General features: G+C 68.3%; 108 protein-coding genes and 2 pseudogenes (1 of these 110 only partly in view). 83 read left to right on the forward strand and 27 right to left on the reverse strand.

All coding sequences use genetic code 11. From position 1 onward, the window contains the following. Positions 1 to 581, forward strand: a 581-nt coding sequence (locus tag SBI67_RS21910; protein WP_318982610.1) for a hypothetical protein, incomplete at its 5' end; no start/stop codon positions are given. Between the two features lie 535 nt (positions 582 to 1,116). Here SBI67_RS21910 and SBI67_RS21915 read toward each other — a convergent pair. Both SBI67_RS21915 and SBI67_RS21920 read right to left on the reverse strand, forming a co-directional pair. After that, positions 1,117 to 2,334, reverse strand: a complete 1,218-nt coding sequence (locus SBI67_RS21915) for an SfnB family sulfur acquisition oxidoreductase (protein WP_318982611.1) — start codon at positions 2,332 to 2,334, stop codon at positions 1,117 to 1,119. Continuing rightward, positions 2,331 to 3,500, reverse strand: coding sequence for an LLM class flavin-dependent oxidoreductase (locus SBI67_RS21920; RefSeq protein WP_318982612.1), 1,170 nt, complete (start codon positions 3,498 to 3,500; stop codon positions 2,331 to 2,333). Before SBI67_RS21920 ends, SBI67_RS21915 begins: the two co-directional genes overlap by 4 nt. A 163-nt stretch (positions 3,501 to 3,663) precedes the next feature. Between SBI67_RS21920 and SBI67_RS21925 the strand changes: the two genes are divergently transcribed. The 3 genes from SBI67_RS21925 to mutM are packed head-to-tail and all read left to right on the forward strand — an operon-like array spanning position 3,664 to position 5,763. Continuing rightward, on the forward strand, positions 3,664 to 4,221 hold the full coding sequence (locus SBI67_RS21925) for a YceD family protein (protein ID WP_318982613.1): 558 nt from the start codon (positions 3,664 to 3,666) through the stop codon (positions 4,219 to 4,221). Next, positions 4,218 to 4,910, forward strand: a complete 693-nt coding sequence (rnc, locus tag SBI67_RS21930; RefSeq protein WP_318982614.1) for a ribonuclease III — start codon at positions 4,218 to 4,220, stop codon at positions 4,908 to 4,910. The genes SBI67_RS21925 and rnc overlap by 4 nt, the downstream gene beginning before the upstream one ends. Next, a complete protein-coding gene (gene mutM, locus SBI67_RS21935; protein ID WP_318982615.1) occupies positions 4,903 to 5,763 on the forward strand; it encodes a bifunctional DNA-formamidopyrimidine glycosylase/DNA-(apurinic or apyrimidinic site) lyase in 861 nt (286 codons plus the stop codon). Before rnc ends, mutM begins: the two co-directional genes overlap by 8 nt. Here the strand turns inward: mutM and SBI67_RS21940 are convergent. After that, entirely contained in the window at positions 5,747 to 6,424 is a 678-nt protein-coding gene (locus SBI67_RS21940) for an Rv0361 family membrane protein (protein WP_318982616.1), read from the reverse strand. The two genes, mutM and SBI67_RS21940, sit on opposite strands and share 17 nt — an antisense overlap. A 63-nt stretch (positions 6,425 to 6,487) precedes the next feature. On the opposite strand from SBI67_RS21940, the gene SBI67_RS21945 reads away from it, so the two are divergent. The 3 genes from SBI67_RS21945 to smc are packed head-to-tail and all read left to right on the forward strand — an operon-like array spanning position 6,488 to position 10,783. Further along, positions 6,488 to 6,907 (forward strand): OsmC family protein, encoded by a 420-nt coding sequence (locus SBI67_RS21945; protein WP_318982617.1) that lies wholly within the window; start codon positions 6,488 to 6,490, stop codon positions 6,905 to 6,907. Next, a complete protein-coding gene (locus SBI67_RS21950) occupies positions 6,891 to 7,175 on the forward strand; it encodes an acylphosphatase (protein WP_318982618.1) in 285 nt (94 codons plus the stop codon). Before SBI67_RS21945 ends, SBI67_RS21950 begins: the two co-directional genes overlap by 17 nt. Positions 7,176 to 7,201: 26 nt before the next feature. Next, the gene (smc, locus tag SBI67_RS21955; RefSeq protein ID WP_318982619.1) at positions 7,202 to 10,783 is read left to right on the forward strand and encodes a chromosome segregation protein SMC; all 3,582 of its coding nucleotides are present in this window, start codon (positions 7,202 to 7,204) and stop codon (positions 10,781 to 10,783) included. Here the strand turns inward: smc and fni are convergent. Continuing rightward, a complete protein-coding gene (gene fni / locus SBI67_RS21960; protein ID WP_318982620.1) occupies positions 10,773 to 11,813 on the reverse strand; it encodes a type 2 isopentenyl-diphosphate Delta-isomerase in 1,041 nt (346 codons plus the stop codon). The two genes, smc and fni, sit on opposite strands and share 11 nt — an antisense overlap. Before the next feature lie 25 nt (positions 11,814 to 11,838). On the opposite strand from fni, the gene ftsY reads away from it, so the two are divergent. The 4 genes from ftsY (at position 11,839) to SBI67_RS21980 (ending at position 17,676) form a co-directional block, all read left to right on the forward strand. After that, positions 11,839 to 13,224: a signal recognition particle-docking protein FtsY gene (gene ftsY / locus SBI67_RS21965; protein ID WP_318982621.1), complete on the forward strand. Its 1,386-nt coding sequence runs from the start codon at positions 11,839 to 11,841 to the stop codon at positions 13,222 to 13,224. Between the two features lie 199 nt (positions 13,225 to 13,423). Beyond that, entirely contained in the window at positions 13,424 to 14,761 is a 1,338-nt protein-coding gene (locus SBI67_RS21970; RefSeq protein ID WP_318982622.1) for an ammonium transporter, read from the forward strand. Positions 14,762 to 14,766: 5 nt separating this feature from the next. Further along, on the forward strand, positions 14,767 to 15,105 hold the full coding sequence (locus tag SBI67_RS21975; protein WP_003881099.1) for a P-II family nitrogen regulator: 339 nt from the start codon (positions 14,767 to 14,769) through the stop codon (positions 15,103 to 15,105). Between the two features lie 81 nt (positions 15,106 to 15,186). After that, positions 15,187 to 17,676 (forward strand): [protein-PII] uridylyltransferase, encoded by a 2,490-nt coding sequence (locus SBI67_RS21980; protein WP_318982623.1) that lies wholly within the window; start codon positions 15,187 to 15,189, stop codon positions 17,674 to 17,676. Here SBI67_RS21980 and SBI67_RS21985 read toward each other — a convergent pair. Next, entirely contained in the window at positions 17,673 to 17,939 is a 267-nt protein-coding gene (locus tag SBI67_RS21985) for a helix-turn-helix domain-containing protein (RefSeq protein WP_318982624.1), read from the reverse strand. The genes SBI67_RS21980 and SBI67_RS21985 overlap by 4 nt on opposite strands. 83 nt (positions 17,940 to 18,022) lie before the next feature. Here SBI67_RS21985 and map (SBI67_RS21990) point away from each other — a divergent pair, with 83 nt between their 5' ends. Further along, positions 18,023 to 18,808, forward strand: a complete 786-nt coding sequence (gene map / locus SBI67_RS21990; protein ID WP_318982625.1) for a type I methionyl aminopeptidase — start codon at positions 18,023 to 18,025, stop codon at positions 18,806 to 18,808. A 1-nt stretch (position 18,809) separates the two neighbouring features. Here map (SBI67_RS21990) and SBI67_RS21995 read toward each other — a convergent pair whose 3' ends face one another. Next, the gene (locus SBI67_RS21995; RefSeq protein ID WP_318982626.1) at positions 18,810 to 21,014 is read right to left on the reverse strand and encodes a molybdopterin-dependent oxidoreductase; all 2,205 of its coding nucleotides are present in this window, start codon (positions 21,012 to 21,014) and stop codon (positions 18,810 to 18,812) included. A gap of 98 nt (positions 21,015 to 21,112) precedes the next feature. Here SBI67_RS21995 and ffh point away from each other — a divergent pair, with 98 nt between their 5' ends. Further along, on the forward strand, positions 21,113 to 22,684 hold the full coding sequence (gene ffh, locus SBI67_RS22000; protein ID WP_318982627.1) for a signal recognition particle protein: 1,572 nt from the start codon (positions 21,113 to 21,115) through the stop codon (positions 22,682 to 22,684). 5 nt (positions 22,685 to 22,689) lie between these two features. After that, positions 22,690 to 23,784 carry an amidohydrolase family protein gene (locus SBI67_RS22005; RefSeq protein WP_318982628.1) on the forward strand — a complete coding sequence of 365 codons (1,095 nt, stop codon included), beginning with the start codon at positions 22,690 to 22,692 and terminating at the stop codon, positions 23,782 to 23,784. Positions 23,785 to 23,857: 73 nt separating this feature from the next. Here the strand turns inward: SBI67_RS22005 and SBI67_RS22010 are convergent, their stop codons facing one another. The 3 genes from SBI67_RS22010 to SBI67_RS22020 form a co-directional block, all read right to left on the reverse strand. Continuing rightward, positions 23,858 to 25,375 (reverse strand): diflavin oxidoreductase, encoded by a 1,518-nt coding sequence (locus SBI67_RS22010; RefSeq protein ID WP_318982629.1) that lies wholly within the window; start codon positions 25,373 to 25,375, stop codon positions 23,858 to 23,860. A gap of 72 nt (positions 25,376 to 25,447) precedes the next feature. Then, positions 25,448 to 26,236, reverse strand: coding sequence for a D-alanyl-D-alanine carboxypeptidase family protein (locus SBI67_RS22015; RefSeq protein ID WP_413232555.1), 789 nt, complete (start codon positions 26,234 to 26,236; stop codon positions 25,448 to 25,450). Positions 26,237 to 26,352: 116 nt separating this feature from the next. Then, on the reverse strand, positions 26,353 to 27,228 hold the full coding sequence (locus tag SBI67_RS22020) for a D-alanyl-D-alanine carboxypeptidase family protein (RefSeq protein WP_318982630.1): 876 nt from the start codon (positions 27,226 to 27,228) through the stop codon (positions 26,353 to 26,355). A gap of 145 nt (positions 27,229 to 27,373) precedes the next feature. Here SBI67_RS22020 and SBI67_RS22025 point away from each other — a divergent pair, with 145 nt between their 5' ends. From SBI67_RS22025 to trmD, 8 genes are all read left to right on the forward strand, one after another. Continuing rightward, positions 27,374 to 29,173, forward strand: a complete 1,800-nt coding sequence (locus tag SBI67_RS22025; RefSeq protein WP_318983016.1) for an N-acetylglutaminylglutamine amidotransferase — start codon at positions 27,374 to 27,376, stop codon at positions 29,171 to 29,173. 2 nt (positions 29,174 to 29,175) lie between these two features. Continuing rightward, positions 29,176 to 30,885, forward strand: a complete 1,710-nt coding sequence (gene ngg, locus SBI67_RS22030; protein WP_318983017.1) for an N-acetylglutaminylglutamine synthetase — start codon at positions 29,176 to 29,178, stop codon at positions 30,883 to 30,885. 54 nt (positions 30,886 to 30,939) lie between these two features. After that, the gene (locus SBI67_RS22035) at positions 30,940 to 32,184 is read left to right on the forward strand and encodes an osmoprotectant NAGGN system M42 family peptidase (protein ID WP_266049143.1); all 1,245 of its coding nucleotides are present in this window, start codon (positions 30,940 to 30,942) and stop codon (positions 32,182 to 32,184) included. A gap of 15 nt (positions 32,185 to 32,199) precedes the next feature. After that, complete coding sequence (locus SBI67_RS22040) at positions 32,200 to 32,619, forward strand: nuclear transport factor 2 family protein (protein ID WP_318982631.1); 420 nt, start codon at positions 32,200 to 32,202, stop codon at positions 32,617 to 32,619. A 167-nt stretch (positions 32,620 to 32,786) separates the two neighbouring features. Further along, positions 32,787 to 33,269, forward strand: coding sequence for a 30S ribosomal protein S16 (rpsP, locus tag SBI67_RS22045; RefSeq protein WP_318982632.1), 483 nt, complete (start codon positions 32,787 to 32,789; stop codon positions 33,267 to 33,269). Then, positions 33,266 to 33,508, forward strand: coding sequence for an RNA-binding protein (locus SBI67_RS22050; protein ID WP_024450383.1), 243 nt, complete (start codon positions 33,266 to 33,268; stop codon positions 33,506 to 33,508). Before rpsP ends, SBI67_RS22050 begins: the two co-directional genes overlap by 4 nt. Positions 33,509 to 33,530: 22 nt before the next feature. Then, a complete protein-coding gene (gene rimM / locus SBI67_RS22055; RefSeq protein WP_318982633.1) occupies positions 33,531 to 34,055 on the forward strand; it encodes a ribosome maturation factor RimM in 525 nt (174 codons plus the stop codon). A 6-nt stretch (positions 34,056 to 34,061) separates the two neighbouring features. Continuing rightward, complete coding sequence (trmD, locus tag SBI67_RS22060) at positions 34,062 to 34,766, forward strand: tRNA (guanosine(37)-N1)-methyltransferase TrmD (protein ID WP_318982634.1); 705 nt, start codon at positions 34,062 to 34,064, stop codon at positions 34,764 to 34,766. Positions 34,767 to 34,770: 4 nt separating this feature from the next. Here the strand turns inward: trmD and SBI67_RS22065 are convergent, their stop codons facing one another. Further along, positions 34,771 to 35,715: a serine hydrolase gene (locus tag SBI67_RS22065; protein ID WP_318982635.1), complete on the reverse strand. Its 945-nt coding sequence runs from the start codon at positions 35,713 to 35,715 to the stop codon at positions 34,771 to 34,773. Between the two features lie 331 nt (positions 35,716 to 36,046). On the opposite strand from SBI67_RS22065, the gene rplS reads away from it, so the two are divergent. From rplS to SBI67_RS22085, 4 genes are all read left to right on the forward strand, one after another. Next, positions 36,047 to 36,388 (forward strand): 50S ribosomal protein L19, encoded by a 342-nt coding sequence (rplS, locus tag SBI67_RS22070; RefSeq protein ID WP_024450379.1) that lies wholly within the window; start codon positions 36,047 to 36,049, stop codon positions 36,386 to 36,388. Positions 36,389 to 36,494: 106 nt separating this feature from the next. Next, positions 36,495 to 37,289 (forward strand): signal peptidase I, encoded by a 795-nt coding sequence (lepB, locus tag SBI67_RS22075; protein ID WP_266049172.1) that lies wholly within the window; start codon positions 36,495 to 36,497, stop codon positions 37,287 to 37,289. Positions 37,290 to 37,300: 11 nt separating this feature from the next. Next, on the forward strand, positions 37,301 to 38,020 hold the full coding sequence (locus tag SBI67_RS22080) for a ribonuclease HII (protein ID WP_024450377.1): 720 nt from the start codon (positions 37,301 to 37,303) through the stop codon (positions 38,018 to 38,020). Then, positions 38,017 to 38,322 carry a DUF2469 domain-containing protein gene (locus SBI67_RS22085; RefSeq protein ID WP_024450376.1) on the forward strand — a complete coding sequence of 102 codons (306 nt, stop codon included), beginning with the start codon at positions 38,017 to 38,019 and terminating at the stop codon, positions 38,320 to 38,322. Before SBI67_RS22080 ends, SBI67_RS22085 begins: the two co-directional genes overlap by 4 nt. Before the next feature lie 16 nt (positions 38,323 to 38,338). Here SBI67_RS22085 and SBI67_RS22090 read toward each other — a convergent pair whose 3' ends face one another. Continuing rightward, positions 38,339 to 39,034 (reverse strand): dienelactone hydrolase family protein, encoded by a 696-nt coding sequence (locus SBI67_RS22090; protein WP_266049136.1) that lies wholly within the window; start codon positions 39,032 to 39,034, stop codon positions 38,339 to 38,341. 74 nt (positions 39,035 to 39,108) lie between these two features. Here SBI67_RS22090 and SBI67_RS22095 point away from each other — a divergent pair, with 74 nt between their 5' ends. Together SBI67_RS22095 and SBI67_RS22100 are read left to right on the forward strand one after the other, a co-directional pair. Then, positions 39,109 to 40,314, forward strand: coding sequence for a CoA transferase (locus tag SBI67_RS22095; RefSeq protein ID WP_266049135.1), 1,206 nt, complete (start codon positions 39,109 to 39,111; stop codon positions 40,312 to 40,314). Continuing rightward, positions 40,311 to 41,111, forward strand: coding sequence for an acyl-CoA thioesterase domain-containing protein (locus tag SBI67_RS22100; RefSeq protein WP_266049134.1), 801 nt, complete (start codon positions 40,311 to 40,313; stop codon positions 41,109 to 41,111). Before SBI67_RS22095 ends, SBI67_RS22100 begins: the two co-directional genes overlap by 4 nt. Here the strand turns inward: SBI67_RS22100 and SBI67_RS29160 are convergent. From SBI67_RS29160 to SBI67_RS22125, 5 genes and pseudogenes are all read right to left on the reverse strand, one after another. Beyond that, a pseudogene (locus SBI67_RS29160) lies at positions 41,048 to 43,495 on the reverse strand (AMP-binding protein); the annotation flags it as partial. The gene SBI67_RS22100 and the pseudogene SBI67_RS29160 sit on opposite strands and share 64 nt — an antisense overlap. Further along, positions 43,492 to 44,532 (reverse strand): ABC transporter ATP-binding protein, encoded by a 1,041-nt coding sequence (locus tag SBI67_RS22110; protein ID WP_318982636.1) that lies wholly within the window; start codon positions 44,530 to 44,532, stop codon positions 43,492 to 43,494. The gene SBI67_RS22110 and the pseudogene SBI67_RS29160, both read right to left, overlap by 4 nt. Then, complete coding sequence (locus SBI67_RS22115; protein WP_266049132.1) at positions 44,529 to 46,079, reverse strand: ABC transporter permease; 1,551 nt, start codon at positions 46,077 to 46,079, stop codon at positions 44,529 to 44,531. The genes SBI67_RS22110 and SBI67_RS22115 overlap by 4 nt, the downstream gene beginning before the upstream one ends. Beyond that, positions 46,080 to 47,096, reverse strand: a complete 1,017-nt coding sequence (locus SBI67_RS22120; protein ID WP_318982637.1) for an iron ABC transporter substrate-binding protein — start codon at positions 47,094 to 47,096, stop codon at positions 46,080 to 46,082. It abuts the gene before it with no gap. 56 nt (positions 47,097 to 47,152) lie between these two features. After that, positions 47,153 to 48,067 carry a hypothetical protein gene (locus SBI67_RS22125; protein WP_318982638.1) on the reverse strand — a complete coding sequence of 305 codons (915 nt, stop codon included), beginning with the start codon at positions 48,065 to 48,067 and terminating at the stop codon, positions 47,153 to 47,155. A 99-nt stretch (positions 48,068 to 48,166) separates the two neighbouring features. Between SBI67_RS22125 and SBI67_RS22130 the strand changes: the two genes are divergently transcribed. The 6 genes from SBI67_RS22130 to dprA all read left to right on the forward strand — a co-directional run bounded on the left by SBI67_RS22130 (position 48,167) and on the right by dprA (position 52,835). After that, a complete protein-coding gene (locus SBI67_RS22130; RefSeq protein ID WP_266050353.1) occupies positions 48,167 to 48,526 on the forward strand; it encodes a heme-binding protein in 360 nt (119 codons plus the stop codon). Between the two features lie 120 nt (positions 48,527 to 48,646). Continuing rightward, positions 48,647 to 48,991: a hypothetical protein gene (locus SBI67_RS22135; RefSeq protein WP_318982639.1), complete on the forward strand. Its 345-nt coding sequence runs from the start codon at positions 48,647 to 48,649 to the stop codon at positions 48,989 to 48,991. Positions 48,992 to 49,279: 288 nt separating this feature from the next. Continuing rightward, the gene (locus tag SBI67_RS22140; RefSeq protein ID WP_318982640.1) at positions 49,280 to 49,729 is read left to right on the forward strand and encodes a hypothetical protein; all 450 of its coding nucleotides are present in this window, start codon (positions 49,280 to 49,282) and stop codon (positions 49,727 to 49,729) included. A 109-nt stretch (positions 49,730 to 49,838) separates the two neighbouring features. Next, positions 49,839 to 50,201, forward strand: a complete 363-nt coding sequence (locus SBI67_RS22145) for a YraN family protein (RefSeq protein WP_318982641.1) — start codon at positions 49,839 to 49,841, stop codon at positions 50,199 to 50,201. Further along, positions 50,201 to 51,718 carry a YifB family Mg chelatase-like AAA ATPase gene (locus SBI67_RS22150; RefSeq protein ID WP_318982642.1) on the forward strand — a complete coding sequence of 506 codons (1,518 nt, stop codon included), beginning with the start codon at positions 50,201 to 50,203 and terminating at the stop codon, positions 51,716 to 51,718. The genes SBI67_RS22145 and SBI67_RS22150 overlap by 1 nt, the downstream gene beginning before the upstream one ends. Continuing rightward, positions 51,708 to 52,835, forward strand: a complete 1,128-nt coding sequence (gene dprA / locus SBI67_RS22155; RefSeq protein ID WP_318982643.1) for a DNA-processing protein DprA — start codon at positions 51,708 to 51,710, stop codon at positions 52,833 to 52,835. The genes SBI67_RS22150 and dprA overlap by 11 nt, the downstream gene beginning before the upstream one ends. 7 nt (positions 52,836 to 52,842) lie before the next feature. On the opposite strand, the gene SBI67_RS22160 is transcribed toward dprA, so the two are convergent. Then, positions 52,843 to 53,688 carry a helix-turn-helix transcriptional regulator gene (locus tag SBI67_RS22160; RefSeq protein ID WP_318982644.1) on the reverse strand — a complete coding sequence of 282 codons (846 nt, stop codon included), beginning with the start codon at positions 53,686 to 53,688 and terminating at the stop codon, positions 52,843 to 52,845. A 112-nt stretch (positions 53,689 to 53,800) separates the two neighbouring features. On the opposite strand from SBI67_RS22160, the gene SBI67_RS22165 reads away from it, so the two are divergent. From SBI67_RS22165 to SBI67_RS22185, 5 genes are all read left to right on the forward strand, one after another. Then, on the forward strand, positions 53,801 to 54,766 hold the full coding sequence (locus SBI67_RS22165) for an SDR family NAD(P)-dependent oxidoreductase (RefSeq protein WP_318983018.1): 966 nt from the start codon (positions 53,801 to 53,803) through the stop codon (positions 54,764 to 54,766). A gap of 90 nt (positions 54,767 to 54,856) precedes the next feature. Further along, entirely contained in the window at positions 54,857 to 55,720 is an 864-nt protein-coding gene (locus SBI67_RS22170; RefSeq protein ID WP_318982645.1) for a siderophore-interacting protein, read from the forward strand. A 5-nt stretch (positions 55,721 to 55,725) separates the two neighbouring features. Then, on the forward strand, positions 55,726 to 56,886 hold the full coding sequence (locus tag SBI67_RS22175) for an alpha-hydroxy-acid oxidizing protein (RefSeq protein WP_318982646.1): 1,161 nt from the start codon (positions 55,726 to 55,728) through the stop codon (positions 56,884 to 56,886). Between the two features lie 38 nt (positions 56,887 to 56,924). Next, entirely contained in the window at positions 56,925 to 57,812 is an 888-nt protein-coding gene (locus SBI67_RS22180) for a tyrosine recombinase XerC (RefSeq protein WP_318983019.1), read from the forward strand. Next, positions 57,805 to 58,695, forward strand: a complete 891-nt coding sequence (locus SBI67_RS22185) for an alpha/beta fold hydrolase (RefSeq protein WP_318982647.1) — start codon at positions 57,805 to 57,807, stop codon at positions 58,693 to 58,695. Before SBI67_RS22180 ends, SBI67_RS22185 begins: the two co-directional genes overlap by 8 nt. Here SBI67_RS22185 and SBI67_RS22190 read toward each other — a convergent pair. After that, positions 58,632 to 59,195, reverse strand: a complete 564-nt coding sequence (locus tag SBI67_RS22190) for a M23 family metallopeptidase (protein WP_318982648.1) — start codon at positions 59,193 to 59,195, stop codon at positions 58,632 to 58,634. The two genes, SBI67_RS22185 and SBI67_RS22190, sit on opposite strands and share 64 nt — an antisense overlap. Positions 59,196 to 59,498: 303 nt before the next feature. Here SBI67_RS22190 and rpsB point away from each other — a divergent pair, with 303 nt between their 5' ends. The 8 genes from rpsB (at position 59,499) to SBI67_RS22230 (ending at position 68,812) form a co-directional block, all read left to right on the forward strand. Then, the gene (gene rpsB, locus SBI67_RS22195) at positions 59,499 to 60,317 is read left to right on the forward strand and encodes a 30S ribosomal protein S2 (RefSeq protein ID WP_266046014.1); all 819 of its coding nucleotides are present in this window, start codon (positions 59,499 to 59,501) and stop codon (positions 60,315 to 60,317) included. A 20-nt stretch (positions 60,318 to 60,337) separates the two neighbouring features. Continuing rightward, entirely contained in the window at positions 60,338 to 61,153 is an 816-nt protein-coding gene (gene tsf, locus SBI67_RS22200; RefSeq protein ID WP_266046013.1) for a translation elongation factor Ts, read from the forward strand. Between the two features lie 101 nt (positions 61,154 to 61,254). Then, the gene (locus tag SBI67_RS22205; RefSeq protein ID WP_318982649.1) at positions 61,255 to 62,649 is read left to right on the forward strand and encodes an amidase; all 1,395 of its coding nucleotides are present in this window, start codon (positions 61,255 to 61,257) and stop codon (positions 62,647 to 62,649) included. A 110-nt stretch (positions 62,650 to 62,759) separates the two neighbouring features. After that, positions 62,760 to 63,938, forward strand: coding sequence for an ABC transporter permease (locus SBI67_RS22210; protein WP_318983020.1), 1,179 nt, complete (start codon positions 62,760 to 62,762; stop codon positions 63,936 to 63,938). 66 nt (positions 63,939 to 64,004) lie between these two features. Next, on the forward strand, positions 64,005 to 64,565 hold the full coding sequence (locus SBI67_RS22215; protein WP_318982650.1) for an FtsX-like permease family protein: 561 nt from the start codon (positions 64,005 to 64,007) through the stop codon (positions 64,563 to 64,565). Between the two features lie 6 nt (positions 64,566 to 64,571). Continuing rightward, on the forward strand, positions 64,572 to 65,303 hold the full coding sequence (locus SBI67_RS22220) for an ABC transporter ATP-binding protein (protein ID WP_318982651.1): 732 nt from the start codon (positions 64,572 to 64,574) through the stop codon (positions 65,301 to 65,303). 21 nt (positions 65,304 to 65,324) lie between these two features. Further along, entirely contained in the window at positions 65,325 to 66,845 is a 1,521-nt protein-coding gene (locus SBI67_RS22225; RefSeq protein ID WP_318982652.1) for an APC family permease, read from the forward strand. Then, a complete protein-coding gene (locus SBI67_RS22230) occupies positions 66,842 to 68,812 on the forward strand; it encodes a primary-amine oxidase (protein WP_318982653.1) in 1,971 nt (656 codons plus the stop codon). The genes SBI67_RS22225 and SBI67_RS22230 overlap by 4 nt, the downstream gene beginning before the upstream one ends. A gap of 322 nt (positions 68,813 to 69,134) precedes the next feature. Here the strand turns inward: SBI67_RS22230 and SBI67_RS22235 are convergent, their stop codons facing one another. Continuing rightward, complete coding sequence (locus tag SBI67_RS22235; protein ID WP_413232547.1) at positions 69,135 to 69,557, reverse strand: MarR family winged helix-turn-helix transcriptional regulator; 423 nt, start codon at positions 69,555 to 69,557, stop codon at positions 69,135 to 69,137. Between the two features lie 45 nt (positions 69,558 to 69,602). Between SBI67_RS22235 and SBI67_RS22240 the strand changes: the two genes are divergently transcribed. From SBI67_RS22240 to SBI67_RS22255, 4 genes are all read left to right on the forward strand, one after another. Next, positions 69,603 to 70,283, forward strand: coding sequence for a class I SAM-dependent methyltransferase (locus SBI67_RS22240; RefSeq protein WP_318982654.1), 681 nt, complete (start codon positions 69,603 to 69,605; stop codon positions 70,281 to 70,283). 108 nt (positions 70,284 to 70,391) lie between these two features. Then, positions 70,392 to 71,117, forward strand: coding sequence for a UMP kinase (gene pyrH / locus SBI67_RS22245; protein ID WP_266046006.1), 726 nt, complete (start codon positions 70,392 to 70,394; stop codon positions 71,115 to 71,117). A gap of 24 nt (positions 71,118 to 71,141) precedes the next feature. Further along, positions 71,142 to 71,699, forward strand: a complete 558-nt coding sequence (gene frr / locus SBI67_RS22250) for a ribosome recycling factor (RefSeq protein ID WP_318982655.1) — start codon at positions 71,142 to 71,144, stop codon at positions 71,697 to 71,699. Further along, positions 71,700 to 72,569 (forward strand): phosphatidate cytidylyltransferase, encoded by an 870-nt coding sequence (locus tag SBI67_RS22255; RefSeq protein WP_413232548.1) that lies wholly within the window; start codon positions 71,700 to 71,702, stop codon positions 72,567 to 72,569. Here the strand turns inward: SBI67_RS22255 and SBI67_RS22260 are convergent. Then, positions 72,480 to 73,427, reverse strand: a complete 948-nt coding sequence (locus tag SBI67_RS22260) for a DMT family transporter (RefSeq protein ID WP_318983022.1) — start codon at positions 73,425 to 73,427, stop codon at positions 72,480 to 72,482. The genes SBI67_RS22255 and SBI67_RS22260 overlap by 90 nt on opposite strands. Before the next feature lie 202 nt (positions 73,428 to 73,629). On the opposite strand from SBI67_RS22260, the gene SBI67_RS22265 reads away from it, so the two are divergent. Together SBI67_RS22265 and rlmN are read left to right on the forward strand one after the other, a co-directional pair. Further along, positions 73,630 to 74,445 (forward strand): LysR family transcriptional regulator, encoded by an 816-nt coding sequence (locus SBI67_RS22265; RefSeq protein ID WP_413232556.1) that lies wholly within the window; start codon positions 73,630 to 73,632, stop codon positions 74,443 to 74,445. Positions 74,446 to 74,459: 14 nt separating this feature from the next. After that, positions 74,460 to 75,551: a dual-specificity RNA methyltransferase RlmN gene (gene rlmN, locus SBI67_RS22270; protein WP_318982658.1), complete on the forward strand. Its 1,092-nt coding sequence runs from the start codon at positions 74,460 to 74,462 to the stop codon at positions 75,549 to 75,551. 77 nt (positions 75,552 to 75,628) lie between these two features. Here the strand turns inward: rlmN and SBI67_RS22275 are convergent, their stop codons facing one another. The 3 genes from SBI67_RS22275 to SBI67_RS22285 all read right to left on the reverse strand — a co-directional run bounded on the left by SBI67_RS22275 (position 75,629) and on the right by SBI67_RS22285 (position 78,711). Then, positions 75,629 to 76,171: a TetR/AcrR family transcriptional regulator gene (locus SBI67_RS22275; RefSeq protein ID WP_318982659.1), complete on the reverse strand. Its 543-nt coding sequence runs from the start codon at positions 76,169 to 76,171 to the stop codon at positions 75,629 to 75,631. Between the two features lie 25 nt (positions 76,172 to 76,196). Continuing rightward, positions 76,197 to 78,368 (reverse strand): glycoside hydrolase family 3 C-terminal domain-containing protein, encoded by a 2,172-nt coding sequence (locus tag SBI67_RS22280; RefSeq protein ID WP_318982660.1) that lies wholly within the window; start codon positions 78,366 to 78,368, stop codon positions 76,197 to 76,199. 88 nt (positions 78,369 to 78,456) lie between these two features. Next, on the reverse strand, positions 78,457 to 78,711 hold the full coding sequence (locus SBI67_RS22285) for a DUF2631 domain-containing protein (RefSeq protein ID WP_266045999.1): 255 nt from the start codon (positions 78,709 to 78,711) through the stop codon (positions 78,457 to 78,459). Between the two features lie 105 nt (positions 78,712 to 78,816). Here SBI67_RS22285 and SBI67_RS22290 point away from each other — a divergent pair, with 105 nt between their 5' ends. Continuing rightward, entirely contained in the window at positions 78,817 to 80,286 is a 1,470-nt protein-coding gene (locus tag SBI67_RS22290) for an amino acid permease (protein WP_318982661.1), read from the forward strand. A 74-nt stretch (positions 80,287 to 80,360) separates the two neighbouring features. After that, entirely contained in the window at positions 80,361 to 81,272 is a 912-nt protein-coding gene (puuE, locus tag SBI67_RS22295) for an allantoinase PuuE (protein WP_318982662.1), read from the forward strand. A 131-nt stretch (positions 81,273 to 81,403) separates the two neighbouring features. Here the strand turns inward: puuE and SBI67_RS22300 are convergent, their stop codons facing one another. Then, positions 81,404 to 82,084 carry a fasciclin domain-containing protein gene (locus tag SBI67_RS22300; RefSeq protein WP_318982663.1) on the reverse strand — a complete coding sequence of 227 codons (681 nt, stop codon included), beginning with the start codon at positions 82,082 to 82,084 and terminating at the stop codon, positions 81,404 to 81,406. A gap of 201 nt (positions 82,085 to 82,285) precedes the next feature. Between SBI67_RS22300 and dxr the strand changes: the two genes are divergently transcribed. The 13 genes and pseudogenes from dxr (at position 82,286) to SBI67_RS22365 (ending at position 93,828) form a co-directional block, all read left to right on the forward strand. Next, positions 82,286 to 83,449 (forward strand): 1-deoxy-D-xylulose-5-phosphate reductoisomerase, encoded by a 1,164-nt coding sequence (gene dxr, locus SBI67_RS22305; protein ID WP_318983023.1) that lies wholly within the window; start codon positions 82,286 to 82,288, stop codon positions 83,447 to 83,449. Beyond that, positions 83,446 to 84,681: a M50 family metallopeptidase gene (locus SBI67_RS22310; protein WP_318982664.1), complete on the forward strand. Its 1,236-nt coding sequence runs from the start codon at positions 83,446 to 83,448 to the stop codon at positions 84,679 to 84,681. Before dxr ends, SBI67_RS22310 begins: the two co-directional genes overlap by 4 nt. Before the next feature lie 25 nt (positions 84,682 to 84,706). Next, positions 84,707 to 85,876, forward strand: coding sequence for a flavodoxin-dependent (E)-4-hydroxy-3-methylbut-2-enyl-diphosphate synthase (gene ispG / locus SBI67_RS22315; RefSeq protein WP_318982665.1), 1,170 nt, complete (start codon positions 84,707 to 84,709; stop codon positions 85,874 to 85,876). Between the two features lie 74 nt (positions 85,877 to 85,950). Further along, positions 85,951 to 86,805, forward strand: coding sequence for a GNAT family N-acetyltransferase (locus SBI67_RS22320; protein ID WP_318982666.1), 855 nt, complete (start codon positions 85,951 to 85,953; stop codon positions 86,803 to 86,805). Positions 86,806 to 86,876: 71 nt separating this feature from the next. Next, complete coding sequence (locus tag SBI67_RS22325) at positions 86,877 to 88,694, forward strand: penicillin-binding transpeptidase domain-containing protein (RefSeq protein ID WP_318982667.1); 1,818 nt, start codon at positions 86,877 to 86,879, stop codon at positions 88,692 to 88,694. Between the two features lie 47 nt (positions 88,695 to 88,741). Further along, positions 88,742 to 89,353, forward strand: a complete 612-nt coding sequence (locus SBI67_RS22330; protein ID WP_318982668.1) for a DUF1707 SHOCT-like domain-containing protein — start codon at positions 88,742 to 88,744, stop codon at positions 89,351 to 89,353. Between the two features lie 58 nt (positions 89,354 to 89,411). Continuing rightward, the gene (gene map, locus SBI67_RS22335) at positions 89,412 to 90,269 is read left to right on the forward strand and encodes a type I methionyl aminopeptidase (RefSeq protein ID WP_318982669.1); all 858 of its coding nucleotides are present in this window, start codon (positions 89,412 to 89,414) and stop codon (positions 90,267 to 90,269) included. Beyond that, positions 90,266 to 91,756, forward strand: a complete 1,491-nt coding sequence (locus SBI67_RS22340) for a cobyric acid synthase (protein WP_318982670.1) — start codon at positions 90,266 to 90,268, stop codon at positions 91,754 to 91,756. The genes map (SBI67_RS22335) and SBI67_RS22340 overlap by 4 nt, the downstream gene beginning before the upstream one ends. A 59-nt stretch (positions 91,757 to 91,815) precedes the next feature. Beyond that, a pseudogene (locus SBI67_RS22345) lies at positions 91,816 to 91,917 on the forward strand (protein UsfY); the annotation flags it as partial. A gap of 77 nt (positions 91,918 to 91,994) precedes the next feature. Further along, positions 91,995 to 92,336, forward strand: coding sequence for a DUF3140 domain-containing protein (locus tag SBI67_RS22350; protein ID WP_318982671.1), 342 nt, complete (start codon positions 91,995 to 91,997; stop codon positions 92,334 to 92,336). A 16-nt stretch (positions 92,337 to 92,352) separates the two neighbouring features. Then, complete coding sequence (locus SBI67_RS22355; protein WP_318982672.1) at positions 92,353 to 92,514, forward strand: hypothetical protein; 162 nt, start codon at positions 92,353 to 92,355, stop codon at positions 92,512 to 92,514. A gap of 28 nt (positions 92,515 to 92,542) precedes the next feature. Continuing rightward, complete coding sequence (locus SBI67_RS22360) at positions 92,543 to 93,202, forward strand: hypothetical protein (protein WP_318982673.1); 660 nt, start codon at positions 92,543 to 92,545, stop codon at positions 93,200 to 93,202. A 62-nt stretch (positions 93,203 to 93,264) separates the two neighbouring features. Continuing rightward, the gene (locus SBI67_RS22365; RefSeq protein WP_318982674.1) at positions 93,265 to 93,828 is read left to right on the forward strand and encodes an alpha/beta fold hydrolase; all 564 of its coding nucleotides are present in this window, start codon (positions 93,265 to 93,267) and stop codon (positions 93,826 to 93,828) included. Between the two features lie 72 nt (positions 93,829 to 93,900). On the opposite strand, the gene SBI67_RS22370 is transcribed toward SBI67_RS22365, so the two are convergent. Continuing rightward, entirely contained in the window at positions 93,901 to 95,469 is a 1,569-nt protein-coding gene (locus SBI67_RS22370) for an amino acid permease (RefSeq protein WP_318982675.1), read from the reverse strand. Between the two features lie 184 nt (positions 95,470 to 95,653). Between SBI67_RS22370 and SBI67_RS22375 the strand changes: the two genes are divergently transcribed. The 7 genes from SBI67_RS22375 to nicT all read left to right on the forward strand — a co-directional run bounded on the left by SBI67_RS22375 (position 95,654) and on the right by nicT (position 102,140). Next, positions 95,654 to 97,003, forward strand: a complete 1,350-nt coding sequence (locus tag SBI67_RS22375; RefSeq protein ID WP_318982676.1) for a glutamine synthetase family protein — start codon at positions 95,654 to 95,656, stop codon at positions 97,001 to 97,003. Continuing rightward, positions 96,990 to 97,748 (forward strand): gamma-glutamyl-gamma-aminobutyrate hydrolase family protein, encoded by a 759-nt coding sequence (locus SBI67_RS22380; protein ID WP_318982677.1) that lies wholly within the window; start codon positions 96,990 to 96,992, stop codon positions 97,746 to 97,748. Before SBI67_RS22375 ends, SBI67_RS22380 begins: the two co-directional genes overlap by 14 nt. Beyond that, a complete protein-coding gene (locus SBI67_RS22385) occupies positions 97,745 to 99,109 on the forward strand; it encodes an aldehyde dehydrogenase family protein (RefSeq protein ID WP_318982678.1) in 1,365 nt (454 codons plus the stop codon). Before SBI67_RS22380 ends, SBI67_RS22385 begins: the two co-directional genes overlap by 4 nt. Next, on the forward strand, positions 99,110 to 99,883 hold the full coding sequence (locus SBI67_RS22390) for a 3-oxoacyl-ACP reductase (RefSeq protein WP_318982679.1): 774 nt from the start codon (positions 99,110 to 99,112) through the stop codon (positions 99,881 to 99,883). 18 nt (positions 99,884 to 99,901) lie between these two features. Continuing rightward, positions 99,902 to 100,660, forward strand: a complete 759-nt coding sequence (locus SBI67_RS22395; protein ID WP_318982680.1) for a FadR/GntR family transcriptional regulator — start codon at positions 99,902 to 99,904, stop codon at positions 100,658 to 100,660. A gap of 64 nt (positions 100,661 to 100,724) precedes the next feature. Continuing rightward, complete coding sequence (locus SBI67_RS22400) at positions 100,725 to 101,021, forward strand: ArsR/SmtB family transcription factor (RefSeq protein ID WP_318982681.1); 297 nt, start codon at positions 100,725 to 100,727, stop codon at positions 101,019 to 101,021. 48 nt (positions 101,022 to 101,069) lie between these two features. Further along, positions 101,070 to 102,140, forward strand: a complete 1,071-nt coding sequence (gene nicT, locus SBI67_RS22405; RefSeq protein WP_318982682.1) for a Nickel transporter NicT — start codon at positions 101,070 to 101,072, stop codon at positions 102,138 to 102,140. Here nicT and mtr read toward each other — a convergent pair. Together mtr and SBI67_RS22415 are read right to left on the reverse strand one after the other, a co-directional pair. Next, positions 102,137 to 103,525 (reverse strand): mycothione reductase, encoded by a 1,389-nt coding sequence (gene mtr, locus SBI67_RS22410; protein ID WP_318982683.1) that lies wholly within the window; start codon positions 103,523 to 103,525, stop codon positions 102,137 to 102,139. The genes nicT and mtr overlap by 4 nt on opposite strands. Positions 103,526 to 103,534: 9 nt before the next feature. Further along, positions 103,535 to 104,500 (reverse strand): alpha/beta hydrolase, encoded by a 966-nt coding sequence (locus SBI67_RS22415; protein WP_318983024.1) that lies wholly within the window; start codon positions 104,498 to 104,500, stop codon positions 103,535 to 103,537. 264 nt (positions 104,501 to 104,764) lie between these two features. On the opposite strand from SBI67_RS22415, the gene mqo reads away from it, so the two are divergent. The 8 genes from mqo to SBI67_RS22455 all read left to right on the forward strand — a co-directional run. After that, a complete protein-coding gene (mqo, locus tag SBI67_RS22420; RefSeq protein ID WP_413232557.1) occupies positions 104,765 to 106,204 on the forward strand; it encodes a malate dehydrogenase (quinone) in 1,440 nt (479 codons plus the stop codon). A 13-nt stretch (positions 106,205 to 106,217) separates the two neighbouring features. After that, positions 106,218 to 106,685 carry a GNAT family N-acetyltransferase gene (locus SBI67_RS22425; RefSeq protein WP_266045978.1) on the forward strand — a complete coding sequence of 156 codons (468 nt, stop codon included), beginning with the start codon at positions 106,218 to 106,220 and terminating at the stop codon, positions 106,683 to 106,685. Then, on the forward strand, positions 106,685 to 108,532 hold the full coding sequence (locus SBI67_RS22430) for a magnesium chelatase subunit D family protein (RefSeq protein WP_318982685.1): 1,848 nt from the start codon (positions 106,685 to 106,687) through the stop codon (positions 108,530 to 108,532). Before SBI67_RS22425 ends, SBI67_RS22430 begins: the two co-directional genes overlap by 1 nt. 10 nt (positions 108,533 to 108,542) lie before the next feature. Next, entirely contained in the window at positions 108,543 to 109,157 is a 615-nt protein-coding gene (cobO, locus tag SBI67_RS22435) for a cob(I)yrinic acid a,c-diamide adenosyltransferase (protein WP_318982686.1), read from the forward strand. A gap of 13 nt (positions 109,158 to 109,170) precedes the next feature. After that, positions 109,171 to 110,556 (forward strand): cobyrinic acid a,c-diamide synthase CobB, encoded by a 1,386-nt coding sequence (locus SBI67_RS22440; protein WP_318982687.1) that lies wholly within the window; start codon positions 109,171 to 109,173, stop codon positions 110,554 to 110,556. A gap of 28 nt (positions 110,557 to 110,584) precedes the next feature. Then, positions 110,585 to 111,784, forward strand: coding sequence for a uroporphyrinogen-III C-methyltransferase (gene cobA, locus SBI67_RS22445; RefSeq protein WP_318982688.1), 1,200 nt, complete (start codon positions 110,585 to 110,587; stop codon positions 111,782 to 111,784). A gap of 32 nt (positions 111,785 to 111,816) precedes the next feature. Then, entirely contained in the window at positions 111,817 to 113,379 is a 1,563-nt protein-coding gene (locus SBI67_RS22450) for an MFS transporter (RefSeq protein WP_318982689.1), read from the forward strand. A 69-nt stretch (positions 113,380 to 113,448) separates the two neighbouring features. Next, a protein-coding gene (locus SBI67_RS22455) for an alpha/beta hydrolase (RefSeq protein ID WP_318982690.1) crosses the window boundary here: on the forward strand, positions 113,449 to 114,162 show its 5' portion. It continues 618 nt past the right edge of the window; 714 of the gene's 1,332 nt are visible here — the first part of the coding sequence; the start codon lies at positions 113,449 to 113,451; the stop codon falls past the right edge of the window.

Consider the following 114,162-nt stretch of genomic DNA (forward strand, 5'->3'; position numbering starts at 1 on the left):
TCGAAGAATCACGCGATGACCTTCAATCACTCGGCTACGACACGCCGGTACCGCTGATCAGGTCCGACTCGTACACCACTCTGCTGGACGCAACCGTTGGTTTCGATCGTTCCACCGATCCGCAGTACTTGCCATCGGCTGACAATGATACGAATTACTCGTACAGGGACGCAGCTGTTTGGACTCTAGACGGTGACACGTGGACATCTACCTCCGACGGTCTCACGAGAACCCCTGGGGCGCAGCAGATTGGCGACATCACCTATTCGCATGGTCTTTGGCTGGCGGTGGGCGAGGATAATAGTGGTGACCCTCGTAATATGGATGGCTCGATTTGGAAGTCCTCCAATGGACGCAAGTGGGAGAAGGTGATTCTCGCTAAAATTTCTGGTGTCCCGGGATTTCAGGCAATGAAAGGCGTGATAGAAGACGGCGAGAGTTTGGTCATCGTGGGCACAGAGGTGCCTGTTCCCGATACGGATGTGCCAAATTCCCTGTATTCGGCAAGAAATGCGGTTTGGAAACTGAACTTTGAACCTAGGAGGGGAATTCGAGATGACTCATTCGCCTCGTTTGGGTGATCCGCAGGGTAGGGATAGTAAACGTATTGCGAATGCCAATTGAACGTTATTAGTTCAGTCTTGAAGGATGGCAAGGTATAGTTATGGATGTAATAGAAAAACTAAAATTGGCCAGCGTTCTGTTCGCTATGGCGTTGGCTTTCGCAAATAGTGAAGCGGTGTCCAAAGCAAGTGCCAGAACGGACTGCCCGAGTGATTTTCGCGACGGGACGGCACACGTTGTCCTAGACAACTCGAACATCGACTGTAGCGAGGGGGCGGCGCTGATTGATCGAGTCGTGCGCAGCCCAGCTTTCCGTGGAGGTGAACCAGTTGTCGAAATCGAAGGTTGGTCTTGTAACGTTTTCGGCCCCGCGATCGCTGCCCAGGTCGGATATTCGATCAGGTGCAATCAAGGGAGCAGTACGGTCGGGCTATCGCCCTCCTAGGATTCGACCGGAATGCGGCGAGTGATTTGAACGGGCTTGGGCGGACTTTTATCGTGCCTTTTGTCCACGCTGGCACGAGGAGCGCATTCCGCCCCGAGACGACGCGACTAAAGTTGGCCGTGCCGAGGCGGTGTGGTCCCCGACAGCGTGTAGCGACCGATGTGCTGCAGCTTCCACCGCGTCGGGTCGTGCAGCGTGTGGGTGCGGGCATCGCGCCAGTATCGCGACAGGTTCGCCGAGCCGGAGGCGCTGCGGGTACCGCCCAGTTCGAACAGTGCGCTCGAGGCCTCCAACGACGCCCGGGTGGCCGCCACCTTCGCGACCGCCACCGCGATCGACGCCTCGGCTGCGCTGTCCGCGTCCAGATGTGCGGTGGCGCGGTCCACGGCCCGGCCGGCCTCGGCGAGCAGAGCCAGCGCGCCGCGAACCGTCACGGTGAGATTCCCGGCGACCTGGATCAGCGTCGGATCGTCCACCGCCGCAGGTTGTTCGGCCTCGAAATGCGCCCGCGCCTGCGCAGCTTGCCGGACCCCCTCGGCCAGCGCGGCGGTGGCGATCCCGACGTCCAGGGCGGTGTGCAGCAACTGCGCCCTGGCGCCGTACACGGTGGGCTGGGCGAAGATCGGCGTGAACGGCACGACCTGGGCGGCCGGCACCGACACCTCGTCGAGTGTCACCGTGCCCGAGGCCGTGGTGCGCTGACCCATGCCGTCCCAGTCGTCCACGACGGTCAGGCCCGCAGTTCCCGCCTCCACGAAGGCCAAGGCTTTCGGCGTCGACGCGGTGAGCGGTTGCGCCGGATCCTGCGGGAGTGACGCCCGTACGATGACCCAATCGGCGAAAAGCGCTCCGGTGCAATAGTACTTGCGTCCCGACAACCGATAGCCACCGTCACCGGCGGGCAGCAGGACCGTGGTGTCGACGTCGATGCGGCCGGAGCGTTCGGATTGTGCATTGGCGAAAAGCGCTCCGTCGAGCACCTTCTCGTAGAAGAACGTCCGCTGTTGTGCGGTGCCCTGCAGCCGGACAGCCTCCAAGAAGGTGTAATGCGAGTGCGGGATCTGGGCCAACGAGGCGTCGGCGTGTGCGAGCAGGCGGAACACCTCGGCGATCACCGAGGCCGGCGCGTCGATGCCCCCGTGCTCGACGGGTACCGACAAGGCAAGCAGCCCAGCTTCTTTGAGTGCCCGCACCGGCTCGTGCGGCAGTTGGCGTTCGGCGTCACGCGCGGCGGCCCCGGCGGCGAACTCGTCGGCCAGCTCGGCCGCGACCGCCAGCGCCTGGTCGGCGTCGACGATGCGCGCCGCCGGTGCGAGCGACGTCACCGCGCCGAGCCCACGAACGGGATCGACACACTGGGCGCCTCATCTGCGCCTGCGTTAAACAGGCCGCGCTGCCGCAGGATCGGTACCACGCCCTCACCGAACCAGAACAGCTCTTCCAGGTGCGGGTACCCGGAGAAGATGAACTCGTCGATGCCGATCTCGGCGTATTCGGCGATCCGGTCGGCCACCTCGGTGTGACTACCGACCAGCGCGGTGCCGGCGCCGCCGCGCACCAGCCCCACCCCGGACCACAGATTCGGCGCGATCTCCAGGCTGCGGGCATCGCTCCAGGTGCCATCGGCGCGGTTGGCCTCGTGCAGCGCCAGCATGCGTTTCTGCCCCTCGGACTGGCTGCGGGCCAGCCCCTCCTGCGCCTTGCGTACGGTGTCCTCGTCGAGCGCGGCCACCAGCTTGTCGGCCTGCGCCCACGCCTCTTCGGAGGTGTCGCGCGAGATGGTGTGCAACCGGATCCCGAAACGCAGCTTGCGGCCCTGCTCGGCGCCCAGCGCGCGGATCCATTCGATCTTCTCGCGCACCGCGGCCGGCGGCTCACCCCAGGTGAGGTACACGTCCGAATGCCGCGCAGCCACCGGGCCGGCCGCCTTCGAGCTGCCGCCGAAGTACAACGGCGGCACCGGGTTCGGGGGTACGGCCAGGGCGGCTTCCTCGACGTCGACGTAGTCGCCCTTGTGGGTGACTGTTTCACCGGCCCACAGCCGGCGCACCACATCGAGGAACTCGTCGCAACGCGCATAGCGCGCGTCCTTGTCCAGATGGTCACCGAAGGCGCGCTGCTCGTGCGCCTCACCGCCGACGACCACGTTGAGCAGGATGCGGCCCGGCGCATGCCTGGCGAAGGTGGCGGCCATCTGGGCCGAGAGGGTGGGGCTGACCAGGCCGGGACGGAAGGCCACCAGGAACGCCAGCGAGGTGGTCTCCCTGGCCAGCAGCGCCGCGGTGATGAACGCGTCCTCACACCAGGCGCCGGTGGGGATCAGGGCGCCGGTGAAACCGAAGCGTTCGGCGCTGCGGACGATGGAGGCGAGATAGTCGATCGTGGCCTCGCGGTCACCGCTGGCGGCGCCGGCCGGTGTGCCGTGGCCACCGCCGACGATCAGGCGGCTATCGCCGTAGGTGGGCAGGAACCAGTGCAGCTTCACAGTCACGCGTCGAGTATCGGCGCCCGCGGCTCCGGAAAGCCCCGCGTCCTGCGGTCGCTGCCCGCCGCGACCGACCTCACCGGCCACGGGGCCACCTTCGAATAAAAATCTCGCTGATCGGGTTTGCGCCCCGGTCGGCGGTGATCGGGGCCGAAGTAGGATCGACGATATGGCCCGTTCGAACCCGCTCGTCATCGACATCTCGCGGTTGGGGCGCCGCCCCGGGTCGATGATCACGGTGCACGAGACCGTCCCGGCGCCGTCGCCCATCGGACTCGACCTCATCCGCATCGAGACGGACGCCCCGGTGGAGCTGGATCTGCAGATCCAATCGGTGTCCGAGGGCGCCCTGGTGACCGGCACCGTCTCGGCGTCCACCGCCGGTGAATGCGTGCGCTGCCTGGAGCCGATCACCGGAGACGTCAGCATCGACCTCACCGAGCTCTACGCCTATCCCGGCAGCGCCACCGAAGAGACCACCGAGGCCGACGAGATCGGCCGCGTGGTCGACGACGAGGTCGACCTCGAACAGCCGATCGTCGACGCGGTCGGGCTGGCGCTGCCGTTCGCCCCGCTCTGCCGACCGGATTGCCCCGGACTGTGCCCCGACTGTGGTGTTCCGCTCGCGTCGGCGGAGCCGGGACATCACCACGACAAGATCGATCCGCGGTGGGCGAAGCTGGCCGGCCTCAAGGAGGATCTGGGCGGGCCCGGAGCCAAGGCGTGACCGTCGACCGCGGCCCGTTACTCGCCGCGCTGGGTGTCCCGCTGTCCGACGATCTGCTGACGGTGGCGCTGACCCACCGCAGCTACTCCTACGAGAACGGTGGCCTGCCGACCAACGAGCGCCTGGAATTCTTGGGCGACGCGGTGCTCGGGTTGACCATCACCGAGGAGCTCTACCAGCGGCATCCGGACCGGGCCGAGGGCGATCTGGCCAAGCTGCGCGCCAGCATCGTCAATACCCAGGCACTGGCCGATGTCGGCCGCGGGCTCGGCGACCGGGGGCTGGGCGCGTACCTGCTGCTGGGCAAGGGCGAGGAGAGTTCAGGCGGCGCCGACAAGTCCAGCATTCTGGCCGACGGCGTCGAATCCCTCTTGGGCGCAATCTATATCGAGCACGGCAACGTGGTGGCTCGGGAGGTCATCCTGCGTTTGTTCAGCGAATTGCTGGACACCGCACCGACGTTGGGCGCCGGGCTGGACTGGAAGAGCAGCCTGCAGGAACTCACCGTCGCCCGCGGCTTGGGCGCCCCGTCGTATGCCGTCACCTCTGAGGGCCCCGATCACGACAAGGAGTTCACCGCTATCGTCCTGGTCGCCGGTACGGAGTACGGCAGGGGTGTGGGGCGCACCAAGAAGGAAGCGGAGCTGAAGGCCGCGGCGGCGGCCTGGAATGCACTCAAGAATGCCTGAACTCCCCGAAGTCGAGGTGGTGCGGCGCGGCCTGGACGCACATATCGTCGGGCGCCGCATCGCCGAGATCCAGGTGCTGCATCCGCGGGCGACCCGACGGCACGAGCTCGGTCAGGCTGATCTGGAGGCGCGGCTGCGCGGCAGCCGCATCATCGGCACCGGACGGCGCGGCAAGTACCTGTGGCTGACGCTGGACAGCGGCGACGCGGTGGTGGTGCACCTCGGAATGAGCGGGCAGATGCTGCTCGGGCCGGTACCGAATCCCGGTCACCTGCGGATCGCGGCGATCCTCGACGACGGCACCGCGTTGAGCTTCGTCGATCAGCGCACGTTCGGCGGCTGGATGGTCACCGAGATGGCCGGTGAGGTTCCGCTGCCGGTGGCACATATCGCGCGCGACCCGCTGGATCCGGCCTTCGACCGTGACGGCGTGGTGACGGTGTTGCGGCGCAAGCACTCTGAGATCAAACGGCAGTTGCTGGATCAGACCGTGGTGTCCGGGATCGGCAATATCTACGCCGACGAGGCACTGTGGCGGGCCCGCGTGCACGGCGGCCGGCTGGCCTCGGGCTTGGCGCGCAAGCAGTTGGCCGACGTGCTGGATGCGGCCGCCGAGGTGATGACGGCGGCCCTGGCCCAGGGCGGTACTTCTTTCGACTCTCTCTACGTCAACGTCAACGGCGAATCCGGGTACTTCGACCGCTCGTTGGACGCCTACGGCCGGGTGGATCTTCCGTGCCGGCGCTGCGGCGCGGTGATGCGGCGGGAGAAGTTCATGAATCGCTCGTCGTTCTACTGCCCCAAATGTCAGCCGCCGCCGCGGGCGCGGCGGTCGGCTACTGCCGCTTGTTGAACTCGGCGGCAGCGGACATGCAGACCTTCCACTGCCCGGATTCCTTGCGGAAATAGGCGGTGTCGAAGGGACCTCCGGCGTTCATGTGCGCCGATGCCACGTCGCCCTTGACCTTGATGTCGGTGGCGGTCACCTCGGTTTTGGGGGCACTGCTGGGAATCTCGATGCCCTGCAGGATCTCGCCGAGCTGACCGAGCGCGCCGAACATCCCGGCTTCGGCCTTGCAGAAGTACTGCGCCAGATCGGTGAACTTCCCGGAGCTGCCGGCCGCGTTGAAATCCTGGACCAGTTGCTTGATCTCGCGTTCGTCCTTGGACGCCTGTGCCGGCCCGCCCGAACGCAGCAACAGCACGCCGCCGACCACCAGGACGGCGACCAACAGGACCGCCGCGATGCCGCCGCCGATCAGCCAGCCGCGGTTGCGGGTGGGTGGAGGCGGGGTCGGGTAGGGGTACGGGTAGGGATAGCCGCCCTGCGGCGGGACGATGTAGCCGCCCTGCGGCGGGACGTTGTAGCCGTACGGCGGGTAGGCCGGGTACGGCACGGCGGCCGGCGGCTGCTGCGGGTCCCACGGGCCGGGCGGGCCGTAGGGATCCGGCTGCGGTCCAGGCTGGGAGGGCGGGTAGTACGTCACGGTGTTCTGCTCCTGGAGGTGTTGCACTTCACCCTAACGCGGGGTCGGGCCGGCAGCGCGGAGCCGCACGTAGGGAGTAGGAATGAGGTCATGACAGAACTGTGGGTCGAGCGCACCGGGGTGCGCCGCTACACCGGTCGCAGCTCGCGGGGCGCCGAGGTACTGGTCGGATCGGAAGACGTCGACGGTGTGTTCACCCCCGGCGAGCTGTTGAAGATCGCGCTGGCCGCGTGCAGCGGGATGAGCAGCGACCAGCCGCTGCGCCGCCGGCTCGGCGACGACTACGCCGCCACCATCCGGGTGTCCGGTCCCGCCGACCGGGAGCAGGAGCGCTACCCGCTGTTGGAGGAGAAGCTGGAGGTGGACCTCTCGGGGCTGTCCGAGGACGAGGTGAAGCGGCTGCTGGTCGTGGTCGAGCGGGCCATCGACCAGGTGTGCACGGTGGGCCGCACCCTGAAATCGGGCACCGAGGTGAAGTTCGAGATCGACACCCATGAGCGCCGATCCTGATGTCCGCCTGAACGCCTGGGTGCACGGCCACGTGCAGGGCGTCGGTTTCCGGTGGTGGACCCGGTCCCGGGCCCTTGAGCTGGGCCTGACCGGTTTCGCGTCCAACCGCCCCGACGGCCGGGTGTACGTGGTCGCGCAGGGCCCGCGGGCCGCCTGCGAACGACTGCTGGAACTGCTGCGCGGCGGTGGCACGCCGGGCAGCGTGGACACCGTGGTGGCGGACTGGGCCGACGCGGGCGAGCAGATCCCGGGCTTCACCGAGCGTTAACGCGCGCGACGGTAGGGTTACCCGTCATGCATTTGAAGAGTCTCACGCTGAAGGGCTTCAAGTCCTTCGCCGCGGCGACGACTCTGCGCTTCGAACCGGGCATCACCTGCGTCGTCGGGCCGAACGGCTCGGGCAAATCCAACGTCGTCGACGCCCTGACCTGGGTGATGGGGGAGCAGGGCGCCAAGACGCTGCGCGGCGGCAAGATGGAGGACGTCATCTTCGCCGGCACGTCCTCGCGGGCTCCGCTGGGCCGCGCCGAGGTCACGCTGACCATCGACAACTCCGACAACGCGCTGCCCATCGAATACTCCGAGGTATCCATCACCCGACGGATGTTCCGTGACGGTGCCGGCGAATACGAGATCAACGGCAGCAGTTGCCGTTTGATGGATGTGCAGGAGCTGCTCAGCGACTCCGGCATCGGCCGCGAGATGCACGTCATCGTGGGGCAGGGCAAACTCTCGGAGATCCTGGAGTCTCGCCCCGAGGACCGTCGTGCCTTCATCGAGGAGGCCGCCGGGGTGCTCAAGCACCGCAAGCGCAAAGAGAAGGCGGTCCGCAAGCTCGACTCGATGCAGGCCAACCTGGCCCGGCTCACCGATCTCACCACCGAGCTGCGCCGCCAGCTCAAGCCGCTGGGCCGCCAAGCCGAGATGGCGCGCCGCGCCCAGACCATCCAGGCCGACCTGCGCGACGCGCGGCTGCGGCTGGCCGCCGACGACCTGGTGACCCGGCAAACCGAGTTCAACGACACCAACCAGGCCGAGACCACCCTGCGCCGCGAACACGACGAGGTGAGCACCCGGCTGGAGGCTGCGACGCTGGAGCTGAGCGCCCACGAGTCGGCGGTCGCCGAGTTGTCCCAGCGTGCCGAGGCCGCCCAGCAGACGTGGTTCCGGTTGTCCGCGCTCGCCGAGCGGGTCAGCGCCACGGTGCGCATCGCGACCGAGCGCACCCAACTGCTGGACTCGGCACCAGAACCGACGCCCGGCCGGGACCCCGACGCGCTGGAGGCCGAGGCCGACCTGGTGGCCGAGGAGGAACGCCAGCTGCTGGAGGAGTTGGAGGAGTCGCGCTACGCGCTGGAGGCGGCGCGTGCCGAGCTGGCCGAACGGGAGCGGGTCGCCGCCGAGGCCGAACGGGCGCAGCGGGCCGCCGCCCGTGCCGAGGCCGACCGCCGGGAAGGCCTGGCCCGGTTGTCCGGACAGGTCGACACCATGCGTACCCGCGTCGAATCGACCGACGACGGCATCGCTCGGCTGACCGCCCGGATCGAGGAGGCGGCGGCGCGGGTCGAGCACGCCCAGGCCGAATTCGAACTGGTACAGGCCAAGGTGGGTGAACTCGACGAGGGCGAGGTCGGCCTCGACGATCAGCACGACCGGTCGGTGGCCGCATTGCGGCTGGCCGACGAACGGGTCGCCGAATTACAGGCCGCCGAGCGCAGCGCCGAACGCCAAGTGGTGTCGCTGCAGGCCCGCATCGACGCGCTGTCGGTGGGTCTGGAACGCAAGGACGGCGCCGCGTGGTTGGCCGAGAACCATGGTGGTACTGGCCTTTTCGGATCCATCGCCAAGCTCGTGCGGGTCCGCGAGGGGTTCGAGGTGGCGGTCGCCACCGTGCTCGGGTCGGCCGCCGACGCGCTGGCCGCCGAGAACCCGGGCGCCGCTCGTGCCGCGGTGGCCGCGCTGAAGGAGGCCGACGGCGGCCGGGCCGCGATCGTGCTGGGTGACTGGCCGGTGACCGCGCGGCCCCATTCCGGCGCACTCGACCACGACGGGCGCTGGGCGTTGGATCTGGTCGAGGTCCCCGACCGGCTGCGCGGCGCGATCACCGCGCTGCTGGCCGACGTGGTAGTGCTCGACGACCTGTCGCACGCCTTGGATTTCGTTGCCGCACAACCACATCTGCGTGCGGTCACCGTCGACGGTGACCTGGTGGGCGCCGGCTGGGTGAGCGGCGGTTCGGACCGCAAGGTGTCGACGCTGGAGATCGCGTCGGAGATCGAGAAGGCCCGCGCCGAGCTGACCGCCGTCGAGCGGCAGAGCGCCGAGCTGACGGCCGCGCTGGCCGGTGCCATGCAGGAGCAGCGGGCCCGCCAGGACGCAGCCGAGCAGGCGTTGGCCGCGCTCAACGAGTCCGACGCCGCCATCTCCGCGATCTACGAGCAGCTCGGCCGGCTCGGACAGGAAGCCCGCAATGCCGATGCGGAGTGGCAGCGCCTGATCAAACAGCGTGACGAACTGGAAGCCGGCCGCACCGCGGCCGTCGAGGAGCTCACCGAGCTGGAGACCCGGCTGCACAACGCGCAGCAGGAGCCGATGTTCGAGGTCGAGCACGTCGATCGGGAGGAGACCACCGTCGCCGCCGACGCGGCGCGCGCCACCGAGGTGGAGGCCCGCCTCGCCGTGCGTACCGCCGAGGAACGGGCGAATGCCGTTCGGGGCCGGGCAGATTCGTTGCGCCGGGCGGCTGCCGCCGAACGGGAGACGCGAGCCAGGGCGCTGCGGGCGCGGGAGGCCCGCGAGTACGCCGCCACCGTCGCGGCTGCGGTGGCCGAATCCGGCCGGCTGGTCGCCGCCCGGCTGGGCGCCACGGTGACCGCGGCATCCCGCATCCGCGACGAACTGGCCACCGAACGCCGGCTGCGCGCCGAGGCGCTGAGCCGCGCGCGCACCGAGGTCACCGAACTGAGCGCCAGGATCACGGCGCTCACCGATTCGCTGCACCGCGACGAGGTGGCCAAAGCCCAAGCGGCCCTTCGCATCGAACAGCTGGAACAGCAAGCCCTCGAGCAGTTCGGTCTGGCCGCCGCCGATCTGATCGCCGAGTACGGCCCGCACATCCCGCTGCCGCCGACGGAGCTGGAACTGGCCGAATATGAGCAGGCCAAGGAGCGCGGTGAGCAGGTGACCGCCCCGGCGCCCATGCCGTTCGACCGGCCCACGCAGGAACGCCGCGCGAAGAAGGCCGAGCGGGAACTCGCCGAGCTGGGCCGGGTCAATCCGCTGGCGCTGGAGGAGTTCGCCGCGCTGGAGGAGCGCTACAACTTCCTGTCCACCCAGCTCGAAGACGTCAAGGCGGCCCGCAAGGACCTGATGGATGTCATCGAGGAGGTGGACGCGCGCATCCTGACGGTGTTCGCCGAGGCCTACGCCGACGTGGAACGCGAGTTCACTCAGGTGTTCGCGTCGCTGTTCCCCGGCGGTGAGGGCCGGCTGTTGCTGACCAACCCGGAGGACATGCTCACCACCGGCATCGAGGTGGAGGCCCGGCCGCCGGGCAAGAAGGTCAAACGCCTCTCGCTGCTGTCCGGTGGCGAGAAATCGCTCACCGCGGTGGCCATGCTGGTGGCCATCTTCCGGGCCCGGCCGTCACCGTTCTACATCATGGACGAGGTCGAGGCGGCACTCGACGATGTGAACCTGCGGCGGCTGCTGGGCCTCTTCGAGCAGCTGCGGGAGCGTTCGCAGCTGATCGTCATCACGCATCAGAAGCCGACGATGGAGATCGCCGACGCGCTGTACGGCGTGACGATGCAGGGCGACGGCATCACCCAGGTGATCTCCCAGCGGATGCGTGGCGAGCAACTGGTCACCCAGTAGCGCCGACGCCGATCTCGCGCAGGCCGGCCAGGTCGGCGGCGCCGCAGCCGTGCAGGCAGATGCGCAGCTCGGCGATGAAGCGTTGCAGCCAATCTTGCACGGCGGCAGCCGATTCGATCGCCGGAACCAGCAGCGGCCGGGCAACGGCCACCACATCGGCGCCCAGTGCGATCGCCTTGGCTGCGTCCATACCGCTGCGGATACCGCCCGAGGCCACCAGCGGCGTGCCCGGCAACGTGCGCCGTACCTCGACCAGCGCCTGGGCGGTCGGGATGCCCCACTCGGCCAGCTCGGGGTCGTTGATGCGGCCGTAGCGCACGAATTGTTCCACCCGGGCCCACGAGGTGCCGCCGGCGCCGGCCACGTCGACGGCCGCGATCGGCACGTCGGTCAGCTGCGCGGCCGCGGCCGCTCCGATACCGTGGCCCACCTCCTTGAGCAGCACCGGGTAACCGATGGCCGCGGTCAGCTCGCGGAGCCGGTCCACCGACCCGGTGAAATCGGTGTCGCCGCCGCGCTGCATCGCTTCCTGCAACGGATTGGTATGCACCGCAACGGCATTGGCGCCCACCTGACCCAGCGCGGCGCGCAGGTCGGGCACCATGTCGGGCCCCAGCTGGGCCAACCCGATATTGCCGACGAGTAGCACGTCCGGTGCGACCTCTCGAACCCGGAAGGTGCTGTCGGCGTCGCCGAGCATGACCCGCTGAGAGCCGAGCATCATGCCGATGCCCAGCGCCTGGGCGGCGCTGGCCAGGTTGCGGTTGATGGTGCCGGACAGTTCCGAACCACCGGTCATCGACCCGATCAGTACCGGTGCCCGCAAACCGACCCCGAGGAAATCGGTACTCAGGTCGATCTCGCCGAGGTTGGTCTGGGTGAGGGCGTTGTAGGGCAGCCGGTAGCGCTCCAGACCGGTGCGCACGGTCTGATACTCCACCGGCTCGGACAGGCAGACGTCGATATGGCGGCGTTTGCGCACTTGGATGGCATCGGCGGGGCTGGCCGAGAAGCCGGGGCCGATCGTCATCGGGCCGCCCTGAGACAATGGCGGCGTGTCAGATGCCTTATGGATCGCACTTGCGGTCATCGCCGTTCTGGTCGTCGCTGCGCTGGTTGTCGGGCTGGTGCGCTACCGGCGCCGGCAGATCAGCCTATCCAAGCAGGACACCCCCACCGGAATCGATCGTTCAGGCGGCTACACCGCGGCGTCGGGCATCACGTTCGCGGAATCGACGAAAGCGCCCGAGCGGGCCCCCACCCCTGAGCCCTCCTCTGAGCCCACCTCGACGGGTACCGGGGCGCCTGGGGTCGGTGACGACGCCGCGGTACCGCGTGACGCGCCCAAACGCACCATCGCCAACGTGCAGCTGCCGGAGCCGCCGGCCGAGGTGGCCGAGCCCCAGCCGGCAACTGGGCCCCAACCGGCACCTGAGCCGAAGCCGGTGCAGGCCGCCCCCGAGCCGAAGCCGGCCCAACCCGAGCCCGAACCGGCGCCCGCTCCGGTGGTCGAGGAGATCGCGCCCAGTGAAGGCCGCATGGAGCGGCTGCGCGGCCGGCTGGCCAAATCGCAGAACACCCTGGGTCGCGGCATGCTGGGCCTGCTCGGCGGCGGCGACCTCGACGAAGAGTCGTGGGAGGAGATCGAGGACACCCTGCTGATCGCCGACCTCGGTCCGGTGGTCACCCAGTCCGTGGTCGCGGCGCTGCGCGAGAAGATGGCCAGCGCCGGGGTGCGCACCGAAGCCGATGCCCGTGCCGTGCTCAAAGAGGTGCTGGTGGCCGAGCTGCACCCGGAGTTGGACCGCACGATCAAGGCGCTGCCGCACGCCGACAAGCCATCGGTGCTGCTGGTCGTCGGCGTCAACGGCACCGGCAAGACCACCACGGTGGGCAAACTGGCCCGTGTGCTGGTCGCCGACGGCCGTCGGGTGGTGCTGGGTGCGGCCGACACCTTCCGGGCCGCCGCGGCCGACCAGCTGCAGGCGTGGGCGTCGCGGGTGGGTGCCGAGGTGGTCCGCGGGCCGGAGGGAGCCGATCCGGCGTCGGTGGCCTTCGACGCCGTGGACAAGGGTGTGGCGACCGGCGCCGACGTGGTGGTGGTCGACACCGCAGGGCGGCTGCACACCAAGACCGGTTTGATGGACGAGCTCGGCAAGGTCAAACGGGTGGTGGAAAAGCGCGCCAAGGTCGACGAAGTACTGCTGGTGCTGGACGCCACCATCGGCCAGAACAGCCTGCCGCAGGCCAAGGTTTTCGCCGAGGTGGTCGATATCACCGGGGTGGTGCTGACCAAGCTCGACGGAACCGCCAAGGGCGGCATCGTCTTCCGCGTGCAGCAGGAGCTGGGTGTCCCGGTGAAGCTGGTCGGCCTCGGCGAGGGGCCCGACGACCTGGCCCCGTTCGAGCCGGCCGCGTTCGTCGACGCACTGCTCGTCTAGACCCCAACCTTCCGGACCCGCCAAGGGCAAACACGCAGCGTGTAACACCGGTGAAACGAAACGGGCCGATCCGTTCACGCGCACGAAACGCAGGCGCGTCGTAGGCGAAACAACTACTCAGCAGAGTTCCCTACCAGGTCAACGGTGCCTAACCGTGGCATGTCGAAGGAGGAAGCTGGGAGTGGACGGATTTCCGACGATGGGTATACCGGACACCGGTGATACCGCGTGGATGCTCGCGAGTGCCGCACTCGTGCTGTTGATGACGCCGGGCCTGGCGTTCTTCTACGGCGGCATGGTGCGGGCCAAGGGCGTGCTCAACATGATCATGATGAGCATCAGCTCCATGGGTGTGGTCACGGTGCTGTGGGTGTTGTACGGCTACTCGCTGGCCTTCGGCAACGACAAGTTCAACCTGTTCGGAGATCCCACCCAATACTGGGGCCTCAAGAGCCTGATCGGTGGCACCTACCTGCAGCTGCACCCCGAGGATGCCGCGGTGTCCATCCCGCTCGCCGGCACCATTCCGCAGACGGTGTTCGTGGCCTTCCAGGCGATGTTCGCCATCATCACCGTCGCCCTCATCTCGGGTGCGGTGGCCGACCGGCTGAAGTTCGGTGGCTGGCTGCTGTTCTCGGGGCTGTGGGCCACGTTCGTCTACTTCCCGGTCGCACACTGGGTCTTCGCGTTCGACGGCGTCACCGCCGAGACCGGCGGCTGGATCGCGAACAAGCTCAAGGCGATCGACTTCGCCGGTGGTACCGCCGTCCACATCAACGCCGGTACGGCGGGTCTGGTGCTGGCGATCATCCTGGGCAAGCGGCTCGGTTGGCCGGGCAGCCCGATGCGTCCGCACAACCTGCCCTTCGTGATGCTGGGCGCCGGTCTGCTGTGGTTCGGCTGGTACGGGTTCAACGCCGGTTCGGCGGTGGGCTCCAACGGCATCGCCGGTGCGACGTTCATCACCACGACGGTGGCCACCGCGGCGGCCATGCTGGGCTGGCTGGTCACCGAGCGCATTCGCGACGGTAAGGCCACCTCGCTGGGTGCCGCCTCGGGCATCGTGGCCGGTCTGGTCGCCATCACCCCGTCCTGCTCCTCGGTGAACGTCGTTGGCGCACTGGCCATCGGTGTGATCGCCGGTGTGGTGTGCGCCCTGGCCGTCGGCCTTAAGTTCAAGCTGGGCTTCGATGATTCGCTCGACGTGGTGGGCGTCCACCTGGTGGGCGGCATCATCGGTACGCTGATGGTCGGCCTGGTCGCCGCGCCGGAAGCACCCGCTGCCGTCGCCGGCCTGTTCTACGGCGGAGGCTTCGATCAGCTGATCAAGCAGGCCATCGGTGCCGGCGCGGTTCTGGCGTATTCGGCCATCGGTACCGCTATCTTGGCGTTGATCGTGAAATACACCATTGGCCTGCGTCTGGACAAGGAAGAGGAGGCCTCCGGCATCGACGAGGCCGAGCACGCGGAAAGCGGTTACGACTTCGTCGCTGTCGGAACCGGTTCCGTTCTTGGTCGCCACGGCTCGGAGGGATGAGGAAAATGAAGCTGATTACTGCGATCGTCAAACCGTTCACCCTGGAGGACGTGAAGACCGGTCTCGAGCAGACGGGCATCCTCGGGATGACCGTCAGCGAGGTCCAGGGCTACGGACGGCAGAAGGGCCACACCGAGGTGTACCGCGGTGCGGAGTACTCCGTGGACTTCGTGCCGAAGGTGCGCGTCGAGGTCGTTGTCGACGACTCCGCCGTCGACAAGGTGGTGGACGTCATCGTCCAGGCCGCCCGCACCGGAAAGATCGGCGACGGCAAGGTCTGGGTCAGCCCGGTGGACACCGTCGTCCGGGTGCGCACCGGTGAGCGTGGGGCCGACGCCCTTTGACCCGGCGATAAGCTGAGGGGGTGCTCTCCCGGCCGATGCAGTTGATTGACCGAATGTAGTGACGGCCGGGGGAGGACCGAGATGACAGAGCAGACACCAGATCCCGCCACTGGGGCCCCCCGTTGGGAGGCGCCGGTGGCGGGATCGCTGCGTCCGGCGACCGATCTGGCCAAGGCGTCCGAACAGCTGCTGACCACCGGCAGCCGGCAGCTGGACTCGGCGGCGTTGCGGGCGGCTCTGCTCGACCTCAACGAATTCTGGCTCACCACCAAGGCCAGCGAGATCGGCATCACGCCGACAAGCGGTTTCGCCATCGTGGCCACCGGAGGCCTTGGCCGCGGTGAGCTGTTGCCGTATTCGGATCTCGACCTGATGCTGCTGCACGACAACATGCCCGCCGAGATCGTCAGCCAGGTCGCCGAACTGTTGTGGTACCCGTTGTGGGACGCCAACATCCGTATCGACCACAGCGTTCGCACGGTGCCGGAGGCCCTGAAGGTGGCCGCCGAGGACGTGGCCGCCGGGTTGGCGATGCTCGACGCCCGGCATATCGCCGGTGATCAAGAACTGTCGTCGCTGCTGATCGGCGGTGCGCGCCGGCAGTGGCGTACCGGGATCGCGCCCCGCTTCGACGAGCTGGTGGCGCACGCCAGAGACCGCTGGGAGCGCAGCGGGCAGATTGCGCACCGGGCCGAGCCGGACCTGAAGAACGGCCGCGGCGGACTGCGAGATGTCCAGCTGCTCAATGCGCTTGCCATTGCCCAACTCGCCGATGTCTATCCCAGCCGGATGTTGGCCTCACCTACCGGCACGTTGGGTGGGGCGCATCTGGCGCTGTTGAATGTGCGCACCGAGCTGCACCGGATCTCGCGCCGTGGCCGCGAGCAGGTGCTGGCGCAGTACGCCGACGAGATCGGCGCCTCGCTGCGTATCGGCGACCGTTTCGATCTGGCCCGGATGCTCTCCGACGCCGCGCGTACCGTCAGCTACTACGTGGACGCCGGTATCCGCACCGCCGGTAATGCGTTGCCGCGCCGCGGGTTCGCCGCGCTGCGCAGGCCGGCCCGCCGTCCGCTCGACGAGGGGGTGATCGAGTTCGCCGGTGAGGTGATCCTGGCCCGCGACGCTCGCCCGGAACGCGATCCGGGCCTGATCCTGCGCGTCGCGGCCGCCTCGGCCACCACCGGACTGCCGATCGCCGCGTCGACGTTGAGCCGATTGGCCGGTGCGGCACCGGAATTGCGCGCGCCGTGGCCGCGGGCCGCACTCAAGGACCTGCTGGTCATGCTCTCGGCCGGGCCGGCCGCGGTGGCCACCGTGGAAGCGTTGGACCGCACCGGGCTGTGGGGCCGGCTGTTCCCCGAGTGGGGGGCGGTGCGTGACCTGCCACCCCGGGACGTCGTGCATATCTGGACGGTGGATCGTCACCTCATCGAAACCGTTTCACGGGCAAGCGCATTCACCACCCGGGTGGCGCGGCCCGACCTGCTGGTGCTCGGCGCGCTGCTGCACGATATCGGTAAGGGCCGCGGGGGGGATCACAGCGTGATCGGCGCCGAGCTGGCCACCCAGGTGGGCACCCGGCTGGGCCTGTGGCCCTCGGATATCGAGGTGCTGTCCAAGATCGTCCGCTACCACCTGCTGCTGCCCGACACCGCGACGCGTCGGGATCTGCAGGACCCCAAGACCATCGACGCGGTGGTGGACGCCCTCGGTGGTGACCCGGTGCTGTTGGAACTGCTGCAGGCGCTGGCCGAGGCCGATTCGCTGGCGACCGGCCCCGGGGTGTGGGGCGACTGGAAGGCCTCGCTGATCGGCGACCTGGTTCGGCGGTGTCGGCTGGTGATGGCCGGCGAACCCTTGCCGCAGCCTGACCCGGTTGAGCCGCACTATCTTTCGCTGGCGGCCGACGGCGGTGTGCATGTCGACCTGGTGCCCGGTGATGGTGCCCACATGCACAATGTCACGATGATCGCGCCTGACCGCCGCGGCTTGTTGTCCAAGGCGGCCGGCGTGCTGTCGCTGAACTCGCTGCGGGTGCATTCGGCCTCGGTCAACAGTGCTGACGGGATGGCGATCAACACCTTCGTGGTATCACCGCGGTTCGGGTCGCCGCCGGCGGCCGAGCTGCTGCGTCAGCAGTTCATCCTGGCTCTCGGTGACGAACTGGACGTCGGCGAGGCGCTCGAGCGCCGCGACCGGGAGGCCGCAGGGACCAGTCGGGTCGGCGAGGTGTTGTCCGCGGTGCCGGTGAATCAGGTCAGTGCACCGCCGCGCATCCTGTGGTCGGAAGGCTCGTCGCCGGGCCGGTTCATCGTGCAGGTGCGGGCCGCCGACCGGGCCGGTCTGTTGGCCCGGCTCACCGCGGTGATCGAGCGCGACGGTCTGGATATCGAGTGGGCCAAGGTCACCACGCTGGGATCGGCCGTGGTGGACGTGTTCTGTATCGCGGTGCCGGCGCTGGCCGGTGGTGCCGACGGCGCCCAGGCGGCTTCGGTGCGTGCCGAACTCGAGCGCGACCTCTACGCCGTGCTGCCGGCGCCACCGAAGCCGGTGTCGGAAGCCAGTTAGCCCGTGTGGCGGAGGTCGGGGTGGGTCAGAGCGCTCTCGGCCAGTTCGTCCAGGGACAGCGCCAGGACCCGGGCCAGCGCGGCGATGGTGCCGAACGCCGGCGTGGCGAGCCGGCCGGTTTCGATCTTGCGCAGCGTTTCGGGTGAGATCGCCGCCGCATCGGCCACATCGGCGAGGGTGCGGGTGCCGCGAGCCTGGCGGAGTTGCTCGCCGAGGCGCTTGCCTGCGGCCAGCTGTTCTGCGGTCAGGGGGAGGCGCACCATGCGCTGAGCCTACCCCGGCTCGGTATGAAAATACCGGATGCTGCGCTACGGTGGTATTTTCATACCGCTTGAGGAGATGTGCCGTGTTGGAGTTGAAGACACCTCGCGAGATCGCGGCGATGGACGTCACCGGGACGTTCATCGCCGAGCTGCTCGACGATCTGGCCGGACGCGCCAGGCCGGGGGTGAACCTGCTCGAGCTCGAAGCGCGGGCCAGAGAACTGATCGCACAGCGTGGGGCCCAGTCCTGCTACTGGGACTACGCACCGTCGTTCGGCCGCGGTCCGTTCCGCAACGTCATCTGCCTGTCCGTGAACGACGCTGTGCTGCACGGCCTTCCACACGACTACGCGCTGACCGACGGTGATCTGCTCAGCATGGACATCGCGGTGTCGATCGACGGCTGGGTCGCCGATTCGGCCCGCAGCATCATCGTCGGGACCCCGCGCCCCGAGGACCAGCGACTGATCACCGCCACCGAGGAGGCGCTGGCGGCCGGTATCGCGGCCGCGGTGGCGGGGAACCGGCTCGGGGACATCTCCGCCGCGATCGGCGCGGTCGCCGCCGACTATGGGTATCGGGTCAACACCGAATTCGGCGGGCACGGCCTGGGCCGCACCATGCACGAGGACCCGCACGTGCCCAACCTCGGCCGGCCGGGCCGAGGCCTCACCCTGCGCCCCGGTCTGACGCTCGCGCTGGAACCGTGGTTCGCGGCGGGCACCGATCGCATCGTCTTCGACCCGGACGGCTGGACCATCCGCTCGGCGGACGGATCCCGAACCGCACACAGCGAGCACACCATCGCCATCACCGACGGCGCCGCGCTCGTGCTCACGTCGCGGGAGCGGGTCAGCCTCGGCGTCTGACTCAGACGCCGGCGACAGCCACCCAGGTGTTGTTCACCGCGGCCGTCCCGGTGAACGCGTCTACCCGCTGCGGGTCGTGCAAGGCATTCACGTTCGCCCCTGGCAAGGTGTTCGCGTGCCGCCAGCCGGTGTCCCGGTGGCCCCAGCCGTGCGGAACGGCCACCGTGCCGCGCCGGATATCGTCGCTGATGTCCAGCGGCACTTCGATTTCCCCCACCGGCGAGGTGACCCGGACGGTGGCACCCTGACTCAACCCGCGGGCGTGGGCGTCGTCGGGGTGCATGAGCACCGTGCAGGTGTTGTTGCCGCCGGTCATCGTCGGCACATTGTGCAGCCAGGAGTTGTTGCTGCGTAAGTGACGTCGCCCGATGAGCTGCAGGTCGTAGTGGTGCTCGGCGGCGGCAGCCGGCTTACGCAGGTACGCCGCGGCCGCCTCGACGAACTCGTCGGGAGCCAGGGCCACCAGACGGTCATCGGTGGCGATGACCGTCGCCAGCCGCGGCTGCAGCGGCCCCAGATCCAGGCCGCCGGCACTGTCTTTCAGCTGGCGCATCGTGATTCCTTTGCGGCCCTTGCGTAACCGCCCATAGGGTCCGGTCAGCAGTGCCAGAGCGGTCATCCGCAGCGGATTGGCGAAGGCGATCACGCGGCTGCGCACCGGTGCCAGCAGCTGTCGAAGCGGAGCCGGCAACAGTTCCACGGTCAGCCGGCTGAGGATCTCCCAGTCCTCCTTGGCCCCGGCGGGCGGGTCGAAGGACCGATGCTGGAACCGGATGTTGTTGCGCACACTGAAGATCGTGGGGAGCAGCGCGACGTCCTCGCGCTCCAGCGGCGACACCGGCGGCAGGATGAAGTCGGCGTGCCGGGTGGTCTCGGTGACGTACATGTCCACCGCCACATACAGATCCAGGCCGGCGAGGGCGCGGTCGAGCCTGCCCTTCTGTGGGATCGACGACACCGGATTCCCCGCGTAGGTGATCATCGCGCGGATCTGGCCCTCACCGGGGGTCAGGATTTCGTCGGCCATGGCGACGGCCGGTAATTCGGCGCGGAAGGACCGGTAGCGGCCGGAGCGATCCGTCCACGCCGCGTGCCCGACCGGGACATACCGCGCCGCGCGGGGCAGGTCGGCGAACGGGGTGGAGAACATCGTCCCGCCGGCCCGGTCCAGATTGCCGGTCACCGTGTTGAGCACCATCACCAGCCAGCTCACCAGGGTCCCGGTCTCCTGCTGACAGATGCCGATCCGGGCGTATACGGCCGCCGATTCCGCGGCGGCGTGCTCGCGCGCCAGGGTTCGGATGGTGTCGGCCGCGACGCCGGCGCGCTCGGCAACCGCCTCCGGTGTCGCGTCCGCGACCAGCGCCGCCAGCTGGTCCCAGCCCGATGCCTGCTCGGCGAGGGACACCCGGTCGCAGAGGTTTTCGGCGATCAGCACGTGGAGCATGCCCAGCAGCAGATACACGTCGCCACCGGGACGCACCGCCACATGCTGGTCGGCCAGTCGCGCCGTCTCGGTGCGGCGCGGGTCGATGACCACCACGGTGCCGCCGCGCTCATGGATCGCCTTGATGCGCCGCTTGGCGCCGGGCATCACCGACAGCGAGCCATTGGACACCGCCGGGTTGGCGCCGATGATCACCAGCCGCTGGGTGCGGTCGATATCGGTGATCGGCACCAGCATGTTGGAGCCGAAAACCCGCCAGGCCGCGTACTCGTGCGGCATCTGGTCGATGGACGATGCCGAGAAGAAGTTCGGCGTCAGCAGCGCCAGCCGCAACAGCATCCCGTAGAACGCGCCGGAACTGTGCGCCGCCGGATTGCCCAGATACATGCCCAACGCGCGGCGGCCGTGCTGCTTGCGGATTCGGCGCAGTCGGGTGCCGATCTCGGCGAACGCTTCGTCCCAGCCAACGGGCTCGAACCGGTCGTCCACCCGGCGCATCGGGGTGCGCAACCGGTCCGGGTCGTGGTGCAGGCCGCCCATCGCGGTGGCCTTCGGGCAGATGTAACCCTTGGAGAAGACGTCGTCGGGGTTGCCATCGATCCGGCTGACCTTGCCGTCGGTGACGGTCACGCGGATACCGCAATGCGCCTCGCACAGGGTGCATTGACTGAGGTGGGTGCATTGACTGAGGTGAGTGGTGCCGGGCGCGGCGCCGGTCTGTTCCAGGACGCGGGGAAGGGGGACGTCGATCGCGCTCATGCGGGCCTCCGACGGCAATATCAGTCAGTATGCGTTGACAGATTAGCCCGGCCGACTCGGTCGAGACCAGAGTTCACCGCGACCGTTAGGCTTACCAGGTGTTTGAATCGCTGTCTGACCGCTTGACCGGTGCACTGCAGGGGCTGCGCGCCCGGGGTCGGCTGACCGACGCCGATATCGACGCGACCGCGCGCGAGATCCGCCTCGCCCTGCTCGAGGCTGACGTCTCGCTGCCGGTGGTCCGCGCCTTCGTCGGCCGCATCAAGGACCGCGCCAAGGGTGCGGAGGTTTCCGCCGCGCTCAACCCCGCCCAGCAGGTCGTCAAGATCGTCAACGAGGAGCTCATCGGCATCCTCGGTGGTGAAACCCGCCAGATCGCTTTCGCCAAGACCCCGCCGACGGTCATCATGTTGGCCGGTCTGCAGGGATCCGGTAAGACCACGTTGGCCGGCAAGCTGGCCAAATGGCTCAAGGCCAAGGGCCACACCCCGCTGCTGGTGGCGTGTGACCTGCAGCGTCCCGGTGCCGTGCATCAGCTGCAGATCGTCGGTGAACGCGCGGGCGTCTCGGTGTTCGCGCCGCACCCCGGGGTCTCCCCGGACGGCGTCACGATCGACCAGATGACCGTCGGCGACCCCGTCGCGGTGGCCGCCGCGGGCCTGGCCGAGGCCAAAGCCAAGCTCTTCGACGTCGTCATCGTCGACACCGCCGGTCGCCTGGGTATCGACGAGGAACTGATGGCCCAGGCCGCCGCCATCCGTGATGCCGTGCAGCCCGACGAGACGCTGTTCGTCCTGGACGCCATGATCGGTCAGGACGCGGTCACTACGGCCGAGGCCTTCGGTTCCGGTGTCGGCTTCACCGGCGTGGTACTCACCAAGCTCGACGGTGACGCCCGCGGTGGTGCCGCACTGTCGGTCCGCGAGATCACCGGTGTGCCGATCCTGTTCGCCTCGGCGGGGGAGAAGCTGGAGGACTTCGACGTCTTCCACCCCGACCGGATGGCCAGTCGCATCCTGGGCATGGGCGATGTGCTCACCCTCATCGAGCAGGCCGAGCAGGTCTTCGACCAGCAGAAGGCCGAGGAGGCCGCCGCCAAGATCGGCTCCGGCGAGCTGACCTTGGAGGACTTCCTCGAGCAGATGCTGGCAATCCGCAAGATGGGTCCGATCGGCAACCTGCTGGGCATGCTGCCCGGCGCCGGTCAGATGAAGGAGGCGCTGGCCGCCGTCGACGACAGCCAGCTCGACCGCGTCCAGGCCATCATCCGCGGTATGACGCCGGCCGAGCGCGCCGACCCGAAGATCATCAACGCGTCGCGCCGACTGCGGATCGCCAACGGGTCCGGGGTCACCGTCGCGGAAGTCAACCAGCTGGTGGACCGGTTCTTCGAGGCCCGCAAGATGATGTCGCAGATGGCCGGTCAGATGGGAATGCCCTTCGGCCGCAAGAACAATGCGCGCAAGGCCGTCAAGGGTAAGAACAAGCAGGCCGGCAAGAAGAAGGGCCGCCAGACCGGGAAGGGCCCGACGCCGCCGAAGAATCCGTTGGGTGCCGGTCTGCCGGCCGGATTCCCGGACCTGACCGGGATGCCCAAGGGCCTCGACGAGCTGCCCCCGGGGCTGGCCAATATCGACCTGTCCAAGCTGAAGTTCCCCGGCCAGAAGTAGCCCCCGTGGAGGCACTGCACGTCCGTGGCCGAGGCCTGCCCGACGGCGCGCAGGTGCAGTGGTGGATTGTCGATGGGGGCTCGCCCGAAGAGCATGGGCCGCACGGCGTGCTGTCGGCCGAGCCGATTGGCAACGCCTACACCGTCTTTGACGGCGGCTGGATCATTCCCGGCCTGGTCGACGCGCACTGCCACGTCGGCCTCAAGCCCGGTGGTCCCACCAGCTACGACGAGGCCGTCGAACAGGCCGTAACCGAACGCGATGCCGGTGCGTTGCTGCTGCGCGACGCCGGCTCACCGGTGGACACCCGCAGCTTCGACGAGCGCGAGGATCTGCCGCGGATCATCCGGGCCGGCCGTCATCTGGCGCGGCCCAAGCGGTATCTACCGGGTCTGCCGATCGATATCGAGGACGAGTCGCAGCTCCCCGCGGCCGTGGCCGAGCAGGCCCGCTGGGGCGACGGCTGGGTGAAACTCGTCGGCGACTGGATCGACCGCGGGGTCGGTGACCTGGCTCCGCTGTGGTCCGACGACATCCTGAAGCAGGCCATCGACGCCGCCCACGCCAACGGCGCCCGGGTCACCGCGCACGTCTTCGGTGAGGACGCGCTGCCGGGACTGATCAACGCCGGCATCGACTGTATCGAGCACGGCACCGGGATCACCGACGACGTCATCGACCTGATGCTTGCGCACGGCACCGCGCTGGTGCCCACGCTGGTCAACATCGAGAACTTTCCCGGAATCGCCGATGCGGCAAGCAAATACCCGACCTACGCCACGCACATGCGGGAGTTGTACGCCTCCTGCCGTCGGCGGGTCGGTGCCGCGCATGAGGCCGGGGTGCCGATCTATGCGGGTACTGACGCCGGCGGCATGATCGCCCACGGCCGCATCGGTGACGAGATCGCGGCGTTGCGCACCGTCGGTCTCAGTGCCACCGACGCGCTGGGCGCGGCGTGCTGGGATGCCCGGTCTTGGCTGGGCCGGCCCGGCTTGGAGCACGGTGCCTCCGCCGATCTGTTGTGCTTCCGCGAAGACCCGCGGGAGGTCGGCGTGCAGCACCCGGACCTGGTGGTGCTGCGCGGGCGGGTCTACTGACCGTCGAGATCGACGAAATGTCGGTTTCCACTCGCACTTTCGCGCCCAAATGTGCAGTTGGGCGCAGAGGGGGTCAGTACACGTCGCGCACGTAGCGGTGGGTTTTGACCAGGTCGTTGACGTAGGCGTGGGCGGCCTCGGCGTCCATCCCGCCACCGCGGGCCACCACCTGGTGCAGCATGGCGTCGACATCCTTGGCCATCCGGTCCGCGTCGCCGCACACGTACACGTGCGCGCCGTCGGCCAGCCAGCCGAACAGTTCGTCCGCATTCTCCGACATGCGGTGCTGGACATACTGTTTGGTGTCCTGATCCCGGGAGAACGCCAGGTCCAGCCGGGTCAGGGTGCCCGCGGCCAGGAAGTCTTGGAGCTCGTCGCGGTAGAGGAAGTCGGTGGCGCGGTGCCGGTCGCCGAAGAACAGCCAGGACCGGCCGGCTGCGGCGGTGGCGCGGCGTTCCTGCAGGAAGGCACGGAACGGGGCGATACCGGTGCCGGGACCGATCATGATGATCGGCACGTCGGGCGCGGGCAGCCGGAAGGTGTGGTTGGGGCGCAGATGCACCCGGACCCGGCTGCCCCGGTCGGCCAGAAAGGTGGAGGCGACGCCGCCGTAGTCGCGATCGCCCCGGTGGTAGCGCACGCTGGCCACAGTCAGGTGGACGCGGTCGGGATGCGCCAGCGGGCTGGACGCGATCGAATAGTCCCGAAAGACCAACGGGCGCAGGGTGTCCAGCACCTCCTCGACGCTCAGCCCGGCCCGCCGGACGAGATCGAGGACATCCTCGCCGTCGGCAGCCGGCCCGGCCAGGTCCTGCAGAGCCCGGGACGGGGTCCGGATCTCCAGGTGTTCGGTGAGCAGCACACCGAGCGGTTCGTCGTGGTCGGGCACGCGGTGCTCGGGCCCCACCCCGAGTTCGGTGAGCAGCAGTGACACCAGGGCCGGATCGTTGGTGGCGTGCACGGCCAGGGAATCCCCGGCCTGATACGTCATGCCGGCCCCGGCCAGGTCCACCTCGTAGTGGCGGACCTCCTTGACGGATCCGGCGGCGGTCAGCAACCGGTTCACCGCCAGCTGGGCCTCGACCACCTCGTGACGCTCGCGCACCGGTGCCGCGGCCGGCTGCGCCGGCGCAGCCGGGCCCCGCTCGGCGGTCAGCACCTTCACCACATCGGTGGTCCAGGCCTTGGCGGGTTGTTCGTAGTAACCGTCGACGTCCACCCGGTCGACCATCCGGGTGGCTCCCAGCGCTTCGAGGCGTTCGTCGAGCAATTTTCCTGCGTTGCAGAACATCTCGTAGGAACTGTCGCCGAGTGCGAGCACCGCGAAGTGCAGGTGGTCCAGGCGTTCGGTGCTGGCCTGCAAGGCTTCCCAGAACAGCGCGGCGGTATCGGGGAACTCGCCCTCGCCGAACGTCGAGACCACGGTGACCAGGTGGGTAGCCGACCGCAGTTCGGCGATGTCGACCTGGTTGAGTTCGACGGCTTCGGCGGCGATGCCGATTGCCGCGACGGACTCCGCGAAGGTCATGGCGGCATCCTCGGCGTTGCCCATATCGGTGCCGTAAGCGACGATCAGCGACAAGTCTTGCATGCCCGGTTCCCTCCGACGCGCACCCGAAATTAGGGTCACCTTACGTGGAGTGCGCGCCGGGTGGGGTCCTCCCTAGGCCGAGCGGCTGAACCCCCAGTCCAGCAGGCTGATGGCCTGCCCGTAGAGGTCGCCGTTGCCGTACATCTGGACCACCACCAAGCGGCGGTCACCGCGCTGGGCGGCGCCGACGTAGGTGTGCTGAGCCAGATTCGTGTACCCGGTCTTGCCGCCCAAGTCACCCGGGTAGCGGCGCAACAACTCGTTCTGGTTGGTCAACGTTCGGCCGGGGAACTGCGCCGTCGGCTGCCGCATGATCTGCGCGATCACCGGATAAGCCAGTGCGGCCCGGAAGATCACCGCCAGGTCGTGCGGTGTGGTCACCGATTCCCAGCCCGGGCCGTCCAGCCCGGAGGGCGAGGACGCCGTCGTGTGTCGCGCCCCCAACTGCTGTGCCTTGGCGTTCATCCGGGCCACCGCCACCCGCTGCCCGCCCAGCATGTCGGCCAACATGTTCGCAGCGTCGTTGCCCGACACCATCAGCAGTGCTTCCAGCAGTTGCCGGGTGGTGTACGCCTGCCCGGCTCGTAATCCCGCACACGAACATTCGACCGTGGTGTGCGAGGTGTTGGCCCGTGCGAAGTTGTCCGGCCGCAGATTGTCCAGCACGACGGTGGCGAGCAGCACCTTGATGGTGCTGGCCGGCGCGTAACTGCCGTAGGGGTCTTGCGCGGCGAGCACGGCGCCGGTGTCCAGGTCGGCCAGCAGCCACGCCTTGGCCGGGCCGTTGGTGAACGCCTGCACGCCGGCCAGCTCGGTTCCCGGCTGGGCTTCCGAGCGCGGGGTGACCACGCCGAGCGTCATCGTCGCGGTCACGACCAGCGCGGTGGCCGTCAACATTCTTCGCACGCGCGACGAGGTTACGGAGCGCAGGACTCGCTGCGTGTGCGATCAGATTGCCGTTCGGCATCAACTGCGATTCACAGCGCCCCGACAGCGGGCCCCCGGTCGTCGGCGGCGAAGCCCCAGTCCAACAGAGCCGATGCCTGATCCCAGTACGAGGGCCCGCCCTCGCGGACGAGTCCGTGCATCAGCACGACCACCAGCCGCCGCCCGTCGCGTTGTGCGGCGCCGACGAAGGTCTTGCGGGCCAGGTCGGTGAAACCGGTCTTGCCGCCCAGCATGCCGGGGTAGCGGGCCAGCATCTCGTCCTGGTTGACCAGCACCCGGTCACCGGTCCGCCCCGGGATCACCGCGGTGGGCTGTGCGGTGATCTCGGCGAACACCGGGTGGGCCAGCGCGGCCCGGAAGATGACCGCCAGGTCGTGCGGGGTGGTCCAGACGTCGATTCCGGGGCCGTCCAGCCCGGACGGGCTGCCCGCGGTGGTGGCGGTGGCGCCGACTTCCACCGCTTTGGCGTTCATCTTGGCGATCGCCGCCTCTCGCCCGCCGAGCATGGTGGCCAGGGTGTTGGCGGCGTCGTTACCCGACACCAGCAGCAAGCCCTCGAGCAGCTGACGCGTGGAGTAGGTGACCCCGGGTGCGATGCCTGCGCAATTGCATTCGACCTTGGTGTCGGCCTCGTCGGCGACCACGGTGGCGTCGAGCGGAAGGTCGTCGAGCGCGGTCAGCGCCAGCAGCACCTTGATGGTGCTGGCCGGGGCGTACCGGTCGAACTCGTTGCGTGCGGCCAGTACCGCGCCGCTGTCCATATCGGCCACCAGCCACGCCTCCGCCGGCCCCTCCGGTGTGGGCGCGGCGCCGGCCGGCACCGCCACATCGGCCAGGGCCCGCGGGGCGACGAGGGTGATCAGGACGGTCAGACAGGTCAACGCAGCGGTGACGAATCTCCCCATGGGATCAGCAGCCTATCGGGCATGCCTGCGGATGTGACGTCGGTCACGTTTGTAACTGCCGTCCGCGGGTATCCATGCTCGCGGGCGACGTGCCCGGAACATCCGGGCAGCGTCGCCCGCAATCGAGGAAGAGGTGGTTCACACCATGTGCGGCATCGCCGGCGAGATCGCTCGCGGACGGGCAGCAGACGTCGGAGCCATCGCGTCGATGGCCGACACCATGATCCCCAGGGGTCCGGACAGTGGAGGGGTGTGGAGCAAGGACGGCGTGGCCTTGGGTCATCGGCGCCTGGCGATCATCGACCTGTCCAGTAACGGCCACCAGCCGATGCACGACCCCGACTTACATCTGACGGTGGCCTTCAACGGCTGCATCTACAACTACCCGCAACTGCGCGACGATCTGATCGCCAAGGGCTACCGCTTCTTTTCGCACAGCGATACCGAGGTGGTGCTGAAGGGATTCCACGCCTGGGGTGAGGGTGTGGTGGACCGGCTGTACGGCATGTTCGCCTTCGCGGTGACCGACACCGACAGCGGGCAGGTGCTGCTGGCCCGTGACCGGCTTGGCGTGAAGCCGCTGTACTGGGCGGAGGTGGGCGACGCGTTCCGGTTCGCGTCCACGCTGCCCGCGCTGGTGGCCGGGGGCGGGGTGGACACCTCGATCGATCCCGTCGCGCTGCACCACTATCTGAGTTTCCACTCGGTGGTGCCGGCGCCGCACACGATTTTGCGCGGGGTGCGCAAACTGGCTCCCGGCACCGTCATGCGGATCGAACCGGACGGCCGCCGCGTCGAACGGACCTACTGGAACCCGGTGTTCGAGCGGGTCGCGGAGCGGGCCTCGTGGTCGGAGCGCGACTGGGAAGATGCGTTGCTGGCCTCGTTGCGCACCGCGGTGGAGCGCCGGCTGGTTGCCGATGTGCCCGTGGGTTGCCTGCTGTCCGGCGGGCTCGATTCCAGCCTCATCGTCGGTTTGCTTGCCGAGGCCGGACAGCATGGGCTGCAGACATTTTCGATCGGGTTCGAGGCCGCCGGCGGTGAGGAAGGCGACGAGTTCAAGTACTCCGACGTCATCGCCCGCCACTTCGGGACCGATCACCACCAGATCCGGATCGACACCGCGCGGATGCTGCCCGCGCTCTCCAGTGCGATCGGCGCCATGAGCGAACCGATGATGAGCCATGACTGCGTGGCGTTCTACCTGCTGTCCGAAGAGGTCAGCAAGCACGTCAAGGTGGTGCAGTCCGGTCAGGGCGCCGACGAGATCTTCGCCGGTTATCACTGGTACCCACCGATGGCGCACGCCGCCGACGATGACGTCGACGCCGCCGTCGCCCGCTACCGCGCGGCCTTCTTCGACCGCGACCACGCCGGGGTGAACGCCCTGCTGGCACCGCAGTGGCGGCTGGACACCGATATCGCCGGCGACTTCGTGCGCGAGCGCTTCGCCGCCCCCGGCGCGGCCACCGCCACCGACCGGGCGTTGCGGCTGGACACCACCGTGATGCTGGTCGACGACCCGGTCAAACGGGTGGACAACATGACGATGGCCTGGGGTCTGGAGGGCCGCGTGCCGTTCCTCGACCACGAACTGGTCGAACTGGCCGCGACCTGCCCGCCGCACCTGAAGACGGCATACGACGGCAAAGGTGTGCTGAAAGAGGCTGCCCGCCAGGTCATTCCGAGTGAGGTGATCGACCGGCCGAAAGGCTACTTCCCGGTCCCGGCGCTCAAACACCTGGCCGGGCCGTACCTGGACCTGGTCCGCGACGCGCTGCACAGCGACGCCGCCCGCGCCCGCGGGCTGTTCGCCGCCGACAGCGTCGATCGGCTGTTGGCGGACCCGAACGGCAACCTCACCCCGCTGCGCGGAAACCCGTTGTGGCAGATCGGTTTGTTGGAGATGTGGCTGGCGCAGCACGTCGACGGAGGTCGGGCGTGACCATGGCGGAAACTCGGGACGATACCGGAGTGGTCCAAGACCTGGGTTGGGGTCGGCTGGTCTTCGGCCAGACCTTCGCCGATGCCGAGGAGTTCGGTACGGCGTTACGGGCCGAGGCCAGCGGCCGCCGCGATATCGGCATGTATCTGGACGCCCCGCATGTCTTCGTCGCGCTGCATCCGCAGGAATTCTTCATCGACCCCAGCTTTACCTACCGGCTGACCTTCACCGAGCGTGGCGACTACTGGCCCGATGACGTGCCGGGAGTGGCCGTGCGCCCGGTGCAGTCCATCCAGGACTGTGAGGCGATCAACGAGATCTACGTGCGCTGCCGGATGGTGCCCGCCGACATCGAACTGATGTGGAGCAATGTCCAGCACGAACCGCACATGGTGTACCTGGTGGCCACCGACGAACACACCGGCGCACTGATCGGCACCGTGACCGGTATCGATCACCGGCAGCTGTTCAACGATGAGGAGAACGGCTCCAGCCTGTGGTGTCTGGCCGTGGACCCGGCGGTGTCCCGGCCCGGTGTCGGCGGGCTGCTGGTGCGCTCGCTGGTGGAGGAGTTCATCCGGCGGGGCCGCGCGCAGATGGACCTGTCGGTTCTGCACGACAACGAGGGTGCGATCGCCCTGTACGAGCGGATGGGCTTCGAGCGCGTGCCGGCGCTGGGCATCAAGCGCAAGAACGCCATCAACGAGAAGCTGTTCGCCCCCGTGCAGGAAGAGGAGGGCCTGGCCGAGCTGAATCCGTACGCCCGGATCATCGCCGACGAGGCCATGATGCGCGGAATCCACGTCGAGGTGCTCGACGGCAAGGGCGGCTATATGCGACTCACCCACGGCGGCACCAGTGTGGTGAGCCGGGAATCGTTGTCCGAGTTGACCAATGCCGTCGCGATGAGCCGCTGCGACGACAAGCGTGTCGCCCGACGCGTGGTGTCCGAGGCAGGCATCCGGGTGCCGCGCGGGCGGACCGCCACCTTCGACGACGACGATTACGCGTTCCTGCGTGAGGTGGGCTCGGTGGTGGTGAAACCGGCCCGCGGCGAGCAGGGCGCCGGTATCACCGTCGGGGTCACCAAACCCGACGAGTTGGACCGGGCGCTGCAGTGGGCCGCCAAGCACTGCCCCGATGTGCTCATCGAGGAGCGTTGTGAGGGTGAGGATCTACGGCTGGTCGTCATCAACGGCAAGGTGATCGCCGCCGCCGTGCGGCGCCCGCCCGAGGTGCTCGGCAGCGGCAAACACACGATCCGTCAGCTGATCGAGGCGCAGAGCCGCCGGCGCGCGGCGGCCACGCACGGCGAGTCCGTGATCCCGGTCGACGATGTCACCGTCGACACCGTGCGCGACGCCGGGTGGGAGCTCGACGACGTGCTGCCCATCAACGAGCGGCTGGTGGTGCGGCGCACCGCCAACCTGCACACCGGCGGCACCATCTGCGATGTCACCGACGACATCGACCCGAAGCTGGCCAGGGTGGCCGTCGACGCTGCCGACGCGATCGGGATCCCGGTCACCGGGATCGATCTGATGGTGCCCTCGGTGCGCGGCGAGGACTATGTGTTCATCGAAGCCAACGAACGTCCCGGGCTGGCCAATCACGAACCGCGTCCGACGGCCCAGGCTTTCGTGGATCTACTGTTTCCTCGTACCGCGGCCACACCGTGGGCCTGGCAGCCCGAGCCTGTCGACCAGGGTTAGCACCGGGCCCGTTGCGGCCGAGGTTTGCGTATTTCAGTGCGGGAGTGAGGAGACATGGTGTCCGAACGTGCGGTGATGCCGGAGGCGACACGGGCGTGGATGATCGACACGCTGCTGGGACTGCTGCAGACGCCCAGCCCGTCCGGGCGCACCGATGCGGTGATGCAGCTGATCGGCGACATCCTCGACGACCTCGGGGTGCCCTTCATGTTGACCCGGCGCGGGGCGTTGACCGCCGAACTGCCCGGGGAGTCGAAGACCACCGATCGTGCCGTGGTGGTGCACGCGGACACCATCGGCTGCATGGTCCGGGACCTGAAGGACAACGGCCGGCTGGAGGTGGTGCCGGTCGGGACGTTCTCGGCGCGGTTCGCCACCGGGGCGCGGGTGCGGATCATGACCGACGATCCCGACCAGTTCTTCACCGGAACCGTGATGCCGCTGAAGGCGTCCGGGCATGCCTTCGGCGACGAGATCGACACCCAGCCCACGGATTGGCCGAACGTGGAGGTACGCATCGACCGCCAGGTCAGCACCCGGGCCGACCTGGAACGGCTGGGCTTCAACGTCGGTGATTTCGTCGCGCTGATCGCCGCTCCGGAATTGACCTCCGACGGTTTCATCGTGTCGCGGCACCTGGACGGCAAGGCCGGGGTGGCCGTCGCGCTGGCCCTGGCCAAGACCGTTGCCGACGACCGCATCGTGCTACCGCACAAGACGACGATCATGGTGACGATCACCGAAGAGGTGGGTCACGGCGCCAGCCACGGCCTGCACCCCGACGTCGCCGAGCTGGTCTCGGTGGACAACGCGGTGTGCGCGCCGGGGCAGCATTCCATCGAGGACGGTGTGACCATCCCGATGGCCGATCTGCACGGGCCGTTCGACTACCACCTGACCCGAAAGTTGTGCCGACTGGCCAACGAGCGGCGAATTCCGCACGCCCGCGACGTGTTCCGGTTCTACCGCTCCGACGCTGCCGCCGCCATCGAGGCGGGCGCGAACACCAGGGCCGCGCTGGTGGGCTTCGGACTGGACGGCAGCCACGGCTGGGAGCGCACGCACGTCGACTCGCTTGAGGCCGTGTACAACCTGCTGTTCGCGTGGCTGCAGACACCGCTGACCTTCGCCAAGTGGGATGCCGAACCGTCGGGCAAGCTGCGCGATTTCCCGTCGTCGAAGCAGCCGGCGCCCGCCGAGCAATGGGTGCCCCTGGCACGCGGTGAGCACGCCGAACCGGGGGAGTGGTCCGGGGAACACTGGCCGCCGCCGGAAGGGCCCGTGGGCCCGCAGGCGTAGTGGTTCAATCGAGGCGTGCTGAGCATCGAAGAGATCTCTGACCGCCTGGAAATCCAAGACCTGCTGATCGCCTACTCGACGGCCATCGACACCCGCCGGTTCGACGACCTGGATCGGGTGTTCACCCCGGACGCCTATATCGACTACCGCGCCATGGGTGGGATCGACGGCCGGTTTCCCGAGGTGAAGGCGTGGCTGGCGCACGTGTTGCCGAATTTCCCGGCGTACGCGCACATGCTCGGCAACGTCGACATCCGGCTGGCCGGGGACACCGCGACCGCCCGGACGCTGTGCTTCAATCCGATGACCCTGGGCGGGGATCAGGGCCAGGTGCTGTTCTGCGGGCTGTGGTACGAGGACGAGTTCGTCCGCACCGGGGACGGCTGGCGGATGAGCCGCCGCGTCGAGGTGAAGTGCTTCGACAAGATTGTCTAGATTTGGGCGGCCCGCGCCGGCTCTGGCACAATAGGCGGCTGTCTGTCGCGCGACACCGTTAGATGCGCTGCGCGCCGGTCACACACGTAAGGCAAAACCGGATCCCGGCATCCCGCCGGAGATCGCCGAATTGCAGCGTGGCAAATATCAGGAGAGAACGCTTTCACATGGCTGTCAAAATCAAGCTGACCCGTCTCGGCAAGATCCGCAACCCCCAGTACCGCATCGCCGTCGCCGACGCGCGCAACCGCCGCGACGGCCGCGCCATCGAGGTCATCGGCCGTTACCACCCCAAGGAAGAGCCGAGCCTGATCGAGATCGATTCGGAGCGCGCGCAGTACTGGCTGGGCGTCGGTGCGCAGCCCACCGAGCCGGTCCTGGCGCTGCTGAAGATCACCGGTGACTGGCAGAAGTTCAAGGGCCTGCCGGGTGCCGAGGGCACGCTGAAGGTCAAGGAGCCCAAGCCGTCCAAGCTGGACCTGTTCAACGCGGCCCTGGCCGCCGCCGACAACGCCCCGACCGGCGAGGCCACCCAGCTCAAGAAGAAGAAGGCTCCTGCCAAGAAGGACGACGCCGCCGAGGGCGAGGCCACCGAAGCCGCTGAGGCCCCCGCGGCCACCGACGCCGCGGCTGAGCCCGCGGCCGAATGAGCTCCGTAGTCGTCGACGCCGTCGAACACCTCGTTCGCGGGATCGTCGACAACCCCGACGATGTCCGGGTCGACCTGGTGACCAACCGGCGCGGTCGCACGGTGGAGGTACACGTGCATCCCGATGATCTGGGGAAGGTCATCGGCCGCGGCGGTCGCACCGCGACGGCGCTGCGCACCCTGGTGGCCGGGATCGGTGGCCGGGGTATCCGCGTCGACGTGGTCGACACGGACCAATAGAAGCCCAGTAGTCGATTCGATCATGGACCTCGTCGTCGGTCGGGTGGTGAAGGCCCACGGCATCAGCGGCGAGATCGTCGTCGACGTCCGCACCGACGATCCGGACGCCCGGTTCACCCCGGGCGCCCGGCTTCGCGGTGCCAAACGCAATGCGCCGCAACGCGAATTCGTCATCGATTCGGTGCGTGAGCACGGCGCGCGGCTGCTGGTGCGGCTGGCCGGTATCACCGACCGCAACGCCGCCGACGAGATTCGCGGCACGCTGTTCGTGGTGAACGCCGACGAACTGCCACCGATCGAGGACCCCGACGAGTTCTACGACCATCAGCTCGAAGGGCTGGCGGTGCGCACCGTCGACGGTGCCGCGGTCGGGACGGTGGCCGAGGTGCTGCACACCCCGGCAGGGGAGTTGTTGTCGGTCAAGACCTCCGAAGGAGCCGAGGTGCTGGTGCCGTTCGTCTCGGCGATCGTCACGGCGGTATCGCTGGAGGACGGGGTGATCCAGATCGATCCCCCCGATGGCCTGCTCAACCTCGAAGACCTGTAGGTCGCCATGCGGATCGACGTCGTGACGATCTTTCCCGACTATCTGGAACCGCTGCGTCAGGCCCTGCCCGGTAAGGCGCTCGAGACGGGGATCTTCGACCTCGGCGTGCACGATCTGCGGCACTGGACCCATGACGTGCACAGGTCGGTGGACGACGCGCCCTACGGTGGCGGTCCCGGCATGGTCATGCGGGCGCCGATCTGGGGCGCGGCACTCGACGAAATCTGTTCGGCTGACACCCTTCTGGTGATCCCGACGCCGGCCGGTCGGCCGTTCACCCAGGCCACCGCGCAGCGCTGGAGCGCCGAATCACATCTGGTGTTCGCCTGTGGTCGCTACGAGGGGATCGATCAGCGCGTCGCGGACGACGCCGCCCGCCGGATGCGGGTGGAGGAGGTCTCCATCGGCGACTACGTGCTGGCCGGTGGCGAGGCCGCGGTGCTGGTCATGGTGGAGGCCGTGGTGCGTCTGCTGCCCGATGTGCTCGGCAATCCGCAATCGCACCAAGAGGATTCGCACTCAGCGCACCAACGGGGCCTGCTGGAGGGGCCGAGCTACACCCGCCCGCAGGTGTGGCGCGAGCTGGAGGTGCCGCCGGTACTGCGCTCGGGTGACCACGCCAAGATCGCCGCGTGGCGGCACGAGCAATCGCTGCAGCGCACCCGGGAACGCCGGCCCGACCTGCTTCAGGGCGAGCGAAGCGACGGCTAAATGGCTAGATGCGCCCGCCGGGGAAGATCGTCGACACGGCAGCGGTGATGGTCTTGCGGGCCTCGTCCGCGTCGGCGGGCTGCATGGAGCTGATCGCCATCACATAGCGCCGGTCCGGGCCCACCACGCCGGTGGACAGATGCATCCAGTCCGCGCCGACGCAGCACATCCAACCCTGTTTGACCGCAACGGGTTCGGCGTACAACCCCTCCGGGATGCCGAAGCGCTGCGGGTACACCCCGCCGGGCACCATCCCGTCGGGTGCGGTCGGTGTGGACTCGGCGAGATCGGCCAGGATGATGCTGGCATCGGCGGCGGGTAATCCGCCTTTGCCGGAGAGCAGCAGGTCGTAGTAGTGCACCAGGTCGGTCACCGTACTGGTGGTGTTGTACCAGCGGCCGTTGCCGGGGGGACTGGTCGAGGACAATCCATAGCGGCTGACGACCCGGTTGACGATGGCGCTGCCGCCGCTGCGATTCCAGAACACCTCGGCCGCGCTGTCGTCGCTGGAGCGCAGCATGACATCGAGCATCCTGCGGTCGTCGGGGCTCAGCGTGGTCTGGCCCTGGGCCTCCTGCAGCAGCAGGTCGTCGGCGATGAACAGTTTCACCACCGAGGCGATGGCGATGGTGTCGATGGCACCGCTGGTGGCCAGCTGACCGGTGTTGCGGTCCAGGATCGCCAAGGTGATATCGGCACCCTGCGCGGAGGCGGTGGCGACGGCCTGCCGGATACGGGTGTCCAGGCCCTGGAAGGCCGCCGCCGGCTGGTCGGGCGGCGCCTCGGGCAGCGGTGCGGAATTGCCCAGCGGTGCGATGACGGTCAGCTGTGGCGACTCCGGCGGTGGGGGCGGGGTTCCGTAGACCTTGGCCTCGCAGCTCGACACCAGCGCCCCGGTGCAGAGCACCGTCGCGGCCACCGTCATGAGCTTCGACGGCCGCGCCCGCATAGCTCTCCTCCTGGCATACCTGTCAATGGTCTGTGCAATGAGCCTGGTCAACAGTGTCGGGGCACGCCGTCTTAACCGTTGAATCGGCCGTGTGTAGCCTAACGGTTGACCACCGTTGTCGCGCGCCTGGCGCGGTGGTGTTTTGTGGCCCGATGTGCCGATTTCGTCGGAGGAACACGATCTGGCACAATTGAGCAGTTGTCTGCGCACGGCCTCGCCGAATGGGTGAAGCCTGCTGCGTGACGCAGAACCCGATAAGCCCGAATACCTCGGCTCGGCCGCGCACTGCGCGGTCCCGCAGGAGCCGCTTACTAGCAAGGAAGTGTCACCGATGAACACGCTGGACTTCGTCGATCAGACGTCGCTGCGCGACGACATCCCGGCCTTCAGCCCCGGCGACACCGTCAACGTGCATGTGAAGGTTATCGAGGGCTCCAAGGAGCGCATCCAGGTCTTCAAGGGTGTCGTGATCCGGCGCCAGGGTGGCGGCATCCGGGAGACCTTCACCGTGCGCAAGGAGAGCTACGGCGTCGGTGTCGAGCGGACCTTCCCGGTGCACTCGCCCAACATCGACCACATCGACGTCGTGACCCGCGGTGACGTGCGTCGCGCCAAGCTGTACTACCTGCGCGAACTGCGCGGCAAGAAGGCCAAGATCAAGGAGAAGCGCTGACGCTGGTTCCGGCACGCCTGCCGGAACGGTCAGCAATGCTGATTACCCTGATGCCGTGACCGAGGACAAAGAAGGTACGGCGGCCGCCGACGGGTCGGATTCGAATATCGAGGATTCCGTCACCGACACCGTCGAGGACCAGGAAACCGACGAGCCCAAACGCAAATCGGGTGCACTGCGTGAAGGGGTCATCCTCGTCACCATCGCGTTGGTCATGTACTACGTGGTGCTGACCTTCGTGGCGCGGCCGTACCTGATCCCGTCGGAATCGATGGAACCCACCCTGCACGGCTGCGCCGGTTGTGTGGGCGACCGGATCATGGTCGACAAGCTGACCTACGACTTCTCCAAGCCCGAGCCGGGTGACGTGGTCGTCTTCAAGGGCCCGCCCAACTGGAACATCGGTTACAAGTCGATCCGTTCGGACAACCCGGTGATCCGTTTCGCGCAGAACGCGCTGTCCTTCGTCGGTTTCGTACCGCCGGATGAGAACGACTTGGTCAAGCGGGTCATCGCGGTGGGCGGCCAGACGGTGGAATGCCGCGCGGCAACCGGCCTGACGGTCGACGGCAAGAAGCTCAACGAGCCGTATCTGGATCCGACGACGATGATGGCTGACACCAACGTCTACCCCTGCCTCGGCAATGAGTTCGGTCCCGTGAAGGTCCCCGAGGGACGGTTGTGGGTGATGGGGGACAACCGCACCCATTCGGCGGATTCCCGCGCGCACTGCGCCAACCTGCCTGCCGACGCGCAGAAGGGGCTGCTGTGCACGGGCGATCCGGTGCCCGGCACCGTACCGGTGGACAATGTCATCGGTAAGGCCCGGTTCATCGCGTGGCCGCCGTCCCGGTGGGGCGGCGTGGACAGCGTGAACCCGCAGACGGCGCCCGCATCCTAGGAGTCCTGGCGTTGGCGGCGAGCTGGCCACCGCGGACCGTGATCCGCAAATCCGGTCTGCGCACCCTGGAGTCCGCGCTCTATCGCAGCGGGCTCGGACCTGTCGCGGGTGTCGACGAGGTGGGACGCGGCGCCTGCGCCGGCCCGCTGGTGGTGGCGGCCTGCGTGCTGGGCCCCAACCGGCTGTCCAGCCTGGCCGCGCTCGACGATTCGAAGAAACTCACCGAAGCCGAGCGGGAACGGCTGTTCCCGCTGATCCGTCGCTACGCGGTGGCGTATCACGTGGTGATCATCGAATCGACCGAGGTGGACCGGCGCGGCGTGCACCACGCGAACATCGAGGGCATGCGCCGCGCGGTCGCCGGTCTGCCCGTCCGGCCTGGCTATGTGCTCTCCGACGGGTTTCGGGTGCCCGGTCTGACGGTGCCGTCGCTGCCGGTGATCGGCGGTGACGCCGCCGCCGCGTGTATCGCCGCGGCGAGCGTGTTGGCCAAGGTCAGCCGCGATCGCCTGATGGTCAGCATGGACAGTGAGCACCCCGGATATGGTTTCGCCGAGCACAAGGGCTACGGCACGCCGGGCCACACGGCCGCCTTGGAGCGGCTCGGCCCGTGCAGCCAGCACCGGTTTTCGTTCGTCAACATCGCGCGGGTTGCCGGATCGGTGCGACGCGACGCCACGGCGTGCGGAATGATGGAGCCCAACCTAGACGAAGGACAGCAGAGCAGATGAGTGCCGAGGATCTCGAGAAGTACGAAACCGAGATGGAGCTCTCGCTGTATCGCGAGTACAAGGACATCGTCGGCCAGTTCAGCTATGTCGTGGAGACCGAGCGCCGGTTCTACCTGGCCAACAGTGTGGAGCTGGTGCCGCGCAATGCCGACGGCGAGGTCTACTTCGAGCTGCGGCTCGCCGATGCCTGGGTGTGGGACATGTACCGGCCGGCGCGGTTCGTCAAACAGGTGCGGGTCATCACGTTCAAGGACGTGAACATCGAAGAGGTCGAGAAGCCCGAGCTGCGGCTGCCGGACTGACGCGGGCCGGTGGCCGCTAGGTACGCAGGTGCTCGTCGAAGAAGGCGAACACCCGCGACCAGGCGTCCGCGGTGGCGGCCTCGTCGTATCCGAACCCGGTGACCCGCAGCAGCGGCTGTGCGGGCAGCTGATTGGCGAAGCTGTGCCCGGCCTTCGGATAGACCTTGATATCGGCGGTGATATTGCGGGCACCGGTGGCGCGCCTCAGCTTCTCCGGTGCGCCGATTCCGAGCGGATCGCGCCGTCCAAAACTCGCCACGATGGGGCAGGCGCCGGCCAGCGTGTGGTCCAGGTCGCGCGGCAGGGGCGTGCCGTAGAACGGTGCCGCCGCACCGAATCCTTTGGGAGACAGAATGAGCGCGAACTGGCCGCCCATGCAGAAGCCCGCGATCCCGACCGTTCCCGTGCATTCCGGCAGGTTCAGCAGGTGATCGCGGGCGGCCAGGATGTCATCGAGTGATCGGCCGCGCTGGGTCAGCGCTTCGCGCATCACCCGGGTGATGCAGCGCGCCCGGCCGCCCCTGGCGTACAGGTTCGGTGTGAGCGCCAGGTACCCGGCGTCGGCGATGCGTCGCGACACCGCCTCGTTGTCGGGCCGGTAGCCGACGGCGTCGTGCACCACGACCACCCCCGGCCATGGCCCGGTACCGGACGGGGTGTCCAGGAGTGCGTCGATCGGACCGGCGGGGGTGTCGAGCGTGATCGGGGCCACACCCACAAACTAGCCTGTGTCGCCATGGCAGGGCGAGCGCATCAGCGCGGGACGGACCTGCCTATCGTGGGCGGGTGACCGACGCACCCCAGCCCGCCCGGCCGCTGTCCGGTGTCCGCATCATCGAGATCTCCAGCTTCGTCGCCGTTCCGCTGGCCGGTATGACCCTGGCCCAGCTGGGTGCCGAGGTGATCCGCGTCGATCCGGTGGGCGGGGCGGCCGACTATCACCGGTGGCCGGTGACTGCGGCGGGTGACAGCATCTACTGGGCCGGCCTGAACAAGGGCAAGCGGTCGGTGGCGGTGGACATGCGCTCCGAGCACGGTCAGCAGCTGGTCTGCCGGCTGATCGCCGACGCAGGCATTCTGATCACCAATGTTGCTGGGCGGCAATGGCATTCGTATGAGGCGTTGACGGCGCGGCGGCCCGATCTGATCCACGTGGAGATTTCCGGCCGGGCCGACGGTGGGACGGGGGTGGACTACACCGTCAATGCCGGGTTGGGGTTCCCCTTGGTGACCGGGCCGGAAGGGCTCGACGGACCGGTCAACCACGTGCTGCCGGCCTGGGATGTCGCCTGCGGCCTGTACGCGGCGCTGGCCGTCACCGCCGCGCTGCGGCACCGCGACAGCACCGGGCAGGGGCAACAGGTCTCGATTCCGCTGGAAAATGTCGCGCTGGCCACCGCAGGAAACCTGAGTTTCCTGACCGAGGTGATGGTCAACGGCACCGACCGGCCCCGGATCGGCAACTCGATCTACGGCCAGTACGGCCAGCAGTTCGCCAGCGCCGACGGTGCCTCCTTCATGATCGTCGCGCTGACCGGCCGGCATTTCCGGGACTTGGCCGACATCACCGGCAACACCACAGCCGTTGCCGCCCTTGCCGAATCGCTGGGAGCAGATTTCACCGACGAGGGACAGCGCTACCGCCACCGGGACGCGCTGACCGGGCTGTTCACGCCGTGGTTCAGCGCGCACACCGCCGAGGAGATCACCGCCGCGCTGTCGGACACCTCGATCCTGTGGGAGCGCTACCGCAGTTTCGCCGAGGCCGCCGCCGACCCCAAGGTGACCGCCAACCCGTTGTTCACCACGGTGGATCAACCACGTATCGGCAGCTATCTGGCGCCCGGACTGCCGATCGCCGTCAACGGTGTCTATCCGCCCGCGGTCCCGGCCCCCGCCCTCGGGGACCACACCGCGCAGGTGCTCGCCGAGGCGTTGGGGCTCGGTGCCGACGAGATCGCCACCCTCACCGAGGCGGGCACGGTGGCATGAGCGACCTCGCCGCGCTGCTCGCGCTGACCGATGCCGGCCACGACGCATGGACGGGGCCACCCGGCGGGCCGGAAGGCAAACGCGCCTTCGGCGGATTGATCGCCGCGCAGAGCCTCGCCGCGGCCTGCCACACCGTCGACGACGGGTACCAGCCCACCAACATGCATCTGCAGTTCCTGCGTGGCGGGGACGCGGGAGCGGCGCTGGATCTGCGGGTGGACCGGATCTACGACGGGCGCACCGCCGCGGCGCGGCGGGTGGAGAGCCGGCAGGCCGGACGGCTGCTCACCACGGGGACCGTCTCGTTCACGGTGCCCTTGAGCGGGCCCGAACACGGTGTGCGGGCGGCGATGCCGACGCATCCGGACCACCTGCCGCGGACCGGGCCGCCCGGCCCGGCGCCGGCGCTGCCGCTGACCGAACTCGACATCCGCATCGAGGACAGCGGAGCCGGCACCGATTTCCTGCGGCGGATGTGGTGGCGGGTGACAGCGCCGCTGCCGAATGACCCACTGCTGCACACCCTGATCGCCGTCTACATCACCGACCTGTACGGCGTCGACCCCGCCTCACACGTGCACGGCTCGTCGATGCGTGAGCGCGTGCACCGCACCAGTACCACCGATTCGTCGATCTGGCTCCATCAATCCGTGCGCGCCGACGAGTGGAACCTGCTGGAGTCGTCGTCCCCGGCCGCGGCGCGCGGCCGCAGCGTGATCACCGCCAGTCTGCTGCGCGCCGACGGCACCATCGCCGCCACGCTGGTCCAGGAGGGGCTGCTCGCCGACCGGGACTGACGAATCCGCTCGCGGATCCAGGCGATCAGCCGGCTCAGCAGCACACCCGCCGCGATCGAGGCCAGCACCCCGAAAAGCCGGTGCTCACCGAACAAGGGATACACCTGGAAGTGCGTGAGATAGGTGTACAGCGACGCCTCGGCGATGACGCCCGCGATCACCGCCACTCGTGCCGGGCACCGCAGCGCCGGCAGCCAGATCAGCAGCGCCAGCCCGGTGAACACCAGCACCTCGCGGCCCGTGGTGCCGAAATACCCGTGCAGGCCGGCGGCGAGCACCGCGGTGACCGCCAGCCGCTGCCATGCCGACGTGGCCTTCGCGGCCGCCCAGCCCGCCGCGAAGAACCAGAAGGCCAGCATGGAAAACCAGGCGTCGTGGCCGGGGAATTCGAACCGCAGCACCACCCCGATCGCCAAGAACGTTGCGGCGAAGGCAAACGGATGGCGTCGTTCGACGGGGTCGGCCAGCCAGCACAGGGCGGTCAGCCCGACCAGCACCCACACCAGCACTTCGACGAACCACAGCCTGCCCGCCGTCATGCTGTCGGCGGGACCGAGAAACTTGTTGGCCAGCCACAGGTTCGTGCCGTGGTAGTCGTCGGTGATGACCAGCGCGATGGCCACCCAGGCAACCGCGGGCACCGCGATCGCACCGATGGTCCGGCGCAGGTGCCGCACCCGGTCGCTGCGCGACACCGGCGTCAGGCAGAACCGGCCGAAGTTGTAACCGGCCACGCCGAGCAGGATGTGCGCGCCGCCCCACAGGGTGAACAGTTCGGCGTGGGATCCCACGATCAGGACGATGGCCACGGCGCGCAGTGCCACGCTCGTTTCCAGCACGGTGCCGCGGGTGCCCGGCGGGGGGCTGTTCTCCAGGTCGCGCAACGGGATGCGTTGCCACTGCGGAGGCAGCCGACCGAGGAGCTTCTGCAGCCGCACCGACATCGCGACATAGGTCAGGGAGTTGCCGCCCAGATCGACAAAACTGGCACCGGGATCGATATCCGCCGGATCGACATGCAGCACCTCGCCGAACAGCGCACGCACCGTCTGGGCGGCCGGCGGTGGTGGCGCCAGCGCGCGCACCGCGGGATAGTCCGGCTTACCCGAGGCCAGCATCGGCAGCTCGTCGACCTGGACGGCGCGGACCGCGGCGGCCGGGATGCCGGTGCCGGTGGCCACCGCGCCGCGTACCCGATCCGGGTCGTCGAGCGTGGCCACCACGAGCGTGTCGTCATCGGCCGTGCACAGCGCGACCATGCCGCGGTCGCGCAGCGTGCCCTCCAGCCGCTGGAGGTCGATCCGCAGCCCGAACATCTTGACCATCCGGCTGGCGCGGCCGACCACCTCGTACAACCCGTTGCCGAGGTGGCGGGCCAGATCGCCGGTGCGCAACACCTCGACGGTGCGGCCCAGAGCGAGATCGCGGGCATCGTGGGCGTAACCGAGCATCACGTTCGGGCCGCGGTAGGTCAGTTCCCCGACCTCCCCGTCGGGGGCGTCGACCGCCAGGTGCCCGCCGGGGATCGCGCGGCCGGTCGCGCCCGGATGGCGCAGTGCCAGATCCGGCGGCAGATAGGCCATCCGCGCGGTGGCCTCGGTGGCGCCGTACATGACGAACAGCTCCCAACCCCGGCGTCGGCCCAGTGCCGCGATGTCCCGGACACGCTGCGGCGGCATCCGGCCGCCGGCCTGGGTGATGTAGCGCAGATCGGGCAGGTCCATATCGTCGAAGCCGATGCGCTCCAGCAGATCGAAGGTGTAGGGCACCCCGGCGAACGTGGTGGCGCGGTGCCTGCGGAACAGCACCCAGAACTCGTCGTCGGCCACCGACAGATCGGTCAGCAGCAGGGCGGCCCCGCGGAGCAGATGGCTGTGCACCACCGACAGTCCGTAGCAGTAGGACATCGGCAAGGTGGTTGCCGCGCAGTCGGTTTCACGGATGTCCAGGTACTCGGCGATGGCCGCGGCATTGGCGAGCAGGTTGGCGGTGGACAACCGCACCAGCTTCGGCGACCCGGTGCTGCCCGACGTCGACAGCAACAGCGCCAGTTCCGGGTTCAGACGATGCCCCTGGGGGCCGCGGTGGTGCACACCGTCGGCGTCGATGACGACGTCGGGCCGGTAGCACTCGACGAGATCGCGGTGATCACGCCCGGGCGGCACCGGCAGCAGAACCTGCCCGGCAGCCAGGGCTCCCAGATAGCGCACCAGCGTGGCGGTGTCGTTGTGCACCTCGATCAACACGATGCCGCGACTGGGCCCGAATTCCGTTGCGGCGCCGGCTACTCGGTCGGCAAGTTCCCGATAGGTCAGCGTCACATCCGCGCAGTGCACTGCGGGCCGGTCGCCGAAACTGGCGAGATGGTCGATCAGTGCGGTCACCGGTAAACCAAGCCGCTTCCCACGATGTCGATGCGTACCTTGGCGTTGACCGGTGGGGGTTCGACGCTGTGCTGCCGGACGGTGAACGCCGGGGTGTCTCCGCCCGGGTCGATGGTCAACAGCACCTCGTGTCCGAGGAACTCACTGGCGGTGACGGTGCCCAGACCGGCGCCGTGGTCGGTGTCGGCGGCCACGGTGGCGTGCAGTTGTTCGGGTCGCAGCATCAGGGTGCCGGGACCGTCCGCGGCGGCGGTGGGCACCCGGCCCAGCGCGCTCTCGGCGGATCCGTCCCGCACGATGCACGGCAGGAGCACGCAGTCGCCGAGGAACTCGGCGGTGAACCGATCCGCCGGCTGGCGGTAAACCTGTTGCGGGGTGCCGACACCGGTGAACCGGCCGTCACGCATGACGGCCACCTGATCGGCGGTCGACAGCGCCTCGGCCTGGTCGTGGGTGACCAGCAGGGTGGTGACACCGGCATCGCGGAGCACCTGCATCACCGCGTGCCGGGTGGCCGCGCGCAGGCCGGTGTCCAGCGCCGAGAACGGTTCGTCGAGCAGCATCAGGACCGGACGGCGGGCCATCGCCCGCGCCAGCGCCACCCGCTGCTGCTGGCCGCCGGAGAGTTCGTGGGGGCGTCGGTCGGCGAAGGACCGGTCCAGCGACACCGTGTCCAGCAGCTGGTGGACCCGTTCGCGCACCGGGGCGCTGCCGGCCCGTCCCGGCAGACCGTAGGCGATATTGGCGGCCACGCTCAGGTGGGGGAACAGGGCGCCGTCTTGGGCGACGTAGCCGACGGACCGGCGGTGCGCGGCGACGCATCGGCCGGGGCCGGCGACCTGTGTGCCGTCGATGGTGACGGTGCCCGCATCGGGCTGCTCGAACCCGGCGATCAGGCGTAGCAGCGTGGTCTTCCCGCAGCCCGATGCCCCGACGACCGCCGTCGTGCTGCCCGGTGCCAGGGCGAGGTCCACCGAATCGAGCACCGTCGCCGTGCCGAAGGATTTCGAAAGGGCGCTGATTTCAAGGGTGTTCACAGGGCCGCCACCTTGGTGGACTGTCTGAACAGCAGCACGGTCACCGGGATCGAGAGCAGCACCAGCAGCATGGCGTAGGGCGCGGCGGCGGCGTAATCCAACTCGCTGGACAACGACCAGAATCGCATGGCCAGGGTGCGGGTGCCGGTCGGGGCGAGCAGCAAGGTGGCGGTCAGTTCGGTGGCGACGGCCACGAACACCAGGCAGGCGCCTGCGGCCGCGGCGGGGGCGGTCAAACGCAACGTCACATGGACGAAGGTATGCGCCGGGGACCGGCCCAACGACAGCGAGGCCTCTTCCAGCCCGGGCGGCACCTGGGCCAGCCCCGAACGCAGGCTGACCAGAGCGCGGGGCAGAAACATCAACACGTAGGCGGCCAAGACCAGGGCGGTGGTCTGGTAGAGCGGCGGGGCGAACCGGATGGCCACCGTCACCAGGGCCAGCGCGGTGACGATGCCCGGCATGGCGCTGGTGATGAAGTTGGCGCCCTCCACGGACCGGGCCAGCGGGCCGCGGAAGCGCACGGCCAGCCAGGCGAACGGGAACGCCAGCACCGTGGTCAGTGCCGCCGCCACCGCGGCCAGGCTCGCCGTCTGCAGCAGCGCGGAGCCCAGGTCGGTGGCCGACCAGACCTGCATGCCGCCGATCCACAACCAGCGCAACACCGTCCACACCGGCACACCCAGCGCCAGTGCGGTCAGCGCGGCGAGCGCCGCAACTGCGGGTAAACCCATGGCGCGCAAGGGTATCGGGCTGACGGCGCGGGGTGCGCCGGACCCGATCCTGGCGAACCGGGCGGTGCCGCGCAGCGCCGCTTCGGTGAGCAGCAGCACCAGGCACAGCAGCACCAGGATTCCGGCCAGGGTGGCGCCGGCCGCACCGTCGAAGGTCGCCTGGAACTGCTCGAAGATCGCCGTGGTGAAGGTCGCGAAGCGCAGCATGGCGAACGCGCCGTACTCGGCGAGCAGATGCACGCCGATCAGCAGGCCGCCGCCCAGCAGCGCCAATCGCAGCTGCGGCAGCACCACCCGGAAGAACACGCCCACCGGACTGGAGCCCAGCGCGCGGGCCGATTCCTCGATGGCCGGGTCCAGCCGGCGCAGCGTGGCCGCAGCGGGCAGGTAGACGAACGGGAAATAGGACAGTGCCGAGACCAGCACCCCGGCGCCGAAGCCATGCAAGGTCGGCCAGACGCTCACCCAGGCATAGCTGTTGATGAACGCCGGCACGGCCAGCGGGGCCACCAGCAACGGGCGCCACACCGAGCGGCCCGGTACATCGGTGCGTTCCACCAGCCAGGCCGCACCCACCCCGACCACCAGGCACAGCGGCACCGTCACCACGACCAACCCGACCGTGTTGACCAACAGTTCGGCGACGCGGGGACGGACCACCAGCTGGTAGAGCTGGGCCGGCCCCGTGCTGGCGATAGCCCAGCCCACATAGCCGAGCGGGATGAACGTCAGTGCCACCAGCAGCGCCACGGTCGCGCTCAACACCGGCCCAGGCCCGGGCCGGGTGCGGCGTGGCGCCTCGGTGGTGACCACCTACAGCAGTCCCGCGGCGGTCATCAGGTCGGTCACCTTGGCGGCGTTCAGATCGGACGGGTTCACCTTCGGCGCCTGCAGGGTGTCCAGCGCGGGCAACGCCGGGTTGGCCGCGACATCGCTGCCGACCGGGTACTCGAACGAGGTGCCCTTCTGCAGCACCTCCTGGCCGGCCTTACTGGTGATGAACCGCAGGAACTGCTGGGCCTGGTCCTTCTTCTTGCTGGAGTTGAGGACACCGCCGCCGGAGATGCTGATGAACGCGCCCGGGTCCTGATTGCGGAAGTAGTGCAGGGCGGTGTTGGCGCTGATGTCCTTGGTCTTGGCCTGGTCGCGGAACCAGTAGTAGTGGTAGATGATGCCGCCGTCGACCTGACCGTCGTTGACGGCGCGCAGGGTGGCGATGTTGTCCTGGAAGACGGTCGCGTTGGTCTTCATGCCGGCCAGCCACGCGGCGGTGGCCTGCTCGCCGGTGAGCGCCAGCATGGCCGCCACGATCGCCTGGAAATCCGCCTTGGCCGGCGGGGCGCCCCAGCGGCCCTTCCATGCCGGCGATTGCAGGTCCATGATCGACTTCGGCAGCTGGTTTTCCTGTAACCGCGTCTTGTTGTAGACGAATACCGTGGTGCGTGCGGCGACACCGGTCCACTTGTTCGACGCGGGCCGGTACTGGGCGGGCACCTGCTGCTGGACCGTCGGGTCGACGTCGGCGAACAGCCCGGCCTTCTCGACCGCGGCCATCGCCGGGGAGTTCTCGGTGAGGAAGACGTCGGCCGGCGAGGCCGATCCCTCGGCGATGATCTGGTTGCCCAGTTCGGTGTCGCCGCCCTGCCGATAGGTCACCTTGATTCCGGTCGCCTTGGTGAACGCGTCGATCCACTCCTTGGTCAGCGACTCGTGCTGGGCGTTGTAGATCAGCAATTCGTCGCTGGGCTTGCCGGAGGAGCAGGCCGTGGCGGCGACCGCCATAGCCAGAACCGACAACAGCGCGGTGAATCGACACCATCGGGCGCGCATCAAGGGATCCTCTCGTAGTTGAGGCTGCCCTTAGTAACATACCGGTGCCGGTGCGGCTACTTTCGCGGTGCGATCGACGGTGGCGGTTCGGGGTTGCGGGGTAAGCGGATTCGTGGGTCCACCCATTCGACCGTTCCACCGCGGAAGGTGAAAAAGTCGGACGCGCCATACCCCGGGGCACGGTCGCGTGCCAGCCGCGGGGGCAGCGGCAATCGATACAGGCCCGCGCCGTCCCCATCGGTGTCGACAACCTGGGCGCCCGAACTGACGAGTTGCTCGAAAGTCAGGTAGCGCAAGGCAATTGACCGCTGGTCGGCATTGCGCAATCCGCAGACCTGCTCGATCGACATCTGCCGGCCGACGATCCGGCGATAGACCGGTTCGTCGAACTCGGTGCCGTGCAGGTAGAAAATGCCCGACCCGTCCGACCATTCGATGGCCGGGCGGCCGGTGTCGTCGTGTAGGACCCGATTTTCGGGCGTGGCGTTTTCGGGCGTGGCGTAGCGCACGGTCGGCATCGGGACCAGTAGCACCTCGCGGTGGATCGGCACGATCCAGCCCAGTCCGAGATCGCGCGCGGTGCGCATCGACTGGGAGAACCGTGCCCACCGGCTCACGGAGACGACGCTGATCGGCGGCAGCCACCGGGCGTCGGGGCGGGCGGCGACGAAACGGCTGTACAGGATGTCGCGCAGATCGTTGCGGACGACTCCGGGCACGTCGCCCGCGTCGTCGTTACCCGACCACCGGGCGATACGCGTCCAGCGCTTGTCCGGCCCGATGAGTGCGGCGATCTGCAGCGCCCGGTCGAGTTGGGGGAGCATCGAGTATTTGGTGCCCAGATGCACATCGCGGGAGACACAGAACTCGACGACGAGATCCATGACGGTATCGGCGTCGAACGAACCCAGGTCGGGGGTGTGCCGTGCCGGGAGGTCGAGATCGACGTAGGACTCCATGTCGAAAGTCATGGCGCGACGGTAACGCCGGGGTCCGACAAGTTCGCCACGCGTGCGATCCGGTGCGCGCAAAGACTGCGCATAGTCGCAGCCAATCCATAGGATCGAGCGATGAAGCCGATTGCCATCCTCCTGTTCAGCGCGTCCGCCGTCTTCGCGACCGTCGCCGCCCCGACCGCCGCTGCCGCTGATCCGTGCTCGGCAAGCGGCCTTGCCACCACCGCCAGCGGCGTGCTCAGCCAGGCCGGGGCCTATCTGGACGCCCACCCCGGCGCCAACGACGTGTTGACAGCGGCCGGCAATCAGTCGACCCCCGACGCCACCGCCGCGATCAGGGGTTACTTCGTCGGGCACCCGGGCGAATTCCTGGACCTGCAGAACATCGCCCGCCCGTTGACGTCGTTGCGCGGCCAGTGCGGTGTCGCGGTGTCGCCGGGCCAGTTGGCGGCGCTTTTCGATGCGCTGGCCTGACGGCCAGACGGAAGTTCGATGCGCTGGCCTGACGGCCAGACGGAAGTTCGATGCGCCGGCCGGTGAGTGAGTAGTCGACTACTCGTTTCCGGCGGGACCCGTCGTCCTACGTTTGTCGCCATGACAACGACGTGGGCACTCTCGATCCAGGCCGCACCCGGCGGCGCACTCGCTGATCAGCACGACGCGCTGCTCGCCTCGGTGGGGCCGTTCCTGGATTCGCTGCCGCGCCGGCGGGCCGGGCGCGTCGGCAACGTGTTGTCCTGCGAGTTGCTCAGTGCCAGGGGCATCCGGGAAACGAACAGTTATCTGGTGCTGATCGAGGTCGACCTGCCCTCACCGCGGGCGTTGCGCCGGCTGGCGGAAGAACTGACCGAGGTGCTTCGGGATGGGGCGACCGTGTCGGTTCTGGGTGAGTTCGATCGGACGACGAGATCGCCGGAGTCGCAGTTGATGGCTTGGTAATAAAGGGCTTTCGGCGTGATTTCGTGCTCGGAGTGGCATTTCAGCCTAAGAGCGCTGGCATACCGGTAGGAGAAGAGCGCGAAGGCTGCCCAGCAATATCAGTACGGACTATCTTGCGAGAGGCTCTCAGTCTCATTGTGCCGTCGATACCGGTGAGACATCGAAGTAGCGTAGCCAACTACTCATGTCCCAGCCGTCAATGAGCATGAGACTGATCCGGCCGGAACGTGCACACACGGCACGGAACGATCTTCTATCTACGAGGAGAGGATTGCTATGCCAACCGTCTTGGACAAGATCATCAAAGTGCCACTGTCACAGGCTCTCAGAGATCTGATTCTTCGTCGGCAGTACTACCTGACCTTCGTCAGCGGGACCATCACATGGCCGAAAGATTGGTACCAGCCGGGCGACGTGCCGGCAGTAATTTCGGTGCAAGCGAGCAAGTGGGTGAGCTCCCCGGGCATGTTTTCCTCAGCCGTGCTCGTGCGGCAAGGTCAGCTCACTGATGTCACTGTTACAGACGATCTGTGCTCCGTCGACTACATCATCGTCGGATTGCCGATGAACACCGAGTTCTTCGTCGAGGTGCGTGTGAAAGACCAGTCGAAATTTCATGCGCCAGGCAACACGGGAGTGAGTTTCTCTCCGACAGGCGACTGGATCTTCAAATTCTCCGGGAACGATGCGTCGAGGTCTGGAGTCAACTTCAGGGGGGCGTGGCAGCAAGTCAACTAGGCGGCCATCTTCTTGCCTGCTTGTGGATGGATCGGTGTTTGGGGATAACTGGGTCTGGTGCGGGTCGGCTGGGCCGGTTGTGTCGGGGGTGTTGATCAGTCTGTGATCCATGGAGACATGGAGTCGCGCCGAGATCGGGGCGTTGGGGGAGCGGTTGGCGGTTGAGCATCTGCAGTCGTTGGGTTTGCGGGTGTTGCAGCGTAATTGGCGGTGCCGGTACGGCGAGTTGGATGTGATTGCCGTCGAGGGTGCCACGGTGGTGTTCGTGGAGGTCAAGACCCGGACCAGTGATGCGTTCGGTGGGGTGGCTCAGGCGGTGTCGCCGGTGAAGGTGCGGCGGTTGCGGCGGTTGGCGGGGTTGTGGCTGGCGCAGCAGGACCGCAGTTGGGCGGGTGTGCGCATTGATGTGATCGGGGTGCGTATCGGGCGGACTCGGGTGCCGGAGCTGGCTCATCTGCGGGGGGTCGGCTGATGGCGTTGGGGCGGGCGTTTTCGGTGGCCATCCGTGGGGTGGAGGGTGTCATCGTGGAGATCGAGGCCGATATCGCCTCGGGTCTGCCGGGGGTGCATCTGGTGGGTTTGGGGGATGCGGCGTTGCAGGAGTCGCGGGATCGGGTGCGGGCGGCGATCACCAATTGCGGTAACGAGTGGCCGATGTCGCGGTTGACGTTGGCGTTGTCGCCGGCGACGTTGCCCAAGAACGGTTCGGCCTATGACCTGGCGTTGGCGGCGGCGGTGCTCTCGGCGCACGGCAAGAAGGAGTGGCCGCGGCTGGAGAAGACGTTGCTGTTGGGCGAATTGGCGCTCGATGGTCGGGTGCGGCCGGTGACCGGGATCCTGCCGGCGGTGCGGGCGGGTAAGCAGGAGGGCTGGCCGGTGGCGGTGGTGCCCGAGGAGAACTTGCCCGAGGCCAGTTTGGTGGAGGGGATCGAGGTGTGGGGTGTGCGCACTCTGCGGCAGTTGCAGGCGTGGTTGGCGGGTAAGGGCGGGTTGGCGGGCCGGGTGGATGCGGTGGCGCCGGCGCCGCGGCCGACGGTGGATCTGGCCGATGTGGTGGGCCAGACCCAGGCGCGTTATGCGGTGGAGGTGGCTGCGGCCGGTGCGCATCACTTGTTTTTGAGTGGCCCGCCGGGGATTGGGAAAACGATGTTGGCGCAGCGTCTTCCGGGTTTGTTGCCGCCGTTGTCGGATGAGGAGGCGTTGGAGGTCACCGCGATTCATTCGGTGGCGGGGTTGTTGACCGGGGCGACGCCGTTGATCACCGAGCCGCCGTTCATCGCCCCGCATCACACGTCGAGTGTGGCGGCGATGGTGGGTGGCGGGTCGGGTATGGCCCGCCCTGGCGCGGTGAGCCGGGCGCATCGCGGGGTGCTGTTCCTCGACGAATGCGCGGAGATCGGCACCAGCGTGCTGGAAGCCATGCGGACACCGTTGGAGGACGGCGAGATCCGGTTGGCCCGCCGCGACGGTGTCGCGCGCTACCCGGCCCGCTTCCAGCTGATCCTGGCGGCCAACGAATGCCCCTGCGCACCGGCCAATCCACGCGACTGCGTGTGTCCGGCCGCGGTGAAGCGCCGCTACCTGGGCAAGCTGTCCGGGCCGTTGATGGACCGGGTCGACCTGCGGGTGCAGATGCATCAGGTGCGTGCCGGGGCGTTCGCCGACCAGATCCCCGAACCGACGGCCGTGGTGCGCGAGCGCGTCGCGAACGCCCGCGCGGCGGCGGCGCAGCGCTGGCAACCCGTGGGGGTGCGCACCAATGCCGAGGTGCCCGGGCCGGTGCTGCGGAGGGCATTTCGGCTCAGCCGCGCGGCGATGGAGCCGCTGCGCAGCGCGCTGGATCGGGGCACGCTCAGTATCCGCGGCGTGGACCGCACCTTGCGGGTGGCATGGTCGCTCGCCGACCTCGCCGGAAAACAGTGCCCGACGGTCGAGGACGTCTGGACGGCATTGAGCTTTCGCGACGTGGTGGTGCACGATGGCCGATGACCGCACCCGGCAGGCCTGGGCCTACCTGTCCCGGGTCGTCGAACCGCCCTGCCCCGCCCTGGCCGCCTACGTCGTCAGGCACGGCGCCGTCGAGGCGGCCGACCGGATCCGGGCAGGCGATGAACCCGAATACCTGACCGATGTGGTCGCGCCACGCCGCGAACTGGATTACGTCGAGGACGATCTGACGCTGATCGACCGTCGCGGCGGCCGGTTGATCACCCCGGACGACGACGAATGGCCCCATTTGGCGTTCGCCGCGTTCGGCAATGACGCGGTGCGCAAGAAACAGGACGGGTACGTGCCGATGGTGCTGTGGGCGATCGGGCCCGCGCGCCTGGACGATGTCGCCGACCGCGCCGCGGCCATCGTCGGCACCCGGGCCGCCACCGCGTACGGCGAGCATGTCGCGGCCAGCCTGGCCGAAGGATTGGCCGAACAGGATGTGGCGGTGGTCTCCGGCGGTGCGTACGGCATCGACGGTGCCGCACACCGCGCGACACTGGCTGCCGACGGCTGCACGGTGGCGGTGCTGGCCGGCGGTATCGACGTGCCCTATCCCAGCGGGCATTCGGCTCTGCTGCACCGCATATCGCAGAGCGGACTGGTGGTCACCGAGTATCCGCCGGGGGTGCGCCCGGCGCGCTTCCGCTTCCTAGCCCGTAACCGTCTGGTGGCGGCGCTGGGTCGGGCGACCGTGGTGGTGGAGGCCGGATTGCGCAGCGGGGCCGCCAACACCGCGGGCTGGGCCGCTGCGATGGGCCGGGTGGTGTGTGCGGTGCCCGGGCCGGTGACGTCGTCGGCGTCGGCGGGCTGCCACGTGTTGCTACGGGGTGATGCGGTCTTGGTTGACCGGGCCGCGGAGTTAGTCGAAATCGTTGGCAGGGCAGGCGAGTTCGCCGACATTCCGGCGCATCCGGTGGCGAAGCTCGATGCCTTGTCCAGGCCCGAACGGGTGGTGTTCGAGGCGCTGCCGGCCCGCGGTTACCGCAGTGTCGAGCAGATCGCGCTCGACGCGGCCCTGGCGCCGGAGGCGGTGCTTGGGCCGCTGGCGTTGTTGGAGGCCTGCGGTCTGGTCGAGCGGCGGGACGGGAGATGGCGTATCGCGGTGACGTGAACCGAACTCAGTCGGCCATCACCTGGGTACCCAGCACGATGGCCAGGGCGAGGCGGTCGGCGTCTTCGGCCTCGGGTTCGGCGGTGTACATGGTGATCCGCAAGTCATCGGTGGTGACGATGAGGGTGTCGCAGTCCAAGGTGATGCGGCCGACATCGGGATGATCGATCACCTTGTGTTTTCCGAATTCGGAAGGCGCAGGGGGAGAGCCTGATTCCCACAATTCGACGAATCGGGGGCTCTGCGTCTTCAGCTCGCGGATCAGCGTCTTGAGCCGCTGGTCGGCGGGGTATCGGGCAGCGGTCATCCGCAGATCGGCGACCAGGTGGGCGTGGAACTCCGCTTTCTGCTCGGCGGTCTGCACCGTGCGCGAACCGGGGCCGAGCAGGTGGCGCCAGACGGCGTTGCGTTCGATTCCGCGCCATTGCGTGGTGGCACCCATCAGGGCGTCGTACGGGGCATTGGCCGTCACCAGCGTCCACATCGCGTCGTGCACGGCGACGGGCGTGTGGGCCAGGCGATCGAGCAGACGCTGCACGCTGGGTGTGATGCGTTGGGATACCAATTCGAGACCGGGAGGCTCGTGCCCGGCCAACCGGAACAGCAGGGCGCGGTCGGCGTCGGTGACCCGCAGCGCGCGGGTCAACGCCTCGACGACCTGTGCCGAGGGCGACGTGGCACGGCCCTGCTCCAGACGGGTCAGATAGTCGACCGAGATACCGGCCAGCCCGGCCAACTCTTCGCGGCGTAGTCCCGTCGCACGACGTCGGCCACCGACGGCAATCCCGACGGTGGTGGGCGTCACGCGGCTGCGCCACTGCCGCACGACTTGGCCGAACTCGGGTGAAGCCATCACTCAAGTGTGCGCCGCGTGCGGCGGCGATGTCCTGGCACTGCCAATCCCAGGAACGCTGGGCGGCTGGCTAAGGCAGGTGTGCTCGTCCACCGTGGCAGACATGACTGAGATGACACCAGGCACGGTACTGATCACCGGTCCGACAGGTGGACTGGGCCGCGAGACCACGCTGGCGTTGGCGCGCAGACCCGCAGCCGAGCGACCGGACCTCGTCCTGGTCGGCCGGGCCGGCGAACCCTTGGGCGCCGTGGCGTCCGAGGCGCGCGCACACGGAGCCGTCGTGCACGACATCGGCGCGGATCTCGCCCGGCTATCTGATGTCCGCGCCGCGGCCAGCACGGTCAGTGAACTGGTCGCAGCGGGACAGACCCGGCCGTTGTGCGGGCTGATCGGCAACGCCGGCCTCATGTCCGTCGACACCCACACGGCATCAGCCGACGGCTACGAGCTCACCTTCGCGGTGAACTACCTGGCCCACGCACAGCTGATCGACGACTTGCGCGACCAGTTCAGCGGCCCAGCACGCATCGTGCTCGTCGGATCGAACACATACCACCAGAACATCTTTCGCAAGATGCTGCGCGTCGCGCCGGCGCACTGGCGAGATCCGATCGAGATGGCGCGTCCGCTGCCCGCGCACGAGCCCGCAAGCATGGAGCGCAGTGGCATCGCCTACTCCGATTCGAAACTGGCGATCCTGTACTACGCCCACGAACTGGAACGCCATCTCCCGGACGGAGTCACCGTCGCGGTGTTCGAGCCCGGCTTCATGCCCGGCACCGGATTGTCGCGTGCGTTCGGCGGGCCCCTTCCTGCAGCGGATCGGACAGGCCATCCAGGCGATCCCAGGCGTCTCCTCACCGGCGCGGTCGGGTCCGCTGCTGGCCTCGGTCGCCGTCGACGCCCGATGGGCTCACCTGAAAGACGGAGCCTTTGTCGTCAAGAACGCCGAGCGGCCGGTGCGGCCGTTCGCCCACGACCGCATCCGCGAACAACAGCTCTGGGCAGCGACCACCCAACTGCTGCGGACACCGAGCCGGTCATGATCGATGGCCCGGTGACGATCCGACTGTGACTGCCGCGACTGCGGAGGCGTAGCCGACCGCGGCCAGGCGACCGCTCGTACAGTGGTCCCGAGATCGATCGACAGAAATGGGGGACCGCCATGGCGGGACGTCCGGTCCACACCTTCGAGGTGGTCAGCTCCACGCAGCTGACCCCGCACATGATCCGGCTGGTGCTGCGCGGCAGCCGACAGGGGCAGGGCTTCGACACCTTCACGCCCAGCTCGTTCACCGACTCCTACGTCAAGGTGGTCATCGTGCCCGACGGGGTCGACGTCGGCGCGCTGCCGCGCCCGCTGACCCTGGACAGTTTCGGTGAGCTCCCCGAGGATCGCCGCCCGACGGTGCGCACCTACACCGTGCGCCGGGTGGACGCCGAAAAGGGTGAGATCGCCATCGATTTCGTCGTCCACGGCGACCAGGGCGTGGCCGGCCCCTGGGCCGCGGCCGCCAAGCCGGGGCAACCGGCGTACCTGATGGGTCCCAGCGGCGCCTACGCGCCGGACCCCGCCGCCGACTGGCACCTGCTGGCCGGCGACGAAGCCGGGCTGCCTGCGATCAGTGCCGCCCTGGAGGCGTTGCCCGCCGACGCCGTCGGGCAGGTGTTCGTGGAGATCGCCGGGCCCGAGGACGAGCTGGAGCTGGCCGCGCCGGCCGGCGTCGCGGTGCACTGGATCCATCGCGGAGGCCGGGCCGACGAGGTGCCCGACAGCCAGGCCGGTGACAACGCGCCGCTGGTGGCCGCCGTCCGCGGCGCGCCGTGGTGGCCCGGCCAGGTGCAGGCATTCGTGCACGGCGAGGCCCAGGCGGTCATGCACAATATCCGGCCCTACCTGCGCAAAGAGCGCGGCGTCGAGGCCAAGTGGGCATCCATCTCCGGGTACTGGCGGCGCGGGCGCACCGAGGAGACCTTCCGGCAATGGAAAGCCGAGCTGGCGAAAGCGGAAGCGGGCCAGCCAGACTGACCCTCATGGCATTCGGCGATTACCAGTTCGAGATCTACCTGCAGGGCCTGTCCGGTGTGGTGCCCTCCCTCCCGATCGGCTACGCCGAATTGGAGGAGCGTGCTGAGAAGGCGATGTCCGCGTCGCTGTGGTCGTATGTGGCCGGCGGCGCCGGTGACGAACGCACCCAGCGGGTCAACGTCAGCGCCTTCGAGAACTGGGGTCTGATCCCACGGATGTGTGTCGGGGCCACCGAGCGCGACCTGACGGTCGAGCTGTTCGGGCTCACGCTGCCTTCGCCGGTGTTCATGGCGCCCATCGGGGTGATCGGGTTGTGCGCGCAGGATGGGCACGGTGACATCGCCGCAGCCAGGGCCGCCGCCCGCACCGGCGTGCCCATGATGGTGTCCACCCTGACCACCGATCCCCTGGAAGCCGTCGCCGCCGAATTCGGTCACACCCCAGGCTTCTTCCAGCTCTACACCCCCAAGAACCGGGACCTGGCGGCCAGCTTCGTGGCGCGTGCCGAAGCCGCCGGATATCGCGGCATCATCGTCACCCTCGACACCTGGGTGCCGGGCTGGCGGCCCCGCGACCTGAGCACCTCCAACTTCCCGCAACTGCGCGGGCACTGCCTGGCCAACTACACCAGCGACCCGGTGTTCCGGGCCGGGCTGGCGCAGCCGCCCGAGGAGAACCCGCAAGCCGCGACCCTGAGCTGGGTGCAGACCTTCGGCCAATGCGTCACCTGGGACGACCTGGCCTGGTTGCGGACGCTGACGAAACTGCCGTTGCTGGTCAAGGGCATCTGCCATCCCGACGATGTGCGGCGGGCCCGCGACGTCGGCGTCGACGGCATCTACTGCTCCAACCACGGCGGCCGACAAGCCAACGGCGGCCTGCCCGCCATCGACTGCCTGCCCGACGTGGTGGCCGCCGCCGACGGGATGCCGGTCCTGTTCGACTCCGGGGTGCGCAGCGGCGCCGATATCGTCAAGGCACTCGCCCTGGGTGCCACCGCCGTCGGCGTCGGCCGCCCGTATGCCTACGGTCTGGCGCTCGGCGGCGTCGACGGAGTGGTGCACGTGCTGCGTTCGCTGCTCGCCGAGGCCGACCTGATCATGGCGGTCGACGGCTACCGGTCACTGGCTGATCTCACCCCGGACACGCTGCGGCGCGTCACCTAGACAGCCCGTCGCCGGCGCAGCACGGTGGGGGAGTGCAGATCGAGCCCATCCTCGAGGAATTCGACACCTACCTCGCCCTGCAACGCGGCCGCTCCGAGCACACCCGCCGCGCCTACCTCGGTGATCTGCGGTCGCTGTTCGAATTCACCGGCGGCGGGCTGGAAAGCCTGAGCCTGCTCACGCTGCGGTCCTGGCTGGCCGGCCAGGCCGGCGCCGGCGCGGCGCGCACCACCCTGGCCCGGCGCACCTCGGCGGTCAAGACGTTCACCGCCTGGGCATGCCACCGCGGATTGTTGCGCACCGATCCCGCGGCCCGGCTGCAAACCCCTAAATCACACCGCACGCTGCCGGCGGTGCTGCGCCAGGACCAGGCCCTCGACGCCCTCGACGCGCTGAATTCCGGTGCGCAACAAGGAGATCCACTGGCACTGCGAGACCGGCTGATGGTGGAGCTGCTGTACGCCACCGGGATCCGGGTCAGCGAGCTGTGCGGCCTGGACATCGACGACGTGGACAGATCCCGCCGGGTGCTGCGGGTGCTGGGCAAGGGCAACAAACAGCGCACGGTGCCGTTCGGGGAGCCGGCCGCGGTGGCCCTGCAGGCCTGGCTGCGCGACGGCCGCCCGAAACTGGCCACCGCGAAATCCGGTCCCGCGCTGCTGCTGGGTGCCCGCGGCGGTCGGGTCGATCAACGCCAGGTCCGCACCGTCGTTCACGACACCATGGCCGCCGTCGACGGTGCACCCGACCTGGGCCCGCACGGTCTGCGGCACAGCGCCGCCACCCACCTGCTCGAAGGCGGGGCCGACCTGCGCATCGTGCAAGAGCTGCTGGGCCACTCCAGCCTGGCCACCACACAGCTCTACACCCATGTCACGGTGGCACGGTTGCGGGCGGTGCACGACCAGGCTCATCCGCGTGCCTGAGCGATCGACCGTCGCCCTCCCCGGCGCCACGGTGTCCTATCTCGAATGGGCGGCCCGCCGGCCGGCGTCGGGCCTGACCGTTCTGCTGTTGCACGGCGGCGGGCTGGACAACGCGGCGCTGTCCTGGGGCGGGATCGGACCGCGGCTGGCGGCGGCTGGACATCGCGTCGTCGCCCCCGACCATCCGGGGTATGGGCACAGTCCGGCCGCGTCGTGGCGGGCCACCCAGCAGCGCCTCGTCGACTATGTCGGCGAGTTCGCCGACGCGCTCGATCTGGGTCCGCACGTCACCGGCGGCCTGTCACTGGGCGGCGGGATGACCATCGGGCACACCCTGGCCAGGCCGGAAGCGGTGACGGCGGCCATGTTGTTGGGCAGCTACGGACTGATGCCCCGGTTGTCCGACGGGCCGTTCTCCGGGCTGCGACAGGTGCTGACCTGGGCACTGCTGCGCACCGGCCTGCTCACCACGCTCAGCCGCAATGCGGCGCGGCACCGCTACATGCTGGAGTGGAGTATGGCCGCCCTGGTGCAGGACGCGGCGCGGCGCACCCCGGAGCTGCTGGACGAGGTGCGGGCCGCCGCGCAATCGGACAACGCGTTCGCGGCGTTCGAACAGTGGCAACGCGACCAGGTCCGGTGCACCGGCCTGCGCACCGACTATCGGAACCGGCTGGCGGACATCGCCGTGCCGGTCCTCATCGTCCACGGCGGCAGGGACACCGGCGTGCCGGTGATACACGCCCGCGCCGCCGCGGCCGCGATACCCACGGCCACCCTGGAAGTCGTTGCCGGCGCTGGGCATTGGGTTCAGCGTGATCAGCCCGATCTGGTGGGTTCGATCATGCTGGCCTTTCTCGGTCGGCTCGCCACGGACCGCTGACCGCCGGGCCGAACGCGGCCCAGCGGCTTGAGCCGGATCGGGGTGTCGGCGACCAACCCGAGCGGGTCGACATAGTCGGCTCGCGAAGCCGCGCCCCACATCGCGCCCCAATGCAAACAGGTCGACGCCGGGCAGCCAGGGTGACCGGCGAGCAGCACCCCGAGCGGGGTGCCCGCCTGCACGAGCTGCCCGGCCCGCACCGCCGGGCGCACCGGTTCGTAGCTGGTGCGCAGGCCGCCGGGATGGGCGATGGACACCAGCGGGCGCCCGGCCAGTTCCCCGGCGAACACCACGGTTCCGGGGCCGGCGGCATAGACCGGCTGGCCGGCAGTGCCGGCCAGGTCGACCCCGCGGTGACCGCTGTTCCAGCGGGCGGCCGGCGGGTCGAAGGCGCGGGTCACCGCCGGACGGGGCTGCAGCGGCCAGCGCAGCCGCGGGGTGTCCGCGTGTGCCGGTGCCGCGAACAGCAGCGCCACCGCCACCACCGCCAGGACCCTCATCACCCCAGCTCAGCCTGTTGCCGACGAGTTGGAAACCCGTCCGCGGGGAAATGTGGACAAAGTCCCGACTGTGCACAACTGCGGTGGTAAAAGCACCTGTATCCACGGTGTAAACTGCTATCCGCAGCTCACATCCGTGGGCTGACTTCGCGCGTCTGCCCCGCAACCCCGCTCGATTCGGGTTGCACCAGCATGCCGGGCGGTCCTGGTTCGGGAAACCGAAGCGGGTCCGGCAGCTGCAGACGCCAGGGTCCGGGATCGACCGATTCCGGACGACAACCGACACAAAGGAATCACGGACTCATGGCTGTTGTAACCATGAAGCAGCTGCTTGACAGCGGCGCACACTTCGGGCACCAGACCCGTCGCTGGAACCCCAAGATGAAGCGGTTCATCTTCACCGACCGCAACGGCATCTACATCATCGATCTGCAGCAGACGCTGACCTACATCGACAAGGCCTACGAGTTCGTCAAGGAGACGGTGGCCCACGGCGGCACCATCCTGTTCGTCGGCACCAAGAAGCAGGCCCAGGAATCCATCGCCGACGAGGCGACCCGGGTCGGTATGCCCTACGTGAACCAGCGCTGGCTGGGCGGCATGCTCACCAACTTCTCCACCGTGCACAAGCGCCTGCAGCGCCTCAAGGAGCTCGAGGCCATGGAGCAGACCGGTGGCTTCGAAGGCCGCACCAAGAAGGAAATCCTCATGCTCACGCGTGAGAAGAACAAGCTGGAGCGCAGCCTCGGCGGTATCCGGGACATGCAGAAGGTGCCCTCGGCCATCTGGGTCGTCGACACCAACAAGGAGCACCTGGCCGTCAACGAGGCCATCAAGCTCGGCATCCCGGTGATCGCCATCCTCGACACCAACTGCGATCCCGACCAGGTCAACTACCCGGTCCCGGGTAACGACGACGCGATCCGGTCGGCCGCGCTGCTCACCAAGGTGATCGCCTCTGCCGTCGCCGAGGGCCTGCAGGCCCGTGCCGGCGCAGGCAAGACCGAGGCGGCCGAAGCGGCCGAGCCGCTGGCCGAGTGGGAGCAGGAGCTGCTGGCGGGTGCCACCACCGGTACCGCCGACAGCGCCGGCGCTGCCGACACCACCACCGACGCTTCCTAATTTTTCAGGAGAAGGCTTTTATGGCTAACTACACCGCTGCCGACGTCAAGCGCCTGCGGGAGCTGACCGGCGCCGGCATGCTCGACTGCAAGAACGCGCTCACCGAGACCGACGGCGATTTCGACAAGGCCGTCGAGGTGCTGCGCATCAAGGGCGCCAAGGATGTCGGCAAGCGCGCCGAGCGCGCGACCGCCGAGGGCCTGGTGGCCGCCAAGGCCGGCGCTCTCATCGAGCTGAACTCCGAGACCGACTTCGTCGCCAAGAACGACGAATTCCGGGCCGTGGCCGACCAGATCGTCACCGCCGCCGCCGAGTCAAAGGCGAGCGACGTCGACGCGCTCAAGGCCGTCAAGGTGGGTGACACCACCGTCGAGCAGCTGATCGCGGACCTGTCCGCCAAGATCGGCGAGAAGCTGGAACTGCGCCGGGTCGCCTACTTCGACGGCCAGGTGGAGACCTACCTGCACAAGCGCGCCGCGGACCTGCCGCCGGCCGTGGGCGTGCTGGTGGAGTACACGGGGTCGGACGAGGGTGCCGCGCATGCGGTGGCCCTGCAGATCGCCGCGCTGAAGGCCAAGTACCTCACCCGCGACGAGGTGCCCGCCGATGTCGTCGCCAACGAGCGTCGCATCGCCGAGGAGACCGCCAAGGAAGAGGGCAAGCCCGAAGCCGCGCTGGCCAAGATCGTCGAGGGTCGCCTCACCGGGTTCTACAAGGACGTGGTGCTGCTCGACCAGCCGTCGGTCTCCGACAGCAAGAAGTCGGTCAAGGCGCTGCTCGACGAGGCCGGGGTGACCGTGACCCGGTTCGTCCGGTTCGAGGTCGGCCAGGCCTAACAGCCGAACAGACACCGAATGTCCCCCCGCACCCGCCCGGTGCGGGGGGACATTTCTGTCTGCGCACCCGATCGCTGGTACGTACTGGTACCGTCGGGCTCATGACACGTGTGCACGCCTTCGGCGACGATGCCCTCGGTGACTTCGACGCGGTCGCCCTGGCCGCTGCCCTGCGGGCCGGCGAGGTCTCGCAGGCGGAACTGGTCGACGCCGCCATCGCCCGCGCGCACGCCGTGAACCCCGCCCTCAACGGGCTGGCGCACGACGGATTCGACATAGCCCGCGCCGCCGCGCCCCGCACCGGCTTCTTCGCCGGCATCCCGACGTTCGTGAAGGACAACGTCGACGTCGCGGGGATGCCCACGATGGACGGCACCGACGCCTGGGCGCCGCGTGCGGCAGCGGCCGACGGCGACTTCGCCCGCGCCTACCTCGGCACCGGCCTGGTCGCCCTGGGCAAGACCCGGCTGTCCGAATTCGGGTTCAGCGCCTCGGCCGAGCATCCCCGGCTGGGGCCGGTCCGCAATCCGTGGCACACCGACCACACCGCCGGGGCGTCGTCGTCGGGATCGGGTGCCTTCGTGGCCGCCGGGGTGGTGCCCATCGCACACGCCAATGACGGCGGCGGCTCGATCCGCATCCCGGCTGCGTGCAACGGACTGGTCGGGCTCAAACCCTCTCGCGGCCGGCTGCCGCTCGACAAGCAGATGCGGCAGATGCCGCTGCGGATCGTCGCCAACGGTGTGCTCACCCGGTCGGTGCGCGATACCGCCGCGTTCTACCGTGAGGTCGAACGCCTGCGACGCAATCCGAAGCTGCCGCCCATCGGTGACGTCACCGGACCCGGCCGCAGCCGATTGCGCATCGCCGTGTGCACGGAATCCATTGCCCGGCAAGCCAGCACGGAGATCCGCGACCTGACGATGAAGACCGCGGTGCAACTGGAGGGCCTCGGGCACCGGGTCACCGAGATCACCAACCCGGTGCCGGCGTCGTTCATGAACGACTTCCTGCTGTATTGGTCGCTGCTGGCCTTCGCCCTCGTACGCGGCGGGCCACGCACCTTCGGACCGACCTTCGACAAGACCAAGCTGGACAACCTCACCCTCGGCCTGGAGGACCTGGCCGGTCGCAACCTGCACCGGATGCCGCTGGTCATCGCCCGGCTGGCTCGAACGCGGCGCATCATCGCGCGACTGTCCACCTCCTACGACGTCCTGCTCACACCCACGCTGGCCGATGTGACACCCCCGATCGGGCACCTCGACCCCACGGCGCCCTATCAGCAGATCATCGACCGGCTGGTGGATTGGGTGGCCTTCACACCGCTGCAGAACGTCACCGGCGATCCGGCGATCTCGCTGCCGCTCGGCCGCTCGACGCACGGCCTGCCGGTCGGGATGATGTTCAGCGCGCAGCAGGGACAGGAGCGGCTGCTGCTCGAATTGGCCTACGAGATCGAGGAAGCGCAGCCGTTTCCACGGATCCAGGACTGAGCCGACAACGAAATCCGTTGTCTGTGAGACACCTTGTTGTAATCGCAACCAGATCCCGTTAACCCGGCCGATACCACAGACTCCATTGGGCGAAACACCGCGGTTCGACCATTCCCCTCGTGGAGTCCCCAGCACCACCCACGATCACCCGTCCGCCGGAGATCGCCGCCGCACCCGGTAACACCTTCTGGTGCCTGATCCGCTTCGCGTTGGCGAATATCAAACGCCGGCCCGAGCGGTTCGTGCTGTCCGTTCTGGGCATCGCACTGGCCATCGCCTGTGTCACCGTGGTGCGCACCATTGCCGCGAGTTTCGCCATCACGGGCGAGGATTCGGTCACCGACGTGATCGGCGATGCCCAACTGTGGGTGGTGCCCGCCGCCGGTGTGCACTACGACAACGAAGCCCAGGCGCTGGTGGCCGCCGGCCCCGCCCCGACGATCACGACCGTGCCGGATGGCTGGTCCGCGGTCCGGACGCTGTCGGGCACCGCCACCGTCAACGGCATCCCGGTGTCCATCCGGGGCGCCGACACCGTTGCCGCGGGCCATATCGCCGTCGGTGAAAAGCTCGCGACCAGGCTGGGCGTGCACCCGGGTGACCGCGTCATGATCGGCGGACAGAACCTGACGGTGGACATCGCGGGTACTGGCCAATCCGCCTCGATACCAACGGAACTGGCGCGCAGCGTGGTCGGTGAGAACGGTTGGTGGACCATCACCGCGCCGGCCGGTCAGGAGAAGCGTCGTGACCTGGCCCAGGTGTTCGGCGCGGCGACCGGACTGCCGGCCACCACCGACCCGTCGGTGCAGCCCGCGGCCGGTGGACAAGGGCTGATCTATGACACCGTCGGCGGAGTCGGCCCGCTGAGCTTCGAACAGAACTACTCCGCACTGTTCTCCGGCAAGGTGACCGGCTCGACACTCGGACTCATCTCCACCATCGGTCTCATTCTCGGATTCGTCATCGCGGTGTCCTCCTTCCTGGCGGCCGTCTCCGAACGCAAACGCGAATTCGGGATCATGTCGAGCATCGGCCTGGCCGACGAGGTGCTGTACTTCTTCCTGGTCGAGTCGGCCATCGTCTTCGTGGTCGCCTACGCCGTCGGCGTCCTGGGCGCCGGAGCCGCGGTGGCTCTGGTGATTCCGGGCATCGCGACGGTGACCGCATGGGCGCAGGCTGCCGGCATGGTCGCCGCGTTCATCCCCGCCATGGCGATCGTCGGCGCACTGATCCCTGTGCACCGGCTGCTGCAACAGCGGCCCGTCGACCTGTTGGGCGGCCGATGAGCGCCTGCGCGAAGAGGAAAGAGCACAGATGAGCGCCTGCGCGAAGAGGAAAGGGCACACCTAGCCATGCGTTACGGACTGTCCTACGGCTGGCTGGCGGCGCGCCGCCGGCTCTCGGAGATGATCCTGCCTGCCATCACGACGGCCACCGGCGCCTTCCTGGTGGTGATCGTGTTCGGCATGTCGGACGGAATCCGCGCCCAGTCGGCATCGTTGGGTCACGCCGACGAGATCCGAGCCGCGGTGGTGCTCATCGCCGTCACCGTGTTGTTGGTCGGCGTCGTCGAGGTCGCCGTCGCCACCACCAGGACGGTGGCACAACGGACCAAGGAGCTCGGTGTGCTGGGCGCCAACGGTATTGCCCGCACGCCGGTGGTGATCGCGCTGTTGGTCGAACCCGTCATCGCGGCCGTGCTGGGCGCCGCCGGTGGCGCGCTGCTGGCCATCGTCACCGGACTGGCGCTGGGCGCGCTCGGATTCGTGCCCACCGGCGTCGCGGTCGGCGGCCTGGTCCTGGGAACCGTCATCGCCGTCGTCGTCAGCGTCGTCGCGGCGCTGGCCACCAGCGTCGTACCCACCTGGAATGCTGCCTCCCGCCCGCCCATCCGATCACTGAGTACGGGATAGGACCATATGACCGCCATCAACGAGTCGGCCACCACCGAACGCGAATCCGGTGCATCGGATACCACCGCTCCCGTCATCGAGATCTCCGACGTGTGGAAGCTGCACAAACTCGGCGACGAGGTCGTCAAGGCCCTCAAGGCCGTCGAATTGCGGGTCATGCCCGGGGAATTCGTGTGCCTGATGGGCCCCAGCGGTAGCGGCAAGTCGACCCTGCTGAACATCATCGGCGGGCTGGACCGCCCGACCAAGGGCATCGTCCGCGTCGCGGGACAGGACACCTCGACCATCTCGGAGAGCCAGTTCGCCGCGTTGCGCCACGACACCATCGGCTTCATCTTCCAGAGCTACAACCTGATCCCGTTCCTGTCTGCCGTCGAAAACGTCGAACTGCCCCTGATGTTCGAGCCCTACGACCGTAAGGCGTTGCGTAAGCGGGCCATCGAACTGCTCGAGCTGGTCGGCCTGGGGCATCGGGTGCACCACCAGCCCACCAAGATGTCGGGCGGTGAGCAGCAGCGCACCGCGATCGCGCGGTCCCTGATCAGCAATCCGACACTGGTACTGGCCGACGAGCCGACCGCAAATCTTGATCACCGCACGGGGGAGACGGTGGTGCGCATGCTGCGCGACCTGTGTTCGACGCTCGGCGTCACGGTCGTCGCCAGCACTCACGACCCCACGGTGGCCGACGAAGCGAGCCGTGTTGTCCGGATGCGAGACGGACAGATCACCAACTGATCCAACGGTATTGGAGACGTCATGACCCAAGAAATGACGCATTCGGCAACCACCGAACGCGACAAACTGATGACCACCGAGCTGGTCCCCGAACAGATCCTGCCCAAGGTGATGAGCACGTTCGGGCTGACCGCCGCCTACGTGTTCATCATCTGCTGGATCACCGGCTCGTCGGTGATGGCCACCGGCGGCTGGACCGCCATCCCGATGTGGATCCTGGGCATCCTGACCTTCCTGGTGCCGGCCGGTATGGCCGTCGTCGAACTGGGCAACCTGTGGCCCGGCCAAGGCGGCGTGTACATCTGGGCCACCCGCACGATGGGGGAGACCTGGGGGTTCATCGGCGGCTACCTGTCCTGGGTGCCGGTGATCCTCAACGCCGCGTCCTCACCGGCGGTGGTGCTGTCCTTCCTGCTGTTGGCCTTCCACGCCGAATTGGGGGTGATGCCCAGCGTTATCCTGCAACTGGTCATCATGTGGGTGGTGGTCGGGCTGGCACTGGCCAAACTCTCCGCCAACCAGCGGATCATGAACGTCGTCTTCGTGGTGTTCGGTGCCCTGGCGCTGACCATCTTCACCTGCGGTCTGCTCTTCGCCGTGAAGCACGGCTCCGCGACGCCGTTCAGCTGGCATGACGCCGTGATCCCGAACTTCGCGGTGTCGGGCTTCCTGTACGGCACGGTGCTGCTCTACCTGCTCGGCGTGGAAACCCCGTACAACATGGGTGCGGAGTTCCTGTCGGTGCGCAAGAGCGGACCGCGCATGATCCTCTGGGGCTCATCGGCTCTGGTGGCGATCTACCTGCTCACCACCCTGGGCACGATGATGGCACTGCCCACCGACCAGATCGACGCCGTGACGGGCGTGATCGGCATGCTGGGTGTGTCGGGATTCCCCGGGCTGATGGAGATCTGCGCTGTCGTGCTGGCATTGATCATCGTGGTGGCGCTGATGACCTATCAGGTGGCCTACTCCCGCTTGATCTTCGTCTCCGGTCTGGAGCGCCACCTGCCGCGGATCTTCACCCACCTGAACCCGCGGACCCGAAACCCGGTGTCGGCCATCTTGATCCAGGGCGTCCTGTCGTCGCTGCTCATCGTCGGGTTGTACTCGCAGAGCAGCCTGGTCAATACGACGATCTTCCTGCAGGGCGGTTTGTCGACGGTGTGGCTGCTGTCCGGGTTCTTCTTCCTGATCCCGGTCGTCATCGCCCGCAAGAAGTACGCCGACCGCTATGCCAACGAGACGTTCTGGCGCATCCCGGGCGGCATGGTCGGGGTCTGGATCACCGTCGTGGTCGGCACATTGGGCACCATCGCCGGCGTCTACTACTCGTTCGCCAAGTCCTGGCTGACCAGCGCCGGTGTCGGCGACGGTGAATGGATGGCCTGGGTCGGCAGCATCAGCGTCGGCATGTTCGCGCTCGGGCTGATCGTCTACATCTTCGGCCGCCGCTCGGCGCACAAGGTGTCTCAAGACGACGCGCTCGCCCATCTCGCGGTGTTCGATCTCACCAAGGAAGCAGAGGAAACAGCCAAGTGACCATGGAGGACACCGTGCCAGGCACGGGCACCGCCGCACCCGCCACCCGCTACCCGCTGGACCCGCTCAGCGGGGCCGAAATCGAGGCCGCGGCCGCGATCATCACCGCATCCGAATATGCCAGCCCCACCCTGAAATTCGTGATGATCCAACTGGCCGAGCCGGAGAAGACGCCGGATCTGACCTTCCGCACCGACGTGCCGCGGCGAGCATTCGCCAGCATGTACGACGCGGCGGCGAAGATGATCTACGAGGCCGTCGTCGACCTGGGTGCGCGGGTCATCGACTCGTGGACCGCGGTGCCGGGACGCTTCCCGTCCTACCTCGTCGAGCACATGACGGGCGTGGAGGAGAAGGTCCGCGAAGACCCGCGCTGGCAGGAGGCGATGCGCAAACGCGGGGTCACCGACTTCAGCCTCGCGATGATCGATCCTTGGCCGGCAGGCTATTACGGCGCGGGCGACCACTACGACAACTCCCCGTTGATCTGCCGTCCGCTGACCTTCATGCGGGCCGCGCCGTCCGAGCACGGCTACGCCCGCCCGGTCGAGGGACTGATCGTCACCTTCGATCTGGACGCGATGGAAGTCATCGACATCGAGGACCACGGCGTGGTCCCGCTGCCGCCGACCGCGGGCAACTACTCCGAACAGTTCATGTTCTCGCCGGACAACCGGCCGGCGTTCACCCAGTTCCGCGACGACGTGAAACCGATCGAGATCACTCAGCCCGACGGTCCCAGCTTCACCGTCGACGGCTGGAAGGTGCAGTGGCAGAAGTGGTCCCTGCGGATCGGCTTCAACCCGCGGGAGGGTGTCACGATCCATGAGGTGACCTACACCGACCGGGGCGAAACCCGGCCGATCCTCTACCGCGGGTCGCTCTCGGAAATGGTGGTGCCCTACGGTGACACCTCGCCGACGCACTGGAACAAGAACGTGTTCGACATGGGCGAGGTCGGCATGGGGTTCTCGGCCAACCCGTTGACGCTGGGCTGTGACTGTCTGGGCGAGATCTACTACTTCGACGGCACGGTCAACGACTCCGACGGTAACCCGGTCACCATCCCGAACGCGATCTGCATGCACGAGGAGGATTTCGGGATCTCCTGGAAGCACACCGACTTCCGTACCGGTGAGGTCGAGGTGCGACGGTCGCGGCGGCTGGTGGTCTCGATGATCTGCACCGTCGGCAACTACGAGTACGGCTTCTTCTGGTACTTCTACAACGATGCCTCCATCGAGGTCGAGGTGAAGTTGTCCGGCGTGCTCACCACCGGTGCGATCGCCGACGGCGAGACACCGCGCTGGGGCAAGATGGTGGCCCCCGGCATCTACGGCCCGAACCATCAGCATTTCTTCAACTTCCGGCTGGACATGAGCATCGACGGTGCCGGAAACAGTGTCTACGAGGTGGATTCGGTTCCCGAACCGGACCCGGCGCTCAACCCGCACCGCAATGCGTGGATCACCCAGGACACCCTGGTGGCGTCGGAGGCCGAGGGTGCGCGGGACTGGAACTGGGAGACCGGCCGGTACTGGAAGGTGACCAATCCGTCCAAGGTCAACGAACTCGGCGCACCGGTGGCGTACAAGCTGGTGCCCAAGGAGATCGTGCCGGTGATGGTGCAGGAGGGCTCCTACATCTACGACCGGGCCCGCTTCGTCCAGCACAACCTGTGGGTGACCAAGTACGACCCGGCGGAGATGTTCGCCGCGGGGAATTACATGTACCAATCCGCCGATATGCAGGGGCTGCCGGAATTCGTCGCCGATGATGCGCCACTGGAGGACACCGATGTGGTGCTCTGGTACACACTCGGCGCCCATCACGTGGTGCGGCCCGAGGACTGGCCGGTGATGCCCTGTGCCTACACGGGTTTCCACCTCAAGCCGATCGGGTTCTTCGATGGCAATCCGGCGCTGGATCTGCCGCCGTCACCGCCGAAAGCCTGCCACCACCACTAGTGGCGCGGGTAGCGTTACCGCTCGCATGAAGATCGACGCCGTGTTCGTGATCAAGCGGCGCGGTGTCGTGGTGACCGGGCGGGTGGATGCCGGTTAGGTCCGGGTCGGGGACACCCTGTGGGTCGCCGACCGGACCTTCCGCGTCGACGGGATCGAGGCCTACCGCAAGTCACTGGAGTGCGCGTCGGCGGGCGACACCATCGGCCTGCTGTTCCGGACCGCTGAGAAGGCCGACTTCAGGCAGGGTTCGGTGTTGCGAGACAGCCCGAGTGACGGCGCGCAGGCGTCGGCCACATTCGTGCTCTGAACGCGGGTACCCCGGCTATTCAGTCACGGTGGCCAGCATGCGTTTCAACTCCGAGCGCTGACGTTCGCCGAGGTGTCCGAGCACCTTGAGTTCGGCCGCCCGCACGCCGGCGTCGGTGCGTTTGAGCAACTTCACCCCCTCCCGGGTGAGCTCGGCGGGTAGCGCCCGGCCGGCCGGCACGGTGGCCGGCCGGGATACCAGGCCGACCTCCTGCAGCCCCCGCACCACCATGTTCATCGCCTGGGGGGAGACGTTGGCCTCGCGCGCCAGTTCGGCGTTGGAGCGGCCCGGCTGGAACGACAGCAATCGCAGGCAAAGATATTGGGCGAAGGTCAGATTCAACGGTTCGAGCACGGTGGTCAGCACCTCTGCGCGCAGCGTCGTGGCCGCGCGGTGCAGCAGGTATCCGAGGGGGAGGTCATCGACGGTGTCGCCCACATCAAGAATATTGACACATATCAAGCACGTTGATATACCGGAGTCATGACCACACCACAAGAGATGTTCGAATCGGCCTACCGAGGAGAAGTCCCCGACCTCGACGGCGCCAAACCGCCGTGGAGTATCGGAGAACCACAGCCCGAGATCGCCGCCCTCATCGAGGCCGGACGGGTGCACGGCGAGGTGCTGGACGCCGGATGCGGGGAAGCGGCCACCGCCCTCGAGTTGGCTGCCCGGGGGTTCACCACCGTCGGCCTGGACTCGTCGCCCACCGCCATCGAGCTGGCCCGCGCCGAGGCTGCCCGGCGCGGCCTGGCCAACGCCACCTTCGCCGTCGCCGATATCAGCACCTTCACCGGCTACGACCGCCGGTTCGGCACCATCATCGATTCGACGTTGTTCCATTCGATGCCGGTGCAGTTGCGGGAGGGGTATCAGCAGTCCATCGTGCGGGCGGCCGCACCCGGCGCGTCCTACTTCGTCCTGGTTTTCGACGCCACGGGAATGCCCACCGACGGCCCGGTCAACCCCGTCACCGCCGACGAACTGAGGGACGTGGTGGGCAGGTATTGGCAGATCGACGAGATCCGGCCGGCCCGCATCCACGCCCAGGTGCCCCCGGGGATGGGCGACTTCGGCGCCTTCGCCGGCGCCGACGTCCGCGATGAGGCCAATGGCCGCAAATCGGTCGGCGCCTGGCTGCTGACCGCGCATCTCGCCTGAGCGAAATCCCTCGAAGCGCCCCGGCCACCCCGACGTGGCCGGGGCGTCGTCATGAGGCAGGATTGGAGGTCGCAAGCGTGTCGGGAAGTGCCGCAACGAAGGAGTCTCATGGCGGAAGCACAGATCCGGCCGGCGTACTCGCGGGTGCTGCTCAAACTCGGCGGCGAGATGTTCGGTGGCGGGGAGGTCGGCCTGGACCCCGATGTGGTCGCGCTGGTGGCCCGGCAGATCGCCGAGGTGGTGCGCAGCGGTGTCCAGGTCGCGGTCGTGATCGGCGGCGGCAATTTCTTCCGCGGCGCCCAGCTGCAGCAGCGGGGAATGGAACGCACCCGTAGCGATTACATGGGCATGCTCGGCACCGTGATGAACAGCTTGGCCCTGCAGGACTTTCTGCAAAAGGAGGGCATCGACACCCGGGTGCAGACGGCCATCACGATGGGTCAGGTCGCCGAGCCCTACATCCCGCTGCGTGCCCGCCGGCATCTGGAGAAGGGCCGCGTCGTCATCTTCGGCGCCGGTATGGGTCTGCCCTATTTCTCCACCGACACCACGGCGGCTCAGCGCGCCCTGGAGATCGGGGCCGAGGTGGTGTTGATGGCCAAGGCTGTCGACGGCGTGTTCACCGCGGATCCGCGCGAGGTGCCCGATGCCGTGCTGTTGACCGAGATCACCCACCGCGAGGTGATCGATCGTGGCCTCAAGGTCGCCGACGCCACCGCCTTCAGCCTCTGTATGGACAACGGCATGCCGATGCTGGTGTTCAATCTCCTCACCCACGGCAATATTGCGCGAGCGGTCGCAGGTGAGAAGATCGGAACGCTGGTCACCAGCTGAGCGCGCCTTTAAGGAGATAGACACGTGATCGACGAAACCCTCTTCGACGCCGAGGAGAAGATGGAGAAGGCGGTGGCGGTGGCGCGGGATGACCTGGCGTCGATCCGCACCGGTCGGGCCAATCCTGGCATGTTCTCCCGGCTGAACATCGACTACTACGGTTCGCCGACCCCGATCACCCAGCTCTCCAGCATCAACGTGCCCGAAGCCCGGCTCGTGGTGATCAAGCCGTATGAGGCCAACCAGCTGCGCAATATCGAGGACGCCATTCGGAACTCCGATCTGGGCGTCAACCCATCCAACGACGGCAACGTCATCCGCATCTCTGTGCCGCAGCTGACCGAGGAACGGCGCCGCGAATTGGTGAAGCAGGCCAAGTCCAAGGGCGAGGACGCCAAGGTGTCCGTACGCAACATCCGTCGCAAGGCGATGGAAGAACTGGCCCGGATCAAGAAGGACGGCGAGGCCGGCGAGGACGAGGTGAGCCGCGCCGAGAAGGATCTCGACAAGACGACCGGCACCTACGTCGCGCAGATCGACGAACTGGTCAAACACAAGGAAGGCGAGTTGCTGGAGGTCTAGGTGACCTCCCAGCATCCCCGACCCGTGGCACAGACCGAGCCACCGAAGAAGACCTCGCGCGCCGGACGCGACCTGCCCGCCGCGATCGCGGTCGGCGCCATCCTCGGCGCCATGGCCATCGGCACCCTGTTGTTCGCCCCGATCTGGTGGCTGCCCCTGCTGGCCGTCGCCATCGGCATCGCCACCCATGAGGTGATCCGCCGGCTGCGCGAACACGGCTACGACCTGCCCACCCTGGCGCTGCTCGTCGGTGGTCAGGCGATGATCTGGCTGACCTGGCCGTTCGGCGTCGCAGGCCTGCTGGGCGCCTATGGCGGGACGATCGTCGTCTGCATGGTCTGGCGGCTGGTCGGCCACGGGCTGGACCGGCAACCGGTGAACTACCTGCGGGATATCGCGGCGACGGTGCTGCTGGCCACCTGGGTGCCGATGTTCGCCGCCTTCACCGCCCTGCTCATCTTCGCCGACCACGGTGGAGTGCGGGTGTTCACGGTGATCGCGACCGTGGTGTTCGCCGACATCGGTGGCTACGCCGCGGGAGTCCTGTTCGGCAAGCACCTGCTGGCGCCGGCGATCAGCCCGAAGAAGTCCTGGGAGGGCCTGGGCGGGTCACTGCTGTTCGGTGTCACCGCGGCGGTGCTGATCGTGGCGTTCCTGCTGGACAAACCGGCCTGGGTGGGTGTCCCGCTCGGCGTACTGCTGGTGATCACCGGCGTGCTGGGCGACCTGGTCGAATCTCAGGTCAAGCGCGATCTGGGCATCAAGGACATGGGCACGCTGCTACCCGGCCACGGCGGGATCATGGACCGGATCGACGCGATGCTGCCGTCCGCGGTCGTGGGCTGGATCGTCCTGACGCTTCTTGCTTGACCCGGCCCCCCGGGACCCCGACGCGTTCAGCCAGCAGGCCAGCGCCCCCAACACCAGCCCGACGGCGATCCCCATGTTGACGCGCTCGCCGAGCATCAGCCACGACAACACACCGGCGACCGCGGGAATGACGCAGAACAACATCGCCACCGACGATGCGCCGTAGAGCCCGATTGCCCGCACGTACAGCGACACCCCGAGGGTCGCGTTGAGCAGCACCACCCCGGCCACCGCCAGCACGGCATGCGTCGCGTTGTGCACCTGGAACGGCGTGGTCAGGGTCAGGGCCAGGGCGGGCACGAAGGCCACCGCGTTCTGCACGGCGGTGGACGCGCGAAAGTCGACGCCGGCGCAGAACCGTTGTTGGTAGACCCCGCCGGCGGCCAAGCCGAGCAATGCCACCAACAGCAGTCCCACCACGGGGTCGACCCCGCCGGTCGCGATGAGCCGGGTGGCGCACGCCGCGAGCACCGCGGCCACCCCGAGCACCAGGGCCACCACCCGACGCGCGGTGAGCCGATCTTTGAGGACGGCCGCGGCCAGCAGGGCCGTGGCGACCGGGTTCATCGCGATCACCACCGCGCAGAGCACCGCGGGCGCGCCGTGCTGGATGGCGACGTAGAGCGCGCAGAACTGCACTGCTTGCATCAGCAGTCCGGCCACCGCGACGTGCACCAGCGTGCGCCCGGTCGGGAACCGGACCCGGGCCAACGCCGCCCACACGCCGAGGATCGCGCCGGCCAGGCCGAACCGGAAGGCGAGTACCGCCATGGGCGATAAGGCATGCACCGCCATGTTGCCGATCGGGTAACCAAGGGCGTAGAAGAACGTCACCGTGGTCGCGGTGCGCAACGGCATGGCCTGCGTCATGACCTCATGGTCGACGGCGCGGTGGGGGCCGGTCCAACGAATATCGACTATCGAGACCGATCACGAATACTGATCGGAAAAGCGGAATAGACCCGCGTCACTCGAAAAGCACCTGGCTTTTGATCGACGCTGCTGATCAGAGTACGTTGGCCGGGTGGGTCAGGTGCTGGATATCGCTCCGCTGCGCAGCATGGTGGCGGTGGCCGACTGTGGCGGGTTTCACCGCGCGGCCGCGGTGTTGCACATGACTCAGTCCGCGGTCAGTCAGCACGTCAGGCGGATCGAGGCCGTCGTCGGCGGCGCCGTCGTCGAACGGTCGGGCCGCGGTGTCGCGTTCACCGAACTGGGCCACCGGGTGCTGGGACATGCCAGGACCATCTTGGCCGCCCACGATGCGGCGCTGACCGACCTCGGCGCCGCCGAGGAGCGGGTATTGCTGATCGGGGCCACCGAGCACGGCGCCGACGTCATGCTGCCCGCCCTGACCGCAGCCCTGGGCCGGCGGCTACCCGACTGGCGGCTGCGGTTCCGGCTGGACCGCAACGTCCTGCTGGCCGACGCCATCGAACACGGCCAGCTCGACCTGGCGGTGATGCTGGACGGCTCCGGGCTGGACCCCGCTCACGCCTCCGGAATGCTTGCGCTGAAATGGGTTTCGGGTCGGTCCTTCGCCATCCCGGGCGACGGCCCGCTGCCGGTGGTGATGTTCTCCGAACCGTGCACCCTGCGCGAACCCACCTTCGCCACACTGGAGCGCCTGGAGGCCGACTACCGCATCGCCGTCGAGTCCGCCGACCTGTCGGGGCTGTTCGCCGCCGTGCGGTCGGGGCTCGGGGTGGCGCTGCTGCCGATGATCGGCCGATTGCCCGACGGACTGTGCCTGGCCGAGGGGCTGCCCCCGGCCAGCCGTGCGTCGGTCTTCGTGCGCGGCCGGACCGGCATCGACGCCGCGATCCTGAACACCGTCGAACACACCGTGCGTGACGTTCTCGCCGGACAAGCCTGATACTGGAACGGAACATGAAGCAGGAACTGGTCTTCGAAGCCCCCCGTCGCGGAATGCCGCCACGGCATCTCGCCGATCTCGACGAAGCCGGGCGGGTGGCCGCCGTCACCGAACTCGGGTTGCCGAAATTCCGCGCCAAACAGCTGGCCAACCAGTACTACGGGCGGCTGATCGCCGACCCGCGGCAGATGACCGACCTGCCCGCCGCGCTGCGTGAACAGGTGGCCCATGAGCTGTTCCCGACGCTGATCACCCCGGCCCGTGAGATCCAGTGCGACGCGGGGGAGACCCGTAAGACGTTGTGGCGCGCTCAGGATGGCACCACCTTCGAATCGGTCTTGATGCGCTACCCGCAGCGCAACACCGTCTGCATCTCGTCACAGGCCGGCTGCGGGATGGCCTGCCCGTTCTGCGCGACCGGTCAGGGCGGGCTCAAGCGCAACCTGTCCACCGCCGAGATCTTGGAGCAGGTGCGGGCGGCGTCGTCGGTGATGCGGGCCGAACATGACGGCCGGCTCTCCAACATCGTCTTCATGGGCATGGGCGAGCCGCTGGCGAATTACAACCGGGTGGTGGCCGCCGTCCGGCGCATCACCGCGCCGCCGCCGGACGGGTTCGGCATCAGCGCCCGCTCGGTGACGGTCTCCACCGTCGGCTTGGCACCAGCCATCCGCAAGCTGGCCGACGAGAAACTTGGCGTGACCCTGGCGCTGTCGCTGCACACCCCCGACGACGAGCTGCGCGACACCCTGGTCCCGGTGAACAACCGCTGGAAGGTCGACGAAGTGCTCGACGCCGCACGCTATTACGCCGATGTGACCGGCCGGCGGGTGTCGGTGGAGTACGCGTTGATCCGCGACGTGAACGATCAGCCCTGGCGCGCCGACCTGCTCGGCAAGAAGCTGCATGCCAAGTTGGGTCCGCTGGTACACGTGAACCTGATCCCGCTCAACCCGACACCGGGCAGCGAGTGGGATGCCAGCCCCAAACCGGTCGAGCGTGAGTTCGTCAAACGCGTTGTGGCCAAGGGTGTCTCGTGCACCGTGCGGGATACCCGGGGTCGTGAGATCGCCGCCGCATGCGGGCAGCTGGCGGCCGAGGGCTGACCGGCCCGGCTCGCCGAGATCGACGTTCTGTCGGGGTGTTCTCGCACTTTCTGACCCAAATGCGCAATTGGGCGGGGTTAGTCGGTGTGGCGGATGCCCACCGCGTGGCGCAGCTGGGCCAGGAACTGTCCCTCGTCATCGCTGCGCACGATGTAATGCGATATCGCGATCCGGATCGCGGTGGCCGCCCGGACCGGCCCGTTGGGCCCCGGCATCAGCTTGAGCAGCCGCGCCCGCATCAGCGGAATGACGTGCGACAGTTGCTTGATCACCACTTCCGGCTCGATGTCGACCACCCGCACGCCGGAATAGGACTGCTGGTACTCGACGATGAATCGCAGTGCCGCGTCCAACTTCTCGGTTCCGCGCAGGCCCGCGGTGGCCTGGCTGATGCCGGAGTCGAACATCTGGCCCTCGTACCTGCCGAACGCGGCGAGCAACTCGTCTTTGGAGGCGAACCACCGGTACAGCGTGGGCCGGGAGACGCCGGCTTGGAGCGCCACCTCGGACAAGCTCAGCTTGGTCTGTCCGCTGCGCCCGAGTACCTCTGCCGTGGCCGCCAGAATCCGCCGCCGCGTCGAGGTGTCCTCGCCCGCATCGGCGGTCAATGGCTTCTTCACATTCCCGATCGTAATTGTTCGACCGTCACGCATCGGTCTGCCGCTGCGCGTTCATCCGGTTCAGCAGCGCGTCCAAGTGCTCCCTGGTGAACCGGCCACCACTGAACCCGGCCAACCGGTCCAGGGGCAGGGCGCCGACGAGGGTGAGCATATCGGCCGGTTCGGTTCGGCCACCGAACAATTCGGTCATCGCCGCGGTGAGGATCGGCGCAGCGACCGGATCGGCAAGAACCTCGCCCAGCGTGGACTCGCGCGTGAACGATTCGGCCGCGTCGTCTCCTGCGACCTGCACCGTGGTCTGCAGTCGCAGGTCGCGGCTGGATGCGGCGGCCCACAGCGTGTATTCGCCGCTGTCCACCACCCAGCGGTCCGCCCAGCGGGCGAGGTCGGTGCGCAGCACCGGGATCTCGACGATGCCGGTGGCGCCGGGCTCCAGGATCAGTGAGCCGAACCCGACGAGCCAGCGCACCGGCCGGCTCACCCGGGACTCCGGCAAACCGGCATAGACCTGTACCACCTCCCTGCCGGCCCGGCTGCCGGTGTTGGCGACGGTCACGGTGACCGTCAGTCCGTCGCCGTGCTCGGCCACCTCCATACCGCAGTAGCCGAAGGTGGTGTAGGACAATCCGTGCCCGAACGGAAAGGTGACCGCCAGCTCCCGCGCGTCGTACCACCGGTAGCCCACGAAGATTCGCTCGCCGTACACGGTGTGGCCGTGCTCGGGCGGAAAATTCAGGTAGGCGGGCACGTCCTGCAGTCGCGCGGGCACCGTCTCGGCGAGGCGCCCCGACGGGTTGACGTGACCGAACAGCACATCGGCGACGGCTGCGCCGCCCGCCTGCCCGAGCAGTGCGCCGTCCAGGACGGCCGGTGCGAGCGCGGCCACCTCGTCCAACCGGACCACACCGCCGTGTGAGAGCACCGCCACCGTGCGCGGTTGCACCCGCACCGCTTCCCGCAGCAAGTCGATCTGGTCGGCAGGCAGATCGATATCGGGACGGTCCAGACCCTCCGAGTCGGCCTCGGCGGGCAGACCGAGAAAGACCACCGCGGTATCGGCGGCCGCGGCGAGGCGCGCGTCGTCGGCATAGGTCACCCCGTGATCACCGGCGACCCTGCGGATCTCGTCCAGTGCCGTGTCCAGCCGAGTCGGGTTGACGTGCGAACTGCCGCCGCCTTGATATCGCGGTTGGGTGGCGTAGTGTCCGATCACCGCGATGCGGGACGGGCGCAGCGGCAGTAGCTCCCCGTCGTTCTTGAGCAGCACGATCGCCCGCGCGGCCGCTTGCCTGGCCAACAGGTGATGCGCTTCGGCGTCGAATGACGTTGCCCCAGCGCGGCTTTGCCGGGTCCGATCGGCCAGTCGGCTCACCCGACCGGCGGCACACGCCACCGCGTCACGGGCCAGATCGCCCCGGCCGACCGCCTCGACGACATCGCGGTCGGACACCCCACCGGTGCCCGGCATCTCCAGGTCCAGACCGGCAGCCACCGCGGCCACCCGGTCGGCCACCGCACCCCAGTCACTGACCACCAGGCCGTCGAAACCCCATTCGCCGCGCAGCACCTCGGTGAGCAGCCAGCGGTTCTGCGCCGCATACACCCCGTTGACCCGGTTGTAGGAACACATCACCGACCACGGCCGGGCGGTGCGCACCACATGCTCGAAGGCGCGCAAGTAGATCTCGCGCAGGGTGCGCTCGTCGACATCGGAACTGGCTCGCATCCGGTCGAATTCGGCGTTGTTGGCGGCGAAGTGCTTCACTGCGGCGGCCACGCCGACACTCTGCACACCGCGCACCCACGCCGCGCCGAGCATCCCCGAGAGCAGCGGATCCTCGGAGAAGTATTCGAAGTTACGCCCGCACCGGGGGTCGCGTTTGATGTTGATACCCGGCCCCAGCAGGACGTCGACACCGAGCGCCCGGCTTTCCCGGCCGAGGGCGGTACCGACCATCTCGACCAGATCGGGGTCCCAGGTCTGGCTCAGTCCGACCGCAGGCGGAAAGCACGTCGCCGCAACGCTGCCCTCGGCACCCACCTGCGCTGCGCCGCTGTCGATCTGCTTGCGCACCCCGTGCGGGCCGTCGGTGAGCACCATGGACCGCACCGGCCCGACTGCCTTGGTGGTCCAAAAGCCGGCGCCGCTGCCGAGGGCAGCTTGGTCGGCCAGGTCGAGTTCTGCGATATCGGCCATGGCGCCAGGCTACCGACGGCCCCGAAAACACCGGCCTGCTGCGGGAAGTGCGAAACCCTTGTTGCGCAACCGCCCCGCGGTCAGATGATCAGCGGTACCAACCGGCGCGGCGGGCCCACCAGTCGCGGGCGACGACGCCAAGGATGGCCACCGCGAAAAGGATCAGGAACACGTCCTCGACGTGACCGACGTGGTTACCGCGCAGCATGCACAGCAGGAAGATGGCCGACAGGATGCCGCCGATGTGGATCCAGGTGTGGTTTTCCTTCGACCAGCCCCACGCGGCGGACGGGACGTCTTCCACATCGACACCGTTATGACGCTCGACCTCGGTGTTGGCCACGGCTGCTCCTCTTCCGTCCAGGTCGGTCCAGACTTTTCTGGCGTCATTCTGGCACACCCGGGCGATCACGCCCGACCGGCCACCCGATGTGGGTACTTTCCCAGGATGGCAGGCAGTCGCGTGAAATCCGTCGAACAGTCCATCGCCGATACCGACCAGCCGGGCGTCCGGCTGCGCAAGGACCTCACCTGGTGGGACCTCACGGTGTTCGGGGTCTCCGTCGTCGTCGGCGCAGGCATCTTCACGGTGACGGCGAGCACCGCCGCCAACATCACCGGTCCGGCGATCTCGGTGTCCTTCGTCATCGCGGCGATCACCTGCGGGCTGGCGGCACTGTGTTACGCCGAGTTCGCCTCCACCGTTCCGGTGGCCGGCAGTGCCTACACGTTCTCCTACGCCACCTTCGGTGAGTTCACGGCCTGGATGATCGGCTGGGACCTGATCCTGGAGTTCGCGATCGGCGCGGCCGTGGTGGCCAAGGGCTGGTCCAGTTACCTGGGCACCGTGTTCGGGTTCGCCGGCGGCACCGCCCGGGTCGGACCGCTGACCCGGGATTGGGGCGCCCTGCTGATCGTGGCGGTGGTGGCCACCCTGCTCGCCTACGGCACCAAGCTCTCGTCGCGGTTCAGCGCGGTCGTCACCGCCATCAAGGTGTCGGTGGTGCTGCTGGTGGTGATCGTGGGGGCGTTCTACATCAAGGCGGCCAACTACATGCCGTTCATCCCCGCACCGGAATCCGGATCCGACGCCGGGACCGGTCTGGATCAGTCGGTGTTCTCCGCGCTCACCGGGGCCACCGGCAGCCACTACGGCCTCTACGGTGTGCTGGCCGGGGCGTCGATCGTGTTCTTCGCGTTCATCGGATTCGACGTGGTGGCCACCACCGCCGAGGAGACCAGAAGTCCGCAGAGCGACGTGGCCAAGGGCATCCTGGCCTCGCTGGCCGTGGTCACCCTGCTCTACGTGTCGGTCGCGGTGGTGCTGACGGGCATGGCATCGCACTCCGAGCTCAAACGTGCCGGCGGCGGGCACCCCAACCTGGCCACTGCCTTCGACCTCAACGGCGTGCACTGGGCGGCCAAGGTCATCTCGATCGGTGCGCTGGCCGGGCTCACCACCGTGGTGATGGTGCTGCTGCTCGGACTGTCCCGGGTGCTGTTCGCGATGTCGCGCGACGGGCTGTTGCCCCGACAGCTGGCCCAGACCGGTGCGCACGGCACCCCGGTGCGGATCACCATCCTGGTTGCGGTGCTGACCGCCGTGGCGGCCGCGGTGTTCCCGATCGGCAAGCTGGAGGAGATGGTCAACGTCGGCACCCTGTTCGCGTTCATCCTCGTCTCGGCCGGTGTGCTGGTGCTGCGCCGCACCCGACCCGATCTGCAACGCGGATTCCGGGTCCCGTGGGTACCGCTGCTGCCGCTGGCCTCGATCGCCGCGTGCCTGTGGCTGATGCTCAACCTCACCGGGTTGACGTGGTTGCGGTTCGGGATCTGGCTGGCCATCGGAGTGGTGGTGTACCTGGCGTACAGCCGGCCGCATTCGCTGCTCGGCCGGCGCCAAGCGGCGTCCCGCTGAGGGTGGCACCGAGATGCGATGACGCGGGGTGGCATGCGACATTAGCTCCGTGAGCGGAGCGTGTGGAGCAAGACATGGCTGACGTCTACCCGCGCGACATGATCGGCTACGGGCCCCATCCACCCGACCCGCGGTGGCCAGGCGGAGCCAGGATCGCCGTGCAATTCGTGCTCAATTACGAGGAGGGCGCCGAGAACTCGGTGCTGCACGGCGACGCGGGCTCGGAGACCTTCCTGTCCGATGTCATCGGTGCGCAGGCCTTCCCGAATCGGCACCTGAGCGTGGAGTCGCTGTACGAGTACGGTTCCCGCGCCGGCCTGTGGCGGGTGCTGCGCGTGTTCGACCGGCGCGGTTTGCCCCTGACGATCTTCGGGGTGGCCTTGGCCCTGGCCCGCAACCCCGAGGCGGTGGCCGCGTTCACCGCTCGCGGTGACGAGATCGCCTGTCATGGGTTGCGCTGGGTGAGCTACCAACTGGCCGACGTCGAGCTGGAACGCGACCATATGGCCCAGGCCGTCGCGCTGCTGACGGAATTGACCGGGGCGCCTCCGCTGGGGTGGTACACCGGCCGGGATTCGCCGCACACGCGGCAGTTGGTGGTCGAGCACGGCGGGTTCCTGTACGACTCGGATTCCTACGCCGACGACCTGCCGTATTGGACGCGGGTCGGGCAACGCGACCATCTGGTGGTGCCCTATACCTTGGACACCAACGACATGAAGTACGTCTCGACCAGCGGATTCCCCAGTGGCACAGAGTTTTTCGACTATCTGCGGGATGCCTTCGACGTGCTCTACGCCGAGGGTGTAGCCGGTGCACCCAAGATGCTGTCGATCGGTCTGCACTGCCGGCTGGTGGGCCGGCCCGCCCGCATCGCCGCGCTGGAGCGATTCCTCGACCACGTGCAGAGCCATGACGCGGTCTGGGTCACCCGCCGGGTCGACATCGCCAGGCACTGGATCGAGCACTTCCCGCCGGGTCAGTGATTTGTGGAGCCGCACCCGTAATGGTTACGGGTGCGGCTCCACAAATCGCAGGGGGGACGAGCGGCGCCCCGCGCGCTGCGGGGGCTGTGCGCGACTGGGGCGCCGCCCGTGGTCTGTTGTGGCGCAGGCGATTACGCCGGCGGCATCAGCACGGTGTCGATCATGTACACCGTCGCGTTCGCGGTCTTCACCCCGCCGCACACCAATCCGGCGTCGTTGACCTTCAGGTCGGGTCCGGCGCCGGTCACCGTCACGGTGCCGCCCTGCAGGGTCTTGTGCTCACCGGCGACCTGCATGGGTCCGGCCTGCCCTTCGACCACGTGGTAGGTCAGGATCTTGGTCAGCAGATCGGAATCGGTCTTGAGCTTGTCCAAGGTGGCGGCATCGATCTTGGCGAACGCCTCGTCGGTGGGCGCGAAGACGGTGAGCCCGGGGTTGCTGTCCAGCGTCTCGACCAGGTTGACGTTGGGGTTCAGTTTGCCCGATAGCGCCGCAGTCAGCGTCGTGAGCTGGGGATTGTGGGAGGCGGCCACGGCGACGGGTCCCTGTGCCATCCCGGCGACCGAACCCGGTCCGGTGGGCACCTGCTGGGCGTAGGCGGCGCACCCGTTGCCGACCAGGCCGGCGGCCGGATCGGCCATGGCCGACGTCGAGGTCGCCGATGGCGACGTCATCGCCATGCTGGTGGACGTGCTCGCTTCGGAAGAGGAGGCGGCGGTGGACGAGGAGTCCTTCGAACAGGCAATGCCGCCGAACAGGGTGAGCGCCGAAAGGCCCACGACCGCCAGGGTTTTCGATTGAGCTCTGGTCATCACTGTCATTACTCGAATCTGTCGGGGAGCGGCCTCCGTGACCGCCCTCACCCTGTTATTCGGCTCCGGTCCCGCACCGGATGGGTCGCTGTCCCGACGGCGCCGCGATAGTGCGGTGACCTCGATACCGAGGTATGCCGGTCTGCGCGGCACAATGGAGCGGTGACGAGACACGGCGGGCAGGCGCGCAGCAACCGCGGAATGTCCGAACGGATTCGGGTTCTGCTGCTCGGCAGCACCGGTTCCATCGGTACCCAGGCACTCGAGGTCATCGCCGCCAATCCGGACCGTTTCGAGGTGGTGGGGCTGGCCGCCGGCGGTGGCAACCTCGACCTGCTGGCCCGCCAAGCCGCCGAGACCGGTCTGCGCAATATCGCGGTCGCCGACCCGGACGCGAATATCGAGGCCGCCTACCGCGGGCCCGACGCGGCCACCCGCATCGTCGAGGACACCGAGGCCGACGTGGTGCTCAACGCCCTGGTCGGGGCGCTCGGCCTGAAACCCACCCTGGCCGCCCTGCACAGCGGGGCCCGGCTGGCCCTGGCCAACAAGGAGTCGCTGGTGGCAGGCGGCCCGCTGGTGCTGGCCGCTGCCGCGCCGGGGCAGATCGTCCCGGTGGACTCCGAGCACTCGGCGCTGGCACAGTGCCTGCGCGGCGGCAGCGCCGACGAGGTGGCCGCACTGGTGCTGACGGCGTCGGGCGGGCCGTTCCGGGGCTGGACCGCCGACGCGCTGGAAAGCGTCACGCCGGAGCAGGCGGGAGCCCACCCCACCTGGTCGATGGGTCCGATGAACACCCTGAATTCGGCATCTCTGGTCAACAAGGGCCTGGAACTGATCGAGACACACCTGCTGTTCGGTATCGACTACGACCGCATCGAGGTGGTGGTGCACCCGCAGTCCATCGTGCATTCGATGGTGACCTTCACCGACGGTTCCACGCTGGCACAGGCCAGCCCCCCGGATATGAAACTGCCGATCGCGCTGGCGCTGGGCTGGCCGGACCGGGTGCCGGGGGCGGCCCCGGCCTGCTCCTGGACCACCGCGTCGACCTGGACATTCGAGCCGCTCGACGCGGCGGTGTTCCCCGCGGTGGAACTGGCGCGCAGCGCCGGTCGGCGAGGCGGCTGCCTGACCGCGGTGTACAACGCGGCCAACGAAGAGGCGGCCGAGGCGTTCCTGGCCGGCCGCATCTCGTTTCCGTCGATTGTGCGAACGGTTGCCGACGTGCTGCACGCCGCAGACCAATGGGCGGCCGAACCCGCTACCGTGGAAGAAGTACTCGACGCGCAGGACTGGGCACGAGCCGCCGCTCAGCGCCTGATCCGCACAGCACCGACGCAGGAGGTCACCGCAGCCCGATGATGTTTGCTATCGGCATCGCGTTGTTCGCGCTGGCCATTCTGGTCTCGGTGGCCCTGCACGAATGTGGGCACATGTGGGTGGCGCGCGCCACCGGTATGAAGGTGCGCCGCTACTTCGTCGGCTTCGGCCCCACGCTGTGGTCGACCATGCGGCCCAACAAACTCGGCTACACCGAGTACGGCCTCAAGGCGGTGCCGCTGGGCGGGTTCTGCGATATCGCCGGGATGACGTCGGTCGAAGAGCTGGACCCCGAAGACCGCCCGCACGCCATGTACCGGCAGAAGGTGTGGAAACGCGTTGCGGTGCTCTTCGCCGGGCCGGGCATGAACTTCCTCATCGGCTTGGTGCTCATCTACGCCATCGCCGTGATCTGGGGCCTGCCCAACCTGCATCCGCCGACCACCGCGATCGTCGGCGAAACGTCTTGTGTTGCACCGCAGATCAGCAAGGGCGGGGACAACCCCTTCGGACCGTGCCCGGACCCGGGGCCCGGGCCGGCCGCGGCGGCCGGTATCCGGCCCGGCGACACCATCGTCAAGGTCAACGGCGCCGACGTGGCGACGTTCGCCGATATGGCCGCCGCCATCCGCAAGTTGTCCGGCCCGATCCCGGTGGTCTACGAACGCGACGGCCAGCGGTTCGCCACCGTCGTCGACGTCGCCAGAACGCAGCGCTACGCCGACAAGGACGCGACCGACACGATCACCGTCGGCGCCATCGGCGTCAGCGCGGCCCAGCCGCCGGGACCCGCCCAGTACAACCCGCTGACCGCGATCCCGGCCACCTTCACGTTCACCGGGGACCTCGCCGTGGAACTGGGTAAATCGCTGGCCAAGATCCCCACCAAGGTCGGCGCCCTGGTGCATGCCATCGGTGGCGGTGAACGCGACCCCGAGACCCCGATCAGTGTGGTCGGCGCCAGCATCATCGGCGGCGACACCGTCGATCACGGCCTGTGGGTGGCGTTCTGGTTCTTCCTGGCGCAGATGAACTTCGTGCTGGGGGCGGTGAACCTGGTCCCGCTGCTGCCGTTCGACGGCGGCCACATCGCGATCGCGGTGTTCGAGAAGATCAGGAACATGATCCGCGCGGCCCGCGGCAAGGTCGCCGCGGCGCCGGTGAACTACCTCAAGCTGATGCCGGCCACCTACGTGGTGCTGGTGTTCGTCGTCGGATACATGTTGCTGACCGTCACCGCCGACCTGGTCAATCCCATCAGACTGTTCCAATAGTCCGACCCTGAAGTTTGGAGATGAAGTGACATCCATCGGTCTGGGCATGCCGGCCCCGCCGGCACCCACCCTGGCTCCGCGTCGCAAGACTCGCCAGCTCAAGGTCGGCGACGTGGGGGTGGGCAGCGACTCGCCGATCTCGGTGCAGTCGATGTGCACCACCAAGACCCACGACATCAACGCGACGCTGCAGCAGATCGCCGAGCTGACCGCGTCCGGCTGCGACATCGTGCGGGTGGCGTGCCCACGCCAGGAGGACGCCGACGCGCTGCCGATCATCGCCAAGAAAGCGAACATCCCCGTCATCGCCGACATCCACTTCCAGCCGAAGTACATCTTCGCCGCGATCGACGCCGGCTGTGCGGCGGTGCGGGTGAATCCGGGCAACATCAAGGAGTTCGACGGCCGGGTCAAGGAGGTGGCCAAGGCTGCCGGTGCGGCCGGCATCCCGATCCGGATCGGGGTGAACGCCGGATCGCTGGACAAGCGGATGCTGGAGAAGTACGGCAAGGCGACCCCGGAGGCGTTGGTCGAATCCGCGCTGTGGGAGGCCTCGCTGTTCGAGGAGCACGGGTTCGGCGATATCAAGATCAGCGTCAAGCACAACGACCCGGTCGTCATGGTCGCCGCCTACGAGCAGCTGGCCGCCCAATGCGACTACCCGCTGCACCTCGGCGTCACCGAGGCCGGACCGGCCTTCCAGGGCACCATCAAATCGGCTGTCGCGTTCGGGGCGCTGCTGTCCAAAGGCATCGGCGACACCATCCGGGTGTCGCTGTCGGCGCCGCCCGCCGAAGAGGTCAAGGTCGGTACCCAGATCCTGGAGTCACTGAACCTGCGCCCGCGCGGTCTGGAGATCGTGTCGTGCCCGTCGTGCGGGCGGGCCCAGGTGGACGTCTACACCCTGGCCAACGAGGTGTCGGCCGGCCTGGACGGGCTCGACGTGCCGCTGCGGGTCGCCGTGATGGGGTGCGTGGTCAACGGGCCAGGGGAAGCCCGCGAGGCCGACCTGGGTGTCGCGTCCGGTAACGGCAAGGGCCAGATCTTCGTCAAGGGCGAGGTGGTCAAGACGGTGCCCGAGGCGCAGATCGTGGAGACGCTGATCGAGGAGGCCATGCGGATCGCCGCGGAAATCGACGGCGCGGCCGGCGCGCAAGGAAGTCCCTCCGGTCCGCCGGTTGTCACCGTAAGCTGAAACCTGGCGCTGTGAGCGGGGTCACCCGGGTCAGGTCAGCCACTCGGTTCGGGAACGTTTCAGAAAGAAGCTCCATGTCGGCTCCGCCCCTGTACCGCCTCACCGACGAGCGCCGTGTGACCGTGGTGCGCGACCTGGATTCGGTGCGCGAGGTCCTCGACGCGGACCCGGTCGGTGCGTGCATGGTGGCGTGCCGGGTGCTCGACCACGGCGTCGACCCGAATGCGATCGGCGGTGAGCTCTGGGCGCGGGGCCGCGCCGCCGAATCCCTGTGCTACGCCGGGGCCAACCTGATCCCGCTGCGCGGCGGACCCGATGACATCGCCGCCTTCGCCGACAAGGCGCTCAGTGCACCGCGGCGATGTTCGTCACTGGTCGGGCGGGCCGAGTTGGTGCTGCCGTTGTGGCAACGCCTCGAGACGGGCTGGGGCGCCGCCCGTGACGTGCGCGACGATCAACCGTTGATGGCATTGTCCGGGCCGCCCCACTGCGCACTGGATCCCGCGGTGCGGCCGGTGCGGATGGACGAGCTCGATGCCTATCTGGTGGCCGCCATCGAGATGTTCATCGGCGAAGTAGGGATCGACCCACGGATGGGCGACGGCGGCCGCGGATATCGGCGCCGGGTGGCCGGCCTGATCGCGGCCGGCCGAGCCTGGGCCCGCTTCGAGGGCGGTGAGGTGGTGTTCAAGGCCGAGGTCGGGTCCCAGTCGCCGACCGTGGGCCAGATCCAGGGGGTGTGGGTACATCCGGCGTGGCGGGGCCGTGGGCTCGGTGCCGCCGGAACCGCCACGCTGGCCGATGCGGTACTGCGCGGCGGCCGGATCGCCAGCCTCTATGTCAACGGGTACAACCATGTCGCGCGCGGCACATACGCCAAGATCGGCTTCACCCAGGTGGGTACGTTCGCGACCGTTCTGCTGGACTGAGCGGCCGATCACGGTTCGGTCTCGGTGCGCCTCCACCGTCTGCGGTTGTCACATCTTTAACATTTGTCTCAATGGCAACGATCACCTCATCAGTCTCGCGCGCGGCCGCGGCCGCGATGGCCGTCGTCGCGACCGCCACCACGTTGAGCGCCTGCACACCCAAGCCGAACGGTCCCGAACCCACCGCCGAAGCGTTCTTCGCCGCCTTGGCTACTGGAAACACCACGGCCGCAGCGGATTTGGCCGATCATCCGGCGCAGGCCCAGGCGGCGCTGAACGAGGCGTGGTCCGGGTTGCAGGCCAGCCGGCTGGACACCCAGATCCTGGGATCGAAGTATGCGGGGGACACCGGCACCATCAAGTACCGCTACAGCTGGCACCTACCCAAGGACCGGGTATGGACATACGACGGCGAACTCAACATGATCCGCGACGAGGGGCGCTGGGAGGTGCGGTGGAGCGCCACCGGCCTGCACCCGCAGCTCGGTGAGAATCAGACGCTGGCGCTGCGCGCCGACCCGCCGCGCCGAGCCTCGGTCAACGAGCGTGGCGGCACCGACGTGCTGGTCCCCGGCTACCTGTACCACTACGCCTTGGACGCACGGGTGGCCGGAGCCGACCTGATGCCGACGGCGCGGGCGGTGGTCGACGCGCTGCGGCCGTTCGACGACACCCTGGATCCGCAGCGGTTGGCCGAGGAGGCGAGCTCGTCGACCAAGCCGCTGGACCTCATCACGCTGCGCAAGGACGACAACGACCGGGTGTCGGCGGCCATCGGGACGCGGCCGGGCGTGGTGATCACCCCGCAGCCCGAGATGATGCCCACCGACGAACATTTCGCGCCGGCCATCATCTCGGAGGTCAAGAAGGCGGTCTCGGCCGACCTGGTTGGGCAGGCCGGCTGGCGGGTGGTCAGCGTCAACCAGAACGGCGTGGACGTCGACGTCCTCAACGAGGTCCCTGGCAACCCGGCCCCGTCGATCACCATCAGCCTGGATCGCGCGGTGCAGAACGCCGCGCAGGACGCCGTGAACATGGTCGGCAAGAAGGCGATGATCGTGGCGATCAAGCCGTCGACGGGGGAGATTCTGGCGGTCGCCCAGAACCCCGCCGCCGACGCCGACGGCCCGACGGCCACCATGGGGCTCTACCCGCCGGGATCGACGTTCAAGATCGTCACCGCCGGCGCGGCGGTCGAGCGCGACATGGCGACTCCGAACACCCTGCTCGGTTGCCCCGGCACGCTGGAGATCGGCCACCGGGTCGTCACCAACTACAACGCCTTCGATCTGGGCACCGTGCCGATGTCGCGGGCGTTCGCGAACTCGTGCAACACCACCTTCGCCGAATTGGCCAGCACCATGCCGCCGCGCGGCCTCACCCAGGCCGCCGCCCAGTACGGCCTCGGCTCGGACTTCGTGGTGGACGGCATCCCGACGGTCACCGGATCGGTTCCGCCCACGGTCGACCTCGCCGAGCGCACCGAGGACGGTTTCGGCCAGGGCAAGGTGCTGGCCAGCCCGTTCGGGATGGCGTTGGTGTCGGCCACCGTCGCGGCCGGGAAAACACCGGTGCCTCAGCTCATTCTGGGCCGGCAAACCCAGGTGACCGCCGCCGGGACACCCATCTCGGACAAGATGCTGGACGCCGTGCGGCCGATGATGCGGCTGGTGGTGACCAACGGCACCGCCAAGGAGCTCAACGGTCTCGGCGACGTCCGCGGTAAGACCGGTGAGGCCGAGTTCAACGGCGGCTCGCATGCCTGGTTTGCCGGATACCGCGGTGACCTGGCGTTCGCCGCCCTGATCGTCGGCGGCGGCAGCTCGGAGTACGCGGTGCGGATGTGCCGGGACATGCTCAAGGGCCTGCCGCCGGACTATCTGGCTTGAGTGTCTGAGACCAGACCTCGGTAGCCTGGATGCCGGAGGACACCACCATGACAGGCCTTGACGACCACGCGCCGCTGCGCGTCTCGGACGCCGACCGCAATGGCACGCTGCGGCGGTTGCACAATGCGGTGGCCCTGGGGCTGATCGATATCGGCGAGTTCGAGGAGCGCTCGGCGCTGGTCTCGGCGGCCCGGTTGCATACCGATCTGGACCAACTCGTCGGTGACCTGCCCGGTCCCGGCGCGATTGTCACCTCGGCGGCCGACCGGATCGAGCTGCGCGGTGTGCTGGGTTCACTGAAACGACACGGCGAGTGGGTGGTGCCCAGCCGGCTGGCCCTGCACCGGCGGATGGGCTCGGTCGACCTCGACCTGACCCGCGCCCGGTTCGCGGGACCGATGATCGTGGTCGAACTCGATCTCAAGTTCGGCGGGCTGGATATCCGGTTGCCCGACGGGGCCAGCGCGTCCATCGACGATGTGGAGGTCGTGGTGGGCAGCGCCACCGACCACCGCAAGGACGCCCCGGCCGAAGGCACCCCGCATATCGTCTTCACCGGCAAGGTGGTCTGTGGGTCGGTGGACATTCGCGGTCCCCGACGCTCCTGGGTGCCGCCGCGGTTGCGCAACGTCCCGGGGGTTCGACCGCCGCGCCGGTGAGGATGGCCTGGCCACCGCCGATGCCAATGGTCGGAGGTGCACCATTACGCTGGGGGACATGCCTGTGCGTGCGCCCCTTCGGTCCGGTGAGTTGTCCCCGACCCTGCCGGTGCCCAAGTCCATTCCCCGTCCCGAGTACGCCTGGAAACCGACGGCGGTCGAGGGCCACGAGCCGTGGGTGCAGACCCCCGAGGTGATCGAGAAGATGCGGGTGGCGGGCCGCATCGCCGCCGGCGCGCTGGCCGAGGCCGGTAAGGCGGTCGCACCCGGCGTGACCACCGACCACCTGGACCGCGTGGCGCACGAGTACATGATCGACCACGGTGCCTATCCGTCCACGCTGGGCTACAAGGGCTTCCCGAAATCCTGCTGCACCTCGCTGAACGAGGTGATCTGCCACGGCATCCCGGATTCCACCGTGATCGAGGACGGTGACATCGTCAACATCGACGTCACCGCGTACATCGACGGTGTGCACGGTGACACCAACGCCACCTTCCTGGCCGGGGACGTGTCCGAGGAACACCGGTTGCTGGTGGAGCGCACCCGCGAGGCGACCATGCGGGCCATCAAGGCGGTCAAGCCCGGCCGGCAGCTCTCGGTGGTCGGGCGGGTCATCGAGTCTTATGCGAATCGCTTCGGGTACAACGTTGTTCGCGATTTCACCGGCCACGGTATCGGCACCACATTCCACAACGGGCTGGTGGTGCTGCACTATGACCAGCCGGCCGTCGACACCGTGCTGGAACCCGGGATGACGTTCACCATCGAGCCGATGATCAACCTGGGCTCGCTGGACTACGAGATCTGGGACGACGGCTGGACGGTCGCCACCAAGGATCGCAAGTGGACCGCGCAGTTCGAGCACACGCTGGTGGTCACCGCGGACGGCGCCGACATCCTGACCCTGGCGTGACCGGCGGCGCCCTGCTGGTCGCCGGTACCACCTCCGACGCCGGCAAGTCCATGGTCGTCGCGGGGCTGTGCCGATTGTTGGCCCGCAAGGGAATCCGGGTGGCGCCGTTCAAGGCGCAGAACATGAGCAACAACTCGGCGGTCACCGCCGAGGGTGGGGAGATCGGCCGCGCGCAAGCCATGCAGGCCCGCGCCGCGGGCCTGGCGCCCAGCGTCCGGTTCAACCCGATCCTGCTCAAACCCGGCAGCGACCGCACATCCCAGTTGGTGGTGCGCGGCCAGGTCGCCGGGACCATGGCTGCCGGTGACTATTTCAGCAGGCGCACCGAGCTGGCCGCCGTCGTCGCCGACGAATTGGCCTCGCTGCGAAACGAATTCGACGCGGTGATCTGCGAGGGCGCCGGGTCGCCTGCCGAGATCAACCTGCGCGCCACCGACCTGGCCAACATGGGTCTGGCGCGCGCCGCCGGTCTGGCCGTGCTGCTGGTCGGCGATATCGACCGCGGTGGCCTGCTGGCGCACCTGTTCGGCACCGTCGCGGTGCTCGAGCCCGAGGATCAAAAACTCATCAGCGGATACCTGGTCAACAAGTTCCGCGGCGACCCGGCCCTGCTGGCCCCGGGGCTGGACCAACTGCGGGACCGGACCGGCCGGCCGACCTACGGCGTCATTCCCCACCTCGACTCGCTGTGGCTGGACACCGAGGACTCGCTGTCGGTGACCCCTGGTGCCACCCTCGGTGACCCGGTGGCGCCGCTCGGGCGGCAGTGGCTGCGGGTGGCGGCGGTGCGGCTGCCCCGCATCTCGAACTCGACCGATGTGGAGGCCCTGGCCTGTGAACCCGGCGTGCTGGTGCGCTGGGTCGCCGAACCGGCGGATATCGCCGATGCCGACGTGGTGGTGCTGCCCGGCAGCAAGGCCACCGTCTCGGATCTGGCCTGGTTGCGGGACCGGGGCCTGGCCGAGGCGGTGCTGACGCATGCGCGGGCCGGGCGCCCGGTGCTGGGGGTGTGCGGCGGGTTCCAGATGCTGTGCCGGCGTATCGACGATCCGGTGGAGTCGCGGGCCGGGGCGGTGGACGGTCTGGGTCTGCTGGACGCCGATATCGTCTTCGAGCCGCAGAAAACCTTGCGGCACTGGGAGACCCCGCTGCACGGTTACGAGATCCACCACGGTCAGGTCCGTCGCTCCGGTGCGCAGGACTGGCTCGGCATCGGCATCCGCGACGGTGCGGTGTTCGGTACGCACTGGCACGGGGTGCTGGACAACGACGATGTTCGCCGGGCCTGGCTCGCCGAGGTGGCGCAGGCCGCCGGCTGCACCGGCTTCGTGGTGGCCGCCGACACCGATGTGCGGGCCCGTCGCGACGCGCAGCTGGAAGTGATGGCTGATGCGCTGGCCGCGCATGCCGACCTCGACGCGGTGCTCGGGCTGCTGGACGGTCCGCCGCGGCGCCCGGTCATCTCCTCGACCACTGGCCCCGCCTGACCCGTTCCGGGCGTTTGGGCCGCACGGCACCGGGTAGCTCAGGAGGGGAAGGAGTCGCCATGCGGTCGCCTGAGGACGCGTTGGATCATGCGCGCACGACGCGCCCCCATGCGGGTGAGTCCATGAAGGACGCCGAGAATTTCCCGGCGCTGGTGGTACTCCATCGAGCACCGTCGGGTGCGCCGAATGGAGGATGCGCGCGCCGACTCCAGTAGCTGAACCCGAGGGAGGTGGTGCTGTGCACCGGAACACCGAAGTCGACGCGGGGTTGTGGGAGGAATTCCACCGCGTCGTGAACATGTCGTCACGCGAGCTGTCGGATTGGTTGCGAACGGTGGCCTCCGGCGAGCCCGCCGAGCGGTTTCCCGATGAGGCCGCCCCCGCCTATGGGCGCCGGGTGCTCGCGGTGCTGCAGAAGCGCCGATCCGATCTGACCGACGCCGACGCGCAGACCATGCGCCAGGTGGTCGACGTGGTGCATGCCGAGCGCGGAGTCGAGATGGAACCGACTGCAGGACAACAAGAATGGCGCCGATCGTTGATGACTATCGGTCACGACCCGCTCAAACCGGTCGAGTGAACAGGAGGTTGGCGACATGCAGCGCGAGAGCTCGAAACACGGTGCCCGCCAAGACGACGAGCTGAAAGACGAACTGCGCGGCACGCTACAGGGCAACCGCTCCAGCCGCGCTGAGGAATGGCGCGACCCCGAACCCCTTGCGGACGACGATCCCGAGGTGGCCAAGCGCCGCACCTGACCCGCCGCCTGTGCCGTAACCTGGGGCGATGACGGCCCGGCTGGTGGCGGCGGCGTTGACCGCCCTGGTGGTCGGCGGCTGTGGCGAGGTGGTGACGGGGACCGCGACCTGGCCGGGTGCCCGGCTGCGCAACGTCCTGCTGACCGCATCGGATTTTCCGGCCGGTGTCCGTTACGACCGACTCGTCGAGCAGCCGGGCGGGCCCGACGGCGCCGGTGGACCGCCTTCCATGTTGTCCACCCCGGAGGGCTGCAGTGACGGTTTCACGCGGGTGATCGCCGCCTCCGCCGAACGCGGCGCGGGTAGTGCCGCCAAGTACAGCGTCAGCTATGACGGCGCGCGCATCGTCGTGACCGTGCTGAGCTGGCAACTGGATCTGGACGGCATCACCGCGACCGCGCAACGGTGCGCGCGGTATGAGACGTTTTTCGACCGGTCGATGCCCGGTATCCCGATGACCACCACCCGGTTGGACACCGACCGCCCCGGCGCGCTGGTCTACGAACAGACGATGCAGCTCGGCGTGGAGCGCAGCAGTGTCTACTCGTCGTTCGAAAACGTCGACGGGATGGCTGTTTTCGCGGTCGCCTTCCCGACACCGGACCCCGCCGTGCCGGTCCGGGCCACCCTGCCGCAAACCTTCATCGATGTCGTCGGCAACCAGGCGAACCGTCTCGCGCGGCGCTGACAGCGAAGTTGCAGACGGCCAAAACGGCCATGCCCGTCCGGCTGATGTCCTAGCGTGACCCAATGCCTTCGACCATGGTGACCGTCGACGGGTTGCCCGTCGCCGTCGAGGTGGCCGGTCCGGACAAGGGCGGCGTGGTGGTGCTGCTGGGCGCCGCGGCTCCCGGTGCCCGGGCCTACGACGCCGTGTGCCAGCGGCTGCACAACGCATCGCTGCGAACCATCGTCATCTACCCCGGTCCGCAATTGACGGCCGACGCGGTGGTGGGCGTGCTCGACGCGCTCGGGGTGCGGTGGGGTCTGCTGGTCGGGGACCGTCTCGGCGGTGAACTGGCCTGGCGGCTGGCGGCGACCCGGCTCGACCGGTTCATCGGCCTGGTGGCGATCGACCGAGGCCACCCACGGGTGGCCGACCAGGCCGGGGTCATCCCCGACGAGACCTGCCCGCCGGTGGAGATGAACACCACCGTGCTGGTGAGCAACCCCGCCGCGCGCGCGGTGGGGGTCGCCAGCCAGCGCTACGTCTACGGTGAGTTCCGCTTGGTGGAGTTGCTCGGCCGGCGCAATGCCGGTGAGTCCACCGCACAGGTCGCCACCGAAATCGTCATGCGCACCAGTACGTGGTAGCTCAGCGACGGGGTGTGTTCAGGCGAGCGAAGCGACGGGGTGTGTTCAGGCGAGCGAAGCGACGGGGTGTGTTCAGGCGTCCGTCAACTCCCCACCGGTGATGTCCACCTGCTTCACCGGACCGGTGAACCAATGCTTCACGGACACATGCCAGTAGATGTACAGCAGCACGAGCACGGTGCCGACCAGGATCGGCGTGTAGTTGACGAACTTCCACTCGAAGCTCGCATCCCATGGCGCGCCGCCGATCGAGGTGGGGAACATGGCGATGATCGACGTGATGATGATCTCGGCGAGGGCCACCGGCGCCATCCACTTGTGATGTCCACGCAGGTTCCATTTGCCCAGCGGGAACGAATCACCGGCCTTCCAGCGGTAATAGATCGGCACCGCGAAGCACAGGTACAGCCCGACGACGCCGATCGAGACCACGGCGAAGAAGGCGACCGGCACCGGGGCGCCGTTGATGTCCACCTTGACCAGTGCGGGCAGCGTCAGCAGGGCGGCGATCGCCGCGGTCACGATGACCGCGTTGGCGGGCACCTTGTTGGCGTTGACCTTGGACCACAGCTGATGCCCGGGGACCGCGCGGTCCCGACTGAACGCGAACAGCATCCGCGATGCGCTGGTCTGGCACGCGGTGGTGCAGAACAACTGGCCCGCCGTCGAGATGAACAGCACGATGCCGACCCACTTCGAGTCCATGGCCTGGGTGAAGATGGTGGCCACCGCGCCACCGCCGGCGGTCACCCCGTCGACATCCTGGACCGCGAACAGGAACGTCAGCAGCAGGATCCAGCCGCCGATCGCGGAATAGAAGATGGACCGCCAAATGCCTTTGGCCGCACCGTCGGCCGCGCTCTTGGTTTCCTCGGACAGGTGCGCCGACGCGTCGTAACCGGTGATCGTGTACTGGGTCAGGATCGCCGACATGGGCAGCACGAAGAACAGGAACGCCAGGCCCGAGGTCGAACCGCCGAAGAAGCCGGTGTTGTTGACGGTGGTGGCGAACACCGTGGAGAAGCTGGCGTGTCGCGCGGGGATCGCCCACAGGATGACGATCACCGCCGCCGCCCCGAAGACGTGCCACCACACCGAGATGTTGTTGATGACCGCCAGCAGGTGCGATGAGAAGATGTTGATCACCGCGACCACCACGAGGATGGCCAGGAACATGATGAACACCCTGTTCAGGCTGTAGCCGGCCGCCCAGCTCTCGCTGAAGGTACTCAACGTGAGGTCCAGGAAGGTGGCGCTGCCGTAGGCCACCGACGCCAGGATGGCGATCAGGCCGATCAGGTTCAGCCAACCGGTGTAGAAACCGGCCTTGGGGCCGCCGAGCTTGGCTGCCCACCAATAGATTCCACCGGAGGTCGGGAATGCCGAGACCAGCTCGGACATGCAGAGCCCGATGATCAGGATGAAGACCGCGATGATCGGCCAGCCCCAGGCGATGGCAGCGGGGCCGCCGTTGTTCCAGCCCAGGCCGAACGAGGTGAAACACCCGGCCAGGATGGAGATGATGGAGAACGAGATGGCGAAGTTGGAGAAACTCGACCAGGACCGGTGCAGTTCCTGGGTGTAGCCGAGGCTGGCGAGATGCCGTTCGTCCTCGTCCAGCAGTTCGTGGCCTTCTGGCACAGCAGTCTCCTTGTCGACGGCCCCCCGGATCTAGGGGGAGAATAGGCCCCTATTGGTCTGCTGTCCTACCTTTGAGGTGACGGTTGTGTAAATGTGTAGGTGAATGACCGTCGAAGACAACGCGCCTGCGGTAGTCACAGGGCGGTAATGGTTGACTTCTCGTCGTAGAGAGGGAGCGTTCTGCATGCTGACGCAGTTCGAGCTGGAGCGTCTCGTCGCCGACGGGGACGTGGACACCGTCATCGTTGCGTTCACCGATATGCAGGGCCGGCTCACCGGCAAACGGGTGTCCGCGCGGCTGTTCGTCGAGGAGGTCGCCGCCCACGGCGCCGAATGTTGCAACTACCTGCTGGCCGTGGACGTCGATATGAACACCGTCGACGGCTACGCGATCTCCAGTTGGGCGACCGGCTACGGCGATATGGTGATGACCCCGGATTTCGGCACCCTGCGGCTGTTGCCGTGGCTGCCCGGAACCGCGTTGGTGATGGCCGACCTGTCCTGGACGGACGGTCGTCCCGTGCTCCAGGCGCCGCGCAGCATCCTGCGCCGGCAGCTCGACCGGCTGGCCGAGCGCGGACTGGCCGCGTTCGTCGGGACCGAACTGGAATTCATGGTGTTCGAGGACACCTACCGCGCGGCCTGGGCCGCCGACTATCGCGGTCTGACGCCGGCCACCGACTACAACGTCGATTATGCGATGCTGGCCTCTACCCGCATGGAGCCGCTGCTGCGCGATATCCGCCGCGGGATGGAGGGCGCCGGCATGTACTGCGAGGGCGTCAAGGGCGAATGCAACCTCGGCCAGCAAGAGATCGCCTTCCGCTATGACGACGCGCTGGTGACCTGCGACAACCACACCATCTACAAGAACGGTGCCAAGGAGATCGCCGACCAGCACGGTAAATCGCTGACCTTCATGGCGAAATACGATGAGCGGGAAGGTAATAGCTGTCATATCCACGTCTCTTTCCGTGGCACCGACGGCGCCGCCGTCTTTTCCGACGACGCCGACCCGCAGGGCATGTCGGCGATGTTCCGCAGCTTCGTGGCCGGCCAGCTGGCGACACTGCGTGAGTTGACGCTGTTCTATGCTCCGAATATCAACTCCTACAAGCGCTTTGCCGATGGCAGCTTCGCCCCGACGGCAGTGGCGTGGGGAATGGACAATCGCACCTGCGCCCTTCGGGTGGTAGGGCACGGGCAGGGGATGAGGATGGAATGCCGGGCCCCCGGCGGAGACGTGAACCAGTACCTGGCGGTCGCGGCATTGATTGCCGCCGGCCTGCACGGCATCGACGAAGGCCTCGAACTGGAAGCGGCATGCACCGGCAACGCCTACACAAGTGGCGCCCAGCGCCTGCCCACCACCCTGGCCGAAGCGGCCGACCTGTTCGCGGGATCGACGGTGGCCCGCTCGGCGTTCGGTGCCGACGTCGTCGAGCACTATCTCAACAACGCTCGTGTGGAACTGGCGGCGTTCAACGGGGCCGTCACGGATTGGGAAAGGAGAAGGGGCTTTGAGCGCCTCTGACCAGAACCCCGGGTCACCGCGGCCGGTCATCGGACTCACCACCTACCTGCAGCAGGCGCAGACCGGGGTGTGGGATGTGCAAGCCAGCTTCCTGCCCGCCATCTACATCGAAGGTGTCAATCTCGGTGGCGGCACCGCGGTGCTGCTGCCGCCACAACTGATCGATGCCATGGTTGCCGGGCGGGTGCTCGACGGCCTCGACGGCCTCATCGTCACGGGCGGCCGCGACGTCAACCCGGAAAGCTATGGGCAGCAACGGCATCCGGCTACCGATGAGCCGGCCGGGTACCGCGATGCCTGGGAATTCGAGCTGATCGGTGAGGCGCTGCGCCGCGGCATGCCGGTACTCGGGATCTGCCGCGGAGCCCAGGTGCTCAACGTGGCGCTCGGCGGCACCCTGCATCAGCACCTGCCCGACGTGCTGGGCCACACCCGTCATCAGCAGGGCAACGCGGTGTTCACCACCTCCCACGTGCAGACCGTTCCGGGCACCCGGCTGGCCGCACTGATCGGGGAAACCTCGGATGCCCAGTGCTATCACCACCAGGCCATCGACCGGCTCGGCGACGGGCTGATCATCAGCGCCCAGGACACCACCGACGGGGTGATCGAGGGCGTGGAACTGCCAGGCGATCAGTTCGTGGTGGCGGTGCAATGGCATCCCGAGGAGCGGCTGGACGATCTGCGGTTGTTCGCCGGCCTGGTGCAGGCGGCGGCCGAGTATGCGACGGAAAGGGTTTCATGAGCACCTGCGAGGTCATCAACCCGGCCACCGAGGAGGTGTTGCGCACCGTCGACCTGCTCGACGTGGCGGCGGTCGACGATGCGGTGGCGGCCGCGGTGGTCGCGCAACGGAAGTGGGCGCGGCTGGCGCCCGCCGACCGGGCGGGCGCACTGCGCGCCTTCGCCGCCGCCGTCGATGCCCACCTCGCGGAGCTGGCGGCGCTGGAAGTGGCCAACTCCGGGCATCCGATCGGCCAGGCCGAGTGGGAGGCCGGGCACGTCCGCGATGTGCTCACCTATTACTCGGCCAGCCCGGAACGTTTGTCCGGCAAGCAGATTCCGGTGGCCGGTGGTCTCGACGTCACCTTCCACGAGCCGCTCGGGGTGGTCGGGGTGATCACCCCGTGGAATTTTCCGATGACCATCGCGGCCTGGGGGTTCGCCCCGGCGCTGGCCGCCGGTAACGCGGTGCTGCTCAAGCCCGCCGAGTGGACACCGCTGACCTCCATCCGGCTGGGCCAGCTGGCCCTCGAATCGGGCTTGCCCGAGGGACTTTTCCAAGTGCTGCCGGGAGCGGGTCCGGTGGTGGGGGAGCGTTTCGTCACCCATCCCGACGTGCGCAAGGTGGTGTTCACCGGCTCGACCCGGGTCGGCACCCGGGTGATGGCCGGCGCCGCCGCACAGGTCAAGCGCGTCACCCTGGAGCTGGGCGGCAAGAGTGCCAACATCGTCTTCGACGACTGCGATCTGGAGCGCGCCGCGGCCACCGCCCCCTACGGGGTGTTCGACAACGCCGGTCAGGACTGCTGTGCCCGCAGCCGGATCCTGGTGCAGCGCAGCGTGTATGACCGGTTCATGGAGCTGCTGGAACCCGCGGTCAAGGGCGTGGTGGTGGGTGACCCGAGCGCCCGCGGCACCGAGATGGGACCGCTGGTGTCCAAGAAGCACTGGGAGTCGGTGGCGGCCTACGTCCCCGACGACGCACCGGTGGCCTTCCGCGGCTCGGCGCCGGACGGACCCGGCTACTGGTTCGCGCCGACCGTGCTGACGCCGACCCGTGCCGACCGCACCGTCACCGAGGAAATCTTCGGGCCGGTCGTCACGGTGCTGCCGTTCGAGGACGAAGCCGATGCCATCGCCATGGCCAACGCCACCTCCTACGGGTTGTCGGGATCCATCTGGACCGACAACGTGTCACGCGCCCTTCGGGTTTCGCGCGCCGTCGAGGCCGGGAACCTCAGCGTCAACTCGCACTCGTCGGTGCGCTACACCACCCCGTTCGGCGGATTCAAGCAGTCCGGGCTGGGCCGTGAGCTGGGCCCGGATGCGCCTTTGTCATTCACCGAAACCAAGAACGTGTTCATCGCAATCGAGGAGAGCTAGATGGATCTGACCCAGCGGCTGAAGGACAAGGTGGCCGTCATCACCGGGGGTGCCAGCGGGATCGGGCTGGCGACGGCCAAGCGGATGCAGGCCGAAGGCGCCATCGTCGTCATCGGCGATGTCGACCCGGTGACCGGGCAGGCCGTCGCCGACGAGCTCAATGTGACCTTCGTCCAGGTCGACGTGTCGGACCAGGACGCGGTGGACCACTTGTTCGATACCGCCGTGCAGGTGCACGGCGGACTGGACATCGCGTTCAACAACGCCGGGATCAGCCCGCCCGAGGACGACCTGATCGAGAACACCGAGCTGCCGGCCTGGCAGAAGGTGCAGGACATCAACCTCAAGAGTGTGTACCTGTGCTGCCGGGCCGCCCTGCGGCACATGGTGCCCGCGCAGCGGGGCTCGATCATCAACACCGCGTCGTTCGTCGCGGTGATGGGGTCGGCCACCAGCCAGATCTCCTACACCGCGTCCAAGGGCGGGGTGCTGGCCATGTCGCGGGAACTGGGCGTGCAGTTCGCCCGCCAGGGCATCCGGGTGAACGCGCTGTGCCCCGGCCCGGTGAACACCCCGTTGCTGCAGGAACTGTTCGCCAAGGATCCCGAGCGGGCGGCGCGGCGCCTGGTGCACGTGCCGGTGGGGCGGTTCGCCGAGCCCGAGGAGCTGGCCGCCGCGGTCGCGTTCCTGGCCAGTGACGACGCATCGTTCATCACCGGCTCGACCTTCCTGGTCGACGGCGGTATCAGCGGCCACTACGTCACGCCGCTGTGAGTCGGTAGGTTCGCCACGATGTCCCAGCCCGAACGGTCGTCCGAGCCGCTGCCTGCAGGTGAGCGCCCCGCCGCGGAGGCGGCGGCATCGTCGCTGTTGCGCCCGGTGCGGCTCGGCAACGCCTTCGAGGACACCGTCGGTCGGCTGTTGGAGACCATCCGGCTCGGTGTGCTGGAGCCCGGGGCGTCGCTACCGCCGGAACGGGAGCTGGCCGCCCGGCTCGGGGTCAGCCGCGACACCGTCCGGGAAGCCATCAGGTCGCTGGCCGACGCCGGGTATCTGGTGTCCAAGCGGGGCCGCTACGGCGGCACCTTCCTGGCCACCGAGATGCCTGCGCTGCCGGTCAGTGCCGACGGTCTGACCCGCGAGGAGATCGACGACGCCGTGCGGCTGCGCGAGATCCTGGAGGTGGGGGCGGCCCGGATGGCGGCCGCGCGCACGCTGACCGCGGTGCAGCGGGAGGGATTGTGGTCGCGGCTGGGCGACGTGCGTGACGCCGATCCCGACGACTACCGACGGTTGGATTCCCGGCTGCACCTGGCGATCGCCGAGGCCGCCGGGTCGCCGTCGCTGGTGCCGCTGGTGGCCCAGAACAGGATGCGGATCAACGCGCTGCTGGACCAGATTCCGCTGTTGTCCCGCAACATCGCCCATTCCGACGAACAGCACGAGGCCATCGTGATGGCGATCCTGGCCGGCGACACCGAGGGTGCGGGGGCGGCGATGGCGGCCCACGTCGCGGGCTCGGCGGCGCTCCTGCACGGCTTCCTCGACTAGGGACTTGTGCAGGTTCGGTCACGGTGAGCGTTACCAAACGTGCACACATCACTACGATCGGGGCGTGGCCGGACCTGCAGACCCCGATGTCGACACCGACGGGTGGGCGCGGCGCTTCGATCTGCTGTCCGATCCGCACCGGCTGCAGATCCTGCTGGCGCTGCACCGGGCTCCCGGCATCTGCGTCGGTGATCTGGCCGGTGTGCTGGGACGCTCGGAAAACACCGTGTCCCAGGCCCTTCGTGTACTGCGTGACCAGGGCTGGGTGTCCAGCACGCGGGCGGGGCGCATGGTGTCCTACCGGCTCGACGACGACGTCGTGCACGACCTGCTGCACTGGATCGGCGCCAGGCACAACTGATCATCTGTTCAGGTAGACAGATGTCGCGCCGAGTCCTACGCTGCGGTGATGCCATCGCGATTCGACCGGGCCGACTGGATCTCCATCGCCGGCATCGCCAGCGTGGTCGCGGCACTGCATGTATTCGGTTGGGCCGTGCTGGTTTTCGGTGTCGCGCCGCAACACATCACGTTGGGGTCGGCCGGCGTGTTCGGCGTCGGGCTCGGGGTGACGGCTTATCTGTTGGGCGCCCGGCACGCCTTCGACGCCGACCACATCGCCGTCATCGACAACACCACCCGCAAGCTGGTGGGTGAGGGCACCCGGTCACTGTCGGCCGGGTTCTGGTTCTCGCTCGGGCATTCCAGCGTGGTGTTCGGGCTCGCGCTGCTCCTGGCCTTGGGCGTGCGGGCCGTGGCCGGCCCGGTGCAGGACGACGGTTCGCCGATGCTGGCCACGCTGGGACTCATCGGTTCGGTGGTCGCCGGCACGTTCCTGCTGCTGATCGGCTTGACCAATCTGTTCGCCGCGGTGGGCATCGCCAAGGTGTTCCGGGCCATGCGCCGCGGTGAGTTCGACGAGCGGGAACTGGAGCGTCATCTGCAGAATCGGGGACTTCTCGCCCGGTTGGTGGGTCGGGTCATGCACCGGGTGGACAAGCCGTGGCATCTGTATCCGGTCGGCTTCCTGATGGGCCTGGGTTTCGACACCGCCACGCAGGTGGCGCTGCTGGTGCTGGCGGCCGGTACGGCGGCCTTCACCTTGCCCTGGTACGCGGTGCTGGTGCTGCCGGTGCTGTTCGCCGCCGGGATGAGCCTGTTCGACAGCCTGGACGGGATCTTCATGGCCCGCGCCTACGGTTGGGCCTTCCTCAAGCCGATCCGCAAGGTCTACTACAACCTGACCGTCACCGTGCTGTCCGTGCTCGTCGCGTTGGCCATCGGCGTCATCGTGCTCACCGGGCTGCTGGTGGATCGACTGGGCATCACGTCCGGGCCGCTCATGGTGATCGGTTCGGCGGACCTGGAATTCGTCGGCTTCTCGATCGTCGGCATGTTCGTGCTCACCTGGATCATCGCGATCGGGGTGTGGCGGTTCGGCCGGATCGAGGAGCGCTGGGACGCCACGCCGGCGGCTTAGAGCAGCCCCAGCAGTGCGTTCTCGATCACCTCGGGAAGCGCGGGGTGAATCCAATATTGGTGGGTGGCAACCGCTTTGGCGGGCTGGCCGAAGCTCATCGCCTGGATCAGGGGCTGGATGATGGATGACGCCTGGTAGCCGAGGATATGCGCGCCGAGGATCCGGCCGGTGGCGCGCTCGGCGATCACCTTGGCAATTCCGGTGGTGTCCTCCATCGCCCAGCCGTAAGCGGTGTCGCCGTATGCCTGCACCTTGACCACGATGTCGTGGCCGGCCTCGCGGGCCTGCGCCTCGGTGAGCCCGACCATCGCCATCTGCGGGTCGGTGAACACCGCCGAGGGCACGAAGCGGTGATCGCTGGCCACCATGGCTGCGGTGTCGTCCCAGTCCAGCAGCAGGTTGTGCCGCACCACCCGCATTTCGTGGTTGGCCACGTGCTTGAGCTGGAATTCCGAGGACACGTCGCCGAGAGCGTAGACGCCGCGGGCGGTCGTGCGCTGGTATTCGTCGACGGCCACCATGCCATCGCGGACGGTGACGCCCGCGAGTTCGGCGTCCAGCAGATCCCCGTTGGGCACCCGGCCGGTGGCCACCAGCAGCACGTCGGTGTCGAGTTCGGAGCCGTCGTCGAGCTCGAGCACGGTGCGCCCGTCGTCGGTGCGGGACCCGATGACGTTGACGTGGGTGCGCAGATCCCATTTCGCTGCGGCCAGTTCGGTGAAGCGGTGACAGATCGTCTCATCGCAGTGCGTCAGCATGCCCGGTCCGCGCACCACCACCGTCACCCGGACGCCGAGTGCGGAGAACACGTGCGCGAACTCCGCGGCCACGAACCCACCGCCCACGATCACCATGTGCTCGGGCAGCTCCTCGATCCGCATGATGGTGTCGCTGGTGTGGTAGGCCACCCCGCAGTCGCGGATCGCCGGTGGCACGGTGGCCCGCGACCCGGCGGCTATCACCACCTGATCGGAGCTGAACTCGTCGCCGGCCTCGGTGCGCAACAGATAGCGACCGTGCTGTACCCCGGTGAACCGAATGTGGCTGGCGTAGACGTCGATATTGGGCAGGCTGCGCTTGTATGCCGCGCCGGAGGCCGCGATCGGATCGATCCGGCCGAAGACCCGTTTCACGATATCGGGCCACCGCACCCCGTCGATGTGCGCGTCGATGCCGAACCGCGCGGAATCGCGGATGGTGTGGGCCACCTCGGCGGCGTAGACGAACATCTTGGTCGGGATGCAGCCCACGTTGAGGCAGGTGCCGCCGAAGGTGCCCTGCTCGGCGATGGCGATCCGCAGCTGGCCGTAGCGGGCGTCGAAGCCGGTATCCGGGATGCTGTTGCCCGAGCCGGTGCCGATGATGGTCAGGTCGTAATGCTGCACGCGTCAGGCCTATCCGGATTGTGTTGCGGTGGAGTGATGTCGGTGGTCGAGCTCGGTGAGATGCCAGGTGAGCCAGGTATCGAGTTCGCGGTATGCGTCCGCGCGCGGACCGGCCAGCGACAAGAACACGTCGTGCTTGGCGTCGGTGATCGGCACGATGGTGCCGCGGTTGCCGACGCAGCCGGCCCACCGCGCGATCTGCGCGACGTCGAGCACGGCGTCACCACGCTGGATGGCATCAGGATCCTTGGATTCCGGGACGCTGTGCCCCGACCGCAGGATGAGTGACGGCACCCCGACATCCAAGCCGCGGTGCAGCCGGGCCTGCGCGCGCCGGATCGCGTTGATCCAGCCGACGGTCACCGGGAAGCCACCGACCGGTTTCCACTGCAGGTTGTAGTCGAACTCCCCGGCATAATCCCGGTGCAAGGTGGTGCCGTAGCCGCCCTGGCCGGTCGGGCGGCGAATCACCTGCGTGGTGCGCCACCGGGCCAGCGCGCGCAACGCCACCGATGTCGGCGCGCTGCGCAGGATCGACGGCCCGTGCAGATCGAACCAGGGGCTGTTGAGTACCAGCCCGGTGATCCGACCGGTGGTGCGGTGGCGGCGTAGTCGATCCAGCCACAGCGTCACGACCAGCCCGCCGGCCGAGTGCCCGTAGATCAGCACCTGGTCGGCGCCGACATGCTCCAGGGCGGTCTCCAGTGCGACGTCGTAGCGAGCCAGGTCGGTGGTGAAGTGCGGGGTTTGTCCTTCCCGCCAAGAGCGCCCGCATTTGGGCAGGTCGACCGCGTACACGGCATAACCGCGGGCCGCGAAGCGGTCGGCCAGTTCGGTGTGGAAGAAGTAGTCGGTGAACCCGTGCACCAGCACCACGGCGCGGGCCTGCTCGCCGGCCCGCTCAGGGTCCGGTTCGCGCCGAACCAGGGTGGCCACCAGATCGCCCTCACCATCCGGATCGGGCCCCAGCGGCATGGTCAATTGCCGATAGCCGGACAGCACGTCGGGTTCCCATTGCACCTGAGCATGGCCCTGCGCTGCCGTCACGAGTTCACCCTAGCGGCGTGGTGACCGAAAGCACCCGGCACGGCCCGTTACCCGGCGGATGCGTCGCGATAACCTGAGGACCACAACAACCGTCGCGTACCGCTGCGGCGGGCCGTGCGAAACGAAGGACAGCCAACGGTGTCTGACCCCAAGGTAGCCAAGACCGACGTCGTGCTCGTCGGCGCCGGAATCATGAGCGCGACCCTCGGCGCGTTGCTGCGCCTGCTCGAGCCGAACTGGTCGATCACCCTGATCGAACGGCTCGACGGCGCCGCAGCCGAGAGCAGCGATCCGTGGAACAACGCCGGCACCGGCCACTCCGCGCTGTGCGAGCTGAACTACACCCCGCAGAAGTCCGACGGCACGATCGACATCGCCAAGGCTGTCAACGTCAACGAGCAGTTCCAGGTGTCGCGGCAGTTCTGGACCTACGCCGTGGAGAACGGTGTGCTGCCCGACGTACGCAACTTCCTCAACCCCATCCCGCACGTGTCCTTCGTGCACGGTGCGAGCAATGTCGGCTACCTGAAGGCCCGGTACGAAACGCTGGTGCGCAACCCGCTGTTCGCGACAATGGAATTCATCGACGACGCCGACGAGTTCGCGCGCCGACTGCCGTTGATGGCCGAGAAACGCAATTTCTCCGAACCGATCGCCCTGAACTGGACCCAATCCGGTACCGACGTGGACTTCGGTTCGCTGTCGCGTCAGCTCATCGGTTACGGCGCCGCGCAGGGCATGACCACCCTGTTCGGTCATCAGGTGCGGGGGCTGCACAAGGAATCCGACGGCACCTGGACGGTGAGCTATGTCAACCGGCGCACCGGCGAGAAGTACAAGATCAACGCCAAGTTCGTCTTCGTCGGCGCCGGCGGCGGCGCGCTGCCGCTGCTGCAGAAGTCCGGGATCAAAGAGGCCAAGGGCTTCGGCGGCTTCCCGGTCGGCGGGCAGTGGCTGCGCACCGGCAACCAGGAATTGGCGGCCCGTCACCAGGCCAAGGTGTACGGCGCCCCGCCGCTGGGCGCGCCGCCGATGTCGGTGCCGCACCTGGACACCCGTGTCATCAACGGCAAGTCCTATTTGCTGTTCGGCCCGTTCGCCGGATGGACGCCGAAATTCCTCAAGCAGGGCAAGTTCACCGACCTGCCGTTGTCGGTCAAGCCGGACAACCTCGCCTCCATGGTCGGGGTGGGCCTGACCGAGATGAGTCTGGTGAAGTACCTGCTCGGCCAGCTGGTGCTCAGCGAGGCCGACCGGGTCGAGGCGCTGCGCGAATTCGCTCCCAGCGCAAGGGACTCCGATTGGGAGTTGGACATCGCCGGGCAGCGGGTGCAGGTGATCCGACGCAAGGGCGCCGGCGGGGTGCTGGAATTCGGCACCACCGTGCTCGCGGCCGCCGACGGCTCCATCGCCGGCCTGCTCGGCGCCTCACCCGGCGCGTCGACCGCGGTGCCGGCCATGCTGGACGTGATGGAACGTTGCTTCGCCGACCGTTACCAAGCCTGGCTGCCCAAGCTCAAGGAGATGGTCCCCTCGTTGGGTGTCAAACTGTCCACCGAGCCCGAACTGTTCCGCGAGGTGTGGGACCACGGCACCCGGGTGCTGCAGCTCGACACGCCGGCAGCCGTGTGAGGCCGGTACGTCGATGACGGTTGCGTTGCGCCGCAGCTGGGCGCAGGATCTCGATGCCGCCACGCTCTACGAGATCCTCAAGCTGCGCGTCGAGGTGTTCGTGGTGGAGCAGGCGTGCCCGTACCCCGAACTGGACGGCCGCGACCTGCTCGCCGAGACCCGGCACTTCTGGCTGGAAAATGCCGAGGGCCAGGTGATTTCGACGTTGCGCTTGATGGAGGAGCATCCCGGCGGCGAGAAGGTGTTCCGGATCGGCCGGGTGTGCACCAAACGCTCCGAGCGCGGCAACGGCCACACCAACCGGCTGATGCAGGCCGCGATCGCCGAAGTCGGTGACTTCCCGTGCCGCATCGACGCGCAGACCTACCTGCAGGACATGTACGGCGCGCACGGCTTCGTCCGCGACGGCGACGAATACCTGGAAGACGGTATTCCCCACGTGCCGATGATCAGACCGGGTCTGGGAGCGGGGCAGCAGTAGTGACCTATCCGTTCAGCGCGCTGGTGGGTCACGACCGGCTCCGGTTGGCGCTCATCCTGTGCGCGGTGCGCCCCGATATCGGCGGCGTGTTGATCCGCGGGGAGAAGGGCACCGCCAAATCGACCGCGGTGCGCGGCCTGGCGACCGTGCTGGCCCAGGTCGATGCCGAAGCCAGACTCGTGGAGCTGCCCATCGGCGCCACCGAAGATCGGGTGGTCGGCTCGCTGGATCTGCAGCGGGTGCTGCGTGACGGTGAACAGGCCTTCCAACCCGGCCTGCTGGCCCGCGCGCACGGCGGCGTGCTCTACGTCGACGAGGTCAACCTGCTGCACGACCACCTGGTGGACGTGCTGCTGGACGCGGCCGCGATGGGCCGGGTGCACATCGAACGCGACGGCATCTCGCACAGCCACGACGCCCGATTTGTGTTGGTGGGCACCATGAATCCGGAGGAGGGCGAGCTGCGCCCGCAGCTGCTGGACCGGTTCGGCCTCACTGTGGACGTGGCCGCGTCGCGTGATGTCGACGTGCGTGTCGAGGTGATCCGGCAACGGCTGGCCTACGAGGCCGACCCGGTGGGTTTTGCCGAGCGTTACGCGGGCCAGGATGCCGAGCTGGCCGGCCGAATCGCATCGGCCAGGGCAGCGTTGACTGACGTGGTGTTGCCGGACAACGAATTACGGCGGATCGCCGCCCTGTGCGCGGCCTTCGACGTGGACGGGATGCGCGCGGATCTGGTGCTGGCCCGCACCGCGGTGGCGCACGCGGCCTGGCGGGGCAGTACTACCGTTGAGGAACAGGACATCCGCATCGCGGCGGAACTGGCCCTGCCGCACCGGCGCCGCCGCGACCCGTTCGACGATCCCGGGCTCGACCAGGACCGCCTGGACGAGGCGCTGGCCGCCGCGGGTGAGTCCGACCAGGATCCCGAACCGGATCCGGAGCCGCCCGGCGGCGGTGGCGCGACCGATTCCTCGGAAACCTCGAACGGGCAAGGACCACAGCAGAATTCCGGTAGCAGCGGTACCCGCCAGAGTGCGCCGCCCGCGGGCACGTTCCGCACCAGGGCGCTGCTGGTACCCGGCGTCGGCGAAGGTGCCCCCGGCCGCCGGTCGCGGGCCCGCAACCGCACCGGCAGCACCATCGCGGCCACCGATGTACCCGGCGAAGGCCACGGGGTGCATGTGTTCGCGTCGCTGCTGGCCGCCGCGGGCAACCAACGCCGGGCCGGCCGACCGCAGATCGGCCCCGACGACGTCCGGCGTGCCATCCGGGAGGGCCGCGAGGCCAACCTGGTGATCTTCGTCGTCGACGCCTCCGGTTCGATGGCCGCCCGGGACCGGATGTCGGCGGTCAGTGGTGCCACGCTGTCCCTGCTGCGGGATGCCTACCAGCGCCGTGACAAGGTCGCGGTGGTGACCTTCCGGCAGGACCGGGCGCAGCTGCTGCTGCCCCCGACCTCGTCGGTGTACATCGCCGGACGACGGTTGGCCCGATTCGACACCGGCGGCAAAACCCCGTTGGCGCAAGGCCTGTTGGCGGCTCGGGATGTGATCCTGCGCGAGAAGGCGCGCGACCGCGCCCGCCGGCCGCTGGTCGTGGTGCTCACCGACGGCCGGGCCACCGGCGGCGCCGACCCGCTGGGCCGCACCGAGATCGCCGCCCGGCTGCTGGCCGCCGAGGGCACCGCCGCCGTCGTCGTGGACTGTGAAACCTCGTATGTGCGGCTGGGATTGGCCACCCGGTTGGCCGGGCAGCTGGGTGCCCCCGCGGTCCGGCTGAGCCAATTGCAGGCCGGCCAGCTCACCTCGCTGGTCAAATCCGCAGCCGTCGAATCAGCAGCCTAGGAGATGACCGATGCCACAAGGGCAACCGCTCACGATTCCGAACGACGGGCTGACCACCAAGGCGCGCCGTAACGCCCCGCTGCTGGCCGTGCACACCGGGCCCGGCAAGGGCAAGTCGACCGCAGCGTTCGGTATGGCGCTGCGCGCCTGGAACCAGGGCTTCGATATCGCGGTGTTCCAGTTCGTCAAGAGCGCGAAGTGGAAAGTGGGCGAGGAGAGCGCGTTCCGCGCGCTCGGGCAGCTCCACGACGAGCACGGCGCGGGCGGGCCGGTGCAGTGGCACAAGATGGGCTCGGGTTGGTCCTGGACGCGCAAGCACGGATCCGAGGTCGACCACGCCGAGGCGGCTCGGGACGGCTGGGCCGAGATCCGGACCCGGCTCGCCGAGGCGCGGCACGACTTCTACGTGCTCGACGAGTTCACCTACCCGCTGAAGTGGGGGTGGATCCCCGTCGACGAGGTGGTCGAGGTGCTCACCGATCGGCCCGGCAACCAGCATGTGGTGATCACCGGTCGCGATGCGCCGCAAGCGCTTCTGGATGCCGCCGACCTGGTCACCGAGATGACCAAGGTCAAGCACCCGATGGATGCCGGCCGCAAGGGCCAGCGGGGCATCGAGTGGTAGCCACGGTGCGCCGATGGTGACGCCCGCGGTCGTCATCGCCGCCCCCGCGTCGGGCAGCGGTAAGACCACGCTGGCCACCGGCCTGATGGGCGCGCTGCGCCGGGCCGGGCGCCGGGTCGCCCCGTTCAAGGTCGGGCCGGACTTCATCGACCCCGGCTACCACGCGCTGGCCGCCGGGGTGCCCGGGCGCAACCTGGATCCGGTGCTGGTGGGGGAGGACCTGATCGGCCCGCTGTACCGACACGGCAGCGCCGGCGCGGACATCGCGGTCGTCGAAGGCGTGATGGGCCTGTTCGACGGGCGCATCGCCGAGCATGCCGGCCCGGCCCGCGGTTCCACCGCCCAGGTCGCCGGACTGCTCGGCGCCCCGGTGGTGCTGGTGGTGGACGCCCGCGGCCAGAGTCAGAGCATTGCCGCACTGCTGCACGGATTCTCGACCTTCGATACGACGCTGCGCTTTGCCGGGGTGATCCTCAACCGGGTCGGGTCGCCCCGGCATGAGCAGGTGCTGCGGCAGGCGTGCGAGCACGCCGGCATCCCGGTGCTGGGGGCGGTCCCGCGGACGGCCGAACTCGAAGTGCCCTCGCGCCACCTCGGACTGGTCACCGCCGTCGAATACGGTCAACGCGCGACCGATGCCGTTGCGGCGATGACGGATCTGGTCGCCCGGCACGTCGACGTGCCCGCTGTGCTGGCCGTCGCCGGCGCCGGGGTCACCGCCGCACCGTGGAGCCCGGTGACGGCCGAACCGGTCCGGGACGTGACGGTCGCTTTGGCGGCCGGGCGGGCCTTCAGCTTCGGCTACGCCGAGCACCGGGAACTGCTCGTGGCCGCCGGCGCCGATGTCGTCGACTTCGACCCCCTGGTCCAGGGGCTGCCCACCGGTACGTCCGCCGTGGTGATTCCCGGTGGCTTTCCCGAGCAGTTCACCGCCGAGCTGTCGGCCAACGCTGCGGTGCGCTCGCAGATCCGCGAGCTGGCCGGTGCGGGCGCCCCGGTGCACGCCGAATGCGCCGGGTTGACCTACCTGGTCGACGACCTGGACGGGGCGCCGATGTGCGGGGTGCTGGCGGGCTCGGCGCGGTTCACCGAGCGGCTGACGCTGGGCTACCGCGACGCGGTGGCGGTCTCGGATTCGGCGCTGCACCGGGTCGGTGAGCGCGTCACCGGACACGAATTTCACCGCACCACAGTCACTTTCGCGGCCGAGTACGAACAGGCATGGGCGTTCGCCGGTTCGGCCGCACGCCGGGCCGTCGACGGTGCCGTGCACCGGGCCGTCGATGGTGCCGTGCACCGGGGCGTGCACGCCGGTTACCTGCACACTCATCCGGCCGCCCACCCGCTGGCCATCACCCGGTTCGTGGCCGCGGCGCAAACCTTTAAGCTCAGCGCGTGACAGTGAGTGCCGCCGACGGAGGAGCAATTTGAGTTCGGAGAACGCCTACCTCGTCGGTCTGCGCCTGGACGGGCGCAAAGTGGTCGTCGTGGGCGGCGGCAGCGTGGCCCAGCGCCGGCTGCCGTTGCTGATCTCGGTCGGGGCCGATGTCCACGTGGTCACCCGCGCCGCCACGCCCGCCGTCGAAGCCATGCACCCGATGACCCTGACCCTGCGCGATTTTCGTGACGACGACTTGGACGGCGCCTGGTATGTGCTGGCCGCCACCGACGACCCGGAGGTCAACGCCGCCATCGTCGCGGGGGCCGAGCGGCGCCGCATCTTCTGTGTCCGCGCCGACGTTGCCCGCGAGGGCACCGCGGTCACCCCGGCCTCCTTCGAGTTCGACGGGCTGTCGGTCGGCGTGCTGGCCGGCGGCGAACACCGCCGCTCGGCGGCGATCCGCACCGCCATCCACGAGGCGCTCGCCAGCGGGGTGATCGGCGCCCACGCCCCCGACACCGTGCACGAGGGAGTGGCGCTGGTCGGCGGGGGACCGGGCGACCCCGAGCTGATCACCGTGCGGGGCCGCCGGCTGCTGGCCCTGGCCGACGTCGTGGTCGCCGACCGGCTCGCCCCACCCGAGTTGCTCGCCGAGTTGGCGCCGCACGTCGAGGTGATCGACGCCGCCAAGATCCCGTACGGCCGCGCGATGGCACAGGAGGCCATCAACAACGTCCTCATCGAACGGGCCAGGGCGGGCAAGTTCGTGGTGCGCCTCAAAGGGGGCGACCCGTTCGTCTTCGCCCGCGGTTACGAGGAGGTGCTCGCCTGCGCCGAAGCCGGGATTCCGGTGACCGTGGTGCCCGGTGTGACCAGTGCCATAGCGGTGCCCGCGCTGGCCGGCGCCCCGGTCACACATCGGGCCGTCAACCATGAATTCGTGGTGGTCAGCGGCCATGTTGCGCCGGGCCACCCCGAATCGTTAGTGAATTGGAATGCGCTGGCCCAGCTCACCGGCACCATCGTGCTGCTGATGGCCGTCGAGCGCATCGAGTTGTTCGCCGACGCGCTGCTGGCGGGCGGCCGACCAGCGGATACGCCGGTGCTGGTGGTGCAGCACGGCACCACCGCCGCGCAGCGCACGGTGCGGGCAACGCTCACCGATGTCGCCGAAACCGTCCGCAGCGAGGGCATCAGACCGCCGGCAATCATCGTCATCGGGGCCGTCGCGGGTTTCGGCAGTTAAAGGATTCTTAAGATTACTGTAAGGTAACCGGTATGACGGCTCTCAACGACGCCGAGCGCGCGCGCGGAAACAATCGCGCGTTGCCCATGCGTATCGAGCAGGACGGGCCAGGGCGCAACAACCGGCTGCCGGCCTGGTTGCCGTCCTGGAACTTCATCGCCGCGGTCATCGCCATCGGCGGTATGCAGTTGCTGGCCACCATGGACAGCACCGTGGCCATCGTCGCGCTGCCCAAGATCCAGGATGAACTGGGGCTGTCCGACGCCGGCCGCAGCTGGGTGATCACCGCGTATGTGCTGACCTTCGGTGGCCTCATGCTGCTGGGTGGTCGTCTCGGCGACACCATCGGCCGCAAGCGCACCTTCATCGTCGGCGTGGCGCTGTTCACCATCGCGTCGGTGCTGTGCGGGGTGGCATGGGACGAGGCCACCTTGGTCATCGCCCGACTGCTGCAGGGTGTCGGTTCGGCGATCGCCTCGCCGACGGGCCTGGCGCTGGTCGCCACCACCTTCCCCAAGGGGCCGGCGCGTAATGCCGCCACCGCCGTGTTCGCGGCGATGACCGGCGTGGGCTCGGTCATGGGTCTGGTGGTGGGCGGCGCGCTCACCGAGGTGTCGTGGCGGCTGGCCTTCCTGGTCAACATCCCGATCGGGCTGGTGATGATCCTGTTGGCCCGCAAGAATCTGCAGGAAACCGACCGGGCGCCGATGAAACTGGACGCCGCCGGCGCCATCCTGGCCACCCTGGCCTGCACCGCCGCGGTGTTCGGCTTCTCGATGGGTCCCGAGCAGGGCTGGCTGTCGCCGATCACCCTGGTCTCCGGTGCCGGGGCAGCGCTGTTCGGCCTGGCGTTCCTGTACGTGGAGCGCACCGCGGAGAACCCCGTCGTCCCGTTCTCGCTGTTCCGGGAGCGCAACCGGGTTGCCACGCTGGCCGCGGTGTTCCTGGCCGGCGGCGTGATGTTCACGCTGACCGTCCTGATCGGGCTGTACGTGCAGGACATCATGGGCTACAGCGCGCTCAAAGCGGGTATCGGCTTCATCCCGTTCGTCATCGCGCTCGGCATCGGGCTGGGCGCCTCCTCGGTGCTGGTCTCCAAGTTCTCACCCCGGGTGCTGGTCATCTCGGGCGGCGTCCTGGTGCTCGGTGCCATGATTTACGGTTCGACGCTCAACGCCGGCATCCCGTACTTCCCGAACCTGGTGCTGCCCATCACCGTCGGCGGCTTCGGTATCGGCATGATCGTGGTGCCGTTGACCGTCTCGGCGATTGCCGGTGTCGGGTTCGACGAGATCGGTCCGGTGTCCGCGATCGCGCTCATGCTGCAGAATCTGGGCGGGCCCGTCGTGCTGGCCATCATCCAGGCCGTCATCACCTCGCGGACCCTATACCTGGGCGGCACCACCGGCCCGGTGAAGAATATGAACCCCGCGCAGCTGCACGCCTTGGACCAGGGCTACACCTACGGCCTGCTGTGGGTGGCCGCGGTGGCGGTGCTGGTCGGCGCGGTGGCGCTGTTCATCCGGTACACCGCCGAAGAGGTCGCCCACGCCCAAGAGGTCAAGGACGCGCTGGACGCCGGCGAACTGGACTGACGTTCAGTCGACCCACAGCCACGGGTTCTAACCTGGCGCCGTGACCCGGCCACCCGCACCTCCTGATTGATGGGGTGGCGGTACCTCGGCAGCCTGGCGTTGACCCACGGCCCGCTGCCGGCCCTGATCGAGTGCGCCGTGCTGGCGCTGGTGGCCCTGGCCGTCATCCGTCGCGTGAGCCGGCTCGTGTTCACAGCCGCCGTGGTGGGCGGTCTCGGGCTGGCCGGTGTGGCACACGCGTATCTCGGTTCTGTCGGCATCGCGGGCGACCCGGCCCCGCACCGACTCTGGGTGTGGATCGCCTTGACGGGTTTCTGCGCCGTCGTCGCCGTGCTCGGCTGGCTGCGGGCCCGATGGTGGCGCCGCGCGGTCTCCCTGGCGGCGGTGCCCGCCTGTGCGCTGTGCGCGGCGCTGCTGGTCAACCTGTGGGTCGGATACTTCCCGACGGTCGGCAGCGCCTGGAGTCGGCTCACCGACCCGGCCGTGCCCGATCAGGCCGACCGGATGACCGTCACCGAGCTGCAACTGGCTCATGTCCGTCCCGAACACGGCGTGGTGCTGCCCGTGACGATCAGCGCGGCAGCGTCCAACTTCGACCACCGCGACGAGCTGGTCTATCTGCCGCCGGCGTGGTTCGCCAGTAATCCGCCACCCAAATTGCCGACGGTGATGATGATCGGCGCGCAGCTCAACACCCCCGCGGACTGGTTGCGCGCCGGTGATGCCGCGGCGATCATCGACGGCTTCGCCTCTGCGCACGGCGGTAACGCACCGGTCTTCGTG

This window comes from Mycolicibacterium chengduense, assembly GCF_033741155.1.
Classification (GTDB): domain Bacteria; phylum Actinomycetota; class Actinomycetes; order Mycobacteriales; family Mycobacteriaceae; genus Mycobacterium.

Excerpts from the sequence above, each read along its gene's own strand:
- SBI67_RS22365 (WP_318982674.1), top strand. The coding sequence starts at position 93,265 with ATGCCTTCGACCATGGTGACCGTCGACGGGTTGCCCGTCGCCGTCGAG.
- SBI67_RS22120 (WP_318982637.1), bottom strand. The coding sequence starts at position 47,096 with ATGCGCGCCCGATGGTGTCGATTCACCGCGCTGTTGTCGGTTCTGGCT.
- pyrH (WP_266046006.1), top strand. The coding sequence starts at position 70,392 with ATGGCGGAAGCACAGATCCGGCCGGCGTACTCGCGGGTGCTGCTCAAA.
- rpsB (WP_266046014.1), top strand. The coding sequence starts at position 59,499 with ATGGCTGTTGTAACCATGAAGCAGCTGCTTGACAGCGGCGCACACTTC.
- SBI67_RS21925 (WP_318982613.1), top strand. The coding sequence starts at position 3,664 with ATGGCCCGTTCGAACCCGCTCGTCATCGACATCTCGCGGTTGGGGCGC.
- cobO (WP_318982686.1), top strand. The coding sequence starts at position 108,543 with ATGCCACAAGGGCAACCGCTCACGATTCCGAACGACGGGCTGACCACC.
- SBI67_RS22355 (WP_318982672.1), top strand. The coding sequence starts at position 92,353 with ATGCAGCGCGAGAGCTCGAAACACGGTGCCCGCCAAGACGACGAGCTG.
- SBI67_RS22170 (WP_318982645.1), top strand. The coding sequence starts at position 54,857 with ATGGCGGGACGTCCGGTCCACACCTTCGAGGTGGTCAGCTCCACGCAG.
- SBI67_RS21985 (WP_318982624.1), bottom strand. The coding sequence starts at position 17,939 with ATGGTGCGCCTCCCCCTGACCGCAGAACAGCTGGCCGCAGGCAAGCGC.
- SBI67_RS22190 (WP_318982648.1), bottom strand. The coding sequence starts at position 59,195 with ATGAGGGTCCTGGCGGTGGTGGCGGTGGCGCTGCTGTTCGCGGCACCG.
- SBI67_RS22130 (WP_266050353.1), top strand. The coding sequence starts at position 48,167 with ATGAAGCCGATTGCCATCCTCCTGTTCAGCGCGTCCGCCGTCTTCGCG.
- rimM (WP_318982633.1), top strand. The coding sequence starts at position 33,531 with ATGGACCTCGTCGTCGGTCGGGTGGTGAAGGCCCACGGCATCAGCGGC.
- SBI67_RS22225 (WP_318982652.1), top strand. The coding sequence starts at position 65,325 with ATGACCCAAGAAATGACGCATTCGGCAACCACCGAACGCGACAAACTG.
- SBI67_RS22415 (WP_318983024.1), bottom strand. The coding sequence starts at position 104,500 with ATGCCGCTGGGGCCCGATCCGGATGGTGAGGGCGATCTGGTGGCCACC.
- SBI67_RS22065 (WP_318982635.1), bottom strand. The coding sequence starts at position 35,715 with ATGCGGGCGCGGCCGTCGAAGCTCATGACGGTGGCCGCGACGGTGCTC.
- SBI67_RS22450 (WP_318982689.1), top strand. The coding sequence starts at position 111,817 with ATGACGGCTCTCAACGACGCCGAGCGCGCGCGCGGAAACAATCGCGCG.
- SBI67_RS22360 (WP_318982673.1), top strand. The coding sequence starts at position 92,543 with ATGACGGCCCGGCTGGTGGCGGCGGCGTTGACCGCCCTGGTGGTCGGC.
- nicT (WP_318982682.1), top strand. The coding sequence starts at position 101,070 with ATGCCATCGCGATTCGACCGGGCCGACTGGATCTCCATCGCCGGCATC.
- SBI67_RS22440 (WP_318982687.1), top strand. The coding sequence starts at position 109,171 with ATGGTGACGCCCGCGGTCGTCATCGCCGCCCCCGCGTCGGGCAGCGGT.
- SBI67_RS22010 (WP_318982629.1), bottom strand. The coding sequence starts at position 25,375 with ATGCAAGACTTGTCGCTGATCGTCGCTTACGGCACCGATATGGGCAAC.
- SBI67_RS22160 (WP_318982644.1), bottom strand. The coding sequence starts at position 53,688 with ATGGCTTCACCCGAGTTCGGCCAAGTCGTGCGGCAGTGGCGCAGCCGC.
- rplS (WP_024450379.1), top strand. The coding sequence starts at position 36,047 with ATGAACACGCTGGACTTCGTCGATCAGACGTCGCTGCGCGACGACATC.
- smc (WP_318982619.1), top strand. The coding sequence starts at position 7,202 with ATGCATTTGAAGAGTCTCACGCTGAAGGGCTTCAAGTCCTTCGCCGCG.
- SBI67_RS22240 (WP_318982654.1), top strand. The coding sequence starts at position 69,603 with ATGACCACACCACAAGAGATGTTCGAATCGGCCTACCGAGGAGAAGTC.
- SBI67_RS22320 (WP_318982666.1), top strand. The coding sequence starts at position 85,951 with ATGTCGGCTCCGCCCCTGTACCGCCTCACCGACGAGCGCCGTGTGACC.
- SBI67_RS22385 (WP_318982678.1), top strand. The coding sequence starts at position 97,745 with ATGAGCACCTGCGAGGTCATCAACCCGGCCACCGAGGAGGTGTTGCGC.
- SBI67_RS22150 (WP_318982642.1), top strand. The coding sequence starts at position 50,201 with ATGGCGTTGGGGCGGGCGTTTTCGGTGGCCATCCGTGGGGTGGAGGGT.
- rlmN (WP_318982658.1), top strand. The coding sequence starts at position 74,460 with ATGAAGCAGGAACTGGTCTTCGAAGCCCCCCGTCGCGGAATGCCGCCA.
- SBI67_RS22020 (WP_318982630.1), bottom strand. The coding sequence starts at position 27,228 with ATGGGGAGATTCGTCACCGCTGCGTTGACCTGTCTGACCGTCCTGATC.
- SBI67_RS22175 (WP_318982646.1), top strand. The coding sequence starts at position 55,726 with ATGGCATTCGGCGATTACCAGTTCGAGATCTACCTGCAGGGCCTGTCC.
- SBI67_RS22290 (WP_318982661.1), top strand. The coding sequence starts at position 78,817 with ATGGCAGGCAGTCGCGTGAAATCCGTCGAACAGTCCATCGCCGATACC.
- SBI67_RS22125 (WP_318982638.1), bottom strand. The coding sequence starts at position 48,067 with ATGACTTTCGACATGGAGTCCTACGTCGATCTCGACCTCCCGGCACGG.
- SBI67_RS22280 (WP_318982660.1), bottom strand. The coding sequence starts at position 78,368 with ATGGCCGATATCGCAGAACTCGACCTGGCCGACCAAGCTGCCCTCGGC.
- SBI67_RS22395 (WP_318982680.1), top strand. The coding sequence starts at position 99,902 with ATGTCCCAGCCCGAACGGTCGTCCGAGCCGCTGCCTGCAGGTGAGCGC.
- ngg (WP_318983017.1), top strand. The coding sequence starts at position 29,176 with ATGGCGGAAACTCGGGACGATACCGGAGTGGTCCAAGACCTGGGTTGG.
- SBI67_RS21995 (WP_318982626.1), bottom strand. The coding sequence starts at position 21,014 with ATGAGCGCGATCGACGTCCCCCTTCCCCGCGTCCTGGAACAGACCGGC.
- SBI67_RS22310 (WP_318982664.1), top strand. The coding sequence starts at position 83,446 with ATGATGTTTGCTATCGGCATCGCGTTGTTCGCGCTGGCCATTCTGGTC.
- SBI67_RS22100 (WP_266049134.1), top strand. The coding sequence starts at position 40,311 with ATGAGCGACCTCGCCGCGCTGCTCGCGCTGACCGATGCCGGCCACGAC.
- SBI67_RS21950 (WP_318982618.1), top strand. The coding sequence starts at position 6,891 with ATGAGCGCCGATCCTGATGTCCGCCTGAACGCCTGGGTGCACGGCCAC.
- mutM (WP_318982615.1), top strand. The coding sequence starts at position 4,903 with ATGCCTGAACTCCCCGAAGTCGAGGTGGTGCGGCGCGGCCTGGACGCA.
- fni (WP_318982620.1), bottom strand. The coding sequence starts at position 11,813 with ATGACGATCGGCCCCGGCTTCTCGGCCAGCCCCGCCGATGCCATCCAA.
- SBI67_RS21975 (WP_003881099.1), top strand. The coding sequence starts at position 14,767 with ATGAAGCTGATTACTGCGATCGTCAAACCGTTCACCCTGGAGGACGTG.
- SBI67_RS22085 (WP_024450376.1), top strand. The coding sequence starts at position 38,017 with ATGAGTGCCGAGGATCTCGAGAAGTACGAAACCGAGATGGAGCTCTCG.
- puuE (WP_318982662.1), top strand. The coding sequence starts at position 80,361 with ATGGCTGACGTCTACCCGCGCGACATGATCGGCTACGGGCCCCATCCA.
- tsf (WP_266046013.1), top strand. The coding sequence starts at position 60,338 with ATGGCTAACTACACCGCTGCCGACGTCAAGCGCCTGCGGGAGCTGACC.
- SBI67_RS21945 (WP_318982617.1), top strand. The coding sequence starts at position 6,488 with ATGACAGAACTGTGGGTCGAGCGCACCGGGGTGCGCCGCTACACCGGT.
- SBI67_RS21980 (WP_318982623.1), top strand. The coding sequence starts at position 15,187 with ATGACAGAGCAGACACCAGATCCCGCCACTGGGGCCCCCCGTTGGGAG.
- SBI67_RS22205 (WP_318982649.1), top strand. The coding sequence starts at position 61,255 with ATGACACGTGTGCACGCCTTCGGCGACGATGCCCTCGGTGACTTCGAC.
- SBI67_RS22035 (WP_266049143.1), top strand. The coding sequence starts at position 30,940 with ATGGTGTCCGAACGTGCGGTGATGCCGGAGGCGACACGGGCGTGGATG.
- SBI67_RS22425 (WP_266045978.1), top strand. The coding sequence starts at position 106,218 with ATGACGGTTGCGTTGCGCCGCAGCTGGGCGCAGGATCTCGATGCCGCC.
- SBI67_RS22325 (WP_318982667.1), top strand. The coding sequence starts at position 86,877 with ATGGCAACGATCACCTCATCAGTCTCGCGCGCGGCCGCGGCCGCGATG.
- SBI67_RS22300 (WP_318982663.1), bottom strand. The coding sequence starts at position 82,084 with ATGACCAGAGCTCAATCGAAAACCCTGGCGGTCGTGGGCCTTTCGGCG.
- SBI67_RS22375 (WP_318982676.1), top strand. The coding sequence starts at position 95,654 with ATGCTGACGCAGTTCGAGCTGGAGCGTCTCGTCGCCGACGGGGACGTG.
- dxr (WP_318983023.1), top strand. The coding sequence starts at position 82,286 with ATGTCCGAACGGATTCGGGTTCTGCTGCTCGGCAGCACCGGTTCCATC.
- mqo (WP_413232557.1), top strand. The coding sequence starts at position 104,765 with ATGAGCGCGACCCTCGGCGCGTTGCTGCGCCTGCTCGAGCCGAACTGG.
- dprA (WP_318982643.1), top strand. The coding sequence starts at position 51,708 with ATGGCCGATGACCGCACCCGGCAGGCCTGGGCCTACCTGTCCCGGGTC.
- SBI67_RS22390 (WP_318982679.1), top strand. The coding sequence starts at position 99,110 with ATGGATCTGACCCAGCGGCTGAAGGACAAGGTGGCCGTCATCACCGGG.
- SBI67_RS22050 (WP_024450383.1), top strand. The coding sequence starts at position 33,266 with ATGAGCTCCGTAGTCGTCGACGCCGTCGAACACCTCGTTCGCGGGATC.
- SBI67_RS22145 (WP_318982641.1), top strand. The coding sequence starts at position 49,839 with ATGGAGACATGGAGTCGCGCCGAGATCGGGGCGTTGGGGGAGCGGTTG.
- rpsP (WP_318982632.1), top strand. The coding sequence starts at position 32,787 with ATGGCTGTCAAAATCAAGCTGACCCGTCTCGGCAAGATCCGCAACCCC.
- SBI67_RS22265 (WP_413232556.1), top strand. The coding sequence starts at position 73,630 with ATGGTGGCGGTGGCCGACTGTGGCGGGTTTCACCGCGCGGCCGCGGTG.
- SBI67_RS22015 (WP_413232555.1), bottom strand. The coding sequence starts at position 26,236 with ATGACGCTCGGCGTGGTCACCCCGCGCTCGGAAGCCCAGCCGGGAACC.
- SBI67_RS22330 (WP_318982668.1), top strand. The coding sequence starts at position 88,742 with ATGACAGGCCTTGACGACCACGCGCCGCTGCGCGTCTCGGACGCCGAC.
- trmD (WP_318982634.1), top strand. The coding sequence starts at position 34,062 with ATGCGGATCGACGTCGTGACGATCTTTCCCGACTATCTGGAACCGCTG.
- SBI67_RS22135 (WP_318982639.1), top strand. The coding sequence starts at position 48,647 with ATGACAACGACGTGGGCACTCTCGATCCAGGCCGCACCCGGCGGCGCA.
- SBI67_RS21970 (WP_318982622.1), top strand. The coding sequence starts at position 13,424 with ATGGGTATACCGGACACCGGTGATACCGCGTGGATGCTCGCGAGTGCC.
- SBI67_RS22220 (WP_318982651.1), top strand. The coding sequence starts at position 64,572 with ATGACCGCCATCAACGAGTCGGCCACCACCGAACGCGAATCCGGTGCA.
- map (WP_318982669.1), top strand. The coding sequence starts at position 89,412 with ATGCCTGTGCGTGCGCCCCTTCGGTCCGGTGAGTTGTCCCCGACCCTG.
- SBI67_RS22260 (WP_318983022.1), bottom strand. The coding sequence starts at position 73,427 with ATGCCGTTGCGCACCGCGACCACGGTGACGTTCTTCTACGCCCTTGGT.
- SBI67_RS22165 (WP_318983018.1), top strand. The coding sequence starts at position 53,801 with ATGACACCAGGCACGGTACTGATCACCGGTCCGACAGGTGGACTGGGC.
- SBI67_RS22025 (WP_318983016.1), top strand. The coding sequence starts at position 27,374 with ATGTGCGGCATCGCCGGCGAGATCGCTCGCGGACGGGCAGCAGACGTC.
- SBI67_RS22215 (WP_318982650.1), top strand. The coding sequence starts at position 64,005 with ATGCGTTACGGACTGTCCTACGGCTGGCTGGCGGCGCGCCGCCGGCTC.